This window comes from Shewanella sp. 10N.261.52.F9, from assembly GCF_041471165.1.
Classification (GTDB): domain Bacteria; phylum Pseudomonadota; class Gammaproteobacteria; order Enterobacterales; family Shewanellaceae; genus Shewanella; species Shewanella marinintestina.
In genome coordinates, this window is record NZ_JBFRNX010000001.1 from 1 (window position 1) to 89170 (window position 89170).

71 protein-coding genes, 1 tRNA gene, 1 pseudogene and 1 riboswitch are annotated in these 89170 nt (G+C 43.3%); of the genes and pseudogenes, 45 read left to right on the top strand and 28 right to left on the bottom strand.

The genetic code is table 11. The features are described 5' to 3' along the window. Window positions 1–862 precede the first annotated feature (862 nt). A complete protein-coding gene (locus AB4298_RS00005) occupies window positions 863–1360 on the top strand; it encodes a DUF4124 domain-containing protein (RefSeq protein ID WP_371985322.1) in 498 nt (165 codons plus the stop codon). A gap of 270 nt (window positions 1361–1630) precedes the next feature. Here the strand turns inward: AB4298_RS00005 and AB4298_RS00010 are convergent, their stop codons facing one another. From AB4298_RS00010 to rluD, 4 genes are all read right to left on the bottom strand, one after another. Then, window positions 1631–1954 (bottom strand): hypothetical protein, encoded by a 324-nt coding sequence (locus tag AB4298_RS00010; protein ID WP_249000857.1) that lies wholly within the window; start codon window positions 1952–1954, stop codon window positions 1631–1633. 347 nt (window positions 1955–2301) lie between these two features. Continuing rightward, complete coding sequence (gene clpB / locus AB4298_RS00015) at window positions 2302–4875, bottom strand: ATP-dependent chaperone ClpB (RefSeq protein ID WP_371985323.1); 2574 nt, start codon at window positions 4873–4875, stop codon at window positions 2302–2304. Window positions 4876–5082: 207 nt separating this feature from the next. Next, window positions 5083–5829, bottom strand: coding sequence for a peptidoglycan editing factor PgeF (pgeF, locus tag AB4298_RS00020; protein ID WP_371985324.1), 747 nt, complete (start codon window positions 5827–5829; stop codon window positions 5083–5085). Then, on the bottom strand, window positions 5829–6800 hold the full coding sequence (rluD, locus tag AB4298_RS00025) for a 23S rRNA pseudouridine(1911/1915/1917) synthase RluD (protein ID WP_249000860.1): 972 nt from the start codon (window positions 6798–6800) through the stop codon (window positions 5829–5831). Before rluD ends, pgeF begins: the two co-directional genes overlap by 1 nt. A gap of 122 nt (window positions 6801–6922) precedes the next feature. On the opposite strand from rluD, the gene bamD reads away from it, so the two are divergent. Beyond that, complete coding sequence (gene bamD / locus AB4298_RS00030; protein ID WP_249000861.1) at window positions 6923–7684, top strand: outer membrane protein assembly factor BamD; 762 nt, start codon at window positions 6923–6925, stop codon at window positions 7682–7684. A 201-nt stretch (window positions 7685–7885) separates the two neighbouring features. Here the strand turns inward: bamD and AB4298_RS00035 are convergent, their stop codons facing one another. After that, window positions 7886–10102, bottom strand: coding sequence for an efflux RND transporter permease subunit (locus tag AB4298_RS00035; protein ID WP_371985325.1), 2217 nt, complete (start codon window positions 10100–10102; stop codon window positions 7886–7888). A 226-nt stretch (window positions 10103–10328) separates the two neighbouring features. Here AB4298_RS00035 and AB4298_RS00040 point away from each other — a divergent pair. Continuing rightward, window positions 10329–10404: transfer RNA gene (locus AB4298_RS00040), tRNA-Phe, on the top strand. A gap of 222 nt (window positions 10405–10626) precedes the next feature. On the opposite strand, the gene AB4298_RS00045 is transcribed toward AB4298_RS00040, so the two are convergent. Continuing rightward, the gene (locus tag AB4298_RS00045) at window positions 10627–12489 is read right to left on the bottom strand and encodes a methyl-accepting chemotaxis protein (RefSeq protein ID WP_371985326.1); all 1863 of its coding nucleotides are present in this window, start codon (window positions 12487–12489) and stop codon (window positions 10627–10629) included. A 247-nt stretch (window positions 12490–12736) separates the two neighbouring features. Here AB4298_RS00045 and lhpI point away from each other — a divergent pair, with 247 nt between their 5' ends. From lhpI to AB4298_RS00065, 4 genes are all read left to right on the top strand, one after another. Continuing rightward, complete coding sequence (gene lhpI / locus AB4298_RS00050; protein ID WP_371985327.1) at window positions 12737–13684, top strand: bifunctional Delta(1)-pyrroline-2-carboxylate/Delta(1)-piperideine-2-carboxylate reductase; 948 nt, start codon at window positions 12737–12739, stop codon at window positions 13682–13684. 212 nt (window positions 13685–13896) lie between these two features. Then, window positions 13897–14463: an RNA polymerase sigma factor gene (locus AB4298_RS00055; RefSeq protein WP_371985328.1), complete on the top strand. Its 567-nt coding sequence runs from the start codon at window positions 13897–13899 to the stop codon at window positions 14461–14463. Beyond that, the gene (locus AB4298_RS00060; RefSeq protein ID WP_371985329.1) at window positions 14456–14992 is read left to right on the top strand and encodes a hypothetical protein; all 537 of its coding nucleotides are present in this window, start codon (window positions 14456–14458) and stop codon (window positions 14990–14992) included. Before AB4298_RS00055 ends, AB4298_RS00060 begins: the two co-directional genes overlap by 8 nt. A 2-nt stretch (window positions 14993–14994) precedes the next feature. Further along, window positions 14995–15936: a DUF4097 family beta strand repeat-containing protein gene (locus tag AB4298_RS00065; RefSeq protein WP_371985330.1), complete on the top strand. Its 942-nt coding sequence runs from the start codon at window positions 14995–14997 to the stop codon at window positions 15934–15936. A 90-nt stretch (window positions 15937–16026) separates the two neighbouring features. On the opposite strand, the gene AB4298_RS00070 is transcribed toward AB4298_RS00065, so the two are convergent. Continuing rightward, window positions 16027–16929 carry a LysR family transcriptional regulator gene (locus AB4298_RS00070; protein ID WP_249000867.1) on the bottom strand — a complete coding sequence of 301 codons (903 nt, stop codon included), beginning with the start codon at window positions 16927–16929 and terminating at the stop codon, window positions 16027–16029. A 437-nt stretch (window positions 16930–17366) separates the two neighbouring features. On the opposite strand from AB4298_RS00070, the gene AB4298_RS00075 reads away from it, so the two are divergent. Then, a complete protein-coding gene (locus AB4298_RS00075) occupies window positions 17367–22325 on the top strand; it encodes a S8 family serine peptidase (protein WP_371985331.1) in 4959 nt (1652 codons plus the stop codon). A gap of 97 nt (window positions 22326–22422) precedes the next feature. On the opposite strand, the gene AB4298_RS00080 is transcribed toward AB4298_RS00075, so the two are convergent. Continuing rightward, window positions 22423–23328 carry a LysR family transcriptional regulator gene (locus tag AB4298_RS00080; protein WP_249000869.1) on the bottom strand — a complete coding sequence of 302 codons (906 nt, stop codon included), beginning with the start codon at window positions 23326–23328 and terminating at the stop codon, window positions 22423–22425. 286 nt (window positions 23329–23614) lie between these two features. Here AB4298_RS00080 and AB4298_RS00085 point away from each other — a divergent pair, with 286 nt between their 5' ends. Continuing rightward, window positions 23615–28522: a S8 family peptidase gene (locus tag AB4298_RS00085; RefSeq protein ID WP_371985332.1), complete on the top strand. Its 4908-nt coding sequence runs from the start codon at window positions 23615–23617 to the stop codon at window positions 28520–28522. Window positions 28523–28634: 112 nt separating this feature from the next. Here the strand turns inward: AB4298_RS00085 and rsuA are convergent, their stop codons facing one another. Further along, entirely contained in the window at window positions 28635–29327 is a 693-nt protein-coding gene (rsuA, locus tag AB4298_RS00090) for a 16S rRNA pseudouridine(516) synthase RsuA (protein ID WP_249000870.1), read from the bottom strand. Between the two features lie 193 nt (window positions 29328–29520). Here rsuA and AB4298_RS00095 point away from each other — a divergent pair, with 193 nt between their 5' ends. The 5 genes from AB4298_RS00095 to AB4298_RS00115 all read left to right on the top strand — a co-directional run bounded on the left by AB4298_RS00095 (window position 29521) and on the right by AB4298_RS00115 (window position 34649). Further along, window positions 29521–30048 carry a sugar O-acetyltransferase gene (locus AB4298_RS00095; RefSeq protein ID WP_249000876.1) on the top strand — a complete coding sequence of 176 codons (528 nt, stop codon included), beginning with the start codon at window positions 29521–29523 and terminating at the stop codon, window positions 30046–30048. Between the two features lie 332 nt (window positions 30049–30380). Beyond that, complete coding sequence (locus AB4298_RS00100; protein WP_371985333.1) at window positions 30381–32465, top strand: M13 family metallopeptidase; 2085 nt, start codon at window positions 30381–30383, stop codon at window positions 32463–32465. Window positions 32466–32668: 203 nt separating this feature from the next. After that, a complete protein-coding gene (locus AB4298_RS00105) occupies window positions 32669–33457 on the top strand; it encodes a RelA/SpoT domain-containing protein (protein ID WP_371985334.1) in 789 nt (262 codons plus the stop codon). Between the two features lie 232 nt (window positions 33458–33689). Continuing rightward, window positions 33690–34094, top strand: coding sequence for an SMI1/KNR4 family protein (locus tag AB4298_RS00110; protein WP_371985335.1), 405 nt, complete (start codon window positions 33690–33692; stop codon window positions 34092–34094). 54 nt (window positions 34095–34148) lie between these two features. Continuing rightward, window positions 34149–34649, top strand: coding sequence for a DUF4447 family protein (locus AB4298_RS00115; protein ID WP_249000874.1), 501 nt, complete (start codon window positions 34149–34151; stop codon window positions 34647–34649). A gap of 214 nt (window positions 34650–34863) precedes the next feature. Here the strand turns inward: AB4298_RS00115 and AB4298_RS00120 are convergent, their stop codons facing one another. Then, window positions 34864–35487, bottom strand: coding sequence for a glutathione S-transferase family protein (locus AB4298_RS00120; RefSeq protein ID WP_371985336.1), 624 nt, complete (start codon window positions 35485–35487; stop codon window positions 34864–34866). Between the two features lie 343 nt (window positions 35488–35830). Between AB4298_RS00120 and AB4298_RS00125 the strand changes: the two genes are divergently transcribed. The 7 genes from AB4298_RS00125 (at window position 35831) to AB4298_RS00155 (ending at window position 44046) form a co-directional block, all read left to right on the top strand. Further along, window positions 35831–36301, top strand: coding sequence for a PH domain-containing protein (locus AB4298_RS00125; protein WP_371985569.1), 471 nt, complete (start codon window positions 35831–35833; stop codon window positions 36299–36301). A gap of 47 nt (window positions 36302–36348) precedes the next feature. Next, window positions 36349–37611, top strand: coding sequence for an Nramp family divalent metal transporter (locus tag AB4298_RS00130; protein ID WP_248999301.1), 1263 nt, complete (start codon window positions 36349–36351; stop codon window positions 37609–37611). A gap of 24 nt (window positions 37612–37635) precedes the next feature. Beyond that, window positions 37636–38811 (top strand): serine hydrolase domain-containing protein, encoded by a 1176-nt coding sequence (locus tag AB4298_RS00135; protein WP_371985337.1) that lies wholly within the window; start codon window positions 37636–37638, stop codon window positions 38809–38811. A gap of 86 nt (window positions 38812–38897) precedes the next feature. Continuing rightward, on the top strand, window positions 38898–39371 hold the full coding sequence (locus AB4298_RS00140; RefSeq protein WP_220782271.1) for a YehS family protein: 474 nt from the start codon (window positions 38898–38900) through the stop codon (window positions 39369–39371). 284 nt (window positions 39372–39655) lie between these two features. Further along, the gene (locus AB4298_RS00145; RefSeq protein WP_248999303.1) at window positions 39656–41344 is read left to right on the top strand and encodes an NAD-dependent malic enzyme; all 1689 of its coding nucleotides are present in this window, start codon (window positions 39656–39658) and stop codon (window positions 41342–41344) included. 761 nt (window positions 41345–42105) lie between these two features. Continuing rightward, window positions 42106–42837, top strand: coding sequence for a hypothetical protein (locus AB4298_RS00150; RefSeq protein ID WP_371985338.1), 732 nt, complete (start codon window positions 42106–42108; stop codon window positions 42835–42837). A 135-nt stretch (window positions 42838–42972) separates the two neighbouring features. Beyond that, entirely contained in the window at window positions 42973–44046 is a 1074-nt protein-coding gene (locus AB4298_RS00155) for a hypothetical protein (protein ID WP_371985339.1), read from the top strand. A 660-nt stretch (window positions 44047–44706) separates the two neighbouring features. Here the strand turns inward: AB4298_RS00155 and AB4298_RS00160 are convergent. After that, the gene (locus AB4298_RS00160) at window positions 44707–45144 is read right to left on the bottom strand and encodes a DUF3069 domain-containing protein (protein ID WP_371985340.1); all 438 of its coding nucleotides are present in this window, start codon (window positions 45142–45144) and stop codon (window positions 44707–44709) included. A gap of 60 nt (window positions 45145–45204) precedes the next feature. Continuing rightward, window positions 45205–45729 carry a phosphatase PAP2 family protein gene (locus AB4298_RS00165; protein WP_248999306.1) on the bottom strand — a complete coding sequence of 175 codons (525 nt, stop codon included), beginning with the start codon at window positions 45727–45729 and terminating at the stop codon, window positions 45205–45207. Window positions 45730–45916: 187 nt separating this feature from the next. On the opposite strand from AB4298_RS00165, the gene AB4298_RS00170 reads away from it, so the two are divergent. Continuing rightward, window positions 45917–47803 carry a tetratricopeptide repeat-containing diguanylate cyclase gene (locus AB4298_RS00170; protein WP_371985341.1) on the top strand — a complete coding sequence of 629 codons (1887 nt, stop codon included), beginning with the start codon at window positions 45917–45919 and terminating at the stop codon, window positions 47801–47803. Window positions 47804–47941: 138 nt separating this feature from the next. Further along, a complete protein-coding gene (gene queG, locus AB4298_RS00175; protein WP_371985342.1) occupies window positions 47942–49162 on the top strand; it encodes a tRNA epoxyqueuosine(34) reductase QueG in 1221 nt (406 codons plus the stop codon). Window positions 49163–49211: 49 nt separating this feature from the next. Here the strand turns inward: queG and AB4298_RS00180 are convergent, their stop codons facing one another. Both AB4298_RS00180 and AB4298_RS00185 read right to left on the bottom strand, forming a co-directional pair. Then, entirely contained in the window at window positions 49212–49424 is a 213-nt protein-coding gene (locus AB4298_RS00180; RefSeq protein WP_248999309.1) for a dodecin, read from the bottom strand. A gap of 217 nt (window positions 49425–49641) precedes the next feature. Further along, window positions 49642–50145, bottom strand: a complete 504-nt coding sequence (locus AB4298_RS00185; RefSeq protein ID WP_371985343.1) for a carboxymuconolactone decarboxylase family protein — start codon at window positions 50143–50145, stop codon at window positions 49642–49644. A 129-nt stretch (window positions 50146–50274) separates the two neighbouring features. Here AB4298_RS00185 and AB4298_RS00190 point away from each other — a divergent pair, with 129 nt between their 5' ends. Next, a complete protein-coding gene (locus AB4298_RS00190) occupies window positions 50275–51168 on the top strand; it encodes a LysR family transcriptional regulator (RefSeq protein ID WP_371985344.1) in 894 nt (297 codons plus the stop codon). A gap of 74 nt (window positions 51169–51242) precedes the next feature. Here AB4298_RS00190 and AB4298_RS00195 read toward each other — a convergent pair whose 3' ends face one another. The 5 genes from AB4298_RS00195 to metE all read right to left on the bottom strand — a co-directional run bounded on the left by AB4298_RS00195 (window position 51243) and on the right by metE (window position 58005). Further along, the gene (locus tag AB4298_RS00195) at window positions 51243–51797 is read right to left on the bottom strand and encodes a protein disulfide oxidoreductase (protein ID WP_371985345.1); all 555 of its coding nucleotides are present in this window, start codon (window positions 51795–51797) and stop codon (window positions 51243–51245) included. Next, window positions 51784–52638 carry a DsbA family protein gene (locus AB4298_RS00200; RefSeq protein ID WP_371985346.1) on the bottom strand — a complete coding sequence of 285 codons (855 nt, stop codon included), beginning with the start codon at window positions 52636–52638 and terminating at the stop codon, window positions 51784–51786. Before AB4298_RS00200 ends, AB4298_RS00195 begins: the two co-directional genes overlap by 14 nt. 115 nt (window positions 52639–52753) lie before the next feature. Then, window positions 52754–54811 carry a protein-disulfide reductase DsbD family protein gene (locus AB4298_RS00205; RefSeq protein WP_248999314.1) on the bottom strand — a complete coding sequence of 686 codons (2058 nt, stop codon included), beginning with the start codon at window positions 54809–54811 and terminating at the stop codon, window positions 52754–52756. A 216-nt stretch (window positions 54812–55027) separates the two neighbouring features. After that, window positions 55028–55492 (bottom strand): hypothetical protein, encoded by a 465-nt coding sequence (locus AB4298_RS00210; RefSeq protein ID WP_371985347.1) that lies wholly within the window; start codon window positions 55490–55492, stop codon window positions 55028–55030. Window positions 55493–55734: 242 nt separating this feature from the next. Beyond that, window positions 55735–58005, bottom strand: coding sequence for a 5-methyltetrahydropteroyltriglutamate--homocysteine S-methyltransferase (gene metE / locus AB4298_RS00215; protein WP_371985348.1), 2271 nt, complete (start codon window positions 58003–58005; stop codon window positions 55735–55737). 177 nt (window positions 58006–58182) lie between these two features. Here metE and AB4298_RS00220 point away from each other — a divergent pair, with 177 nt between their 5' ends. Then, window positions 58183–59085, top strand: a complete 903-nt coding sequence (locus tag AB4298_RS00220) for a LysR family transcriptional regulator (RefSeq protein ID WP_248999317.1) — start codon at window positions 58183–58185, stop codon at window positions 59083–59085. A 62-nt stretch (window positions 59086–59147) separates the two neighbouring features. Here AB4298_RS00220 and AB4298_RS00225 read toward each other — a convergent pair whose 3' ends face one another. The 5 genes from AB4298_RS00225 to AB4298_RS00245 form a co-directional block, all read right to left on the bottom strand. Beyond that, window positions 59148–59876 (bottom strand): HDOD domain-containing protein, encoded by a 729-nt coding sequence (locus AB4298_RS00225; RefSeq protein WP_371985349.1) that lies wholly within the window; start codon window positions 59874–59876, stop codon window positions 59148–59150. A gap of 250 nt (window positions 59877–60126) precedes the next feature. Then, complete coding sequence (locus AB4298_RS00230) at window positions 60127–60369, bottom strand: SGNH/GDSL hydrolase family protein (RefSeq protein WP_371985350.1); 243 nt, start codon at window positions 60367–60369, stop codon at window positions 60127–60129. A gap of 49 nt (window positions 60370–60418) precedes the next feature. Further along, complete coding sequence (locus tag AB4298_RS00235) at window positions 60419–60697, bottom strand: GDSL-type esterase/lipase family protein (protein WP_371985351.1); 279 nt, start codon at window positions 60695–60697, stop codon at window positions 60419–60421. A 119-nt stretch (window positions 60698–60816) separates the two neighbouring features. Further along, complete coding sequence (locus AB4298_RS00240; protein WP_371985352.1) at window positions 60817–62670, bottom strand: TonB-dependent receptor domain-containing protein; 1854 nt, start codon at window positions 62668–62670, stop codon at window positions 60817–60819. Between the two features lie 116 nt (window positions 62671–62786). Beyond that, a riboswitch (cobalamin riboswitch) is annotated at window positions 62787–62989 on the bottom strand. A 321-nt stretch (window positions 62990–63310) separates the two neighbouring features. Beyond that, complete coding sequence (locus tag AB4298_RS00245; RefSeq protein WP_371985353.1) at window positions 63311–64018, bottom strand: hypothetical protein; 708 nt, start codon at window positions 64016–64018, stop codon at window positions 63311–63313. Window positions 64019–64243: 225 nt separating this feature from the next. Between AB4298_RS00245 and AB4298_RS00250 the strand changes: the two genes are divergently transcribed. From AB4298_RS00250 to AB4298_RS00290, 9 genes are all read left to right on the top strand, one after another. After that, window positions 64244–64621: a BlaI/MecI/CopY family transcriptional regulator gene (locus tag AB4298_RS00250; RefSeq protein ID WP_248999322.1), complete on the top strand. Its 378-nt coding sequence runs from the start codon at window positions 64244–64246 to the stop codon at window positions 64619–64621. Continuing rightward, a complete protein-coding gene (locus AB4298_RS00255; protein WP_371985354.1) occupies window positions 64618–65817 on the top strand; it encodes a M56 family metallopeptidase in 1200 nt (399 codons plus the stop codon). Before AB4298_RS00250 ends, AB4298_RS00255 begins: the two co-directional genes overlap by 4 nt. Before the next feature lie 185 nt (window positions 65818–66002). Next, window positions 66003–66458: an azurin gene (gene azu / locus AB4298_RS00260; protein ID WP_371985355.1), complete on the top strand. Its 456-nt coding sequence runs from the start codon at window positions 66003–66005 to the stop codon at window positions 66456–66458. A gap of 227 nt (window positions 66459–66685) precedes the next feature. Next, complete coding sequence (locus AB4298_RS00265) at window positions 66686–68494, top strand: pepsin/retropepsin-like aspartic protease family protein (RefSeq protein ID WP_371985356.1); 1809 nt, start codon at window positions 66686–66688, stop codon at window positions 68492–68494. Between the two features lie 13 nt (window positions 68495–68507). Continuing rightward, entirely contained in the window at window positions 68508–69080 is a 573-nt protein-coding gene (locus tag AB4298_RS00270; protein WP_371985357.1) for a GNAT family N-acetyltransferase, read from the top strand. Window positions 69081–69142: 62 nt separating this feature from the next. Beyond that, window positions 69143–69964, top strand: a complete 822-nt coding sequence (locus tag AB4298_RS00275; RefSeq protein WP_371985358.1) for an SAM-dependent methyltransferase — start codon at window positions 69143–69145, stop codon at window positions 69962–69964. 184 nt (window positions 69965–70148) lie between these two features. Next, window positions 70149–70403: a hypothetical protein gene (locus AB4298_RS00280; RefSeq protein ID WP_371985359.1), complete on the top strand. Its 255-nt coding sequence runs from the start codon at window positions 70149–70151 to the stop codon at window positions 70401–70403. A gap of 175 nt (window positions 70404–70578) precedes the next feature. Next, window positions 70579–70854 (top strand): hypothetical protein, encoded by a 276-nt coding sequence (locus AB4298_RS00285; protein ID WP_371985360.1) that lies wholly within the window; start codon window positions 70579–70581, stop codon window positions 70852–70854. Between the two features lie 187 nt (window positions 70855–71041). Further along, on the top strand, window positions 71042–72670 hold the full coding sequence (locus tag AB4298_RS00290; protein WP_371985361.1) for a tetratricopeptide repeat-containing diguanylate cyclase: 1629 nt from the start codon (window positions 71042–71044) through the stop codon (window positions 72668–72670). Between the two features lie 82 nt (window positions 72671–72752). Here the strand turns inward: AB4298_RS00290 and AB4298_RS00295 are convergent, their stop codons facing one another. Then, window positions 72753–73277 (bottom strand): NADPH-dependent FMN reductase, encoded by a 525-nt coding sequence (locus AB4298_RS00295; protein WP_248999330.1) that lies wholly within the window; start codon window positions 73275–73277, stop codon window positions 72753–72755. 194 nt (window positions 73278–73471) lie between these two features. Between AB4298_RS00295 and AB4298_RS00300 the strand changes: the two genes are divergently transcribed. Together AB4298_RS00300 and AB4298_RS00305 are read left to right on the top strand one after the other, a co-directional pair. Then, the gene (locus AB4298_RS00300; protein WP_371985362.1) at window positions 73472–74389 is read left to right on the top strand and encodes a LysR family transcriptional regulator; all 918 of its coding nucleotides are present in this window, start codon (window positions 73472–73474) and stop codon (window positions 74387–74389) included. Between the two features lie 133 nt (window positions 74390–74522). After that, window positions 74523–76700 carry a cation:dicarboxylate symporter family transporter gene (locus tag AB4298_RS00305; RefSeq protein WP_371985363.1) on the top strand — a complete coding sequence of 726 codons (2178 nt, stop codon included), beginning with the start codon at window positions 74523–74525 and terminating at the stop codon, window positions 76698–76700. Between the two features lie 77 nt (window positions 76701–76777). Here AB4298_RS00305 and AB4298_RS00310 read toward each other — a convergent pair whose 3' ends face one another. Then, entirely contained in the window at window positions 76778–77491 is a 714-nt protein-coding gene (locus AB4298_RS00310; RefSeq protein ID WP_371985364.1) for a pseudouridine synthase, read from the bottom strand. Between the two features lie 197 nt (window positions 77492–77688). Here AB4298_RS00310 and pyrC point away from each other — a divergent pair, with 197 nt between their 5' ends. Then, window positions 77689–78726 (top strand): dihydroorotase, encoded by a 1038-nt coding sequence (pyrC, locus tag AB4298_RS00315; protein ID WP_248999334.1) that lies wholly within the window; start codon window positions 77689–77691, stop codon window positions 78724–78726. 70 nt (window positions 78727–78796) lie between these two features. On the opposite strand, the gene AB4298_RS00320 is transcribed toward pyrC, so the two are convergent. Further along, entirely contained in the window at window positions 78797–79576 is a 780-nt protein-coding gene (locus AB4298_RS00320; RefSeq protein ID WP_248999335.1) for a CLCA_X family protein, read from the bottom strand. A 44-nt stretch (window positions 79577–79620) separates the two neighbouring features. Then, window positions 79621–80631 (bottom strand): AraC family transcriptional regulator, encoded by a 1011-nt coding sequence (locus AB4298_RS00325; RefSeq protein WP_371985365.1) that lies wholly within the window; start codon window positions 80629–80631, stop codon window positions 79621–79623. A gap of 168 nt (window positions 80632–80799) precedes the next feature. Between AB4298_RS00325 and AB4298_RS00330 the strand changes: the two genes are divergently transcribed. From AB4298_RS00330 to AB4298_RS00360, 8 genes and pseudogenes are all read left to right on the top strand, one after another. After that, window positions 80800–82563, top strand: coding sequence for an N-acyl-D-amino-acid deacylase family protein (locus AB4298_RS00330; RefSeq protein ID WP_371985366.1), 1764 nt, complete (start codon window positions 80800–80802; stop codon window positions 82561–82563). A 50-nt stretch (window positions 82564–82613) separates the two neighbouring features. Beyond that, complete coding sequence (locus tag AB4298_RS00335; RefSeq protein ID WP_371985367.1) at window positions 82614–84158, top strand: arylsulfatase; 1545 nt, start codon at window positions 82614–82616, stop codon at window positions 84156–84158. A gap of 110 nt (window positions 84159–84268) precedes the next feature. Then, window positions 84269–84547 carry a peptidylprolyl isomerase PpiC gene (gene ppiC / locus AB4298_RS00340; protein WP_248999339.1) on the top strand — a complete coding sequence of 93 codons (279 nt, stop codon included), beginning with the start codon at window positions 84269–84271 and terminating at the stop codon, window positions 84545–84547. A 42-nt stretch (window positions 84548–84589) separates the two neighbouring features. Continuing rightward, a pseudogene (locus AB4298_RS21360) lies at window positions 84590–84685 on the top strand (peptidylprolyl isomerase); the annotation flags it as partial. A gap of 424 nt (window positions 84686–85109) precedes the next feature. Next, on the top strand, window positions 85110–86288 hold the full coding sequence (locus AB4298_RS00345; RefSeq protein ID WP_248999340.1) for a C45 family autoproteolytic acyltransferase/hydrolase: 1179 nt from the start codon (window positions 85110–85112) through the stop codon (window positions 86286–86288). Window positions 86289–86544: 256 nt separating this feature from the next. Then, entirely contained in the window at window positions 86545–87081 is a 537-nt protein-coding gene (locus AB4298_RS00350) for a phosphatase PAP2 family protein (protein ID WP_248999341.1), read from the top strand. Window positions 87082–87346: 265 nt separating this feature from the next. Beyond that, window positions 87347–88141 carry a hypothetical protein gene (locus AB4298_RS00355; protein ID WP_371985368.1) on the top strand — a complete coding sequence of 265 codons (795 nt, stop codon included), beginning with the start codon at window positions 87347–87349 and terminating at the stop codon, window positions 88139–88141. Between the two features lie 260 nt (window positions 88142–88401). Further along, entirely contained in the window at window positions 88402–89043 is a 642-nt protein-coding gene (locus AB4298_RS00360) for a hypothetical protein (protein WP_248999343.1), read from the top strand. Window positions 89044–89170: the final 127 nt, after the last annotated feature.

Below are 89170 nucleotides of genomic sequence, written 5' to 3' on the forward strand. Positions count from 1 at the left end.
TCTTCAATTAAAGTTTTGTTTGCTTCATCCACCTTACAAGTAAGGAGAAATCAGCGGCTCAACGAATTCTGTATTACATATTGCTATGAACACTCATTCATTAAGTAATTTTTTGATTGTCTCATTCTTTACTAGAAAGAAGTAGACAATTTCGAATAACTTAATCTCTGTGAGTGTCCACACAGATTTGCTTGTCATATTGTTAAAGAGCGTGCCACTTCTATCAAGGCTAAGCCTTTCAAAATGGCGCCTTAGACGCTTAGGTCGTTTGGCTGAGGAGGCGTATTCTACACTTCCTAGTGTCGGCGTCAAGCGCTTATTTTAAGAAGTTTTTCAAGCGATGATTCTTTGTTCAAGTCACACCTAATTGAGCTTCTAAAGCGATTGTCACCTGAGGCTAATTTCCGTAGAAGTTAATCTCTCTAACACCACTGCAAGTCCCGTGCTACCTAAGCTTTCGTTTAGTTAGTTGGCCTGCTGTGCCGTGTCAGTGGATGCGCATTATAGGGACGTGAAGCGAAAGCGCAAGGAGCTTTTTCAAGAAATCGGTAACAACCGTACTGAATGTTGTTTAATCCCGCATATTGGGGGCAAATCGTACCAAAACAACAATAAACTTGGTGATTAATTGCAAATTGGCTCAGTCATTACTAGGTCAATTACCTGCAATAATACTCTCCCCCCCCTATTACGGCGTACTTATGCCGGTTCAAGCGCTAACACCAAATCATTAATTGCCAAATTTAGTCGATAATATTGGCACTTATCGATTGCTGCGTTATGTTATGTGTAAACAGGTTCCAAAATTAAAGCAGCAGCAACTTTTGGATTTTGGTTATCTCATTTTAACTAGGGATAGAAAATGGCTAACTCGCAGAACATGATTTATAGCGTCTCAAGGAAATCGCCGTTACCACTTATTTCGAAAATCGCTTTTATGGTTTTAGTATTAACCTCGACCTCTGTTAATGCTAACGCTATTTATACCTGGATTGATGATAAGGGGGTCACTCACTATAGTCAGCAACCTCCAGCATCAAACCAAGCATCGAGCAAAAAGCTCTATAGTGAAGATATTGAACCTAAACACGTAGGCACTATTGCACCGATAAAGTCTGTAGCTGATCTCAATCAACCTTCCGAGCTCGAGCAGAAAGCGGCTGCAATTAGCCTTGCCGATAAACAACAAGCTCAGCAAGTTTGTAAAAATGCTCAACACAGCCTTAATGTATTAACTACCCATACTAAGTTAACCAAAAAGAACAATGCCACAGGTAAACTTGAATCAATGACAGAAGAACAAAGACAAGCAGCTATTACTGAGCAAAAGGAAAGAATGAAGCTGTTCTGCAAAACTTAAGGTCAACTCTTGGTGACGTATACCTTAGCTATCAAAGGGTGTCAGTATCAGGAACAATATGAAAAATGTGCAATAAACAACACATAATGCCTTATCCTTGATTCAACAACTCTAGCCAAATAACAGTCATGCTGAACAAAGCAAAAATGCAGCCCCCAATGAAGTCTGCATTTTGTGTTTTAGGATTCGCTTTTAATCCCACGAGCTAGATGTTGGATTTATCTGGCAACTTACACAGATAAGAATGAAGCATCTACTCAGTAGGTCGAACTATTTATTGGCTTGTAGATTGTACATTGAGCGAGGTACACCATCTTCACAAGCTTTAAGCCCTGCATCCCACCCTGAATCAAAGCGACTGAGGCCATCAAGCGCTGTATCTTTTTTCACTGAATCATAAAGCTCTGTTTGCTGACGCTTCATAACATAAGCATTTTTACAGCCACGGTAGTAACCATAGTGGTAAAGGCTTTCATATTCCATGTTGCCCTCACCAATATAAGGTGCTGACGTTTGCTCTTTTTCATAGTTAGAACTTGAACAGCCAACCACAGCTAGTGAAGCCAAAACGATTACGGCTAATTGTTTTTTCATGAAGTTCTACTCCGTGTCCATATCAAAATAAAAATGAATGTATAAAAGGCGACTTGTACATTTTGCTGATAGAAAAGCCGATTCATACATTTAAGTATTGTTTATTGGTCCTACAACACCAACTCTTTTTAAATACCACTAACAAATACAGTAATTGCTATAACCCTATAGTTCAAATATACATCACATTGGGCAACTTAAAAGACTTTGCAGATAATTTATGCTCATTATCAGGTTCTTCACTTAACTGCCTACTCATTGGCATAAAAAATGGCCTCATAAAACTGAGACCATTTTTAAATGTAGAAAGCTATTATAAGCAGTTAAAACAAACTACAGAACAAGTATTATTGTGAAAAAGTTAAGGCATCATCTTCAACCACGATTTTAATCGCCTTGCCAGGTAACAACTTGCCACTTAATATTTGCTGCGCTAATGGATTTTCAACTTCTTGCTGCAGGGCTCTTTTAAGCGGTCGTGCACCATAGATAGGATCAAAACCAGCTCTTGCTATTAACGCTAAAGCTTCATCAGTCATCTCTAGGCCATAATCTTTATCTGCAAGACGCTTTTTAAGCCCTTCGATTTGAATGCCAGCGATATGAGCAATATTATTCTCATCTAGAGGATGGAACACAACAGCTTCATCGATACGGTTTAAAAACTCAGGCCTAAAGTTTTGCGTCACCACCTGCATCACGTCTGATTTCATCTCATCATAACTTTGATTGCCAAAACCAAGTTGGATCAGATCAGAACCTAAGTTGGAAGTCATAATGACCACGGTATTTCTAAAATCAACGGTGCGGCCTTGACCATCAGTCAGACGACCATCATCTAATACCTGCAATAAAATGTTAAATACATCGGGATGTGCTTTCTCTACTTCATCCAGTAAAATCACCGAATAAGGTTTACGCCTAACAGCTTCAGTTAAATAACCGCCTTCTTCATAGCCAACATAGCCTGGAGGAGCACCGACTAAACGCGATACAGAGTGCTTTTCCATAAACTCAGACATATCGATACGAACCAGAGCTGACTCGGTATCAAATAGGAACTTAGCCAGTGACTTACATAATTCAGTTTTACCGACACCGGTTGGGCCTAAAAATAGAAAAGAACCGATTGGACGATTTGGATCTGCAAGCCCTGCACGGCTACGACGAATTGCATTCGATACCGAATTTACCGCTTCATTCTGACCAATAACCCGTTCATGCAACGCATCTTCCATCTTAAGCAATTTGTCACGCTCACCTTCAAGCATCTTAGAAACAGGGATCCCCGTCGCTTTTGATAACACTTCAGCGATTTCTACGTCGGTAACTTTGTTACGTAGCAGTGTCATATCTTGCATTTCAGCTTGTGCAGCAAGATCTAACTGCTTTTCAAGCTCAGGAATACGACCATACTGTAGTTCAGACATTCTAGTTAAGTCACCCGCACGACGAGCAACTTCTAAATCCATACGCGCTTGCTCAAGATCTGCCTTAATATGCTGAGTGCCAGCTAACGCTGCCTTTTCTGTATGCCAAATCTCATTCAGCTCAGCGGCTTTAGCCTCTACATCTTTAAGCTCTGTACGCAAAGTATCTAAACGACGCAAACTTGCTTCATCAGCCTCTTTACTCAAAGCTTGCTCTTCAAGTTTCAACTGAATCGCACGACGCTCTAGTCTGTCCAGAGACTCTGGCTTAGAGTCTATCTGAATACGGATACTCGATGCAGCTTCGTCTATTAAGTCGATAGCTTTATCTGGCAACTTACGATCTGAAATATAACGGTGCGACATGCTCGCCGCAGCGACAATCGCAGGGTCGGTAATTTCTACATGGTGATGCAACTCATAGCGCTCTTTTAAACCACGTAAAATAGCAATGGTATCTTCAACACTTGGCTCATCAACCAGCACTTTTTGGAAGCGACGCTCTAGTGCAGCGTCTTTTTCAATGTATTGACGATACTCATCTAACGTTGTCGCACCAACGCAATGTAAGTCACCTCGGGCAAGTGCAGGCTTTAACATGTTACCCGCATCCATTGCGCCATCAGACTTACCCGCACCCACCATAGTATGTAGCTCATCAATAAAGAGGATCACTTGCCCCTCTTCTTGCGAAAGCTCATTTAGTACCGCTTTTAAGCGTTCTTCAAATTCACCACGATATTTAGCACCGGCAACTAACGCGCCCATGTCTAAAGACAATACACGCTTATTTTTAATGCCTTCTGGTACTTCGTTGTTGATGATGCGCTGCGCTAACCCTTCAACAATCGCGGTTTTACCCACCCCCGGCTCACCAATAAGTACAGGGTTGTTCTTACTGCGGCGCTGCAACACTTGAATCGTGCGGCGAATTTCATCGTCACGACCAATCACAGGGTCAAGTTTTCCTTGCTCTGCACGCTCGGTTAAATCAACCGTAAATTTCTTAAGTGCCTGACGTTGATCTTCAGCGTTTGGATCATCGACATTTTGGCCATTACGTACTTGGTCAATGGTCGACTCCATTAACTCTTTAGTCGCACCCGATTGTTTAAGTGCTTGCGCTAAAGGATCATTGCCCTCAAGCGCAGCCAAAACGAATAACTCACTAGAGATAAACTTGTCTTTACGTTTTTGCGCCAGTTTATCGCACAAGTTTAGCAAGCGAATAAGCGCTTGAGATAACTGCACGTCACCGCCAGTGCCTTCTACTTGTGGCTTTTGTTCAAGATCTTGGCTCAGTAACGAGCGCAAGGTGCTCACTTGGATCCCTGCTTGAGTCAGTAGTGGGTGAATTGAGCCCCCATCTTGATTCAGTAACGCCATCATCAAATGTGATGGTTCAATAAATTGGTGATCTCGTCCTAGTGCCAATGACTGAGCATCCGAGATGGCAATCTGGAATTTATTGGTCATACGATCTAATCGCATAAATCCTCCGATAACTCATAAAAAAATAATAAATAAAAGGCATGGAAAGCTGCAGAATAACTGCAGGAATGCACTGGATAATCTAATACCAATCAGTATCAATCCATTGGCACTTCTACTTACATTAGAAAAGGGGTCACTCCGCGTTAAAGCGAAATTGATGTTACTTAAAAGATGGGGGCTATTTGAACAATATCAAGTAAAGAGTTAACGATTAAGCCAAATAAATGATGCCATACGGCCAGTAATACCGTCACGACGATAAGAAAAAAAGCTTTGTTGCTCAGCAACCGTGCAGCGTTTGTCTCGATAAATACGCGTCACACCTAATAATGCCAATCTAAACTCGGCCAAACCTTGAATATCAGCCATGTATTTTTGCTCACCTTGAGCATTGATATGAGCGCTAAAAAACTGGCCACTTAGCGGATGCTTTGCCTCGAATAGTGCTTTAACCTCTGGGCCGATTTCAAACGCATTCGGACCAATAGCCGGGCCTAAATACGCCACCAGCTCATTTGGCTTATGGGTAAACTTTGCCACTGCGGTTTCAATAATACCATCACATAAACCGCGCCAACCTGCATGAACGGCGGCAACTTCGGTGCCATTTTCATCACATAGCAATACAGGTAAGCAATCTGCAGTCATCACCACGCACACTTGCTCATTACTTTGGGTGTAGCTGCCATCGGCATTAATCACTTGGCTATTATCGGCTTCAACCACATCAATGCTGTGAGTCTGTTCTAGCCAGGCAGGTTTTGCTGAAAGAGAAAGTTGTTGCTCAATGAGCAGACGGTTAGCTAGAACCATTTGCGGATCGTCGCCAACGTGCAGCCCAAGATTAAGGCTAGCGTAAGGTGGCTGACTGCAGCCACCTTCTCGAGTCGAAAAAGCCAAGCTTACTCCCGATGGAATAAACCAAGCTTGACTTTCAATATGCTGACTCATTAATACACTGTTGGATTTTCTTCAGTGTCTTTACGCAGAGCTTTAGTTAGCTTTACCATGTCATCAGGAATTGGGGCTTGCCAGCTCATGATTTCACAAGTAAACGGATGTGCTAATTCAAGTCTTACTGCGTGCAGTGCTTGACGTTTGAAGCCCATATAGGTTTCAAAAAAGTCTGGTGCAGCACCTTTTGGCGGACGTGGACGACCAGCATAAACTGGGTCACCAACCAATACATGACCAATATGTGCCATATGCACACGGATTTGGTGAGTACGACCAGATTCAAGACGCAGTCTCAAACGCGTATGCGCTCTAAACTTTTCAGCCACACGGTAATGAGTCATCGCAGGCTTACCATTATGAACAACTGCCATATGGGTACGTTTAGTCGGGTGACGGTCGATAGGCTCATCAACTGTGCCACCAGCAATAATTGTGCCTGTGACAATCGCTTCGTATTCACGAGTAATTTCACGAGCCTGCAGTGCGCTCACAAGGTGAGTCTGTGCTTCAACCGTTTTAGCAACTACCATCAAACCGGTAGTGTCTTTATCCAAACGATGCACAATACCTGCACGTGGAACTAGTTCAATACCTGGACAATGATGCAGTAGTGCATTCATCAAGGTACCATTTTGGTTGCCCGCACCAGGGTGCACAACCAAACCAGCTTGCTTGTTAATAACCAAAATATGGTCATCTTCATACACGATATCTAAATCAATCGCTTCAGCTTGTGCTTTAGTTTCTTCTTCAAGCGTGGCACCAATAGTGACTACCTGACCTTCAAGCACTTTAAGTCTTGGCTTGTCAGAAACCTCGCCATCGATACTAACTGAGCCGGATAAAATCCACTCTTTAATTCGTGTGCGCGAGTAATCCGGGAACAAATCAGCCAAAGTTTGGTCTAATCTCTGTCCGGTTTGTGTTGCTGTGATCTCGCTTTTTAGATTAATCTCTTGTGTCATATGAACCGTACCCACTTTTCTGGGTCCAAAAATGTTTACTATCTGTTACAATCGGATTGTTTCTATTTTATCGTGAAATGGAAAAATTCTTAACAACAACTTTAAAAGAATCGAATTCAAGTATGCATAAAATTGCCAAAAGTGTCGCTGTAGTCCTTATTACACTCGCAGCTACGGCCTGTAGTAGCAAACAGGGCCAAGACCCTGTAATGACAAAAAGCTCACCAGAAGTGCTTTATTCTCAAGCTAGAACCTCAATGGAGCTAGGGAATTACAGCAAAGCTGTGCGTTCTCTAGAAGCCTTGGATTCACGCTTTCCTTTCGGACCGCATAAAACTCAAGTACAGCTTGATCTTATTTATGCCTATTACAAACTTGACGATCCAGCGTCAGGTATTGCGAACATCGATCGTTTTATTCGCTTAAACCCAACCCATAAAGATATTGATTATGTTTACTATATGCGCGGCTTAGTCAATATGCAGTCTGATCGATACCTATTTCACGATATGCTAAATATCGATCGTTCTGACCGCGACCCTAAAGCAGCACAAGATGCATTTAAAGATTTTGATCGACTAATTAAGTCTTATCCAAACAGTAAGTATGCAGCAGATGCGCAAAAACGCATGCAGCACCTTAAAAATAGACTGGCACTTTACTCGATCAAGGTAGCTGAATACTACATAAAAATGAATGCTTGGAGTGCGGCAGCTGTGCGTGCACAATCAGTTTTAGAGACTTACCCAGGTACACCGTCAGCTGAAAAAGCATTAGAAATCATGTCTACTGCATACGGTGAGCTAGGACAAGAAAAGCTTAAAGATCATGCACTCATGGTTATGAAAGCTAATTTTCCAAACAACAAATTAGTTAGCAATTAAAACCGTAAAACATACAGATTCGATGATAAATAAAGGCCTCAATTGAGGCCTTTATTTTTTGTACAAATTTTGACTTGCATAGCTAAATAATAATCACTATTTACGTAATCGATGCAAAACTTAAATTTTAGCTGTTGTTCTTTTTATTGATACAACCTAATCCGTTCAGCTCTGCTGCATTGATTTTTAAAGTCATGAATACTATTTCGTATCACTACCGTTAATGACCTTATTCTTAATGATCCATCGTTGATAAAGCACTGGTAGCATCAACACATCAAAGCCCCATGCAAAAACGACAACCAAACACGACAGTAAACTCAATTGAGCTATCGGTGTAAATTCCGATACCAATCCTATCGAAAACCCCAAAGCTATAGTCAAGGTGGTAAAGCTTATCACCGGTAGTACTTTATTTAGACTCTGCCACATACTTGCTGCAGTTAAGTTTCGTGCATCAGGCAGTTTCAACATTAAATGCAAAGTATCATCGACAATAATACCCAGCATCATTCCCAATACAACTGCAGCACCCAGACTAATAAAACCACCGCTAACTTGCCAAAGTGCGAATACCCACAATAGCGGTAAAAAGTTAAGTAGCAAGCCTATCAAGCCAAACACTAATGAACGCTTGAGTATGCTTAACAATATGGCTAAAGCAATCAATGCCACAGCAAATGAAGTCAGCATATTATTGGCATTATCAATGCTCAAGTGAGCAAATAATAAATTACTCCCTAGAGGCGGGCTAACATTGACCATTTTTGCATTGTCGCGTAGCCATCTGTTCACCCCCTGTTCAAACTCAATTAACTCCATTGCCGTCATGGGCTCTAAATTGAGGGTTAATAGCGTGGAGTGTTTATCAGGCGATAACTCACTTTGCAGCCCGAGTTCGGCTGAGCTATTGTCAGCTAAGACTTGTTTAAATCGAGTTTGACCAATGCCAGCGGCTTTAATCCAATCGCCAATATGCTGAACATTTACCACTTGCGGTTGTTGTTTAAGGTATCGGCTAAATTTATAGATAAAACTAATCTCTACTTTATCTATTTGCTTAGGTTCTTGCCCAGAGATCACATAGTGTTGCAAATTGATTCCAGAGAAGTATTGCGCCATTTTTTGACTCGATACGGTGAATGGATTGGATGTAGAGAAGTAGCTCAATGGGTCATCATTTAAGGTAAGTTTTGATACGCTAATCAAAGCTATTACGCTAAATAAAACGACCCCTAACATAACTGAAAATGGCCGCTTAGCATTATGCTTTCCAAGCTCAATAACATAATGAAAATTAAGTAATTGACTTGTTTTAGCTTTGGAATATTTAGCGAAAAAAATTAAACTGGTCAGGCTCAACAGGTAATTACACAGCACAGCAAAAGCCACTAATATCCCAAAGCTTTGTATTGGTGGAGACGGGCTTAGTGTCAGTAGGCTAAAGCCAAATATTGTCGTGATACTTGAATAAAATAACGGTGCTAGGTTAGCCTTCACTGTTGTTTTCAAGGCATTATCCTGACTATTTCCGGCTCTCACCTCTGCTTGCCAAGCAAAATATAGGTGCGACGCATAGGCTAAACCTAGTGTGACCACTATCACTGGCACAAAGGCGCTAATCGCAGCCAATGTTAGCTGGCACCATGCCGCGAGGCCTAATGTTAGCGTTAAGGTCACCGCACTATTAAAGCATAGCGCCATAATCCACATTTTTTGCCTAATGAATAACAACGCCATGAAGAAAATGATCCCCAATAGACCTGGAGCAAACCAACTTAAGTCATGTCGTAATACCTTTGCATACTGCCAATTCAGAGCATGGGTACCATTTAAATAGACATTCACAGCCGTTGGCTGCCAGAAGCGCTGGCTATCACTATCAATCGTTTGCAAAACCGCATCAAGCCACTGGCTCTGCGACAAAGCATTTTGTGATAGTGGATTAGCAGAGTGTGAATTTGACAGAATTTGTTGCTGCAGCTGCAAGCGTAACAAAACAGCCTGACCATCGTCAGACAATACAGAACTTAGTCTTGGGTGAGTTTTATAAGACAGTAACTTCTCTACTTGAGCTGTGCCCTGTAAAAACTGATTGTAGCCTTGGACGCTTTTAATATCAGAGTTGGCCTCTAGCCTTTCTATAAAGTCGATTAGCAGCTGTTGTGACTCATCCTCACGCCAATCTGCACTCGTTTCAAGTAGCATCCATAGCTGATCATGACGCTCAAATTTTTCGCTCATGCTTTGGAGCGCCATAAACCTAGGTTCAGACGGCGAAAAATAGTCACTAAAATCGAAATCTAACTTAAGTCGATGAAACCCCATAACAGACATGACGACCAACAGCGCTATCACAATAAACATAGCTATCGGTCGTTGCTGGATCTTCCAGATCAAGCGTGTTTGGCTTACCAATCCATCTCTCCTTTTGGCTAACAATGCTGGCGCCAACATAACCTTACAATTTAACCAGCATATTCTCCCAACATACAATAGCTTAAGCAATAATTAGCGTTAATATGTCTATAGTGCTCACTTCTAACGCTAAATGCCTAATTATTCAACATACTAATAAGAAAATGCATCAATTTGCAAAAATGGGTTGACTCAAACCGGTAAAAGCCTTTTAATAGCGCCCGTTGCCCGAATAGCTCAGTCGGTAGAGCAGAGGATTGAAAATCCTCGTGTCCCTGGTTCGATTCCGGGTTCGGGCACCAATATTTCGTTTAGGTGTTGCAACAACTAAACCGGCAACAAGGCAAATTAAGACCTTAAGTTGCTAAATTAAAACCTCGCTATGCGAGGTTTTTTTATGTCTAAATTCATATAGCTGCTCTCATATTCATCCCCTAGCTTTTATCCTCTCCCGCCAAAGAAGCCTTGAAATAAAAAAGCCCCGAGTGAAATCGAGGCCTTTGCTACATTGAAAAACGGTAAAGTTAAACTTTAAATTTACTCACTGCATCCTGTAAAAATTCAGCTCGCTCTCTAACCTCTTCAGTTGCGGTCGAGTTCTGAGTAGCCACATCAGCAGTTTCTTGAGCGATATCACGGATCACCACTACATTTTGATTCACTTCTGCAGCCACCATGCTTTGTTCTTCAATTGCAGCAGCAATCTGAGTACTCATATCCATAATATTGGTGACGTCACTATTAATTTGCTGCAATAAGGTTCCTGCTGACGCTGCTTGCTCGGCGCTTTCATTGCCTTGTTCACGGCTAGATTGCATCAAACTAACAATAGAGTGCGTACGTGACTGCAAGGTTTGAATTATCGATGCTATCTCTTCAGTCGACTCTTGAGTACGCATCGCAAGACTACGTACTTCATCAGCTACAACCGCAAAACCACGGCCTTGCTCGCCCGCTCGCGCCGCTTCAATTGCCGCATTTAATGCTAACAAGTTCGTTTGCTCAGCAATTCCACGGATCACATCAAGCACACTACCAATAGTCTCACTGTCTTTTTCAAGATCGCTCACAACTGCAGCAGATTCGTTAATTTGTTGGGCTAATAACTCTATTTTCTCAATAGTTTGCTCAACACCTGCTTTACCTGTTTGTGCGTTATCGTGAGTCGTACTTGCCTTATTTGCTGCTAGCTCAGTATTTTTAGCAATCTCATCTATGGTCGCTCCCATCTCGGTAATGGCTGTCGCCACCATATCGGTTTCATTTAGCTGATTTTCAGCCCCTTTTGAAGCTCGTGCAACATTGCCAGATAAATCTTGGCAAGACTGATTCATAGTCTCAACCGATTGAGTCACTTGATGAATCAGCTGCTGGAAGCTTTCAACCATACTATTAAAGTGTTTGGCAATTTGCCCAAGCTCATCATCGCTACTGGCATCACATCGCATCGATAGATCTTTGTTTTCCTCAATATGGGTGATGACATCAGTAATACGTTTAACAGGCTCAATAATACTGCGAATAATAGTAAGGGTTGCAAATGCCAATGCCAGCGCAATTAACACGGCAATCGACAAACCAACAACAAATGCAGAATCCTCTCTCTTAGTAATCGCCTCTGCGGCTAACAAATCGAGTTGCGCTAACGCTTGCTCTGTATTCGCTACAGCTTGACGTAATTGGCCAAGTTCACCTTCAGAAATAGTCAGTCCAAGTAATTTTTCTTTCTCGACCAGTTGTTTAAAGTCAGTATTGTATTGCTGTAAAAGTTTGTTCACTTGCTGCTTAGTATCGACTGAGAGTTGAGAAGATTTGATATCATCAATCAACTGCGCTAAGCCTTTATCAAACTTAACCACATAGCTCTCACTACGCCTAAGCATAAAGTCCTTTTCAGCTCGTCTTAATTGCAGCATATGCACCATTAATAACGGATTGTTATAATCTGTAATAACAGATTCAACCTGATGTACTGCCGATCTTAAGGTGCCATACAAACCACTTTTTGGTGTTAAACCTATCTGTTGATTAAGCTCAACGACATGAGAAAACGCTAAGTTATAGCTGGCTAAAGATTGGTTAAACAGGTTTAAGCTATCGCTGGGGATATCGTACTTATTAAATACATTAGACAATTTCCCAGCCAGAGCGGTAACGTCATTATTATGCTCAGCATGTTTATCAACATATTGCAGATCGTTTCTTGAGAGAAAATCTTTTTCATCTTTACGCAGGCTCAGCATTTGGCTTTTTAGCTCAGCAATATCTTGTGAAGTGTGGGCAAGTTCAGTTTGTATTTGGCTAAAGTAAATTTGCAGGCCAAACATAGCGGCTAACGCGGTAATCGACACCCCAGCGCTTAAAAGTAGTTTATTACGTATTAGCATTATCGTTCTCTTTTATATCAACTTTAACTTCTTAGAAAACACTGCTTACACAGCTCTAAGGCGGTCATTCAACTTTATCGGCCGATTATATAGTAGGTTTAGCTACAAAAGCGCCGAACAATAGCAAACATTCGCTAACACAAGGCAACATACTAATTATTAAGTTGAAAATAATTCAACAAATAAAAGTTAATTGACTCAGGCCACCCTCATAAATAGTATAAAATATACTTAAATGGAGGTTTTCATGTTAGTCATTAATGCAGAGTCAGTTCACCAGTCACTTAATTTTCCTGATCTAATCCATGCCCTAGATGAGACATTTTCTCGACCTGCAGGCATGCCACAACGCCAAGTCTTTAGTCTTGATAAATCTGCTAGCCATAGTGATGCCTTTGCCGTGCTGCCCTCATGGAATGAAAAAGCCATAGCCGTAAAAGCCTTTACTTATTTTCCGGGTAATCCTAAAAAAGATTCAAACCTTGCTAGTCTTTATTCAAAAATCTTAGTTTTTAGCCGTGAAACTGGCGAACCTCAGGCCTTAGTCGATGGAACCAGTGTTACCTTTTGGCGCACTGCCGCAATTTCAGCCTTAGGCAGCCGTTACTTATCACGCAAAGACTCTAGCAAGCTATTAGTTTTTGGTACTGGCAACTTAGCCTCATTTATGGCGTTGGCTCACGCTAGTGTTCGTCCCATTACCCAAGTTACCGTTTGTGGACGCAGCGAAGAAAAGGTTCGTAAAACGATTGAGTTAATTCGTAATAAACGTGCCGATATTGAAGTCATGCTCTGTACTGATCTAGAAAAAAGTGTCCGAGAGGCCGATATCATCAGTTGTGCAACAGCCAGCCCAACCCCGCTATTTGATGGCGATTGGGTACAAGCTGGCACACATACTGACTTTGTCGGTAATCATAATCACGACAGACGTGAATTCGACAATAAACTCATCCTAAAATCTTCTGTATTTGTCGACTCAAAAATCAATGTCTTTGCTGAAGCAGGTGAATTACTCCTGCCTATAAAAGAAGGCGTATTCGCATTTGATGATGTAAAGGGCGAACTAGGACAGCTTTGTAGCGCACAAATTAACGGCCGTACTAGCGAAAATGAAATTACTATTTTCAAGACAGTAGGAACGGCGCTGGCAGATCTTGTTGGTGCTCAACTTGTGTTTTCCAAACTAAGTTAACCGTCCCTAATTGGCGCTTTAAGTAGTGATAAATCCAGAGGAGCCAGTAGCGCTCCTTTTTATTTATCAGGTATATTGTTCAATTTAACTGCAAGTTAATCCACCAAAATTCAAATTTCCAGCTCTCGCCCTAAAATAATTGTGGTTGCATTTAAACCTTTTTATCTATTGGCTGTGTCTTATTAGTATTCACTGCGCACAAGGAAAATAAAGTGACAGCACAAATACAGGCAATAGAGCAGCGACCGCTTCTAGAACCTGAACTTATCGATAAAGCCAAGCTAGGTGATAAAGCCGCTTTTAAGCAGCTGTATCAGCTACACCACCAGCGAGTGTATGCCCTTTGCTTAAGGATCACTGGCCAAGTGCCATTAGCTGAGGAAGCGACTCAAGATTGCTTTGTCAGACTTTGGCAAAAACTGCCGCAATTTAGAGGTGAAAGCCAGTTCACAACTTGGCTTCATAGCCTCTGTGTTAATCAGGCGCTTTCTAGCGTAAAGAAGCATCGTTCATTTTGGTCACGCTTTGTTAGCAGCGATATCGATGTACATAGCGTTAGTGATGAATATGAAGACTTAGATAAAATCTTACTCAAACTACCAGAGCGAGCCAGAATTGTATTCGTACTGCATGCGTTAGAAGGTTACAAACACGAAGAAGTAGCCCTATTAATGGGAATCGCTACAGGCACGAGTAAAGCGCAATACCATAGAGCGCAAAAGTTACTAGAAGCAATAATAGATAAAGAACCAACAGATACAGGAGGCCACAATGACTAATACAAACGCTAAGCTATCGCAACTAATTAATCAGGCTCCTAAAGATATCGAGCCACAAAAAGATCTTTGGCATGATATTGAAAAACAGCTTGATAAGCCTGAATTCCACCAAGTACAAAATAATGCTAAACCATCACCAGTATTTAAACGCCTTGCTGTCGCGAGTATAGCCTTGATGATTGGCCTAGTTGGTAGCCATATGTGGCAACAAAAAGCGAGTTTATTAACACCTAAAGCACCATCAGCACTTTTGGCGACCCTTAGCGAAATAAAAAACCAGCATCAATTGCAAGTTGCGCAATTAACCCAGCACCAACTTACCAACTGGCAAGCCACTGAAATAGGCTTACCACTTGAAAAAGGTATCGAGCAATTGAGGAAAGCTGCAGAGCAGATCTATCAAGCATTACAACAAACACCTAACGACAAGGAACTATGGCAACTATGGCTTTGGACTCAACAACGAGAGATTGAATTACTCCGACAAGGCCAAACTTTGCCAGTTACCCCATTACCTCAAGGAGCTTAACCATGAAATTATCATTGAGCACACCACTCATCGCCGCAGCATTTATATTTAGTCAATCCGCAATTGCCGGCGAGGCTATTGAGCAGCAACAAAATGTACAGGCTAACCCCGCCGTAAAAGTAAAAGTACAACGAGGCAGCGTGACCTTTAAGTCTTGGGATAAAAATGAAATTGCGGTTAAAGGTACATTAGACGAACTCAGCGAAGGGTTTACCTTTACTGTCAACGGTAACAAAGTGGTGATAGAAGATACTTTACCCCGTCAATACAGTGGTAGTAATAGAGATGGCTCCGATCTCGTTATCACACTGCCAAATAAGCTTAAGCTGGATGCCGAAGGCGTATCTGCAAATTACACACTTGATAACTTAACTGGCACATTGGATGTCAGTTCAGTAAGCGGCAACATCAAGGCAAATGCGTTAGCTGATAAAACCCTACTACAGACTGTTTCTGGCGATATTTCCACCCGCAGCTTGACGGGTAAAACGAAGCTGCAAACCGTATCTGGAGATATAAAAGATACCCAAAGTTCGGGCGCGTTAAGCTACCAAATGGTCAGTGGCGAACTAACAGCCGATACTAAAGCAACCAAAGTCGCAATTGAATCTGTATCTGGTGACGCTACAATCGCATTAGGCAATGTGGATGTATTGTCAGTCAAAACCGTAAGTGGCGATTTAGAGCTTTCACTTAACGCCTTGTCGAGTCGAGCAAAACTTGGCAGCGTAAGTGGCGATATTGAAATCAAATTTATCGATAATACCGATGTTAGCTTTAATATTAATGGTGGCCCAGGCGGTAAGATCAGCAATAAGCTGACTAACGACAAAGTCAGTAAAGAAAAGTACTCTCCACAAACCTACTTGAAATTCCAAACAGGTAATGGCAACGCCGAGCTTAGTGCCTCAACAATTAGCGGCAAAATCGAATTACAAAAATAATAACACGCTAGCACGATAATAAATAAAGGCTGCAATGTATCATCAATGCAGCCTTTATCAGTTTTAGCGGCTTATTCTCGCCACAAACGGCTACTCCCCTGCCGTGCCAATAAATGAGATAAACTCCTTGGCAGCAGGACTTAAGCCACGGGCTTTTAAATACACCGCACCATAGTCCACTTTAATATCAGGCATATCTTTAACGTTTAATAGCACTAAGTGCCCAGCATTTAACTCATCATCAATTATCACTTGAGGTAATAAGCCAATCATATCGCTGTTATAAAGCAACAAACGGATAGACTGAAAAATTTCAAATCTCAGCAGACCTGAAAAAGCCGGACGACTCGTATCAAATAAGTCGCCAAATAAACTTTCTATTTCGTGGGTTGTAGCCCGAGGGATCGCTATTGGAAAGTCCTTTAATCTTGGCGTATAGAGGTTTTCCTCTCTCACTAAAGGATGATCAGGCCGACAACAAAAGACACCACTCGATTGACAATAATTAATCACTTCTAAATCATCGCGTTTATCAAAACCTGTAACCTTGGTTTCAGACACAAATAAATCTAGTTCTCCACGGGAAAGCAGCTCACTTAACTCGCTAATGTCTCGGGTGCGCAGCTCTACGCTGATCGAAGGAGAATGCCTTGAAAACTCGCTCAAAATCTCGCTTAAAATATTACTTGAGGCTAAAGTACCGCCACCAATTACCAGCTTACCGCTCGATTTACCGCTGTTAATTTTGATATCAGACTCGAGTAGATGTACTCGGTTCAAAATCTTATCGCTATGTTTTAGCACTAAGTCACCATGAAAGGTTAACTTTACGTGCCGTGAATCTCGAGTAAATAGTTGCACCCCAAGGTTCTGTTCCATCTTTTGGATACTGCGAGTCAATGACGGTTGAGTTATGGCTAACTTATCGGCGGCGACACTAAAGCTCTTGCATTCAGCCAACGCCACAAAGTGTTTGATATGCCTTAACTCCATATACCTCACCCAACAAAAATTAATTAATCTAGATAAATTCAAGCCCGCTGCAAGCTGTAACCTTTAACTGATAATAACAGTTAAAGGTTAACTCTCGATTAAACCAAGCCGGCTCGGCTGCCTACCAACCTATGCTAGATAACAAGTCGATTCAAGCTTGCCTCAATCAAAGTGTGACAACTTGTATCAAATGTAACCAACTCATTATGACTAGCCCTCAAAGCCCATAAATGTGCGCTTTATCAATCAAGATACGTCGTAATAAACAGCCTAATCTAAGTAAATAAACTCAGCCTTTACCTAAATACAGTCGTGTTTTCTGGCTAAAAAAAAGTGAAATACCTATCAGCTATACCTGCATTCATCGTAACTATTGGCCGCCAAAACAACAATTATTTAACAATTAAGCCGCACAAATACAACACAAAGGTAGGACAATGAAACTAAAAAAAATAAGTCTGATGACTATTGCGGCTATCTATGCCGCAAGTGCTGGCGCAGTGGCTGCATCTGATAATATGCGCAGTATTGAGATCACCGACGCTATCCTAAAATACAATGAAGAGCTCCAAAGTGGTAAAGATAGAGCCGGAAACACCATCAACCGCCCGAATAGTAACGGTAAAAACGTCCATCGTTCAATTGCGATCAACAAAGACAACAAAGTCCCTTTTAAGTACCAAGTAGGCCTTACTGGTGAACAAACCTATATTATTGAGTTAAGCGATAAACCCGTCTCTTTGTATAAAGGCGGAGTCAATCACCTACAAGCAACCTCACCTACTGTCAATTCTATACCAGCTATGTTAAACCCACGTGGTTACAACAAGTTAAACCTCAATAGCAGTGCAGTTAAAAGCTACCGTCAATATCTATCAGGCCAACAAGATAGCGTGATAAGCCAGATCTCAGGACAAGTCGGAGGCAATCTAGACATTAAAAATCGCTATACCTTAGCCTTTAATGGCTTGGCCGCACGTATGACGCAAGAGCAAGCTGCAAACGTTGCACAGCTTGCAGGCGTGCGTAATGTAAGTTTAGAGAAAAGGTATGAGCTACATTCAGATGTCGGTCCCGAGCATATTGGCGCAGACAAAGTCTGGACTGGCACTGCTGCCGATGACAAATATAAAGGTGAAGGTATTGTGATCGGTGTACTCGATACCGGTATTAATAGTGATCATCCCTCTTTTGCCGCTGTAGCCGGTGACGGTTACGTTCACACAAAGCCAGCCCGTTATGACAGCTATTTAGGAGATTGTGAAAAAACCGAATTCGCTAGTATGTGTAACGACAAATTGATTGGTGTTCGTTCCTATGAAAGCATTACCAGCAGTTACCTAGATGCAGCTTTTCAACCTGATCAACCCTCTTGGAATATCACCGACCCTAAACGTCCGCAAAATGGTGAAGACTATAATGGTCACGGCTCTCATACCGCCTCAACTGCTGCAGGTAATGAGCTGTTCAATGTTGACCATGTTGTTGGCTCACCAGCCGAAACCGGTGATGGAATCGCAACAGGGCTTAAATTCGATAAAATATCCGGTGTCGCTCCTCGCGCTAATATCATCATGTATCAAGTCTGTTATCCCGGCGATGGCAGTTATGGTGATGGCTACGGCGGTTGTCCCGGCGCAGCATTACTTGCAGGTATTGAAGATGCTGTAGCTGACGGGGTTGACGTCATCAACTATTCAATTGGTAGTCCATACGGCACGTTCCCCTGGGATGACCCAATGGAAATGGGCTTTTTAGCAGCCCGAGAAGCTGGGATCTCTGTGGCTGCATCAGCTGGTAATTCATATTCACCGCGACATGCTAGCCAAGCGCGTGGTGCCATTGATCACTTCTCTCCTTGGCTCACTTCAGTTGCGGCAACCACCCATGGCCGTGAAATTGCCGTTGAAGGCAAAATGATTACTGCAGCAATAGGTGGCGAGCAACCCTTCCCCGATCTTGAGGGCGGTGGTATAACCGGAGAATACACAGGGCCAGTCATTGAGGCTAAAGCCTACGGTAGTGAATTTGAGAAATGTAACGAACCTTTCACTGACGGTTTTTTTGATACTGATCCACAAGGAGCTGCATTTACCACAGCGCCAATCGTTATTTGTAAACGAGGCGATATTCCAAGAGTGACTAAAGCGAGTCATGTTCAAGCCGGTGGTGCGGGCGGCTTTATTCTGTGGAATTCAGGTTACGCCGATCCAATTCATAACGATCCCTACAGCATTCCCGGAATTAATATCGACAATGCCAGTTACAAGGGTAATTATGCCAACGGTTATTTTGGGCTAGAAGATTGGTTAGCAGCAGGCAGCGGCCACACCCTGACAATCACAGCTTCCGAAGTGGTATTAAATCAAAGAGCGGCCGATTATGTTGCCGACTTTTCCTCTAGAGGCCCCAACCTCGAAGCCCCAGATGTGATGTCACCTAACCTTGCAGCTCCTGGTGTAGATGTTTATGCCGCATGGGCAGATGAGATGCCATTTAGCACTCAAGGTATGCCAGCAGATTATGCGGCGATTAGTGGTACCTCAATGGCAGCTCCCCATGTTGCTGGCGCTATGGCTTTACTTACTCAATCGCATCCAGAATGGACTGCAGCGCAGATCCAATCAGCGTTAATGACAACCGCATCATTAGACAGTGCCACACGCTCGCGAGATGCATCGCCTTTTGATCCGGTAACTGCAGGATACAGCGACGCTGGTAGTGGGGTGATACATGTGGCCCGCGCAAATAATGCAGGTTTATTGTTAGATGAAACCTCTGACAATTATCGCGCAGCAAACCCACATAACGGTGGCAATATCCATACTCTTAACTTGCCTTACTTCTACCATGACAGTTGTGCTGGCACCTGTAGCTGGATGCGCACAGTAACGGCTACGGAAGATGGTACTTGGACTGTAGATGCCCAAGCTAGCCACATTGATGGCGCACCAATGCTCGAACTTGAAGTATCACCAAAGAGCTTTAGCCTTAAAGCTGGAGAGTCACAAGCAATTAGCCTAAAGGCAAAAGTGTTAGAAGTTGAAGCCATTGGCGCTGATTCGTCGAGCCTACAACTTACTGGCTCGGTCAAGTTAACTCCAAGCACCGCTGGCACACCGCAGCAGCACTTACCTGTGGGCGTGCGCTATAGCGGTGACAATCTGCCATCAGAAGTCACCGGCGTTATTCACCGTGAACAGGGACACACCTTAACGCCAATGCTAAATACAGCTGAAATTCAGTCGTTAAACTCACAAGTATTCGGCCTAAGCAAAGGTGAAACTTTTAACTACGCTCTACCTCGTGCAGAAGCACGTCTCTACTCAGACGGCTTAACCGTGCAAGAAATTGAAGATGGCGGTGCCAAGGTTATCTTCTTTGATGTTCCAGAAGGTACTAAGCGCGTCGTGTGGGAAATGCTGTCAGCACCTAGACACGCTTACACCTCTATCGATATAGGAATGGATATCAACCAAGATGGCGAAATCCAATGGATCGACGAAGCCTTGTGTTACTCGTATACCGATAATGGGGACTTTTGTGCCATCAATGCACCGACTCCAGGACGCTACTGGGCAATTGTAGCCAACTGGAAATACGATTATGAAGATCCAAAAAATGTTGCAGACGAATTTGCCGTGAGCTTAGGAATTGTCAGCACATCAGATGAATCTAACATGACCATAGAAGGCCCTGCATCAACAGATGGCTTAACTCCTTACCAATTGCAACTGAACTACAACCTGCCTGACGCACAAGATGGTGATATCTATTACGGTGTTGTAGGGCTTGGTAGTGATGAATATAACACAAGCAACTTAGGTGATTTTGCAGTTAAGTTTAAACATATGGGTAGTGATACACAACTCACAGCCTCGCAAACCGCAGCTAAAGTGGGCGATATTATCGACTATGTCATTGAGTTGGCGCCAAACCTACTCGGCGCAGAGCGAGACTTTACCCTAAACACTGCAGTTCCCGCAGGTATGGCAATTATTGAGGAATCAATTATTGTTGGCGGTGTAGGCGAATATCAACAAGGATTAACTGTCACTGAAAACACAATCAACATCAGTGCTAGCCAGCCTTCCTCAAGCGATATGAAACGCCACTATGTGTTTACGACCAACCTAGACGACGCAACATGTAAAGTTCCTTATGGTGACGACGAAACCTTCTACGATCTGCCGTTACAGGGTTATCAAGACTTGGGTATTTCGGGGCTTTCAAACCAAATGCTGTACATTCCAATGGCTGAAAATGGCCTGCCGCATGTACCGCTATATGCCAACCCTGAAATGTACGCTCAAAACGTATTAGGCATCTCACCATTCGGCTATGTACAGCTTGATCAAAACCCAGAGTTTTGGAACTTCAACCAGCCGTTTACCGATCAGTTCCAAACGTTCCCAGACACAGTGATTGCGCCATTGTGGCGTGGCGATGTCAAGATGCCTCAGGGCATGATTGACTGGGAAACATTCCGTTATAAGAATGTGGTTTATGGCGTAGTAACCGATGATCACTATATCTTCCAGTGGGACGGCGGTGAGGAATGGAATAGCTTCTTAGTCGGTAACTCAAATCCTGATCCAGACGCTAAGTTCAATATCCAAACCATAATCTCTACGGGAATTAGTTTCGATCCTGAAACACCAGAGATGATCTTTGCCTATCAAACACTGAAATCAGCAAACAGCCACTTCGGTTCGATTGGCTTGCATGGCTTCTGGGGAGAGCGTGGTGCATTTGGTCCATCATTTGGATATCTAAACGATGGCTTTGCCTATAACGATGTTGACCAAAAAGTCAGTGAAGGAACCGTAGTCTGTGCTGATTATCGCGGCCCAGAACAAACTGCCGTATCACTGAAGTTTTCAGCTCGAGTATCTGCATCGGCAATTGGTGGGGAAAATACTGTTTCAGTTGATACTCAATATGCAGACTCTGAGTTAGTTACTGTTAGTCATACCCTTGAAACACCAAGCAACATTACTTTGGCACCATTATCAGATATGACAATGGAAGAGAATACCACTCTTGAAGGCCTAACAGTGATGTACAACGATGTGAAGGGCACCACAAACGGCATTATGGTCAGTGGCGATAACATTACTGCGACGATTACTGGCGATAGTTTTGCCATTACTCCGGATAGCGATTGGAATGGCACAACTGAAGTCACCGTAACAGTGCATGATATGGCTTATCCGTCAGACCAAGCCTCCACCCGCTTTATGCTTACGGTTAATTCTGATGGCGTAGACCCTACCCCTCCACCAGCAGAAACACCAGATGAACAACCTGAATCTGACTCAAGTGGTGGTAGCTTAGGCTTCCTAGGGCTTGCGTTGCTTGGCTTGTTAGCGGGTAAGCGTAGAAAACAGCACTAAGTGATATAAATAAAACATTTCTTGTCTAATTTTTGACTATTACTTGTCATTGGGTCCTTGTTATGAGGGCCCTTTTTTATGGCTTTAGCTAAATAAATTAAACACTTGAGGTTGATAACATCTGCTGTAAAAATCGTTTCGCGGCAATACTTTCTTGAGTCCGCAGCATCACCACGCTAAAGCATACATTCAATTTAGGCATGTCTGTTGGCGTAAAAATATGCAACTCCTTTCTCACGCTTTCATCCAATAATGCAACCTGTGGGGTTAAAGCCAACATTTGCGAATGTTGAATGGCACCAATAATTGGCGGAAATGCATCGTAATGTAATAAGCCTGCAAAATCGCTACGATACTGAAAAAACAGATCGCCAAACATATCAACCACACCAGCAGGTAAATTCCTAGGGATCGCTAACGGATATTGACGAATATCATCTAAAGATAACTGCTTTTTTAAAGCTAAAGGATGATCTTTTTTGGCACAAAAAACGGCATTATAAGAAGGCAAGTTAAAGCTTTGCACTAAAGCTTCATTGCCAATTTCCTCACCTTTAACGTCCGTCACCAATAAAGACAATTTACCTTGCAGCAATTTACCTAAATTATGCTGCCAAGTGCCCTCTTCAAGCTCAACATGTACATCGGGAAACTTATCGATAAACCGGCCAATCATGGGGCCTAGAATCGTATTTGCAGGTACAGGACTAGCACCTATAGCTAAGTGACCACTGCTTTTACCTTGCAGATATTGCAATTCTTTACGCAAGGTATCTACACCCTCAATAATCCCCTCGCTATGGCTAAGCACCAATTCACCAGAGGCCGTTAAAGACATCGCTTGGTGTCCACGGATCAATAACTCCGCCCCCAATAAGTCTTCTAAGCGCTGAATACTGCGGCTCAGCGACGGCTGTGCCAAGTTTAATCGCTGTGCTGCTTTCTGATAATTTCCCTCTCTCGCCAGCACTGTAAAGTTTCTTAAATGTCTAAATTCAATCATGACTCTTCCATAGTCAGGCGTTAACAGGTTTACAACATACAGTTGTTAAATTTCTTGAACAAGACACTCGATGTTACAACTTGTATCCCATCGCATGCAAAAAGCGTATACATAGAAAAATCATAAGCAACTGTAAAGTAAGAGTTAAATATTAGGGCAACCTAAACTGCATACAAAATACGCATTGAGTAATACGCAAAACGCATTAGCCGTTCATGACTTGCAAACGATAAAAAAGTACTGCGAGAGCAACATTTTCGCAACAATAAATAACAAGGAATGGACCATGAAACTCAAAAAAATTAGCATCGTTACGCTCGCTGCGTTATATGCTACAGGAGTGGGAACGTTAGTTGCTAACCCCCTATCCTTAGATACCCCAAATGGTGGCAATAGCGACCTCATTGGTATCAAACTTACACCAGAGCAAGTCGAACAATATAAAAATAAGCCCAAGCATCCTGGAGTAAATCAAGCGCAACGCCCTGGTCAAGTTGGCATGAACGTGCACAGAGCCGCTAAAGGAAGTAGCCACAAAGCACCTTTTGTTTGGGAGGATGAAATTGAAGGTGAGCATACTTATATTATTCAATTGATGGACTCACCCATCGCACTTTACCAAGGTGAACGTCCAGATTACGCCGCAACATCACCGCGTAATAAGCAGCCTTCAATGCGCAGCAATGAGCGTTTTGGTACGATTGATGTTAATAGTGATGCCGTTAAAAACTATCGCAATTTCCTAACTGAAACCCAAGATTTAACCGCTAGCCAAATTAGAGCCGTGGCACCAAAAGCTGAAATTAAGCGTCGCTTTAATGTGGCACTTAATGGTATGACCATGTCATTGAGCCAGCAAGAAGCGGCAAAAGTGGCAGATCTGCCCGGCGTTAAAGCCGTCACGCGCGCAAAAGAATATAAACTATTTACCGATGTAGGTCCTAAGCACATTGGTGCTGATATGATTTGGCAAGGTAACGGTGTACCTGATAGTGTTGCAATGCGCGGTGAAGGTATTGTTGCCGGTATTATTGATACTGGTATTAACTCTGATCATCCATCATTTGCAGCAGTTTCTGGCGACGGCTACGTCCATAGTAATCCACTAGGCGAAGGCAATTTTGTCGGTGACTGTGTTGATTATCCAAACATGTGTAACAGTAAGCTCATTGGTGTTCGCTCATACGACATCATTACTGATACCTTTAAAGATCCCATTTTCCAACCAGATATCCCAGAATGGGAAGTCGACTACAAACGAGCACCAACCGGCGAAGATTACAACGGTCACGGCTCCCATACCGCTGGCACTGTCGCGGGTAACGTATTAAAAGATGTCGCATACCAGCTAGCGGGTATGGAAGAAAAATCCGACGGCTTCGATACCCCACTCGTTTTCCCTGAGATCTCAGGTGTTGCACCACGTGCTAACATCATCGCGTATCAAGTTTGCTACCCTGGTGGTGGCTCGTTTGGTGAAACTTATGGTGGTTGTCCAGGTGATGCACTAGTGGCTGCTATTGAAGACGCGATTATTGATGGTGTTGATGTTATCAACTTCTCAATTGGTGGCCTTGAAACACTGCCTTGGTATGACGCTATTGAAATGGCATTCTTATCTGCTCGTGAAGCAGGTATATCAGTTGCAGCTTCCGCAGGTAACTGGGGCCAATATGGTCCATCTTATATCGACCATGTTTCTCCTTGGTTAACCTCTGTTGCAGCCAGTACCCATAGTCGTCAAATTGAACCTATCGCAGGTCGTATTAGTGACTACGTTGGTGACAATGCTCCTGATGATATAGAGGGGTACGGGATCACTGGAGACTTCACTGGTAACTTAGTCGATGCAGCCAACTTTGGTGATGGTCTCTGTTTACAACCATTTGCAGAAAATACTTTCAACAGCGACGATATAGTACTTTGTAAGCGTGGTGATATTGCCCGCGTACAAAAAGGCATTAACGTTGCTGAGGGTGGCGCAGGTGGCGTCATTCTTTATAACGCAATCTCTTGGGATGACGGTCAAGGCGGTAATAGCCTTAACTTAAATCCATTCCCAATCCCAGGTATGCACGTTGATTATGCCGCTGGTAATGCATTGGTTGACTGGGTTGCTAATTCAACTAATACGCCTCAAATCAGTATCTATGAGTCAGAAATTGCTGCAACAGAGCGTGAAGCCGATATTCTCGCTAACTTCTCTTCTCGTGGCCCAAGTACAACTAACCCCAATACTATGGTACCTAACGTATCTGCGCCAGGTGTCGATGTATTTGCTGCTTACTCAGATGAAATGCCATTTAGCTTATACCCTGCACCGAGTGACTACGTCGCGATTAGTGGTACCTCTATGTCTGGCCCGCATGTGGCGGGGGCACTAGCCTTGCTAACGCAGGCGCACCCTCAATGGACTCCAGCAATGATCCAGTCAGCATTAATGATGACTGCGCAATCAGGTAAAGCTTATAATAACGACTATCCAGCAACGCTAGAAACCGCTAATTTCCATCAAATGGGTAGCGGTGTTATCAATGTCGCCCGTGCTGTAAAAGCCGGCCTAGTGATGGATGAAAATGGTGACAACTACCGCGCAGCTAACCCTATGGAAGGCGGTGATGTAACGGCACTAAACGTCCCTTATCTAGTCAATGCAGAATGTAAAAGCACTTGTACTTGGATGCGTACCTTTACCGCCACTCAAGATGGTGAGTGGACCCTTGATACTGAAGTCCTAGATATGGACGGCGCGCCGTTCTTAGAGCTAGATGTGCATCCAAAGACCTTTATGGTTAAAGCGGGTGAAACACAAAGCATCATGGTGACCGCAAAAGTACTTGATGTAACATCGGTAAACGCAAGCTCTGCCAACCTAGATCTATTTGGTAAGGTAAACCTAACTCCTGCAAATACAGCGATTCCAGACCAGTACCTGCCGGTTATAGCCAGCTTCAGTGGCTCAACACTGCCAGAAATCGTATCAGGTTTAATCCACCGTGATAACGGCACTATGCTAACACCTGAACTCATGACGAAAGAAGTCGCGGATCTGAACGTTAAAGTTCACGGTTTAACAGCAGGCGATGTGATTGATAGCCAGTTAAGTGCCGCTTATATCGACTTCAAAGATCCTGAAACCTTAGTGGATAACCCAGGTATAGAAGTGCGCTTCTTTGACGTACCAGAAGGCACTGCACGTATAGTTTGGGAGCAAGTATCTCAAGATAAAGCTGCTGCAACTTCGCTAGATATCGGTATGGATCTCAATGAAAATGGCATGGTTGAATGGTATGACGAAGCAATTTGTTATTCATTTACTGATGTTCAAGATTATTGTGCGATTAATAATCCTGTTCCGGGCCGTTATTGGGCAATGCTAGGTAACTTTAAACGTCCTTGGAGCGATATTGAAGAAGATACACTCGACACCATCACAACGAGCTTAGCTGTGATCCCAGGTGCAGATAGTGGTGACCTTAGCGTAACAGGTCCACAAACCACTAACGGTATCGATCCATATAATCTAACCATGAACTGGTCACTCGATGGCGCTAAAAAAGGCGACCGTTTTTACGGTTTAGTTGAAGTGGGTAATAGTGCTGACAATGTCGGTAACCTTGGTAAGATGGCGCTTAACTTAGTCCATGCCGGTGACGATCTGATGATTAGCACCAGCCAGCAGCAAGCTAAAGAAGGTGACATTGTTCAAGTGAACGTGCAATTGGCACCAAACATGTTAGGCCTTGAGCGTGATGCGAACATGCAAATTGCACTACCAGACGGCTTGCAGCTAGTCGCTGACTCAGTAATGGCAAGCAGTAATAACCAAGACTTGGCTGACTCACTTACTGTTGAAGGTAATCAAATTAACCTTGCAACTATGCAGCAAGCCAGTAATACACAAGCACGAGAGTACCAATTTACCACCAGCGAAGATGACCTAACTTGTCGCGTTCCTGTAGGTTCAAATCCGTACTACTTAGACCTGTACAAAGAAGCTAACATTGAGCCAGAGTTTGCTATTAGCGGCCGAGCCAATGAAATTCTAACGATCCCACTTAGCCTGTTTGGTATCGATAGGATCCCACTTTATAACAACAACCCTGACTACATGGAAGATGATGTTCTATCAATCTCACCAGGTGGTTTCATTCAGTTAGACAGCATGCCACTATTCTGGTCATTGCACTTCCCAATGGATGGGCAATTCTTCCCAGATACCGTAATTGCTCCACTATGGCGTGGTGATGGTATGAGCATGCCTGAGTTCAACATGGACACAGAGTCATACGATGGTGTTTCGCTTGCGTCAACCACTGACGGTCGTTACTTAATTGTAGAGTGGGACAACATGCGCCAAGAGTTCGCCTTCGGTGTTAACTTCGACCCCGACTACGATGCCCGTTACAGCTTTGAGCTACTTGCCTCAACCGAGCTTAACTTTGCAGCCGGTGAGCATGAGTTTATTTTTGCCTACGATAAAATGAACGGTAAAAAGTCACACCTAGGTTCAATCGGCCTGCATGGATTCCACGGTCCACGCGGCACATTTGGCCCTGCTTATGGCTATAGCGGTTCGAGCTTTGCTTTCGATGATGTCGATGAGAAAATCTCTGAAGGCCTAGTAGTTTGTGCTAACTACTTTGGTCCAGAGCAAACTGCCATTGATCTTTCATTCTCTGTACGTGTTGGTGCAGCTAGCGTAGGTCAAGAGCTACAAATCTCTGTCGATAGCGACTACTCAGGCAGCGACACAATCACGACTAGCACAGCACTTAACGTGCCATCAAATCTTGCGATTGGTGCATTAAATGACATGAGCGTTGATGAGAACAATAGCATCAGCTTTGAAGTGATGATTCAGGATAAAGAAAGCACAGCTAATGGTATTCAAGTGGTTGCAGACAACGTGGCCGCAACAGTTGAAGGCAACATGGTTACGCTTACACCTGACACGGATTGGCACGGCGAAACTATGGTGAGTGTAACAGCCCACGATATGGCTTTCCCGAACGATGCTGTCACAACTAACTTTATGCTGATGGTTAATTCTGACGGTAAAGAACCTACAACGACAACCACTCCAACACCTGAAGTTGTAGAGCCTGAAGATACTTCAAGCGGTGGTAGCTTAGGTTTCTTAGGTCTTGCATTACTTGGCTTATTTGCTGCGGGTCGTAAAAAACTGCATTAATACCAAGATTTTTAGAGCACTAAGGTTAAGTAAACGTTTTCATTGTTTTCACAACGCTTAACCTTATTTTCTTAGGCCCTCAAATGAGGGCCTTTTTTTACATCACTAGATGCTACTTAACCGACTTGATTTCGGCATCTGTTAAATAGCGCCACTCACCTAGCGCTAAATCAGCATCAAGCTCAATAGCACCCACGCTTTCACGGTGCAGTTTAGTCACCTTATTACCCACAGCAGCAAGCATGCGCTTAACCTGATGATACTTACCTTCAGTAATAGTCAAACGTGCTTGGTTTGGCGCTAAAATATCAAGTACTGCTGGCTTAGTTAAGCCGTCTTCATTATTAAGCTGTACACCATCGCTAAACTGCTGCACTAAATCAGCTGTTAATGGCTCAGCAGTTTCTAATAAATAGCGCTTGCCGCACTCTTTCTTAGGCGAGGTGATTTTATGTGACCATTGGCCGTCAGTGGTGATCAGTACCAAACCAGTCGTGTCAGCATCTAAACGACCCGCAATGTGCAAGTCTTCAGGGCGAATAACATCCAATAGACTAATAACAGATTGATACTCTTCATCAATGGTTGAGCAAATCGTATCAACAGGCTTATTCAGCATGATAAAGCGCGGACCAATAATGGTTAGCAGTTCACCTTCAAGGCGAATTTCATGCTCATCAGTGACTTTAAAACCTGAGTTTTTAACCACTTCGCCATTACAAGTAACATCACCGCGGTGAAGCGCTTTTTTAGCAGAAACACGAGAGTGTGAAGTCGATTCACAAATAAATTTATCTAAACGCACAGTAAAAACTCAGCTGATATAACCATAATGGCCGACATTATGAGGCCAGCGCCGCCAAAGGGCAAAGTTTTGCTTGAACAAGCAGCAACCTCAGGCGTATCTTGGTATGCAATTTTTATTGAGATACGATATGAATCAATCACCTAGCTCAAAGCAATCAGCAAATCAAACATTAGAGACCAGAGCGCAGCAGATTGATGAATTTGCAAAAATGCTTTCAGGTAGCCCCTATCAATGCCTCGACCCACAACTCAATCAGTTTTGGCGTCAGCAACAAGTGCGTAATCAGCAAATGAATATCAACGGAAAAATTGATACTGAGTTACTGGCGAATATCGCTACTAGCGCCACTATTATGCTGCCTTTTTACGTGAGCTACGGACTCAATATTAAACTCGGCGAACAAGCCTTTATTAATGCCAACTGCACCTTGCATGATAACGCCATGATTAGCATCGGCTCGCAAACTATGCTTGGGCCAAACGTACAAATTTATACTGCACAGCACCCTCTTGATGCAACTGAGCGCTGCGCAGGCATTGAAACCGCGAAGGCCGTGACAATCGGTAGCCGAGCTTGGATAGGCGGTGGTGCCATCATTTTACCCGGCGTCAGCATAGGCGATGAAGCTGTCGTTGGGGCTGGTTCTGTTGTGACTAAAGACGTTCAAGCCAAGCAAGTTGTTGCCGGTAATCCCGCTAGAGTGATAAAAACGCTTTAGTTAAAACCTTTCAAACGGCTAGTATCTATCGCAGACATATTAAAGTCGCCACGGCAGAACCCTCGCCAATTAGTCACTAGTTATTCCCACTAAAAAACCGCAGTCATTTAGCTTGGGAAACCTTTTCTTACACATGTTTGGCTAATTATCAGCATAAGTTTACAGAGCCGACTTGTTCATTAGGCATTAAAAACCTTAACATACGTATCCTAAGTGTAATTCACATCGGTTTACTATAGGTTAACTACTGGGTTGCAAGCCATGCAGTAGAACCCACTCCGAGTGACGCATTAACAATAATAAAATTAACGATACAGATTAAAGGAAGAAACATGAAAAAAGTACTCGTTGGGGGCTTATGCGCTTCCCTTATCGTCGGCCTCACAGCATGTAATAGCGAGCCAACTGAAGTCAAAACACCTGAAACCAGCAAAACGGAAACAGCAACCGCTGTTGAGCAAGCTCTGACATCAGGCATCGACTTTGCCAACTTCGACAAGTCAGTACGCCCACAAGATGACTTCTACTCATACGTTAACGGCACATGGGTAAAAGATACCGTTATTCCAAGCGACCGCACTAGCTCAGGTGCATTTTATGACTTACGTGAAAAGTCACGTGACGATGTAAAAGTGATTATCGAAGAAGTCGCTGCCACGCCAAACCTAAAAGCCGGTAGCGATGAGCAAAAAGTGGCTGATCTATACAACTCATTTATGGACGTTGAGACCCTAAACAAATTAGGTGTTACACCAATTGCCAGCGAGCTTGAAAAAGTAAACGCGATTAAGTCGAAAGATGATTTAGTCACTTACTTTGCCCGTAGCCAAATTATCGGCAGCGGCACACCAATGGCGTTTTATATCAATGTTGATGCCAAAGATTCAAGCCGTTATGCCACTCACATTTGGCAATATGGTTTAAGCCTACCAGAGAAAGATTACTACCTAAATCAAGATGAGCGTTTCGTTAATATCCGCAAGGCGTTTGTTGAGCATATCGAAAAGATGTACACCTTAGCGGGTCTACCAAATCCAAAAGCTAGCGCAGAAGCGATTTTGGCACTGGAAACTGAAATAGCTAAAAAGCACTGGGACGTAGTTGAAACTCGTGACAGCACTAAAACTTACAACAAATATCAAATTAAAGATCTGCCTACACTGGCCCCCGACATTAACTGGGACGGTTACCTAGCAACCCTAGGGGCTGACAAGCAAGCCGATATCATCATTAACCAACCGAGTTACATTCAAGGTCTAAACGAGATCATTAAAGATACTGATCTTGATACTTGGAAAAACTACATGCAGTGGCAAGTACTGACCCATGCAGCGAGCAGCCTAAGTGAAGATCTGGATAATGAAAACTTCGAGTTCTTCTCTAAGACGCTAAATGGCCAGCAAGAGCAAGAGCCACGTTGGAAGCGCGGTGTATCAACAGTTAATGGTCTACTAGGTGAAGTGGTTGGTAAAGTGTACGTTAAACGTCACTTCAAGCCTGAAGCAAAAGAGCGTATGCAAGTACTAGTAGAAAACCTACGTGGCGCATACGGCGACAGCATTGAGTCACTAGAATGGATGAGCGCCGACACTAAAGTTGCAGCAAAAGACAAGCTAGCTAAATTTGATCCTAAAATTGGTTACCCAGATCGCTGGGAAGACTACAGCAAGCTCGCCATCAAAGCAGACGACCTATACGGTAATAACCAACGTGCAAGTGAGCTTGGCCATGCCAAAGAACTTGAAAAACTAGGTAGTCCAATCCGTAAATGGGAGTGGCACATGACTCCACAAACGGTAAACGCTTACTACAACCCAACTATGAACGAAATCGTGTTCCCAGCAGCAATTTTGCAGCCACCATTCTTTAATATGCAAGCTGATGACGCTGTTAACTACGGTGGTATTGGTGCGGTTATCGGCCACGAAATGGGCCACGGTTTTGACGACCAAGGCGCGAAGTTTGACGGCGAAGGCAATATGCGTGACTGGTGGACAGAGCAAGACTTAACCGAGTTTGCTGCTCGTGGTAAGGCGCTAGTTGATCAGTACAACGACTACGCAGTATTTGATGACCTAAACGTTAACGGTGAATTGACCCTAGGTGAGAATATTGGTGACCTTTCAGGTGTAACGATTGCTTATCGTGCCTATAAAAAATCACTAAATGGCAAGCCAGCTCCAGTGATTGATGGGCTAACCGGCGATCAACGCTTCTTCATTGGTTTCACTCAAATTTGGCGTGCAAAAATCAAAGAAGAATCAATGCGTAACCGCGTAGCAACTGACCCACATTCACCTGCGCAGTTCCGTGCTCTTGGCGCACTATCAAATATGCCTGAGTTCTACAGCACATATGATGTTAAACCTGGTGACGCTATGTATATTGCACCAGAAAAGCGCGTAAAGATCTGGTAATTCCTCTTTAACTAAAGACTAAAACGATACTTTAAGTTTCTAGAAAAGAGTAAATACAAAGGCCGTTGATGACACATTTCATCAACGGCCTTTTCAGTTTTAGGGGATCTGTAGCACACTATGAACAAATGTTAATTTGCCATTCAGCATAGCTTAAGCTTTACCCAGTTAGATTACAGTCACAGCCACAAACTAGGACTGCTATGAACCGGATATTACGGACATTTTTCATCTTCTTACTGTTACTGTCGACCCGTTCAGCTTTTGCTCAACCTATTCATCATGAGCAAAACAATACCAAGGATAACGGTAGCTACACCGCCAAACTGGCGCTGTCTAAAAATCTCAATGGACTCACCGCCATTCAGTCTATGCAGTACCAAGTACCTAGGCAGACCAGTGCCAACCTTGATACGCTATACAGCCAAGCCAACGATGCTCAACAAGAACTCGCCCAACTGCTTAATATGATCACCGCGCAGTCGCAAACTCAATCGCAGCTTGCCAATATTAAAAGCCGCGAAAGAGCCGAAGCCAAGGTACATAACAAGCTCAATAACGACGCTAGCCAACTGACCGATATCGTGCGTGCCAGCATTGTCAGCGACGATATTCATAACTTGATGCAAGCATTCGAAATCATTAAAAGCGACAGTCAGCTTATCCAAGTTAAAAACCGCTTCGCCAATCCTAAGGAATCAGGCTACCGTGACCTCAACCTGCTGGTTAAGCTACCTAAATCACAAATGATTGCAGAAGTGCAGCTACACCTTGCAGACATTGCCGAGATTAAAAGCGGTGCCGAGCACGAGGTTTATGAGCAGGTACAATCAATCCAAGCCTCTGCCATGCAGCAGCAACGTCACTTAAACGACATTGAAACAGCTAAAATTACCCAGCTACGCCAAGAATCACACAAGCTGTATCACAAAGCGTGGCTTCGATATAAGCGTAATGACCAAGCCAATGTCATTACCGCTGCAGCGGCCTAACACCAAAAGCTAAACCGACCTAAAAAGGGCTCATAAATATGAGCCCTTTTTAGTGTTTTAGCCTAAAATTAACCCAACTTAGTGCTAGCTAGGTATTGCCTACTTATTTAAATCAACACTTCACATACGGTTTGTAGGAGTCGATAAAATTGCCTCGCTTACCTGCACTTTCCCCCGATTTGCGGTTATACTCCGCCCCAATAATCTATATAGCCAGATACACCTAAAACTTATGAACGATATCATTGAGCAACTGCAAGAGATGAGTGAAGCGGTACCGGTACCGTTAGAGCTAGCGACATTCGAACAAATTGTTGAAGTGGAAGAAGAAATTCTTATTCCACTACCTATGGAGCTAAAAGAATACTTACTTTATGCCAGTGATGTAATTTGTGGCAGCCTAGAGCCAGTAACGGCAAGTGATCCTAACTCGCATACATACCTTTCTGAAGTAGCCGCTTACGCATGGTCAATTGGCCTACCTCGTGAGTTTGTGCCAATTTGCCAGCAAGGTGATAACTTCTTCTTTATTGGTCAAGAAGGTCAAATTCAGCTGTGGCAAGATGGCGAAATTGACGAAGAAGAGTCTTGGGAATCATTCTGGGAATGGGCCGAAGATGTATGGATGCGTAGCTAATCAAACAGTCAGCACATACACGCGCCACAGCTCGAATTTATTTAAGGAAACAACATGTCTAAAGAACTTGGTCTAAATGCCATTGAAATGCAGTACCTTCGTCATTCATTGGCGTTAACCACAGCTCAAGTAGCTGAAATTGGTAAGGTAACAGAAGCTGACGTTATCGCTTGGGAAGCAGGCGAAAAACCCGCTCACATGCCAGTACAGAAAAAACTACTTGAGATCGATGAAGCGATTGAGATGCAAGTACTCAACACTTGTGATGGCATCGAAGAGCTATTCAAGTCAGAGCCAAAGCGCACATTAAGTTTTGTGGTTTACCCAACTCAAGCCTTGTACGCTCAGTACAACCCAGAATTTTTAGGCACATTACCATTAGCAGAGCTGTATAACGTGTCAGCTTACCGCATCAAGAAAGAGTGCAAGCTAATGCTAGAAGTTGATGTGGTACTAGTACCTCTAGACTTTGAGTCATACAAAGCTTACCGCGAAAAAGATGGCCTAAAAGAGAGCCGAGAAAATCGCGCTAAATGGGCTAAAACTCAATTATAAGATTTTGGTCCTAGATTCTAGGTTCTAGGAAAGGCAAAAGGAACGTGACTAGGTCACTATAGAACGCTGCGCTTACGAAAAAAGGCCGGAAAAGCCGAAAGATATACAGCGCTTTATCTTTTGCTTTTCCTAACAGGGCTATCCTGCACAAGGGGCCCGTCCTAGAATCTAAGCCTAGGTCCTAGGTCCTAGGTTCTAGGTTCTAGGTTCTGCATTAAACGGCGCCAGCTTCCTCTTTAGCAAGGCCTCGAGCCATCGCAGGGCGCTGGGTAATTCTATCGCGGTACGCGGTTAACTTTGGCGGAATATCTTGCTCAAAACGAGTCGCCCACAGCAAAGTATGCCCCAATAAAATATCAGCAACGGTAAACTGCTCACCCAGTAAAAATTCACTATCAGGTAGCCATTTCTCCGCTATTGCAGCAGCTTTATCAAACTCCCATTTAGCGACAGGCAATATTGCTGGCAAGCGCTGCGCCTCAGGCAAAGCAAACTTATGTTTACCCATAGTCCAAAGCGGTTGCTCCAACTCACTAATAATAAAACTTATCCATTTATGGTGCAGTGCAGACTCAGCCGTGCCCGCCTTAGGCAGTAATTGACCTTCGCCATATTTTTCTGCCAAATATAAAACGATTGCCGCCGACTCAGATATGGCGACACCGTTATCTATTAACGCAGGCACTTTAGCGCAAGGGTTGGCAGCTAAAAACTCAGGGTCTTTGCCATCGCCATTAGCAAAGTTAATGTGCCGATATTGCCAATCTAGCCCCAACTCTTCTAACGTCCACGACACACGTAAAGAGCGACTGCGGGGAATGCCATATAACCTGATCATCTGTGGTTCCTTATCGTTAATTTCTCTAGTCAGCTTGCTGTTACTTATTCAACCAACCTACGCCGAGTCGCCCGTAATAGGAAGCCTGAGTTTGTTTCAAAATAATATGCCTTTAAATTAGCCGTAATTTTGCTTAAGTTAGTATTAGCTTAGTAATAACAAATCGTAACGTCACAGTAATATGCAGTGAGAGTGCGCTGTTATCCTCGCGCCTCACAAGTGCTGAACTGAGCAAGCGATACAAGGAATGACGAAGTAAAACACTTAAGGAATTAACGTGGAAAACAATCAAGAGCCCATCATCAAACAAGTCCAATTTGCCGACAACCTAGGCAGGTATTGGATGACTCCTCTGACTATCATACTGGCATTATCCATCGTTGGGATCCCGCTGCTATTGTTGTGGCTACCTCTTGGCAGCTATTTTACTCGCCGCTATATCAACAATATGAGCACAGAGCTAACAGCCAAAAAACTCGTGGTGCGTAAAGGTATTTTCACCCGCACCGAAAACACGGTGCCACTAGATAAAATTACCGATATGGCGTTGATTCAAGGGCCTTTGATGCGCTTTTTTAAATTGCATCAACTCACAATTGAAACCGCAGGTCAGTCAGGAACGGGCGCGTTACTTAGCCTAACTGGCATCATAGGCGCTGCCGAATTTAGGAGTTTAGTACTTGCACAAAAAGAAAAGCTCGGCCAAATAGAGCCAAGCACCGCTCAAGATGAAAATAATGAGACTAGCGTAGTCAGTCTTTTACAAGAAATATCTGATACTCTCAAACGTATTGAAAATAATAGTAAAACTTAACAGCTGCATATCAGCTTTCCCAGAGAACAATATGAAACCCAATCAAGATGAGCGATAACAGCGCAGCAATATCACACCCAAAAATGAATTTATCGGCATTACTTAGCGCCATGGGCCCCGGTCTATTAATGGCAGCTGCGGCAATTGGAGCCTCACATTTAGTGGCATCAACTCGCGCGGGCGCTGAGTTTGGTTGGCAACTTGCTTGGGTTATTTTGGCGGTTAACTTACTTAAATATCCTTTTTTTGCAGCCGGTGCCCGCTACACTGCAGCAACTGGTGAAAACCTACTACAAGGCTATTTAAAACAGGGCCGTAATTACCTATTGGTATTCACCGCACTCAATTGTATTGCCGCCATTGCCAGTACCGCGGGAGTTGCCATGCTCACCGCAGCCATGTTGACGCAATTTGTGTCGCTGCCGATAGATGTATTAGCGCTATTAGTATTGCTTTCCAGCCTAGTGATTTTAATCTTAGGCCATTATGCGCTGCTCGATAAAATGACCAAGGTGATAATGCTCGCGCTCACCTTAACCACCTTGACTGCTGTCGCTCTCGCCTTTAACGTCCCCAGTGTTGTTCAGCCAGACTTTATCGGTCAATCTCCTTGGCAATGGGCTCATATTGGTTTTTTAGTGGCAATGATGGGTTGGATGCCCGCCCCTATTGAAGTGAGTGCTTGGAACTCGTTATGGCTTATTGAAAAACAAAAGCTGCAACCCGTAAGCAAACAACAAGCGCTATTCGATTTTAACTTCGGTTATCTAATGACAGCGATCCTAGCAGTGGTATTTCTCGCCCTTGGTAGCTTAGTCATGTATGGCAGTGGCGAGCAGTTTTCGCCATCAGGTGCCAAGTTTGCCGGCCAGCTCATCAGCCTATATAGCCAAGTAATGGGCAACGACAGTCGCTACCTTATCGGCGCGGTGGCATTTTTATGTATTTTCAGCACCACAGTCACGGTTATTGACGGTTATAGCCGAACCCTCAATATGGGCTGGCAATTGCTCACCAATCAGCAAGATAGTGAACGTAGGCTCAATGCGGTTATGGTTGCGCTGAGTGCTTTTGGCTTATTTATCATATTGTTTTTCAAAGGTGCTCTACTTCCTTTATTGGAATTTGTTATGATTCTGGCGTTTATGACAACCGTGGTGTTTGCTTGGCTTAACTATAAGTTGATGATCAGCACAGCACTGTTGCCAGCAGACAGGTATGGTAGCGCCATGCGAGTACTTTCATGGCTAGGGTTAACTTACTTAGTCAGTTTTGCCGCGCTATTTATCTATTGGATGCTTACAAAATAACAAAATACGGACACCTACAGCGCAATGCACCTAATAACAAAAACCGTCTTAGCCTCTATCGTCGTTGGACTTTGTCTTTGGGCAGCCAACAAAGCCAGTGCTAACCGCATGGTAAACAGCGATATAGCAAAACAGTTGCCTACAATTATTAACCAAAATGAGCGTCCATTTAACGGCATTATTATGGTTAAAAAGGACAATCAGCCGGTATTTACTTATATCTCAGGTGACAAAGTAGACAGCAATTCAAGCTTTCTCATTGGCTCACTGTCAAAACAAGTTACTGCAGCATTAATTCTCAAGGCAGTCGATGACGGCCTCATTGATTTAGATAAAAGCGTCAGTCATTACTTATTAAAAGACGGCAATAAACCTCGTGCTTATGTGCCACCAAGCGTGACGGTCTCGCAACTACTTAGTCATACCTCAGGTTTACTCAAAATGGGCGAAGCGCCGCTTTATAAACCGGGAAGTCAATTTCAATATTCTAACTATGGCTATGCATTACTAGGTGACATACTCGCCGTAGTTTACCAACAGCCAATTGAACAACTGGTGCAGCAGCTTAACCAGCAATACCAGCTTGATGGTTTATATGCTCAAACCGGTCACATCGCACACATAGCCTCGAGCCACCCAGGTTTTATTATTGGCCAAACCGAAACCTTAAGCGCTGATGCAGATGGTAACCTCCTGTCACAACTCACACCTGTCGATATAACCATTGATAATTCGCTAGTCGCATTTGGCGGCATGGCCGCATCGGTTGAGGCTTATAGCCGTTTTCAAGATGCGCTATACAATGGCAAATTAATCAGCCAACAAAGTTTAGCGTTAATGACCTCTCCCCAAGCAACCCGTGAACACAGATGGGGCGTATTGGAGTACGGTTTTGGCACTCAGATTAGCCGCGACGAAGAGCTAGTTGAATATAGCCACAGTGGTTACTTGCCAGGCTATGTTAGCCTTGGGGTGTACTATCCAAAGTCAAAAGTCAGCTTATTGATTTTAGAAAACACCTCTTGGGACTTAAGCAACCGAGAGCGAGTCTTTGGTTTACACGACGCTATTCGCAGCAGTATTCGAAGCAGGCTGATTGCACTTGAAGACCGCCCTGTCGCCAAACTGTACCAAGCCTCAATTAGCGCAGTTGAAAATGCTTTTGCACCTGCTAATACGGCGGCAAAAGCAGCAGAGTAATTGCTATTTAAGCACTAACTTCTGTTATAATAATCGGCGATGATCGCGCAGCCGCGCGGTCCCATAGTTAGAAGAAAATCAAACTCATGATTAACAATGATATTTTACGTAAAGTTCGCTATATCCTCGACTTAAGCAATGCAAAGATGATCCGCATTTTTGCTAAAACTAAGCACGAAGTGACACAAGAGCAAATGATCGACATGCTTAAAAAAGAGCATGAAGAAGGTTATGCGCCGCTAAATGACAAAAACATGTGTCGTTTTCTAGACGGTTTAGTGATCTACAAGCGTGGCTTAAAGCCTGGCGCAGAAGCACCAGAGCCATTATCTCAATTGACCAACAACCTTATCTTCAAAAAGTTAAGAGTGGCATTTGAACTACGTGAAGACGATATCATTGAAGCGCTAGAATTAGCTGAATTCAACATGAGCAAGTCTGAGCTAGGCGCACTATTTAGAAAGCCTGGTCACAAGCACTATAAGCCATGTGGCGACCAAGTATTACGTAACTTCTTGATGGGCTTATCACTTAAGCACCGTCCAGAAAACGCTAACTAATTCAATCTCGAACGAGTTAGCTTACGCGATTAAAAAGCACTGCCACTGGCGGTGCTTTTTTGTTATGAAACTAAGCTAGGATAAACAAATACTGACGGGCTATAGCCCGACCTACAATAAGCCTCGTATTTTTGCTTTGTTAAAGCCTAAACTCTTCTTCGCTCTAGCTAAAAAAATTTGTTTAATTGCGCCGCAAACGCTAACAAAGATCACACTTTGTGTTAGTCTTCCGTGACTAGAATCACCAGTCATCCTCACTAACAAAAACTATCTAAAGGTTTCCAATGGACGATAACAAACGCCCGCTCTATCTTCCTTTTGCCGGTCCAGCCATTTTAGAAGCGCCTTTAATCAACAAAGGCAGCGCTTTTACCGAAGAAGAAAGGATCTTTTTTAATCTTGAAGGCCTACTGCCACATGTTATTGAGACCATTGAAGAGCAAGCCTCACGCGCTTACGACCAATATAAAAACTTCAGCAATGATCTCGATAAGCATATCTACCTGCGTAACATTCAAGATACCAACGAGACCCTGTACTATCGCCTAGTACAAAACCACATTACCGAAATGATGCCTATCATCTATACCCCAACAGTGGGTATGGCCTGTGAACGTTTCTCTAAAGATTATCGCCGCAACCGTGGTCTGTTTATCTCTTACGCCAACAAAGACCGTATTGACGATATCCTCAATAACTCAACTCGCCAAAAAGTAAAAATCATCGTAGTTACCGACGGTGAGCGGATCTTAGGTCTAGGTGACCAAGGTATTGGCGGTATGGGGATCCCAATTGGTAAGCTTTCTTTGTACACCAGCTGTGGCGGTATTAGTCCCGCTTACACGCTACCAATCACCTTAGATGTCGGCACAGATAACCCGCATCTACTAGAAGACCCAATGTACATGGGCATGCGCAGCCCACGTATTGGCGGCGAAGAATACACTGAATTTGTTGAAGCCTTTATGCAAGCCGTCAGTCGCCGCTGGCCAGATGCGTTAATTCAGTTTGAAGATTTCGCGCAAAAGAACGCCATGCCACTGCTTGAGCGTTACAAAGATCAATACTGCTGCTTTAACGACGACATTCAAGGTACAGCCGCTGTTACCGTAGGTTCGCTACTTGCTGCATGTAAAGCCGCTAAGAGCAAACTCAGTGAGCAGCGCATTACCTTCTTAGGAGCAGGTTCTGCCGGTTGTGGTATTGCTGAAGCAATCGTGGCGCAAATGGTGTCTGAAGGCATCACAGAAGAGCAAGCACGCAAACAAGTGTTTATGGTCGATCGCTGGGGAATGCTACAGGCTAATATGCCGAACTTGTTACCTTTCCAGCAAAAGCTGGCGCAAAACTGCGATGATATTGCTAGCTGGGATAATTTCAGCGACAACATCTCGCTACTTGATGTGGTTAACAACGCTAAACCAACGGTATTGATTGGTGTATCAGGCGCACCGGGGCTATTTACCGAAGAGATCATCAAAGCGATGCACAGCCATTGTAAGCGCCCAATTGTGTTCCCTCTATCGAACCCAACCAGCCGCGTTGAAGCCACGCCAAAAGACATTTTACATTGGACGCAAGGCCAAGCACTTGTGGCAACCGGTAGCCCGTTTGAACCAGTGATTGTCGATGACACCACCTATGAAATCGCGCAGTGTAATAACAGCTATATCTTCCCAGGCATTGGCCTAGGTGTATTAGCCTCAGGTGCAAAGCGTGTGAGTGATGCAATGCTAATGGCATCAAGCCGCGCGTTAGCCGAGTGTTCACCGCTAGCGATTGACGGTGAAGGTTCACTGCTACCTAAGCTTGAAGACATTCATAAGGTCAGTAAGCATATTGCCTTTGCCGTAGCGCGCATGGCGATTGAGGAAGGCCACGCCTTGCCAGTGACCGCTGAGCAACTGAACTATGCGATTGATGATAACTTCTGGATGGCAGAGTATCGTAATTATAAACGCACTGCGTTCTAAGGTTCTGCTTCGGAACCTTAACTAACGAAGTTAGGTTATCAAGCTGCGCTTGACCTTATCGTTAGACTGCGTCTAACAACTAAAGTCGTGAGCTTCCAGCTCACACACGGGCAAGAGGGGATCAACAGCAATCCCCTCTTGCATCTCCCCTGCCGCCCCGACGAAGTTGTTGACCCTCACTCATTTTCGACAATATCTATCGCCTCATATTCGCCGTCCATGGCTCACCTAAGGCTATTTCGGCATCCATGCCTCAATCACGATATTTATCTTCAATGAACTCGGCAACTTCGATGGGGAATAGGTGTTATCTGTAAGTGTCGTAACTTACTTTTGCCCCTTTTCAGTTTCACTACAAAAAGTGTTGAGTAGCAGACGTGAACCTTTGTTAGTAGAAAACCTAATTATGAAAGCTTATGCATAGTCTCATCTTTACACTATCTGTACATATAAACAGTTATAATAAGCATTGTGAATTTTCAGCATTATTTTGGTGTAAGAAGGAAAGCGATTTAGAGTTAACAACTGCTAAGTGGCTGCTTAAAAACATTTCTCCCCAATAGTTAAATCAAATCACGTCACAAATAAGTAAATTCTGGTTTTCACCATCAGAAGAGTCAGTGGGTTTGCAGTAAAATGCATTTTAAATTATTGATTTAAAATGAGTTTATGGTTAGCTTGTTCGCATAAAATTAACTAGACTGACTGTTCTTATTCGGAATTCAGCCTAATATACTGTTAGATTTTTATTGGAGTTCAAGGTGTACAAACAAGTTTTTAATGCTACTCAGTCTGCATGTGAAGATATGTTTCGGTTTTCTGGTGAAAGAGGAAAACCGATAAATGCGGAATACTTATTTACTGTTGCTGTAGCTAGGGAAATTGATAAGCTCAATTCATTTTATGGCGAGCCTTACAGAATATTCCTAGAAAAAAGTCGTAAGGAATTATCGAGGGATTGCTTACCTCCTATTAAATGGGGAAATAGTTGGGAACGTGGCTCAACAGTATTCAGAGAAAGAAAGCCAACGATTAATACTAAAGAGAGAGCTGATATTGCGGTATATGAACATATTGTAAATAGCAGCCATATGACTCACCAACCAATTTGTGTCATTGAGCTTAAGGGCTTTAATCCAGCTAGAAAACTAGTTATTAAAGATCTCAAGCGGAACTTAGAATATTTCAATATCACTGGTAAGACAGGTAATAGTGTTATCCAGTCTACATTATTTTCTGCATTGTACTCTTATAGCAAAGTGAAAAGCGAAGCCGAAGAGTGTGAAAGAAAGAAAAATCTTGAACTGCAATATAAGTCATGGTTTTCTGAGGTTGGAAATCTTAGTCACTTGGATGTCAATGTGTGTGCGCATACGATAAGCAGTGACTATGTTGGCGAGATCGTTGATGAAGCAGGGGTTGAGGTACTTGATACGAGCACTATCCATCATTTTATGGGAATTATAGTCGAGTTCAAGGTTAAGAAAATCTAACAAACAATTTAAGAGTGATTCAGCACGTTTGGCATTCTTGGTTTGAATCCAGTTCAGTGTTTACGGTGTTCAAATTGGGTGTGGGGGTAGCGTGCTTCACACCTTAATTGGGCGTTAAGCATACAAGAGAGTACAATGAAAGAATCTGGAAATAGTGAATTACTCAGATATATTGAATATCAGCAAGGCGGGCTTGTATCAAATGGTTCGGAATCATTTATAACTAATGAAAGAGACTGGTTCATAAACTCACGTTCTAAAATTAAGAAGTCTTTACAAGAACAGTTAGGTCGCAATGAATCTTCGCGTCTTTTAGCAACAAAAATTGATGACTTCAAAGGTTCGACTAAGTTTGAGTCATTTTTTCCAATGGAGTTATTCACCCCAATCTTAGATGATGTAGCTGAAATCTATAAAAAAATTGACATTTCGTTATCAGCGCAAGTTACCCTGTTTACTTCACCTAGCATGTCTCCTGGAGCCTGTACTCTTCCTTCTGTTCATGGGCACACTATTTTTGCGGGTGAAGGTACAATGTCATTTTGTAACTATTGGTCAAAAATATTTGTATCAATCGTTCTGGGGTGTGCTAGTACGGGGAAGGTGGACTTTAGCGACAACTCGATTAACAATGTTATTGCTGATCACGATATTGGCTTGAAGGTATTTCGTCTTGCTGCGTACTATAGCCAACGAGGGTCACTTCGTGGGTTTGGTAAATTAGATGAACCAAAAGGGGCGCACATAGAGCGTGCTTCAATGGTACAGGCAATGGAAGTATTCATCATTGCACATGAGTATTACCATCTTTATTTGGAAGAGCAGTACCCTAGTAATAATGGAGTACCACCGGATACCACAGAGAAAGAAATGGAGCTTATGTGTGATAGTTTCGCTTTAGCGGTAACAACTATGTTTGGGCTCAAACATGAAAATATTAATGCGACAAATTTAATTTCTCCGTTGGTTTTCTTTCTGAGTTTAGATCTTTGTGAATCAGCAAGACTAAAGTTGAAGCCAAACGCTGAACATGATGATTCGCACCCTTCCCCTATGGAGAGAGTTGAAAATATTAATAAGTTTATTCAATCTGATGACTTTCCTGACTATATGAAAGACAGCTTTGAACTATTTGTGCGCATTTCAGAGCTTTTAAGAAAGCGATTGGATACGTTAATGGAAGCAATCTCTGACAAAAAGTATGCTTAACAAAGCGTTTAAGACAGATTCCCAACGCTTGGCATTTTTAGTCCAAGTCGAGTTTTGTGTTTATGGTGCAATGGTTTAGGTTCGGTGGTAGCGTTGCTCACTACTTAACGCGGCGTTACCGCATACCTAGTTGCCATACATTCCCTAATGAGACTCATCACTTTAAGAGCTTTGCCTCTAACCAATTTCTGTCCAGTAACGAGCTAGGACTTTAGCCATAACTCTATATGCCAAAGATTGTGCTTTTTTAACCTAGTGTAGATGCGGCCGTGACCATCCATGTTCTGGTGAGAGATAACGAAGTTATCAAGCTCTCGAACGAGAGGCAGGATGCCGAACTGGCTTTTAAACATGGAAGTTGTTTGTCATGGCCGAGCTTCCATGGCCAATTCAGTTCCATACTGAATTTGGCATTTCCTCCATCCATGGAGGTCAGATGGACTTGCTGCGTGTCACGGCAGCATCTGCACATACGCTGGCCGCAGGCCATTGGAACCACCGCTGCTGGATGCTACTCGCAGCCTAAAAAATATCACCCTTCTAAGAAAAGATAGAAAATTGCGTGATCTAAACGCAAAAGAAAAAGGCTACGGGAAAACTCCCATAGCCTTTTTGACTTAACCTTTTAAATCAAGCTTTTTAGCAAAAAGTTAACCCACACTATTTGCCAGCAATCACAGCCTTAATGCTGTTAAGCATCGAACGGTCAGTTCTCGCTTTCTTCAACTTACGTACACTTTCTTTAAGCGATGCATCTGCTAGACGAGTGAAAATACCGTTGTACTCTTTCTCGGCAATTTCATCATCTGTTTCAGCCATCTCAGCGATGTCTTGCGCAACGCGGCTTAACTGGAACCATGCGTTAGCAATGTAGAAGCCGTGGAAGTCTTCTCTTGGTAAAAGACTCTTTGCACTTGCTGGTAGTGCATCCCAACCCGCGCTGAACTTTGAATCTTTATCTTCAATAAGTTCATTGCAAAGGTTTGCGTAGGCTTCGAACAAACCTTCAGGAATGTCGTTCATTGGCATTACGGTGTTACACACGTTTAATGAAACCTGCTCAGCACGTTCTCTATATGTTTGGCTTACTTCTGTCATGACTTTCTCTCTAGAACTTAGTGCAGTATAAGCACTGTTTAATTCAAAATTATTGGCGATTTAAAACTTACCACTTACATACAAGCCGTAATTGCCGTTACCGACGATTGGCGTAACCGTAATGCCTTTATAAGGGTCGGTAAAGTATAGCCCTGATAAAATACCAATCGCGGCACCGGCTAATACATCTTCAACATGGTGTTTGTCGCTTTCAACGCGGGTATAACCCACATAAGCAGCGCCGATATAAGCCGGAATTGCCCACTGCCAACCATAACGTTGTTGCACAAATGTCGCGGCGGCAAAGCTATCGGCCGTGTGGCCAGACGGAAATGAATCATCGCCTGAACCATCGGGCCTGTCTTTATCGACTGTGTATTTAAGACCTTCGACAACTAGGCGTGACACGACACCAGTTTTAGCAAGCTGCCACGCACCTTCATAACCATCTTCATAAATAAGAGTACCACCCAACGCTGCAGCCGGAATTAGCAGGTGCAATACGTCGCCAGACTTCTCTAAATTAGATGTCGCAGACACAGAACCAGAAGTGAGTAATAGTATTGCTGCTAGCCACTTTCTCATCGACATAACCTTGGTATCCCATCTTTAAAAGGCGTTGTTATACAGGCACCTTAAAGCAAATGCAAAAGAGTTATCCGCTGACCGTTTGCTAGCCATTATTATTGCAATAAAAAATAATCTTACTTTTTATTTTATAGTGTATGCTTAACCATAAATATCAACGACTTCAATACTAAGCCAACTCTGAATGCCAAAGCCTTTTTTGCTTATTAAAATCGTACTCATTGCAAACTTACTGTTAGTGAGTAGTTTTAGTGTGGCAAATTCAGTCGACAACCAAAGAGCCGATGATATTTTTGCCTCGATTGACAGTGGTATTGCTATTAATGACCACGCGCAATACCTGCTCTATCTCGATGAACTAGATAGCCTAGTCGCTGATAGTGATACAAACCGTCAACTACGAAAAAACCGCGCGCGCTGCTGGTCATTCGATATATTTAAAGAGGGTGAAGCCACTAAAGCGCTCGATTTTGTTGAGCACGCATTAACTCACCCGCTTCTTTCCCAATATCCAAGCCACAAACTCGACTTAGCCTTGTGCCAAAGTTGGTATACCGAGCAAAACGGAAATGTCGATTTAGCTTTAAAAGGCTACGATAAGGCGGTTAGTGATGCCTATGCGCTAGAGGACTTACGCCTAGTTGCCGACGCGCGCTCTATGCGCGGTTATTTGCATTCTTATCAAGGTAATTTTACTTATGCCCTTGAAGACTTAATGACCGCACAGTCGCTGTATGAAAACCTTAATCTCCCCGCTTGGGCACAGCTTAACCTTTACGAAATCGCTAACGCCTATCGCCGTTTTGGCGATCAAAAAAGTGCGATTCGCTACTTTAAAAGGTTAGAAAAAGATAAGCGTAAAAGTAATCATCTTGATGCCGCCAACACCATATCAGTATCAATTGCGATTGCAGAAGAAGAGCTAGGCAACTTTGAAGTAGCCAAGTCACGCTTTGAAAAAAGCTATCAGTATTGGCGCGCAAAGGGCGACGATATGGGGCAAGCAACCGTAGGGGTCAATATTGCTGGCACATTAATCCAACTCGGCGAACTTGATCAAGCTAAGCGTTACCTTGATCTAGCCAAGCCGTTTATTGCATCAAATGATGAGGGCTTTTATGGTTTTATGCACCTTTTCTACGGCCAAATTTACCTCGCCCAAGGCCAGCTTGAGCAAGCCCATGAAAACCTGCATTTGGCACAAACTGCTTTTATTCGCGTCAAAAACATGAGTGGCTTGGCCCAACAACTAAAACTAGAAAGCAGTGTGTTTGTTAAGCAAGCTGACTGGCAGAATGCTTATGAATCCCTTAACGAATACGTTAAACAACATAATGAGCTAGATACAAAGCTATTATCGACGTACACCACTGAAATGCGCACTCGCTTTAATGCAGATCAAATCGAGCAAGAAAACCGTCATTTAATGGAAAACCAACAGCTAAAAGAAATAGAGCTTGCCATGCTTGAGCAAAACAAGTTACAGCAATGGATTATCATTTTACTGGGCGGCTTAATCACCATTATTATTTCTGTTTTCGCCTATAAACAGAGCCAAAAAAATAAGCAATTATCGACACTAGCACTGACTGATGATTTAACTCAGTTACCTAATCGCCGCTATATTTACGCCAAGGCTGAAATCTACTTAGAGCAAGCGTTAAAACATCAAAGCCCGCTATCTGCCATTACCTTTGATGCAGACTACTTCAAACAGATTAACGATAACTTTGGCCACGAAGTGGGTGACGAATGTTTAAAGCTACTGGCCAATACCTGCAGAGCAGTGCTGGGTAGCCAATATCAAGCTGCACGAGTGGGTGGTGAAGAGTTTTTAATTTTATTGCCAAACACTGATAAAGACGCTGCTTTTGAAATTGCCCAAAATTTAGTACACCAAGTCCGCATGGCGAACTTATCAAAGTTCCCTCAAGGCTTTTCCATCACCATTAGTGCCGGTGTTGCTAGCTTAAGCAACGACCCCGAAGAGTTACATACCCTTTTAAAAAGGGCTGATGACGCTCTGTACCGTGCAAAACATGAAGGTCGAAACCAAGCCCGAATGGGCTAGCTAACCTTTACAACATAGTGGCATGTTATAGGCTTTAAAGCAGAGCATTAGCCTGTCTAAATGAGTTAAACGCGCGTATACCTATTAACGCCGAATAACTGCTATCATTAGTGGTTACTCCAAGCCGTAAATAGATCTATGTCTGACTCAATCGCACAACCAACACAACTTGCTCCGCTTAACAGCCTAACGTCAGCTCAACTTAGCGAGCTAGCCCTTAATATTAAAAACTGGGGTAAGGAATTAGGCTTTGCACAAATCGGTATTTGCGATACCGACCTCAGTGAAGAAGAGCCAAAATTGCAAGCTTGGTTAGACAAAGGTTATCACGGCGAAATGGGCTATATGGCCAACCACGGCATGATGCGTGCCCGCCCACATGAGCTACATCCAGGTACTAAACGCGTTATTTCTGCACGAATGAATTACCTTCCACCAGAAGCGGGTTTTGCCTTTAATCTTAAAGATCCTAACCTAGGCTATATTTCTCGATATGCTGGCGGCCGCGATTATCACAAGATGATCCGTAATCGCCTTAAAAAGCTTGGAGACAGAATTGAAGCTGAGCTTAAAGCTCTTGGGATTAATAAACCGAATTCGCGTCCATTTGTCGATTCAGCGCCTATTTTAGAGCGCCCGCTTGCCGATAAAGCTGGCCTCGGCTGGACAGGTAAACATAGCTTATTACTAAGCGAAGAAGTGGGCAGTTGGTTCTTTCTTGGTGAGCTCCTTATCGATTTACCGCTCCCCGTTGATATCCCTGTCGCCGAAGGCTGTAAAACCTGTGTTGCCTGCATTAAATCCTGCCCAACTAATGCTATTGTTGAGCCGTATATCGTCGATGGTAGTCGCTGTATTTCTTACCTAACCATTGAGCTACAAGGCGCAATTCCGCTTGAGTTTAGGCAAGCAATAGGCAACCGAATTTATGGCTGTGATGACTGCCAGTTAGTGTGTCCAGTTAACAGCAAAGCACCAGTTACTGAGGAAAGTGATTTTCATACCAGAGCATCACTTAAGCAGCCGCTGTTACTTGAACTATTTGCATGGAGCGAAGCTGAATTTCTCAAGCTTACCGAAGGTAGCCCTATTCGCCGTATTGGCCATGCTCGCTGGTTGAGAAACATTGCCGTCGCGCTAGGTAATGCACCAGCTAGTAGCAGCATAGTCGCAGCGCTTGAAGCACGTAAATTAACCGATGAAGTCGATGAAATGGTAAGTGAACATATTGATTGGGCACTCGCAGAGCAAGCGGCTAAACAAGATGATAATCAGAGTGAACCAACAGCGCTGCTTGTGAGTCGCAAAACTCAAAGAGTGATCCGCAGCGTTGAAAAAGGATTGCCGAGAGACGCATAAAAAACGAGCGCTAATTAAGTTAGCGCCCACTTTACATTCAAGCTGCGATTTATGCTTTGGGGTCTAGAGTAAAGCCAACTTTAATGGTTACCTGCCAATGCGCCACCATGCCCTCTTCTAAGTGACCGCGGGTTTCAATCACTTCAAACCACCTCAGATGTTTCAATGATTCATTCGCTGCTGCAATCGCATTTCTAATCGCTTCATCAGAGCTAATTGGTGAAGATCCGGTTAGCTCAATAATCTTGTAGGTATGGCTCATTGTAACTCCAACTATGATTAAATGTTGATGTAAGTCAGTATAGAACAACATCTGTGTTAGTCAGTGTAAGCCACATATTTTTGCCAATAACGTTTACAGCCAAGGTTGACTCTTAACCTTTGTCGTTTTCATCCAGATTAGATTTATACACATACCATATCTTGACCAACTTAAGCTGATTGGCAAACGCCTTGGTAACCACATAATAGGTTTTCTTTTAGCTGCTCACTTCAAAACTACCTACACCAAAGTCGAACGTTTTAGCCAAGCGGTTCCAGGCATTAATTTGGATCACAGCAAGTGTAAGCTCACTTATCTCTTTACTAGAAAAGTAGCCACTTAGTGCCGTTGTCGCCTGTAGCAGACGCGCCTCATCATGGGTCACTCCTGCATGGGGAAGATCTGTGATCGCCTCCGCCCAATTTAATACCACACGCTCTTTGTCTGTGTAATAAGGCGCTTCTCGCCAGATAGACAGTGACGCCATTCTCTGGGCAGTCTCACCTGCGGCGAGAGCCTCTTTAAAGTGCATATCGATGCAGTAAGCGCAGCCATTGATTAACGACACTCTATAGCGAATAAGCTCGAGTAAAGCATGCTCAATGCCACAACTGTTGACATAGTTTTCCGTCTTGAGCATACACGCCATCACACTGCTGCTGATCTCACTACTTTCTAGCGCTGCGGAAATTGAAAGGTGTTGATTAGTTACTTGAGTCATCTGTTATACCTTATTGATTGAATCGATTAATGGAGTAAGAGATATTATCCATAGATACAATAAAGCTGGAATACAGATACAAACTGCTTTACTTTTGCGTAAAACGCAAAGGTAAGGTAGAGATAACTCATGTTAAGTACGATGCGGATCTTCATCAAAGTGGTTGAACTCGGAAGCTTCTCCAAAGCGGCCGAGGTGCTCAATATGGCACCCTCAAGTGTTGCCCGTAATATCGATAGCCTTGAGCAAGACTTTAATGCCGTCTTACTCAAGCGCAGCACCCGACAGCTATTACTCACCGAAGCTGGAGAGCAATTTCTAACTGGCGCACGCAAACTTGTTATTGATGAAGAAAACCTTAAAGCCTCTCTATCTAAGCAAGAGGTACAGCCTGAAGGAATATTGAGGATTTCGGTATTTGAAGGATTTGGTCGAGTAAAAATTTGCCCTATTCTACCCGGTTTCTTAGCCCTATATCCTAAGGTGAAAATTGAAATTGACTTAGATAATCAGCTAGTCGATTTGCACTCAGAGAACGTGGATATAGCCATTCGTATTGGCAATGCACAAGATTCGAGTCTTAACGCCAGAATGCTTATGGCCAACCAAACTTCGCTCTGTGCGAGTGCTAAATACTTAGCTCAATTTGGTGCTCCCAAGAAGCCCGAAGAATTGCAACATCATAACTGTTTGTTGCTCGACCGTGACAGACAGCGCACCTATTGGCATTTCAAAAAGGGCAAACAATATAAGAAGGTTCCAGTGCAGGGAAACTTAACCTCACGAGGGGGCACCCCCATTCTTGAGGCGGCGATTCATCATGGTGGCATAGTGCAATTGTCCAGTTGGATGATGGATGACTTAATTCAAGATGGCAGCTTAGTGCGCTGTCTACCCGAGTGGACACCCTCACTGTCGGAGGGATCTAGCGGTGATATCTATGCGCTCTATCGTGGTGGTAAGCATATGCGCCCAGTGATCCGCGCCTTTATCGATTACTTAGTCACAGCTCTTAAGCTATGACAGTAAAAAGCCGCATAAATTATGCGGCTCATGGTTGAGATTAGCTGTTGCGCTAAAAAAGATTAGGACCTTTATTATGCCAATAACATACGCCACCAGATCCCAGGCAAACTAGTAAAGCCGCTGGTATAAAACGTCAGTTCTCCATCTTTGATCACCATTAGCGTTGGTGTCACTTGCATTGACCATTGCTGCGATATTTCACCTCGTGGATCATTAACCACGGCAAAGTCATAGTCTTTGTGCCGCAAATATTGCTGCATCTTAGTGTCACTGCCTGATGTCATTGCCACAGTTACCACTTTATATTGGCTGGCAGCGATGTCGACAGATGGACTCACAAAACTACATACCGGACACCAAGTCCCCCAAAAATACAATAATACCGGTTGCTCATGGCTCATCGCGAGTAAATTGACCTTGTCACCTTGCACCGTAGTAGCTTGAATATTGGCTAAGTCAGTTTTAGGCATATCTCGGCTACGCCATACATCTAGCACAGCCGAGAACACAGTAAACACCAGCAACATAAATAGCAATTGCTTAAGCCAACCAATGACTTTGCGCCCTAAAGGACTTGGCGGAGCATTAGGGTTCTCGTCAGTACAATGGCGGTTATCCTTGGTCATTGCTGGCCTCCAAAGCTTGCTCTACATGCTGTTTCAACTGCGCAAATGGCACTAAGCCAGCAACCACTTCATCACCAATAATCATACTTGGCGTGCCGCCAATCCCCAGTTTACGCATTAGCTGCAAATTAGCAGACACAGCATCAGCAACACGCGAGTCAGTGTTATCTAACCACTTAGTGGTGTCAGTCATGTTGGCCACTTTAGTAATTGTTGAGCTATCTAAACGGCGCGGAACAGCCATTAACGTCTGTTTGACCTTAGCGTATTTAGCAGGCTCATTTAACCAAACCGTTTGCGCTAAATCCACTGCATCAACAGCGCTTTGTCCCTGAAGTGGAACCATCTTTATGATAATTTTCAGCTTGGGGAATTCAGCCATTAACTTATCCAGTTCAGGCTCAAGCTTTTTACAATATGGACAGTTAAAGTCAGTAAAGTACACCATAGTCAGCTCAGGATTCTCAGCCCCTTTCCAAGGATCGGAAGCCGTATGAAACAGTGCCTGTTGCTCGGCCATAATCACATCTTTCACGCTAGCTTGCTGCTGCGCCATCTCACGCATCTGCATAGCAATAACGGCTTCTTTAAGTAGATTAGGATCACTTAATAGCATCTCTTTTACTATGGCCTTTACCTCTTGCTGTTCGGTAGGATTAAGGCCATCTTCTGCTTGTGCAGTAGCACTCATTAGCATTGAACCACTAAAAAAAGCCAATGTGGTTAATGCTAAAAGTGATAAACCAAGTGTGAATTTTCGAGCAAAAATGGCAGGATTTTGGCTGTTCATTGCCAAGGCTTGTGCTTTATTTTCAGTTTCAACATGAGTTTTATTTAACATCGTTATCTCTTAGAGCCGCTTTACGCGACTCATCTAAATGGGGTTCATTTAATAGTGTGATCGCTAAGGCTAAGACCAATACTATTTATTACTTTGCTAATGACTTTTAGGTTATTTAACGGCTTGCTGAGGCGCGATTAATAGCCTCTATCACTTCGCTTGCCGACAAAATAACAGGCAGCTCAATGCCCTCTGGTGCATTCGGGCCGTAAACCACGTTAAACGGCACACCAAAGCGATTATGGCTTTGTAAATAGGCTGTAATTGGCGCAGACGGCTTAGTCCAATCACCTTTCATCAAGTGGATATTTTCAGCTTTTAGGGCGCTATAGACAGGATCTTGCAAGATCACCCCAACCTTATTAGCTTTACAGGTAATGCACCAATCGGCAGTCACATCAACAAATACGGTATTACCCGCGGCAACTTGAACCTGAATTTGCGCTTCATCTAGTGGCGCCCAAGATAGATCGGTCGGTAATGGTTGCGCCCATCTGTCTGATGTTGCGAAAGCACCAACCGCAAGTGCCAGCAAACCTAAGCTGAAACTCGCTATCAAAGCTGCTTTGCCGTGTACTTTAGTGATCAGTGCTAAAAACAGCAGCACTAATAGCAAAGCAGCCCCCCATAAATAAATCGTCGCAATAAAGCTTGCCAACAAGCTGATTAGCCACAGACTCGTAAGCAGCAATAGGCCTGAGAAAACCACTTTAACCACACTCATCCAACGACCCGGTTTAGGGAAGTAACGCGCAACTTGAGGAAACGCAGCAACAATTAGCCAAGGTAATGCCATACCTATCGCGAGAGCGGTAAAGATAACAAATAGACTGAGTACATCTGCGCCAAGGGCAAAGGCTACAGCTGTGCCCAGAAACGGTGCGCTACACGGCGTTGCCAGTAAAGTGGCAAACATGCCTTGCAAAAAATGGCCACGCTGATCATTACCGCCTGTGGTTGCCAACTTAGTTTGCAAACTCGATGGTAGATTAATCTCAAATGCCCCCAACATATTGATGGCAAATACAGCCGTCACCAGCGCCATAAAACCAATAAACCATGGGTTTTGGAACTGTACGCCCCAACCTATCGCCTGCCCGGTAAATTTAAGGATTAAAATAAATCCAGCCAGTAACCAAAAAGACACTAAAATCCCTAATGCTGAAGCTATAAACTGCTGGCGTATTTGCTTCACTTGCAGGTCTGGTGCGGCAATCACTGAGCTTAACTTCATACCTAGTACCGGCAATACGCAAGGCATGACATTTAAAATCAAGCCTCCCAATAGCGCGATAACTAACATGCTTAATAACGAATGGCCGCTTGCTTGAATGGTGGTGCCACTGACGGTTGCAGCAAACTCTAATGCGCGCTCTTTATCCATCACAGTAAGGTTCAATGACTTACCAATAAGCTCTGGTTCACCTAACCAACTACTTGCATCAAAAATAGCTCTTAGCTTTTGCTGGCCACTATCAGTGTCATAACGCTCGAAACGGACAAACTTAAAGGTGGTGTCGGGTTCACCATCAATAATAAATTTTGGCAAAGTCCAACCGTTATCGTCCATCTCTACTTGCAGTTGCTGCGCCTTAGCATCCCAGCCAAGAGCGATATCTTCACGTTGCAATTTAACCGGGACTTTAGACACGGCTTTGTTATAAGCAAACATGGCATCAACATCGGCATTTAACGCTGCTGGGTCAATATCAAGATTGAGCTCATAATCAGTTAATACGCACACGTTAGTGCATGACGACAGGGTAAATTTTCCCTGTAAATGGGTAGGTTCATTGGTGTCGTTGAGTTGCAACTGCATCGGAAACGCAGCCTCATGATGATAACCAAAGGTTTGCAGACCCAGTAACGAGAATTGCTCAGGAGCAGGCCAGTCCCAATCAACTTGGTTTAAGTTACTGGAACCACTCCAGTCGATACTTGGTGCTATTCCGCCCTCACCAGGGCTACGCCAGTAGGTTTTCCACTCGCCATCCAGCTCAACTTCTAGCACACCTGGTACGGTGTTACTGGCCTTATCGACCTCCCCAGTGAGCATAAACCTCACTTTTACAGGCGGATGATTAGGGTTCTCTAGCCAGCCTGTTGACTGGGCAAAAACCGGATTAGCTAATGCAATCAAACACACTAGAATAATCTGTCTTAATATTGTCAATTTTCTTTCTCCGTAGAAACGGATCGTCACTAAACCAGCGCTTTTAAACTGCTGTTATAACGATTAATAAACGGCTTACGTTAGCAGTTAGATCCACCTTTGATAACAGCAATATAGCGTTACTGGGGGCCTAATACCAATTAGTATAAAACAAGCAAATTCAGTTAGATGGGCTAGCGAATAAGACTTTTCAGTATAAGCGCTAGCACAGGTGTTTTATTCTTGAAAGCGACACAGAGAAAGGTGGATCCGCCTAGGCCGAGGCAGTATTGGGACATTGAGCGCCCCTTGCAGCACACGTGAGGCAAGCGGAATAAAGGGGAAGATAAATAGCAGCACTAATAAAGGCAAAATCGGGGGTTCGTCGAGACACACTCTTAATGACTTTTCAGATAGTTCACACTGCTTAAATTCAGAGTCTTTAGCTTGGCTAACACCCGCTTCGCTCATATTGATTGCGTTATTGCTTACCGCATTATTAACTTCAACGGCAAGTATACTTGCGTAAGTAGATGAGCTGGTATTTAGCTGCTCGAAGATGCGAAACACGCCACTATTTTGCGCCAAGCAAAATAAGACTAATATGGAAAACACCATAACAGTCCAATACTTGTTAGTTTTACTAAAGCGCGAATGAGAGATAGAGAACTCCGGTTCAAGGTCAAAAAAGGTAACAAGCACTATTGTTAATTTACTCTCAATTCACTAACACCTAAAGCTGAAAAGCCTAACGTGGTGAAGCAGTAAAGCAAACTAGATATGCAGTTCAATCAATAAGACCGGACATTTGCAAAAATAGTTCACCGCTAGCGCCGATTTTATTACAACCGCTGAAAAAACCACCAAAGCAGCTCGCCGAGATCAATCGACGAACTGCTTACGTTATTGCTACTCGTTAAACTAAAAAGTTAGCCACAAATAACTTAGCTTAGTTGGCGACGCAAAATCTTCGTTGCTTCCACTAAGTTAACTAACGCTGGCTCAACTTCATCCCAAGTACGGGTTTTTAAGCCACAGTCAGGGTTAATCCACAGCTGCTCAACAGGAACTTTGCTCGCCGCCTTTTGCATTAGGCTCACGATTTCATCGACTGTAGGTGTATTCGGCGAATGAATATCGTAAACACCCGGACCAATTTCATTGGGATAATTAAAATCTTCAAATGCATTGAGCAGTTCCATTCTAGAACGAGATGTCTCAATAGTGATCACATCAGCATCCATGGCCGCGATCGCCGCGATGGTTTCATTGAACTCGCTATAACACATATGAGTATGGATCTGCGTAGCATTAGTTACGCCAGCAGCACTGAGTTTAAAGGCATTAACCGCCCAATCTAAGTAATGCTGCCAGTCGCTTTTCTTCAGTGGCAGTCCTTCGCGAAATGCAGGCTCATCAATTTGGATGATACCAATACCTGCGTTTTGCAAATCAACCACTTCGTCACGAATAGCCAGACCAATTTGAGTCGCTATCAGCTCACGGCTAATATCTTCACGGGCAAATGACCAATGTAGGATAGTGACAGGGCCAGTTAACATGCCTTTCACCGGTTTTTCAGTAAGGCTTTGGGCAAACTCAGCCCAATCAATCGTCATTGCTGTTGGTCGCGACACATCCCCATAAATAAGCGGCGGTTTAACGCAGCGCGAGCCATAGCTTTGCACCCAACCAAATTGAGTAAAACCAACCCCTTCAAGCTGCTCACCAAAGTATTCCACCATGTCGTTGCGCTCAGCTTCGCCATGTACTAACACGTCGATATCTAGCTTTAATTGCCGCTCTACTGTGTCTTGGGTGACTTGACGTAACTGCTCGTTATATTGCTCAAGGCTCAACTCTCCCTTACGCCAACGGCTGCGCAAACCACGAATGGCAGGAGTTTGCGGAAAACTGCCTATGGTTGTGGTTGGCAATAACGGCAAACGATACTTAGCTCGCTGCACCGCTTGCCTTACCGAAAAAGCATCATCACGTTGGTAATCTTGCTCTGTTAACGCATCAACTCGGTCGATGACAGCTTGATTAGCCGCTTTGGCACGGGCATCACGCCTTGCTTCGCACTCGCTGACAATGGAGTGAGCTTCAGCAGAATTAGCCTCAGTTAGCAGCACTTTAAGTTTATTTAACTCGGTAAGTTTTTGCTTGGCAAAAGACAGTTGTAATTTAAGCGCTGGAGCAAGCTCTGTTTCGACTTCTAAATCAACAGGACTATGCAGCAACGAACATGAAGGTGATAACCATAAACGCTGCTTAAGATCGCGAGCCACACTCGTTAACTGGCTCGCAATTTGGTCAAGCTCCGTGGCCCATACGTTACGACCATTAATCACCCCAACCGATAAAATCTGCTCAGGATCTAAGGTTGCGACAAAGTCAGCTAATTGCTCTGGTGCTGTGACTAAGTCTAAATGCAGACCCGCCACAGGCAAAGCCGACACTAATTGGTGATGATGAGCAATGCTGCCGTAGTAGCTTGCTAATAACAGTTTAGGTGAACTGCTTGCCAATATTTGATAAGCCTGAGTAATCGCTGCTTGCCAGTCGCTTTCCAGCTCTAATGCTAAGATAGGTTCATCAAGCTGCACCCACTCAACGCCTTGGTCAGCAAAACGTTGCAATACTTTTTGATAAGCTTCGATAAGCTGTGGTAACAAACTCAACTTATCAAACTCTGTGCCGACGGCTTTTGACAAATACAAGAATGAAACAGGACCAAGGATCACCGGCTTAGCTTGATGGCCCAAATTCTGCGCTTCACTTACTTCATCAAATAACTGCTCATAAGCAATATCAAAAACTTGATGAGCGCTTAACTCTGGCACTATGTAGTGATAGTTAGTATTAAAAAATTTAGTCATTTCAGCGGCAGGGGCATCATTACCTGTAGGTGCTCTGCCACGTCCGACACGAAACAAGGTGTCTAAATCTATACCTGAATCGCTGCGGTGTCGCTCAGGAATAGCCCCCAATGTAGCGCTAAGAGTTAATACCTGATCATAAAAGGCAAAATCACCCACAGGTAATAAGTTTACCCCTGCATCCGCTTGCCATTGCCAATGGGTTTGGCGCAACCCCTTTGAAACTTCAAGAAGTTGCGACTGTTCAATCTCACCACGCCAGTATTTTTCTAAAGCAAACTTTAATTCGCGTAAACGACCGATCCGTGGAAATCCCAAACTATTTAATTGCATATTGTATACCTTTCAGTGTTAAGATGAACAAAATTCAGAGTTAGCGCCCATCTGAATGACATATAACAAAACAGATTGCCGGGCGTCTGGACGTCTAGAAGTTTATTGTGATAGCCTAGGTATTCGCAATCGAAACGAATTCAAGCGCTACATGAGCGGATTTCATGTGAGGATAATATGATAGAGCTTAGACATTTACGTACGTTAGTTGCCCTTAAAGAAAGCGGCAGCCTCGCCGGGGCTGCAAAGAAACGCTTCGTCACTCAGTCGGCACTGTCGCATCAAATTAAAGAACTGGAGACACGGATTAACTCAGCAATCTTTGTGCGTAAAAGTAAGCCACTTTCTTTTACTCAAGAAGGCGCACGCTTACTTAATCTTGCAGAAGATATCTTGCCGAAAGTGATAGAAACTGAATTTGATTTGAAAAAAGGCTTAGAAGATGGCGATAACCATTTAGGTGTTGGTATTGAGTGCCATAGCTGTTTCCGTTGGTTAATGCCGGTGATGGAACAATTTAGACAGCAATACCCTTTGGCTGATCTGGACCTATCAAGTCGTCATCTGTTCGATTCGCTTAATGCGCTTGAACAAGGCGAGCTAGATGTGGTGTTAACGTCAGATCCTGTTCCCGGCCAAGCCATTGCTTATCAACACTTGTTTGATTTCGAAGTCAGACTCGTCGTTGCAAGTGATCACCCTCTCGCTCATCAAGAGTTTGTTACACCTAAACAATTAGAAGGGTTACCGATTTTAAGCTATCCGGTTGCACTTGAGCGTTTAGATATCTTCCGCCACTTTTTAGAGCCGGCAGGCATAAAAGCGGGCCCACAAGTGACCTGCGATTTAACCATGATGCTGTTACAGCGTATAGCTTGTAAAGATGGTATTGCGGCGCTACCAAGCTGGTCTATTAGCGAAGCTCATGGCCTAAGTTTAACCAGCCTTAAACTCGGCGCAGAAGGATTAAAACGTCCGTTATTTGGCGCCTATCGCCGTAATGGAGCCAATGCTCGCTTAGCTCAACATTGGCTTGAGTTAGTCGCACAAGAAGGCTTAGCCAAGCAAAAAATAAACTAGTATCGTCTTAAGCTAACGCTAAAAACAAAAAAGCCTGCAAATGCAGGCTTTTAAGTAAACGCTCATATCGGCTTAAGTAATAAACCTCTTTTAGCCAAAACGCGTCTTAACACCAATCCTGGCGAACTCACGTTATGTGTCTGACGTAGGTTATGCGCAATCAAAAACTCATCACGTAAGTCGTCATCAAGCCCTAATGAGCCAAATGCTTCTAAGGTCAAAGTTTGCTGCTGCCCTTCAATCACAGACTTCAATACACTAATAGGGTAAGCCTGCTTTGCCTCTGAGTTTAAGTAAGCAAATGCCGTTAGCGCAATAATGTCGCCAAACACGCTAAACAGCGCTAATGTCTGCACTTCATCTGGGCTAATTTGTAAGTCATCTAATTGGTACAGTTGGTCTACTGCGTCAATCGCAATTGCTTCAGTTAGCGACCAGTAGCCTTGAACCAACTTCTTATAAGGTTCACTTAATTCGTCTAAACGTTCTTTCAAATAGAAAGTAAACGCATAACGATAAATATTAACTTGCCCTAAACGCACTAACGCATCTTTCAATGAGCGATTTTTACTGGTTTGCGGCGTAGCGTGATCAGCACTGTTACTGCGCCAAAGCAGATGGGCTGATAAGGCTGGATCAGACGAAACGATATCGATAACGTTACGGATATCACCGTCTGCAATAATGGCCTTTTTCAATGGGATCAGGATCCCTCGACGCCCTATTACCTGCTCTTCATTGCTGATAATGGCGCGTACTTGAGTAAATACTTGCTGCTCAAGATCTGTCATGCGAAACATTAAACCTTATTTTTTTAATAATTCTATCCATTAAATTTCAGCTAAATTAACCCACAATATGACATTGAAGGTCAAGCCATATAAGCGATTACCTTAGCAAGTTTCTACGGTTTTCTGGTGATTAATTTTTCTAAGTTAAGTCATTCTGTGATTAAACGGACACTATCAGGATTTTCTATTACAGCCTCGACTTCCCTACAAGAGAGAGATGATAACATAACAAGCTGTTATTTAATGACTTTTAATCTAAAAGCCTTTCATAAACCGCATTAGCAAGCGCTAAATAACCCTGTTCATTCAAGTGTATCGCGTCTGATTTCATGCTAGGGCTTTTCAATAGGTCACTTAATGTATCTTCCACTAAAACTAACTGGTATTGCTCAGCAAGCTCAGCATAAATCGGTGACGGCGAAACAAATAGGCTCTTTTGCGGTACGGCAACCAGTAAGACTGGGATCTGCTTGGCTTGGGCCATTTCAATCATGCTCGCGAGATTAGCCTTAGTCTTTGCTTCGCTATGGTTTCTTAAAAAGTCATTGCCCCCCCTCAAGCAAAATAAGCACCTGAGGTAAATGTGTATCGAGCAGCCCATTTAAGCGTTTAAGTCCACCAGTCGTTGTTTCACCAGAAATGCCAGCGTTAATCACTTCAAAGCCACTAATAGCCGCTAACTGACTTGGATAGTCTTGCCCTTTAGCCGCGCCAACACCAAAAGTCAGACTATCACCAAAAGCCAGTAACCTCGCATTAGGTGGTAACTCACCAATGCTGGCACCCGAACAAGCTTGTAGTAATAGTAAAGATAAGATCACTACTAACCTGAGCAATAAATGACACATAAGAAGACGCTTTATTGATAAGTTTGCCCAAAAAATAACATAAAAAAAGCCAGACACAAGGTCTGGCTTTTAATGCCTACTAAAAAAATGTTTTAAAAGGCTTGGTAGCTCACGCTAAAGTAAAACTCTCGACCAGGGCTGAAGTAGTTTTGTGCCGAAATAATCTCTTCATCAAATAGATTATTGGCTTTCAAACGTAGACTCCAAGCATCATCTAGCTGATAACCTATGCTCAAATCTAGCTGGTGAGTGGCGTCAAAGAAATCATTACTGCCGGCATAGCGCTTTCCTTGATAGTGGTAGTTAGCCAATAGATCAACCTGATCCCAGCCATAGCTCAACTGGTAGTTAAACTCGTTTTCACTGCGGCCAATCAACTCTTCACCAGTCTGCTTATTCTCTGCATCTAGATAAGTGTAAGCTAACTGGTGATCTAAGCTAAATAAGCTAAAGTTAGCCGATAATTCAACACCTTGAATTTTAGCTTCATTGATATTAGCAGGCTTCCAGATATCCCAACCAAAATCGTCTTTTTCACCTGTTGGTGCCCAAGCAATAAGGTTATCAATGGTGTTTTCAAACACACTGATATAAGCACGAATATCGTTAGCCGTGTAATGCAAGGTTAGGTCATAACTTTCAGCTGTTTCTGAAATTAAATCTGGGTTACCAGAATCAGGCCAGTATAAATCGTTAAAAGTTGGAGCCTTAAACGCTGTACCCGTTGATGCAGCTAAACGCCATTGGTCGTTAAACTGATAAGCAAGACTCGCATTGTAAGACACTTCACTATCGATATTCTCTACGTCATCATAACGTACAGCAACTTCAGCAAGCAGTTGGCTCCATTGCTTTTGCGCAAGTAAATAAGCACCGAAAAGATCACGCTCATCTTGAGCATAATCACCTTTTACCGTCTCATTTGACCAATCAATACCACCTGTAAATGTTAAGTCATTAGCGGCTAAATATTGGTTACTCCAGTTAACTTGATCGCGCTTGGTTTCAAACTCTGAAACCGGCACACTGATATCGTCGCCTCGGAAGTTTTCATTCGCATCACGAGACTGGCTTAACGCCAGTTTGCTGGTAAATTTATCATTGCTGTATTGAGCCGCGAGGTTCCATAGATAGTTCTCATAATCTGATTCATCAGCAGAGCCCGATGCATAAATATCATCGTACTGAGTATTACCTTTATCATACTGGCCGTTCCAAAGTGCTTGCCAGTTTTGATTAATTTGCTGAGACCCTTTTAACGACAAGGCATTGCGCTTATAACCGTCGTCGTCATTTTCAACAGGTGCACCATTATAAACATCATAGCCGTCAGACTGTTCATGGTTAACTGCAAGGGTTGTGCTGCCGTTACCATGGCTCATGCCAGTACCAAATGAACCACGAATGTAATCGTTGCTACCGTACTCAGCACCTGCAAACCATTCACCGCCTTTTAGTTGACGCGTAAAGATTTGGATCACACCGCCAATCGCATCGCTCCCCCAAACTGATGCACGTGGGCCTTTTAGAACTTCGATTCGTTCGATGTTTTCAGGCGATAGCGTGTTAAAGCTAACAGTACCTAAAGTGGCAGAGCCAACCTTAACACCGTCAACAAGCACTAGAACATGATTGGAATTACTACCACGAACACTAACTGACGTAGCTTGGCCTGCACCACCATTGCGTGAAATGCTCACACCCGGCAATGTTTCTAGTACATCGGCAACCGACTTAGGGTTAAGACGTGCGATTTCTTCACGCTCAATGGTATTGATAACGGTTAACTGCTGATCAGCAGTTCTGTCAAAACGTGAACCAGTAACCGTAATGGTTTCGTCAACGTTTACTGTAGCGGTAGTGCCTTCTTCAGCCGTTGCCGAAAATGCAGATAAGCTTAAAAGACTGCTAACTAGCAGTGCGATTTTTGATGGTTGTGTTCCCATTTACCTTTGACTCCTAAAAGGAAAACGGGGCAAAAACGTCACGGAGAACCGGGGCAAAAGTTAACTTTATGCCTAACCGTCAATCTGCCGCATCTCGAGATCTGCCCGCCGAAATCATCGAAATCACTTTGCTGGCCGGTCTCCGGACTTAGGTTCTGTATTACGTGTAATACCCGAGTACAAGCTTTAAACGCCTTTCCATTAAGGCGCACTTGTCTCTCACCATTCACCGTTGCGGGGGCAGTGTCAGAATTTAACTGACTTCCCGATTATCCTCAGTTACAGCAGTAACTTGGGCACCAATAAAGTTGACTAAAATACTCTTTTTATGAGCTGTTTTTTATGCGCTATTTTTATCAATAACTAAGTAATAAAAGCTTAAACCAATAAACTTTTCATTGTAGATGACATCATTTGAAGCGCCATTTATTCAATAGCATGTATTGCAATCACCCAAGAGTAAAAAAGCATCACCATTGAGAGTGCGCGCATTATAGACGTCTATACGGTTAAATGTCTAACCTAAGCACAGATAAAACACGGAGATAGAGGCAGGAATAACACAACCATTAGTTATAAGTTAGAACAATTACTTTAAAAATCAGCTAGTAAACAGCTCAAACCGCTATTTGACTGATGACTAATGTAAGCTCAACGGCATAATACTGGATAGGAACTCTTGATAATTATGCGCTTTCACTGGTGGGTTTACTTTATTAAAGGTGTTACCGCGTATCGACTTATGGATTAAATATAAGTCCGCTTTGCCTTTCACCACAGTGTAATGACCTATTTCACCTAAGCTAGTAGCAGAGGAATAGGCCACACCTTTAATCGACTTAATATGCGTATTAGGCATTTGAGTGCAACCTATAATTGCACTAGCAGTTTCATGCCCACCTAGCGGCTCACTAGGTAAGTCTTCAAACACCATTTCACCTTGGCAACTTTCAAGGTAAACGTTAGCCATGGTTTCTAAAAATTCTTGTGGTTCAATATCTTCAGCAACGCCCTTAAAGCCTTGTACGCACACCATAGACGACCAAGTTTGCAGCTCTTGCCCCATAGGTACAAACTCTGCTGAATACATGGTTTCCTGTTGCTCTGAATAAGCCAGCTTCCAATCCACAGGCAAATTAAAATTAAAAGTTTGCCCAAAAATAACCAATTGCTGTAGTTGTTTATTGGCTGAGCTTTTAGGGAGGGATTTTTTAGCACTATCTTTGCTGGAGTCATCAGCAAAACTCAGAGGAGAAACCGCAAAAAGCAGACTACTGATAAAAGTAAATACAAAATGAAATGAAGATGGGCGCATACCTTTACAATCCTTGTCGAGGCGTTTTTTCATACTGCACATTCTATCTAGGCTAGACACAAAGTAAAACCGAAATATCGATTTATGTCCTTCCCAAAAGTTGAATATACAAAACCAGTTTAATTAACAACACCTTATATTCAAACCAATAATAATGATTAATTTTCACTCAAAAATAACTTGCACAAATTGATTACATTTGTAATCTTAAATATACATTACAAGTGTAATCGAAAATTTATTAGCAAGAGACCCAAAATGAAAGAGATCAGTAATGCAGAACTAACAGTGCTTAATATTTTATGGCAGTCATCCCCAAAAAGCGCCAGCGAAGTCATTAATGAGTTATCCCGCAGCCATGAATGGCATGAGAAAACCGTAAAAACCTTGCTAAATCGATTAGTCAAAAAGCAAGCCATTGGTTTTGAAAAACAAGGCCGCTCTTACCTGTACTCGCCACTAATTGATCAAAGCGAATACCAGCTAAAAGAAACTGAATCCTTTATTGAGCGTTTATTCTCAGGCCGCATTGCCCCACTCGTTGTAGGCTTTGCTAAGCAAAACAAACTTAACGCGGAAGATGTTGCTGAACTGCAACAGTTGATTGATACATGGCAAAAGGAAAACAAGTCATGATGCTATGGATGGTGCAACAAACCATACTGCTAAGCCTAATTTGCGTAGGCTTACTGATTTGCCACAAGCCACTACAAAAATACTTAGGCTCACACCAGACTTATCATCTTTGGCTCGCAGTCCCTATTCTGTTACTTAGCTCAACAATAGTTGCTGCCATGCCAAACTTATTTGCAGCAGTTCAGTCTCAGCAAATCGCTCATTACAGCGTTTTGGCAAGTAAAATAATTCAAGCTAAAAATACAACAAACTATGGGCTATTTGCCAGCTACATATGGCTTGGCGGAATTTCTATCATGCTTATTCTGCTTACGCTGCAGCTTATATCAATCAAGGCCCTTGCACGCAGCGCGACAAAAGTAAGCAGCCCATTTTCACGCCTAGCGACTTACGTTCACCCCAAAGTGCAATCGCCGATGCTTATAGGCATTGTGAACCCAAAAATCATCTTGCCAGTTAACTTCAACCAACTTAATGCACAAGAACAGCAAGCCATTATCAATCACGAGCAATATCACCACCAGCGTGGCGATCTACAGTGCAATTTATTGGCGTATGGCGTGTTATGTCTGTTTTGGTTTAATCCCATTTGCTGGCTTGCATACCGTCGCTTTCGCGATGATCAAGAGCTAGCCTGCGATGCCCATGTGACCCAGTCACTCAGCAAGCAACAAAAAATCAGTTATAGCCAAGTGCTGTTGGCTTATTCACAGCAGGCCCAGCACGGCTTGCTACACACTCACTACGGAAATAAAAACATACTCAAGGAACGTATTATGCAAATGAAAACCCAGCAAAAAGGCCAAAGCAGCATTGCAGTTATAGGATTAATCATGGTTTTAGGGCTTTGCGGCCTAATGTTAAATCAACAAGTTCAAGCTGGCGGAGTCGATAAACAATCAGTGGTGTATCCAACCATGCGCATTGAGCCTAAATATCCCATTGAAGCAGCAAAGGCTAACCAAAATGGTTTTGTGCAACTGCAGTTCGATATTACCCCAAGTGGCGCAGTAACCAATGTTAGCGTAATTAAATCATCACCAGAGAAAGTGTTTGATGCAGTGGCGATTACTGCACTAAAGCAATGGCAATACCAGAGTTCGCCTAACGGTGTGCAAGGTTCAAAAGTACAACTCGATTTTGAAGTTGAAACCCCTACCACCGATGTTGAGCGCATCAAGGTTAACGCTAAATAACAGCAAAGTTGATGAGTGGGTTTAGCCTCTAAGCCCACTCACAAAAATGCGCGCCCTCTGTTTAATGATAAATAGTTTAGCGCTCTAATCACTATCTTTAGAAAACATTTACAATTGATTATCATTCTCATTTAATGCTTTTTACATTAGGATGCTAGCGTCATTAACTATATGAGAATTTAACTATGCCTACCCTAATCAAGTTTGTTGCAGCAACATTCATGCTAAGTTTTTCAGCCTTTGCTAGCGCCAACACCTGCCAACTCGATATCAATGCAACCGATGCTATGCAGTTTGATAAGAAAGAGCTCACCCTTCCAGTAGGTTGCACCGAAGTGACGCTTAATTTACACCACGCAGGCACCCTACCAAAAACGGCCATGGGCCATAACTGGGTACTAACTGAAACCGCTAATATGTCAGCTGTTGCTAACGAAGGCATGGCAGCTGGCGCAGCAAACAGCTACGTCAAAGCTGATGATCCTAGAGTGCTTGCTCATACCGATATTATTGGTGGCGGTGAAAGCACTAGCATTACCTTTAGCACCGCTGATCTCGATCCTGCAAAACAGTACAGCTTCTTTTGTTCATTCCCAGGTCACTGGGCCATTATGCAAGGCCAGTTTGTCATTGCCTCATAGTTAACCAACGAGGTGCAAATATACTCCCCCAACTTGATTTGCACCTCGCTCAAGCATTTAACTGCAAAACCTACCTCAACTTAAGCAGCACGCTTTAGTAAAATCACACACGAATTAACAATTAATTAACCTGCAAAACAATTTCTGCTATTGTGATTTTCGCTATCAAAGCAGCTTTATCTCGTTAGCTTGCAAGCTTTAAGAACAATAACAATCAGGCGCAATCAATGTCAGATAACACACCATTAATCACTCCACGCACTTTAAAAGTACCGATAACCAATGTTTATGCAATGGGCGGCTACTGCGCCCAGCTTAGATTTGGCGCCAATAAAACCCCAGCAAATCTGATTATTGATACGGGCAGTAGCACCTTAGTGGTGAGCGACAGTGATTATGACGACGAGCAAGACACTAGCTTAGTGGCCACCAGCTTTGCTCAAGAAGTCTTGTATGGTGCGGGCGGCTGGGACGGCCCTGTAGTGCATACCCGAGTCGGACTCAGAGAAGAAGATATCGATTTCAACCTAAGCGACGGTTATCAGTTAGAGCCAAATCCTGATGCCCACGCGCCCATAGTACTTAACGATTGTCCGGTGGCGATAGTGTCGTCGATTAAACAAGAGGGCACATTTTTACACGCCGACGGCATACTCGGTCTTGCTTACCATCAGCTAAACAAAAGCTACAATCTCAAAGACTATTTTGACAAATACAATATCAAACCAGCGCTCACCTACCCTTGGCCATTTGACGATGAAATTAGTATTTGCAGTAATGATTATCACGCCCATTTAAATGCAAACCAAATAGAAAACCAAGTCGAAAACAAGGCGGCTCACTCTGAGCAAGATTGCGATAATCGCTTTACCAGCCACGATTTACGTCAGTTTAAAGCCTTTTTAAAACAGCAGCCCACTCAAGATATTATTCCCTACTTTACTGAGCTCACCCAGCATGGCTTAACCGCCAATAAGTTTGCTTTTTACAGCCGCCGCTCAAGCGTACACTTTTCTACCGATATTAGCGCAGCCACCTTTAGTGCAATAAAGAGTGCCGATAAAGCTGAAAAAACAGATAAGACAGCACAACAAGCGCACTTCGCACAGTTAAACCAAGACCCGCTCAATCAGGGCTGGTTAATTATTGGTGGCGGCGAAGAACATATTGAGCTTTATCAAGGCGAGTTCACCACTATCTCTGTGGTAGAAGACAAGTATTACAACGTTAACCTCATCTCTATCCAAGTTGGCGACCAAACCGAAATCGACAGCCTACTCACCGAGGAGATAGAGAACAGCCTTGAGCCTACCGAAAGTATTAAGCGAGATGACAGCCTTGACCCAGATAACAGCCTTGAGCTAAATGAAAGCCCTGAGCCTGCAGAAAGCCTTGAGCCAATAGAAAGCCCTGAGCATCTAGCAAGCCAAGCAAACCATGACCACGCCCTACTCTCAGCCATCGGCATGAACAAACAACTACGTGGTCGCAGTAACGCTATTATCGACACAGGAGTGTCAGGCATAGTGTTTACCAAGCATTTATACAACGCCATGGTGGAACACTTCAGCGCGCTAAACCCCAAATTTGCAGCACTGATAAAGCCCTTTAGCGATATCGCCATGCAGTATCAAGGTATCGACATGAGCCAGTTAAACCTTGATGAATGGCCCACGCTCACCTTGCATTTTGTCGGCGAACGCAATCACCATAGCCAACACACTCATAGCAGCAGTGGCAATACCAGTAAAAATACCAATAAAAATAGCTGTGGCCATAGCAGTATAAGTAGTCGTGACCATAGCAGTGACAACAAGCAAAATAGCCCAGAAAAAGTCAGCATTCACATAAAGCCCGAGCACTACTGGCAAACCAACACTCCAGCCAAGGGCAAGGCCTGTTTTAAGATATTGTCACAGCTTGCAGGGTGGCCCAATCAGTCGCTACTTGGTTTACCGCTAATGAATGATCACTACGTGATTTTCGACCGCTCCGCCCATCAAACCGGCGTTATCCACTTTGCTAAACAGCGTTAATTAGGATTAAAAGATGTCTCCTAGACAAACCCAATTAGTATCCATTAATAATAACCATAGCTTTCAAACATCACGTCTATCTTGTCGTCCAATCAACATTCACGATAGAAGTTTGTATCAACGACTCTATTGCTGTGAAAAAGTTATGCGCAACATTAGCCCTCCATTAAGTATTGAGCAGGCAAATACTGCATTTGAGCGAGCAATAAAGTTGCAAAGCAGCCATAAACCCAAGTTAATGAGTTGGACCATTATTGAAACTTCCACACAACAAGCTATTGGTATTCAAGGGCTGACTTGGAAGAACAAGTACAATCACATGGAAGCTGATATCGGTTTCATGCTTTTGCCAAAAGCCAATGGCAAGCTCTTTCCTGAGGAAGCTATGGGAGCCCTAGTGGAATACGCCTTTAGCTATTTAAGCCTTACAAAAATAACCGCCCATTACACAAAAGCCAATCTGGCGACCCAGAGATTTGTAAAAAAGCTTGGCTTTACTTTTCCTGAAATTGAAAACGAACTCAGTAAGGCCAAAAGCGATATTATATTTTGTTACGCAGAGCCCGAAAAACAAGTAACAGTTTAAAAACATTTTGATAACTGTTAATTTAATAGCCTACTCATCAGACACATAATAGAGAAGAATAAATGTCAGGTAGTTTAGCTTGTGTTGGAATAGGAATGACTTTAGGGGCTCATATTTGCCCGTTAGCAAAAAGCTATATTGAACAGGCTGATGTGGTATTTTCTGGCATGTCTAACGGCATAGTTGAACTCTGGCTGCAAGAGATGCACCCCGACGTGCGCTCGCTACAAGGCTTTTATCAGCCCGGAAAATCTCGCCATATTACCTACCGTGAAATGGTCGATGCGATTATGACCGAAGTGCGCGCCGGCAAAAAAGTCGTCGGTGCATTTTATGGTCATCCAGGGGTATTCGCCCACGCACCACATAAATCAATCGAAATAGCCAAGGCTGAGGGTTTTCACGCTGTCATGGTGCCGGGCATATCAGCAGAAGACTGCCTAATTGCCGATTTGGGCATCGACCCCGGACAATATGGTTGCCAGCAGTTTGAAGCCAGTCAGTTTATGTTCTACCAACGCCGCTTTGACCCCTCATGTTATCTAGTGCTGTGGCAAATAGGCCTAGCTGGTGATAAGAGCCTAACTAAGTTTGCTACGGGGGCGGCGCACCGCCAAGTACTGATTGAACTTCTCAGTAAAGACTACCCACTTGAGCATCAAGTGATTTTATATGAAGCCGCCGTACTGCCTATAGACACAGTGCGTAAGCAAACCCTCACCTTAGCAGAACTAGCCGATGCCGATATTTACATGCACACCACACTGGTTATTCCGCCAAGCCAAAAGATGCAACCCAATCAAGCAGTATTAGACCGCCTAGCGCAAGTAGAAGCCCAGCTGCTAGCACAACAAAGTGGCGCACTTTCTGAAGTAAATAGTTGAATAAAGTAAATGAAGCAGTAGCTGAATCAAGTAAATGAAGCAGTAGCTGAATCAAGTAAATGCAGAAAGTGGATAAAAAGAAGATTTAACAAAAGCTAACGGATAAGCCTAGATTAAGCAGGTAAATCCTCCCTAAGAAATAGAAAAATAGAAAACCATAAACGACAATCAACAAGGAAATAGTATGTCAAACATCATTCAACTGCTGGAACGTATGGGGCAAGATGCAAGTCTGCAAACAGAAACTAACTTTGAGCAAGCGATTGCCGAATCAGCACTAACTGAATCATTAAAACAAGCGCTAATCAACAAAGATGATATTAGCCTTAAGCGCGAGCTAGATGTCTGCCCAGATGTTGTTTGTATTTTGCTTGCCCACGAAGAAGATGATGATGACGATACAGACTCTGAATCGACGCCCTTTAGTATTGTTGCGTAAACAGCAAATTCTAGCCTGCTAAATCGCTAAAAGTTGCACTAGCATCAGCCCTAAAAAATACTGAAGCTAACACTCAAGCCCTCTGTTTTAAGAGGGTTATAACCAGTGATAGACAAGCTGACATAACAAGATAAACAAGAAGTTAATTACAACAAGACATCAACAAGGAAATAGTATGTCAAACATCATTCAACTGCTGGAACGCATGGGCCAAGATGCAAGCTTGCAAAGCTTTGAACAACAGCAAATTGCTATCAATGAAAGCAATTTAGATGAAAACACTAAGCAATATCTTCGTAAAAGTGAGCTGGTTGAATTAAAAAAACAATTAGATATATGCCCGGACGTGGTATGTATTTTCTTCCCTGCTGAAGATGAACCTAAACAAGATGAATCAGAAGAGTCACCAGCAGAAGATGCTGATGATATAAAGCTTATTGCGAATGCTTAATGTAATTAGCAATTTAATAAAGCGAGGCAAATTTATTTGTCTCGTTAGCTATCTATTTGTTAGCCATTGCTGGGCTATTCCAAACGATGAACTCTCACGATTATTTACCGCAGCAAATGAAGTTAGAAGCCAGAATCCGTTAAAGTTTATTGAGGTGATTGAGGAGTTGAACAGACATGAGCAACTTATGTCTAAGCAGCAGAAATACCATTTAAAATATTTAAGAGCATATAGCTTATCTTTCAAAGGCAAGTTCAACGAAGCTCTAAAGATTTATAAACAGCTCTTGAACTCTGAAGCCGGCGAGCAAATTAAGCTCAAAGCAACTCTTTCGATAGTGAATACATATGCTATATCAAAAAATTGGCCTGATGGATTATCTCATCTCTCTAGCGCATTAAATAGCTTACCTACGATTGCAGATAGCAGCCTGCATGAACGAACGTTTGCTATTGCAGCTATTTTCTACAACCAACTAGGGCAATATGAACTAGGACTTAAGTTCTCCAAACGGCTATTAAGTGAAAATCCACAAGGCCGCAACCTCTGCATCGCTCACAACTTAAAATTAGAATCCCAATTCAAACTGGGGCAGCTCAGTGAAGACTCACCGCAAATAGCCCAAGGTCTGCAAGCATGCCAGCAGAGCAACGAAGTGGTGATGGAAAGCGCCATTTATAGCTATTTAGCTGAACTGCATTTAGATAACAACCAACCACTACAAGCAATCGCCACGCTAGAAAAGCAGCTTGAATCATTAGCAGCCACAAAATACGCGCCTTTTCTGGCGATTTATCATGCCTTACTTGCTAAAAGCTATTACCTATCTAAACAAATAGATATTGCTGAAGAGCACTCAAGCAAAGCTGTTGCACACGCAAAAAATATTGGTACTTCTGAATCGTCAGTCACCGCTTATAACATCCTATTTCAAATTGCTGAATCTCGTGGTGAGCACCAGCAAGCCTTGGCATATCATCAAGAGTATGCCGCTGCCGATAAAGCCTATTTAGATGAAGTTAAAACCAAGCATTTAGCATTTCAGCTTGCGCAGCATCAGGCGACTGAGCAAAAAAACCAGATAAAGCTTTTAGATGACCAAAACCGTTTACTGCGCTTGGAGCAAAAACTGAGCCGCAGTGAAACCGAAAATAACCGCTTGTTTATTTCGCTACTATTTGTGTCGATACTGTTATTAGCTGGCATGGTGTATAAATCACGTACCACACAAAAGCGTTTAAAATTGCTGGCGGAGTATGATGCGCTGACTAAGGTACATAACCGCGGTCACTTTACTCAACAGGCATTAAATGCCATTGACTATTGCAGCAAGAATCAACAAGCCGCCAGCTGTATTTTGTTTGATTTAGATAAGTTTAAAAGCATTAATGACACATACGGCCACGCGACGGGAGATTGGGTGTTAAAACAAGTCGCTCAAGTCTGCCAAGCCCACAGCCGCAAAAGCGACCTGTTTGCCCGCCTTGGCGGCGAAGAGTTTTGTATTTTCTTACCGAGTTGTGACGTTAATACCGCCGCGCAATTGGCAGAAGAGTACCGTAAGTTAATTGCCGCCATAGACAGCGCAGGCTCAGGCTTTGAGTTTGCAATTAGCGCCAGCTTTGGAGTAACAGACTTTAGCTTGTCGGGAACAAACCTAGATAAAATGATAGCCGATAGTGACCATGCTATGTATGTATCGAAAAAGACTGGTCGCAATCGAGTAACCATATTCTCAGATGGTATTGCCGAGTTTAAGCGCAATAAACAGGCTAACAGTGCCATGAGCAGCCAAGCCACTGAGGCAAGAGTGTAACGCTTATCCTAAGACGGAAACTGCTGATAAAATAATAAGCCTGACATGATGTCAGGCTTATTATTTACTTAACGCTTTAGCGCTATTTCAAATTGCTTAGTGCTCCAAGCAGTGCTGATTGTAACTCTGGGTTACGTAGCGCCTGTGTTTCCATATCGAAGTTATCGAAAAAGCTTGGAATAGACAGGGTCGCTTTTACATCGGCGGCAAAATATGGCGCTGAACCAGCTGCAGCAGCTAATACTGTTGCCGCGCCGCCAGGGCCTGGCGAAGTTGCTAGTAGCACCATTGGCTTGTTTTGGAACACTTTCATGTCGATACGTGATGTCCAGTCAAACAAGTTCTTGTAAGCCGCCGTGTATGAACCGTTATGCTCGGCAAACGAAATAATAATCGCATCTGCTTCACCCAACTTGGCAAAAAACTTTTGTGCTTGCTCAGGCTGGCCTAACTCTTCTTCACGGTCTTGGCTAAAGAGTGGCATTTCGTAATCGTTGATATCGAGGATTTCAACGTCTGCTCCGGCAACTTGTGACGCAGCATAAGCGGCAAGTTGCTTGTTGATTGATTTAGTACTGCTGCTGGCTGCAAAAGCTAATAGTTTCATAATGGTCTCTCTATACTGTTATTACAGGTAAAGCCTGCAAAGATATTAGGTTCAATTGCCGTACTCTGCTGCAAGCTAAAGATTAACTTTTGAGCGACAACTCGATGTAGAGCAGTGTATATTGGTGACGAATAAAGATTAATAACCTAAAAAGATAATAACTATTTCCATACAACTGTTAATAGGTGGCATTGGTGACAATAAATAAACTATTTGATGGCATAGTGATTTTTGCACAGGTGGTGAAAAGTGGCGGTTTTTCTGCCGCGGCAGAGGCTCTTGGTCACTCCACCTCTTATGTGAGCAAAGAGGTCAATAAACTGGAGACTCGCCTTGGCGTGCGTTTACTTAACCGCACTACCCGCTCGATAGGCTTAACCCCTGAGGGCGAGGCCTATTATCAACAGTGCTTGCAACTTATTAGCGACGCTGAACTGGCAGTAGGCTTAATTACCCAAGACAATGTTAGCCCTAAGGGGGTGTTAAAGCTCAGTTGTCCGGTGGGCTTTGCCCAAAACCATCTGCAGGATATTATCTCTGAATACATTAATCGTTACCCTAATGTTAGCTTAGAGCTTGAGCTTAGCGATCAGCGCACAGATGTGATTGCCGATGGTTACGACATAGCGATACGCGCCTCAGCCCACCTCGAGGAGTCGAGCCTTATCTGCCGTAAAATATATAGCAGTAAGGCTTATACGGTCGCCTCGAAAGAGTATATTTCGCGCCACGGTAAGCCACATCACCCTAGAGAGCTAGCCACTCATAACGGCATTTGTTATTCCAATTTAAAGCAGCCTAGTCGCTGGGACTATATTGATACTGACGGCAAGCCGTTCTTTGTTGATGTACGCCAAAAAATACTCTGCAATAACGGACATATGCAATTGGCTATGGTGTTAGCCGGCCATGGTATTGCCCGCCTCCCCAGCTTTTACATGGAAGAGGCACTTAACGATAACCGCTTAGAAATACTATTTGAGAGCTGCCCCAATACCGAAATTGACGTTTACGTGGTTTATCCAAGCCGTAAACACTTGTCGCCTAAAGTCCGAGCCTTTATTGATTTAGCCGCCGAACGGCTTGGTGGCAAACGGAGCAATGTTAATTAACATGCTGAATTTTTAACGATATCACTTTAAAGTTAATGGTTAGCGAACTTATAATAAGACAAGCCTATGTCTCCTGCTGACTTGTTATTCATCAAAGCCAAGGCTGCTTATTCAACAAAACACATAAATTAGGATGGAACCTGTGCTTAAAAAAGTTCTTGCGATGACCAGCTCGACCCAGATGATAGTGGCCATGCTTGTTGGTTTTGGCGTCGGCTTGTTCTTTGGTGAATCAGTGAGTTGGATGGGCACTATTGGTACGAGTGTGATTTTGCTGATGCAGATGACAGTGCTGCCTTATATTGTGGTATCGCTGGTTGGCGGTATTGGTAAACTGCAAAAAAGCACCGCTAAACTAATATTTAGCCGAGCTGGTTTGATAATGTTACTGCTGTGGTTATTGGCAATGGTGATGGTTGCTCTTATGCCGTTGTCATTCCCTATCGTTGAGTCAGCCTCTTTCTTTAGTACTAGTAGCATTGAGCCCATCACCCCGATTGATTACTTTAAGCTGTATATTCCGTCAAATCCGTTTGAGTCAATGGCTGACGGCTATGTACCAGCCATGGTGGTGTTTAGCATCGCTATGGGCCTTGCGCTTATAGGCATGCAGGGCGAGCATAAACAACAAATACTAACCTTTATGCATACCAGTTCGGAGATCTTCTCGCGCATTACTCAAGGCTTAGTTAAAATTCTACCGATTGGTATTTTCGCCATGTCAGCGTCTGCCGCAGGCACCATGGGCGTTGATGAATTTGCCAGTATGCAAGTGTATCTAATCAGCTATTTTGTACTATGCTTACTGCTGACTTTTTGGGTACTGCCCTGGATTGTGGCCTCGTTGACTCCGATAACTTTTGCCCAAGCACTGCGCATTTCTAAATCTAGCTTAGTGACCGCCTTTGCCACGGGTAACATTTTTATTGTTATTCCGGTGATTGTTGAAGAGTGTAAGCAGGTGATGCGCGAGCATGATGACCTTTGTGAAGATGGCGCCACCTTAATTGAAATTCTGGTTCCCATTGCGTTTACCTTCCCGAATATCGGTAAGTTAACCGTCATATTATTTGTGTATTTTGCTGGCTGGTTTAACGGCACACCGGTGGATATTAGCAGTATTCCATCGCTATCAATTAGTGGCTTGTTGGCCTTATTTGGCAGTGTCTATGTGGCGATTCCATTTATGCTGGATCTGGTAAAACTGCCTGCTGATCTGTTCCAGTTATTTGTAATGTCGGGCTTTATTACAGGTAAATTCACCTCTATTGCGGCGGTAATGAACCTGTTTGTACTCACCCTACTTACTGCCTCTTTATTTCAAAAGTCGCTTAAACTGCGCCCGCCACAACTGCTGAAAATGAGTATTGGCATTGGCGCTAGCGTAATCGCCACTATCTTGGTTTGCCGCATTGCTATGGGCATGTTTATCCATAGCCCTGAGATCACCAGTGGCGTAATCGCCAATATGCAGGTGGCTGACAAAGTGCCCACTAAAGTAAACAAGCAGTTTCCTGTTGTGGGTAAAACGCCAAGTACGCCAATACGCAGCGTGCAGGCCATTCGCGATGCAGGCACATTAAGAGTCGGTTATATCCCGAGTAATGTGCCGTTTAGTTACTACAATAACGCAGGCCAATTAGTTGGTTTTGATACCGCGATGGCGAATAAACTGGCTGAAGACTTAAAAGTTAAAATTGAGTTTATTCCCTTTAAGAAAGATAAATTAGCCGCATCGCTCAAGGCGGGGTTCTTTGATATTGCCATGTCTGGCTTGGCTATGGACATAGAGCAAATGGACGCCCTCAGTTATGCCAATCCGGTGCTTGAGCTTAATATTGCCATTGCCACTCGCGACCACTTGGTAAACGAGTTTAAAACCAATGACAGCATAAAAGAGATGCAGGGCATGACGATTGCCTATGTTGAACATGGTGATGCCATTGAAGAAGCGAAGAAAATGGCACCCAATATCAAGTTCGTAAAAATCGAGGGCTATAAAGACTTTTTCAGACAGAAAAAACATAAGTACGATGCGGTGGTGATTAGCGCACAAGCGGGCTCAGCTTGGACCTTGTTCTTCCCGGGTTACGGTATTGCGCTGCTGGAAAACAAATCACATTACCCGGTGGCTTACGCGGTGGCGCAATCGAACCAGTCGCTGCTTAACTACATCAATAACTGGCAACGCCTGCGCAAAGTCGATGGCACCCAAGAGCAGATTTACGATTACTGGATGCTTGGTAAAGGCGCAGAAAAAGTAGAGCCGCGCTGGTCGATTATCCGCAATGTGCTGCACTGGGTCGATTAAGCCTTATCTACTCATCGATTGCTCTACTAGCAAAACGCCCGCTTATTAGCGGGCGTTGTTTATTGTCATGGCGATACTTAAGTTGGCGTTGGCGTTGCTAACAATGCCACTTCATCTGCGGTTAAGTGACGCCACTGCCCCACTGCAACATCAAGCTTTAACGCGCCTATTTGCTCGCGGTGCAAACCATTAACTCTGTTACCAATCGCGGCAAACATGCGTTTTACTTGGTGATATTTACCTTCGGTGATGGTTAATAACGCCTCTGTGGGCGTCACCAGCTCAAGTTTAGCGGGCTGAGTTAATGCCTTTTCGTTTTGTAGTTGTAAGCCTTGGGAAAATCTTGCAATGACTTCAGCCGAGTTATCAGCGGTGATGGGGTCTCGCAGCGTTACTCGGTAGGTCTTGTCGCACTTTTTGTCTGGGCGAATAATATCAAATGACCAACGACCATCGTCGGTCAACAGCACTAAACCAGTGGTATCGGCATCGAGTCTGCCGACAATATGTAAGTCTTCAACGCGTTCAAGCTCAATGCAGTTAAATAGGCTTGGGTAATCACCATCAACGTTGGAGCTCAGCATATTCATAGGTTTATGCAGCATAATGTAACGCGACGGCCGCGCAATCAGCTTTTTCCCATCTAGGGTTATACAATTAGTCTCATGCACTTGAAAGCCGACATCAGTAACCGTATTGCCATTGACGCTGATTTGCCCCGCTAGGATACATTCACTCGACTGGGCACGATTAAGTGCAGTACTTTTACAGATAAACTTGTCTAAACGCATGTCTCTTTTAACTACTTATTACTATCAGTGGGCGGTTACAATCAGCAAAATAACATAAATGGTATTGTTAGGCGTTGATATATTGTGTCTTATGCATCTTCAGCTATTAAGCGCCGGCGATTTCAGGCACAATAGCGCCCTAAGTAAAAGCTTATAAAAAGCTGACGTATTTTGTCGTAAACGCTTAGGAACCTACAATGACGCAAATCACCCTACTTACTCCTGACGATTGGCACCTTCATTTTCGCGATGGCGATATGCTGCAAGAAACCGTTCCAGCAACGGCTCGCTTGTTCCAACGCGCAATCGTAATGCCAAACCTATTGCCACCTGTTACCAATGCCAAAATGGTAACCGAGTATCGTGAGCGTATTTTAGCGGCGCGCCCAGCAGGTTCGACTTTTGAACCGCTAATGACAATTTTCTTAACCAACAACACCACAGAGCAAGACATCATTGATGCTAAAGCGGCTGGCGTTGTTGCTGCTAAGCTTTACCCCGCGGGTGCAACCACTAACTCTGATGCAGCAGTTAAAGCGCTTGATTCGCTATTCCCTGTATTTGAAGCCATGGCTAAGCACGGTATGTTGCTGTTGGTTCACGGTGAGGTTACTGAATCTCACATCGATATTTTCGACCGTGAAGCCATGTTTATTGAACGCTACCTAGCGCGTATTGTGGCGTCTTTCCCAACATTGAAAGTGGTTTTTGAGCACATAACTACCAAAGATGCGGCTGACTTTGTTATGGAAGCGGCTGACAACGTCGCAGCGACTATTACCCCACAGCATTTACTGCTTAACCGTAATGACCTGCTTGTTGGCGGTGTGCGCCCACATAACTTCTGTTTACCAGTACTTAAGCGCAGCACCCACCAAGAAGCACTGCGTGCTGCAGTAGCAACGGGGTCGAGCAAGTTCTTCTTAGGCACTGATTCGGCGCCGCACGAGAAACATCGCAAAGAGTCAGCTTGTGGTTGCGCCGGTTGTTACAGCGCATGGAGTGCACTAGAGCTTTACGCACAGGTATTTGATGACCTAGGCGCTCTCGATAAGCTTGAAGGCTTTGCCAGCAAGCACGGCCCTGATTTTTACGGCCTGCCGCGCAACACCAGCACTGTGACGCTAGTGAAAGAAAAGTGGACAGTACCAAGCGAGATCATCTTGCCAAACGGTAGCCCGATTGTGCCTTTCTTTGCCGGTGAAGAAGTGAACTGGAAAGTGAAAACAGCTTAGGCGTTGAAAACCTGTATTAACTAAAAAGCCCGCACATGCGGGCTTTTTAATGGTTTAAAATAACTATTTTCTACTCTCGCCCAAGCGCATCGCCAAGAGGCTCAAAATAATTTATCAAGGCCTCAAAGATCTGCGCTCTATGTTCAAGTGTTGGGTAGCCGCCCGCATCAAATAGCGGTGATTTTAGAGTTTCATCCACTAAATAGGGGTTAGTGATATCGGGGTAAGATTCGATACACGATTCAAAGGCGCGTGCCATTAATTCGGTAGGCCGTGAAAAGTACTGGCTATTATGTTGTTTATCCAATGCTATCGCCCGATTAACATAATCATGGCCATCTTCACCGTTTTCATTTAGCAACGCGATTTCAAATACCTGCTCTAATCGCTGATTTAACGGATGTTTTATCGGTTTTACATCGGCAAGCCAACTATGACTCGCAAAGGAGGTGCCACTAGGTGAAGTGCGATAGGACTTTGGTGCAATGTAATGATCAAACGCGTGCCAAAACTCGTGGGCCAGCGCGCCCGCTCCGGCATTTTTAGCTAACGCTAGCTCGCGCTTATGCGGCGCATAATGCGCTTGCACACCTTTTTGACCACCACTGCCAAACGCTAGATTTAGCGTTTCGCGTAAACCCAATGCTTTAGGCGGTAATTTTAAGATAAAAGCTAAATCGGCTAACGAGTCAAAAATTAAGTTAGCGGCTTTATCACGCTCTTCGTTTTCGACCCATTTACCTAAACGAATATGCCCAAGACCAAACACCTGCTTTATATCGACAAAGCTGACTTGTTCGTCGAAACGGTAATCGGGGCCAATGCGGCGATAGGCTTTAGACTTTAACACTGATCCTTCCTGCGAACTTTGCGGTTTGACTAGAATAGTTACTCTTACGAAGCTTGTGCTGATTTACGCCACTTTAACGGCGAAATCCCCGCGAATTGCTTAAAGGCTTTACTAAACGCGCTTACATCGCTGTAGCCTAACACTTCTGACAACAAGGTGATATCTAGCTGACTCGATTGTAAATGCCAGCAAGCCGTGCTCATTCTCACATCGGCTAATAATTTTTTAAAGGTTAAACCTTGTTTTGCCAACCGCCGTTGTAAAGTTCGACGATTCATATTGAGCATAGTTGCTACAAGATCAATATTGGTATCGTGCAAGCCCATTGTTTGTAAAATTAACGTCTTAACCTTACGTTCAATATCATCACCAAACTGGCTGATAAGTATCTCTAAATATGACTTAATCTGCTTTTTATCTTGATCTGAAATACGTTGCAACGGCTGGGTAAGATAGCTTGAATGGATAATTAAGCGATCGTTTTCTTGGTTAAATACCACCGGACACTCAAAGTATTTGCGGTAAACATGACTATCTGAAATGGCGGTATGAGCAAATTCTAACCTGTCGAGTTTAAGTGTTTTCCCTATCAAGGTTTTGACTAAGCCTGCACACACTCCAAACGACAACTCCTTATATTGCTTAGCATGGCTAATATCTTGATAAATTTGATAACGCTCAATCAATATCGACTGCTCGAATTTGCGTAACACCCAATATTCACCATGGCTATGCAGCATCATATAACGCTGTGCATTGACTAGCGCCTCTCCAACCGTATGACTCGCCTGAATAATAAGGCCCACAGCCCCAAGCATCTCCAATCCCTGCTTTGCAGCCAAACGTAGGCCAAAGTCTTGGCAATTAAGCTCTGTCGATGCTAATTCAAGTAGGTTAATCATGCTAGCAAAGGCAATCATATTGTCGGGATTACTCAGATCTTGCGGTTGTAAATCGCACTGTGCCAATAGACCTTGAGTATCACCGCCAAGCTCACAGACCAAGCTATTAAAACCCAACAAAGATGCACTGCGAATTAAGTAATCTTGCTTCATCAAAACCCCTTTCTTTGCATCCCTGTCTCAGCTTAAGTCAATTATGGTGTTTAGATAATCGCCAATTTGTCACCAAATGACAAGAATGAAAATTAGACAAGCCTTAATCTAAAAATGTCGAATCGATAAACATAATAAAAACGATTAACAATATGGAGGGGAGTTTCTATGTCTGCATACGATACCATCATTAAAGGAGGTCGATACTTTGACGGCACGGGCGCTGACTCGTCGATTCAAAATATTGCCATAAAAAACGGTAGAATCGCAAAAGTCTCAAGCCAAGCAATTGATGAAACAGACTGTAACCACATTATCGATGCTCAACAAAAATGGGTGATGCCGGGCTTTATCGACACGCATACCCATTATGATGCAGAGCTAATTGTTAGCCCTAGCCTGTCAGAATCGGTGCGCCACGGCGTAACTACGGTGCTTGTTGGTAGTTGCTCGTTAAGCATGATCTGCAGTGAATATGAAGACGCTTCTGATATTTTCACCCGCGTTGAAACTGTCCCCCGCGAAAAAGTACTGCCTATTTTAAAGCAACATAAAACATGGAGTACGCCTAAGCAGTGGGTCGAATTTGCTCACCAACATCCTTTAGGCCCAAACGTTGTCAGCATGCTTGGTCACAGTGATTTACGTGTCGGCGTTATGGGCTTAAGCCGCGCAACCGATCTAAACGTCACTCCCACCGAAACCGAAATGCGCAAAATGGAAAGCCTGCTCAAAGAATCATTAGAAGTCGGCTTTTTAGGCTTATCGACCATGTGCCTAAAGTGGGACAAAATTGATGGCGACCGCGAATGGTCAAAAAGCTTACCGAGCACCTACGCTAAGTGGAAAGAAGTATCGCGGCTGAACAACTTAGTGCGTGAATATGACCGAGTGCATCAAGGTGCGCCTAATGCCGCGGCAATACTGCAAATAAACCAGTATATGCGCGAATGTATGGGTATATTTAAAAAACGCCTTAAAACCACACTGATTAGCCGCATGGATCTAAAAGGCAGTGTCTACCTAAGTAAAATCACCAATCTTGCCGCCAGAGTTACCAACTTCCTCAATGGTGATTTTCGTTGGCAGGTGTTGCCTACGCCTTTTACCGTTTATGCCGATGGTATTGATGTGGTGTTTTTTGAAGAGTTTGGCGCAGGTGAACTAGCACTCGACTTAAAAGATAAAATAGCTCGCAACGAGCTATTAAAAGACGAAACCTACCGTCGTGACTTTAGAAAGTTCTATGGCGAAAAGCTCAGCCCTCGGGTATGGCAGCGCGACTTTGGTGATGCCATTATCCTTGAATGTCCTGATCAATCTATTGTCGGCAAAAACTTCGCAGATGTTGCCGAGAGCAAACAGATCCATGTGGTCGATTTGTTCCTCGACTTAGTGGTGCAATATGGCACTGATTTACGTTGGTACACCACGGTTGCAAACCACCGTAAACACATTCTAAAAAACATGGTTAAAGATAAAAAGTCTTTAATTACCTTCAGTGATGCCGGTGCGCATATCCGCAATATGGCGTTTTATAACTTGCCGCTACGCATGCTAAAGCTTGTCAGTGAAAGTATTGATGAAAGCCAAAACCAACAAACTAAAAACAGCCAAGCGATGATGACAATGGAACAGGCTGTGTTCCGTATGACGGGCGATCAAGCACAGTGGTTCAATATCGATGCAGGCCGAATTCGTGTCGGCGATAGAGCCGATATCGTGGTGCTAAACCCCTCTAAATTTAATCAAGATCTTGAACAGGTAAGCTGGGCTGAAATGGAAAACTTTGGCTTACAACGCCTTGTTAATCGTAATCCAGGATTAGTCGAACAAGTATTTATTAATGGAAACCTCGCCTGCGAGCATGATCAAATTAATCCCGAACTTGGCAGGAGTATGAACTTCGGTACTTATATTCCAGCGCACTAACTTGGCCATTTTTAGAAAGAGCAAATCGATTAATAATACGGATATTTAAGATGATAAAAACAATAACTAATTTAGTTGCTGGGCTATGCTTATGCCTTATTCCGATAAGTGCTTATGCCGCCAATAAACCTAACATTGTGGTGATATTTGGTGATGATATTGGCTATGGCAATATCTCGGCATACAACAACGGCATGCTTGGCTATCAAACACCTAATATCGACAGCATTGCTAATGAGGGCGCAATGTTGACCTCCTATTATGCTGAGCAGTCATGTACCGCAGGACGCTCTGCATTTATTACCGGGCAAATGCCGGTGCGCACCGGCTTAAGCAAAGTCGGATTGCCAGGAGCAAGCCAAGGCATACAGCCGCAGGATATAACCTTGGCACAGACATTAAAAGATCTCGGTTACGCAACCGGACAATTTGGTAAAAATCACTTAGGCGATCGCGATGACATGCTACCGACTAAGCATGGTTTTGATGAGTTTATGGGTAATCTTTACCACCTAAACGCCGAGGAAGAACCTGAAAATGCCGACTACCCAAAGTCAGCAGCGTTTAAAAAGCGCTTTGGTCCACGAGGCGTGATTCATTCTTATGCCGACGGTAAAATTGAAGATACTGGGCCACTCACTAGCAAACGCATGGAAACCGTTGATGATGAAGCCTTAGCTGCAGCCAATGACTTTATCAGCCGGCAAGTTAACAAAAACAAGCCGTTTTTCTTGTGGTACAACACCACTCGCATGCACAACTACACCCATGTCAGTGACAAGAACTCTGGTGTTACCGGTTTAGGGGATTATGCCGACGGCATGGTTGAGCACGATAACCATATCGGCCTATTACTGGCAAAGCTAAAACAACTCAATATTGAAGACAATACCGTGGTGATTTACACCACGGACAACGGCCCGATGAACGCCACTTGGCCTGATGCCGCCACCAGCCCCTTTAGAGGTGAGAAAAATACTGGTTGGGAAGGTGGGTTTAGAGTGCCTGCGTTTATAAAATGGCCTAATCATATTAAGCCTAATTCAAAGTTCAATGGCATTGTTTCATCTGCAGACTGGTTTCCAACATTGATGAGCATTGCAGGTAATAGCAATATTAAAAGCCAATTGCTCTCGGGTTATAAAGCCAGCAATGGCAAGCAATATCGTAACCATCTAGACGGGTATAATATGGTTGATTACCTAAGCCATAAAACCGATGAAAGCCCACGGCAACAGTTTTTCTATTGGTCTGATGATGGTGAACTGCTCGCCATGCGTGATGGGCGCTGGAAATTTCATTTTAAGATCCAAGAAAGCAAAGGTATTGCAGTCTGGACTCAACCCCAAAAAACCTTAAGAGTGCCTAAACTGTTTGATTTAGCTATCGATCCTTATGAAAAAGGCGATCAAGGCTTTGGCTATGATGACTGGTGGTATAAGCGTGCATTTGTAGTGATCCCAGCACAAATTAAGGTCAAGCAAATGTTGGCAACCTTTAAAGAATTTCCACCAAGGCAAGTCCCCGGCAGCTTTACCGTTGATATTGATATGCAAGACTTAGTCAATATTTCTAAACAACCCAAATCGCGGTAAAGCCATACTGATAACACCGTCTTTAGGCTAGCGGTTGAGACGCCCTAGCCTATTACCGCCAATAGACGGTATAATTGCGCCAATTAGTTTAAAACTCTATAGGCCTTTAAATGGCGCGCACCGCAGCAGCATTACACATATTAGTTAAGCACCAAACACTTGCTGAAGATATCATCAAGCAACTGAATAAGGGCGCGAAATTCGACGTACTTGCTAAGAAGCACTCAACTTGCCCATCGGGCAAAAAAGGTGGCAGTTTAGGCGAATTTAAGAAAGGGCAGATGGTGCCGCAATTTGATAAAGTTTGCTTCTCAGGTGAGTTAATCACGCCGCACTTAGTTAAGACTAAGTTCGGCTGGCATGTGATTAAGGTTTTGTATCGCACTTAGGCTAAATAATATTGAAAGGCCAAATGGGTATACCCACAAGAATTTGATAAAGTATGTTTCAGTGGCGAGTTAATCACGCCGCACTTAGTTAAGACTAAGTTCGGCTGGCATGTGATTAAGATTTTGTACAGAACATAAACCAACCCGCCAAGTTACTGGCAATGATTACGTAACTAAGATCCTCTACAGGATATAAATCAGCCAACCAAGTTACTGGCAATGTTCACCTTATCAAGGTGTTGTACAGAACATAAACCAGTCAGTAAAACCGCTAGTAATGACTGCATATTTATAGGTTAACAATGCAGTATTGAGTTAGATAAAACCAATATGTTATAACCGCAACATACCTTCTAAGGCATATCTAAGTGATATGCCTTTTTTGTTCCCCCTGATTTCTAGAGTTCACTAAAAGCTGTAAAAAAGACTAGTAGTGCAATGCTTATGTACCCTACACACATCAACATTGATTCGCTTTATTCCTTTGTTGAAATAAATGCGCCAGCAGCACTTCGTGTGGTTACACGAAAAACACTAAACAAATGATTTTACAGAGGTAGCTATGAAGAAATCTATTATTGCTTTATCTATGTTGTTTACTTGCTCTGCTCACGCTCAGCTTATCCAACACACTGACCAAATTGCAGAAGTACAATTTTCAGGCTCCTCTTACGAACTTGGTAAACATGTAGGTGTTGTGGCTAAAAAACAAATTCTAGATGGAATTGAACGTTTCAATGAGACCTTAGGTGTCATGCTTCCAGGTCTTAATGTCATTGCATTATCGAAAGGGTTTGATGGCCAAGACGTCTACGGAAAACTGCAAAAAAGCTCTCCTGATGCAGCGGCTTATATTACAGGCCTTGCGGAATCACTCAATCGTGATCCGAACTTGTTATTAGCTGTTGGTATGTCCGATGAAGCGATTCTCGAGTCACAGCGCAGTGGTGGTATGGGCTTTCTTGCTACAGAAAAAACCCACCAAGCCGCCGCGCCAGCAAAGTGCACTTCAATCGCTATTGCGGCAGATGGCGATAAAGCTTGGGCTGCAAGTAATTTTGACTATATGGGTATCAATTATGAAGGGCTTATTATGCTCAAACATACCGATGTAGATGGCAAGACTCGATTAATTCAAACCTGGGCTGGATTGATACCTTTTGGAGGCGTCACTAAAGGCGCTCAGGTCATGACCATGAACACTATGGCTGATGAAGGAACCGCGAGACAGCACGCGAATGGCGAGATAATAACGGATACTGCGACGCCTTCGTATCATCTGAGCTGGGATGTTTACAATGCCCAGTCTTATGCTGATGTGGTAGATACGTTCAAAAAATTCGACGAATACACCGCTTTCTTTACCTATACCATTGCCAGTGCAAATAAACCTGCGATGAATATCGAAAACACCTACAGCGGCAAAGTTCATGTAAGTGAAGGACCTTGGATAGCTCATGCAAACCATTCTCTATATGAAGCTAAAGACTTTGTTGATAATAAGTTCGCTGCCTTTTCATTAGCCCGCCAAGAGGCTGCTAATCAATTCATGAAAACAGCCAATGCTCATACTAGTGAAGCTGCGATTCGTAACTTACTTGAAGCAAAGCCGATTTGGAAAGGTCGTGGTGAACTGATGGGAACAGTGACTTCAACTTACTACGAAATCAATGGAAACAAAGTCGACGTGTATTTTAAGACTGATTTTGACCATGGTGTTGTACATATGACGAACTACTGAATAAGTTTATTTAATCAGGACCCTACGGGGTCCTTTTTTATAGCTGCACATTACTACTCATCACTAAAACAACAGTAAAAGCTTAGTAATACACTTCCTTATTATCATACACACATCGACTTAACGACGGGACAAACCCCAGTTACCTATTTAAGTTTACTGCTAAATAAACAAGCATATTTGTGAGTAATCGTAGCTTTATAAGGTCACTCAACGCTTTGCAAAAAAGCTTATAAATTCTGTAGAGGAAAATCTAATGAAAAAATTATTGCTCGCGTTAACACTTCTATTTTCATTCAATAGTCACGCTGAAAGCTTTGATAGTGATTGGCGCACCTATGGCGATTACGCTCAAATTGCAATTCCAGCAACAGCATTATTCGTCGCTTGGATGAAAGACGATACCGAGGGCATGTGGCAGCTAGGTAAAACCGTTGTATACACACAAGGAATAACTGAAGTAACCAAATCAATTACTAATGTTACTCGCCCCTGCGGTGGTGCTAGAAGTTTTCCAAGTGGGCACACAGCTGCGGCATTCAGCGGTGCCGCTTTCTTAGACCATCGCTACGGATTCAAATACGGTCTGCCAGCTTATATCGCTGCTACTGGTGTTGCTTATTCAAGAGTAAAAGCAAACAAACATTGGAAGTCAGATGTCATTATCGGCGCCTGCTTAGCGTACACAGTCAGTTACTTCGTTACTAGCCAGTACCAAGATCCTAATTTGATCATTGCCCCGACAATGATGGGAAAAGATGCTCAAGGGATCCTAGTCAGCTACAGGTTTTAATATCAAAACCCACTTTTCTAGCCCTAATTATTGAAGACTTTTTGATGCTAAATGTTCACTAGAACGATTGCTAATAACGAGTAAACACGGCTTTCATCAGCATCGAAACATCTGAAAAACGCCGAAAGAAATCATAACTCAATTGAATCTATTGAATCTATTGAATCTATTGAATCTATTGAATGATAAAAAAGTGCCTCGTTGAAGTGCTTGCTAATTTTTACACCTTAAAACCGATATCCCAAAACATGATTAGGACCATATTATGCGAACGTCAAAAATCACACAGGCTGTATCTTTAATACTGATGAGTGCTTCACTATCTGTATCGGCGACTGAAAAAGTGTCACCAAGTGATTTAACTCAAGTGAATTCATTTATTAGTGGCTCCGCTAACAATAACAAAGACATTTCAGTAATGGGAGGGATCGCGGGTTCTTACGCTAAAGGAAATAACTTCATTGGTTTGATTGAACATCAAACCGAAACTAATAAAGGCCGTAAAGCTCAAGATACACGAATTCGTTACTTTCAAGTTTTTGACCTTAATACTGCTTTTGCCGACCAAATTGGTTTTTCTGTTGATTACAAAAAATCATGGAAAATGAGCTCTCAGGACCCCGACGCATTCGGTACTGATACTGTTGCAGTGGGAATAATTAATAAATACTCGTTAACTGAAAAATTGTCAGTTTATCCCAATGTTGCCTATGTTGCCGGTCAAGCAACTGGTAATGATGGCAAAAAAGTTAAATTGTGTGGTTTTCAAACTAACATATTTACGAGCTACGAAATCAATAATTCAAGTTACATTATCGTCCAACCACAGTTCCAGCGTGCAGATTTAACACCAAGCACAACAAAAGGTGCAGCAGCTAAAGTAGACACATTCAAAATAAAAACGGGTTACGGAATGTCATTAGACCAAGCTGGTCAATGGTGGATTGAAGCTTCGCACACATACACCCGCAATAACGCTAGGATAAAGTTCATTAGTAATAAAACTATTGGTATTGATAAGGACCACTTATTCGAAGTGACAGCTTCTTATTATTTCTAATTATCACTTACCAGTAGTGTAAGCCCTGACTTTTAGCAGAGCTTAAAATTACCATTCACAAATATTCTTCCCACTCAGTCACCCGCCTACTAGGCTGGTGAAAAAACGCTTTAGTGCAGGCCTATAGTGGATTTTAAGACACCGTTAATGCCTAAAAACTAGTAACTTACAAAAAAATCACTGTGAACATAAAATAATCACTAAGGTATTCGCTAGTGTATAGTGGCAGGTAATGTAAAAGCATAGCTAGAGAAATAGACATGACACCAGAAGCAAAATTAGAATTCGCCGATCTAATAACCGATCAATCGAAACTTTTTGAGTTGATATCTCAAGTTCCACCTCAAGCACTTAAACAGTACCCTAATTTACAAAAACATTTGCTTATTCAATCAGAGAAGAGCAAAGAGCTGCAACAGGCGATTAAAAACGGTGATTTCAGTGAGAATGAATGGAATCTTGAATTGTACCGACTACTCGATACTCTGGGTTATGAAATGATCCAAACTATCGACACGACACAACTCAGTAATCGTGTGATTAATTTGGTTGGGGCTGATATCACCGCAATTGAAACCTTAACCATCCATGACATTGGTTCCGAGGTACTTGCTGAATTACTGGTGAAGATGGCTAACAGTGTAATTGATAATACTAGAATTAAAATCATTAGATACCCTTGGTTAGCTGAAAAAGGCCGTATTGATTTCAATTTCTATGCAAAGTTAGACAAAGTTTATGACGCTTGGATAAATGGTTTCTCAAGTCACTATAAACTGGATGCATGGTGCCAATCAGAGCTTGATACAAGATGCCCTCAATCCTGCATAAAACTGTTTAAGGAACATGGAAACCCCAAAGAAATTAAAGCTTGGGTGGAATGGGTTGCAAGTAGAGGTTAACTTATTGCTCCCTGTTAAAGAGCATCTCTATTACGGTGTAAGTCGCCTAAAAGGTCTGCGTTTGAGGCTATAAGCCTAAGATAGAGCAAGCAAGAAACAAACGACTTACACTAACAAAATAGCCACT

Excerpts from the sequence above, each read along its gene's own strand:
- AB4298_RS00005 (WP_371985322.1), top strand. The coding sequence starts at position 863 with ATGGCTAACTCGCAGAACATGATTTATAGCGTCTCAAGGAAATCGCCG.
- AB4298_RS00010 (WP_249000857.1), bottom strand. The coding sequence starts at position 1,954 with ATGAAAAAACAATTAGCCGTAATCGTTTTGGCTTCACTAGCTGTGGTT.
- clpB (WP_371985323.1), bottom strand. The coding sequence starts at position 4,875 with ATGCGATTAGATCGTATGACCAATAAATTCCAGATTGCCATCTCGGAT.
- pgeF (WP_371985324.1), bottom strand. The coding sequence starts at position 5,829 with ATGAGTCAGCATATTGAAAGTCAAGCTTGGTTTATTCCATCGGGAGTA.
- rluD (WP_249000860.1), bottom strand. The coding sequence starts at position 6,800 with ATGACACAAGAGATTAATCTAAAAAGCGAGATCACAGCAACACAAACC.
- bamD (WP_249000861.1), top strand. The coding sequence starts at position 6,923 with ATGCATAAAATTGCCAAAAGTGTCGCTGTAGTCCTTATTACACTCGCA.
- AB4298_RS00045 (WP_371985326.1), bottom strand. The coding sequence starts at position 12,489 with ATGCTAATACGTAATAAACTACTTTTAAGCGCTGGGGTGTCGATTACC.
- lhpI (WP_371985327.1), top strand. The coding sequence starts at position 12,737 with ATGTTAGTCATTAATGCAGAGTCAGTTCACCAGTCACTTAATTTTCCT.
- AB4298_RS00060 (WP_371985329.1), top strand. The coding sequence starts at position 14,456 with ATGACTAATACAAACGCTAAGCTATCGCAACTAATTAATCAGGCTCCT.
- AB4298_RS00065 (WP_371985330.1), top strand. The coding sequence starts at position 14,995 with ATGAAATTATCATTGAGCACACCACTCATCGCCGCAGCATTTATATTT.
- AB4298_RS00070 (WP_249000867.1), bottom strand. The coding sequence starts at position 16,929 with ATGGAGTTAAGGCATATCAAACACTTTGTGGCGTTGGCTGAATGCAAG.
- AB4298_RS00075 (WP_371985331.1), top strand. The coding sequence starts at position 17,367 with ATGAAACTAAAAAAAATAAGTCTGATGACTATTGCGGCTATCTATGCC.
- AB4298_RS00080 (WP_249000869.1), bottom strand. The coding sequence starts at position 23,328 with ATGATTGAATTTAGACATTTAAGAAACTTTACAGTGCTGGCGAGAGAG.
- AB4298_RS00085 (WP_371985332.1), top strand. The coding sequence starts at position 23,615 with ATGAAACTCAAAAAAATTAGCATCGTTACGCTCGCTGCGTTATATGCT.
- AB4298_RS00100 (WP_371985333.1), top strand. The coding sequence starts at position 30,381 with ATGAAAAAAGTACTCGTTGGGGGCTTATGCGCTTCCCTTATCGTCGGC.
- AB4298_RS00105 (WP_371985334.1), top strand. The coding sequence starts at position 32,669 with ATGAACCGGATATTACGGACATTTTTCATCTTCTTACTGTTACTGTCG.
- AB4298_RS00110 (WP_371985335.1), top strand. The coding sequence starts at position 33,690 with ATGAACGATATCATTGAGCAACTGCAAGAGATGAGTGAAGCGGTACCG.
- AB4298_RS00115 (WP_249000874.1), top strand. The coding sequence starts at position 34,149 with ATGTCTAAAGAACTTGGTCTAAATGCCATTGAAATGCAGTACCTTCGT.
- AB4298_RS00120 (WP_371985336.1), bottom strand. The coding sequence starts at position 35,487 with ATGATCAGGTTATATGGCATTCCCCGCAGTCGCTCTTTACGTGTGTCG.
- AB4298_RS00125 (WP_371985569.1), top strand. The coding sequence starts at position 35,831 with ATGACTCCTCTGACTATCATACTGGCATTATCCATCGTTGGGATCCCG.
- AB4298_RS00130 (WP_248999301.1), top strand. The coding sequence starts at position 36,349 with ATGAGCGATAACAGCGCAGCAATATCACACCCAAAAATGAATTTATCG.
- AB4298_RS00135 (WP_371985337.1), top strand. The coding sequence starts at position 37,636 with ATGCACCTAATAACAAAAACCGTCTTAGCCTCTATCGTCGTTGGACTT.
- AB4298_RS00140 (WP_220782271.1), top strand. The coding sequence starts at position 38,898 with ATGATTAACAATGATATTTTACGTAAAGTTCGCTATATCCTCGACTTA.
- AB4298_RS00145 (WP_248999303.1), top strand. The coding sequence starts at position 39,656 with ATGGACGATAACAAACGCCCGCTCTATCTTCCTTTTGCCGGTCCAGCC.
- AB4298_RS00155 (WP_371985339.1), top strand. The coding sequence starts at position 42,973 with ATGAAAGAATCTGGAAATAGTGAATTACTCAGATATATTGAATATCAG.
- AB4298_RS00160 (WP_371985340.1), bottom strand. The coding sequence starts at position 45,144 with ATGACAGAAGTAAGCCAAACATATAGAGAACGTGCTGAGCAGGTTTCA.
- AB4298_RS00165 (WP_248999306.1), bottom strand. The coding sequence starts at position 45,729 with ATGAGAAAGTGGCTAGCAGCAATACTATTACTCACTTCTGGTTCTGTG.
- AB4298_RS00170 (WP_371985341.1), top strand. The coding sequence starts at position 45,917 with ATGCCAAAGCCTTTTTTGCTTATTAAAATCGTACTCATTGCAAACTTA.
- queG (WP_371985342.1), top strand. The coding sequence starts at position 47,942 with ATGTCTGACTCAATCGCACAACCAACACAACTTGCTCCGCTTAACAGC.
- AB4298_RS00180 (WP_248999309.1), bottom strand. The coding sequence starts at position 49,424 with ATGAGCCATACCTACAAGATTATTGAGCTAACCGGATCTTCACCAATT.
- AB4298_RS00185 (WP_371985343.1), bottom strand. The coding sequence starts at position 50,145 with ATGACTCAAGTAACTAATCAACACCTTTCAATTTCCGCAGCGCTAGAA.
- AB4298_RS00190 (WP_371985344.1), top strand. The coding sequence starts at position 50,275 with ATGTTAAGTACGATGCGGATCTTCATCAAAGTGGTTGAACTCGGAAGC.
- AB4298_RS00195 (WP_371985345.1), bottom strand. The coding sequence starts at position 51,797 with ATGACCAAGGATAACCGCCATTGTACTGACGAGAACCCTAATGCTCCG.
- AB4298_RS00200 (WP_371985346.1), bottom strand. The coding sequence starts at position 52,638 with ATGTTAAATAAAACTCATGTTGAAACTGAAAATAAAGCACAAGCCTTG.
- metE (WP_371985348.1), bottom strand. The coding sequence starts at position 58,005 with ATGCAATTAAATAGTTTGGGATTTCCACGGATCGGTCGTTTACGCGAA.
- AB4298_RS00220 (WP_248999317.1), top strand. The coding sequence starts at position 58,183 with ATGATAGAGCTTAGACATTTACGTACGTTAGTTGCCCTTAAAGAAAGC.
- AB4298_RS00225 (WP_371985349.1), bottom strand. The coding sequence starts at position 59,876 with ATGACAGATCTTGAGCAGCAAGTATTTACTCAAGTACGCGCCATTATC.
- AB4298_RS00230 (WP_371985350.1), bottom strand. The coding sequence starts at position 60,369 with ATGATTGAAATGGCCCAAGCCAAGCAGATCCCAGTCTTACTGGTTGCC.
- AB4298_RS00240 (WP_371985352.1), bottom strand. The coding sequence starts at position 62,670 with ATGGGAACACAACCATCAAAAATCGCACTGCTAGTTAGCAGTCTTTTA.
- AB4298_RS00245 (WP_371985353.1), bottom strand. The coding sequence starts at position 64,018 with ATGAAAAAACGCCTCGACAAGGATTGTAAAGGTATGCGCCCATCTTCA.
- AB4298_RS00250 (WP_248999322.1), top strand. The coding sequence starts at position 64,244 with ATGAAAGAGATCAGTAATGCAGAACTAACAGTGCTTAATATTTTATGG.
- AB4298_RS00255 (WP_371985354.1), top strand. The coding sequence starts at position 64,618 with ATGATGCTATGGATGGTGCAACAAACCATACTGCTAAGCCTAATTTGC.
- azu (WP_371985355.1), top strand. The coding sequence starts at position 66,003 with ATGCCTACCCTAATCAAGTTTGTTGCAGCAACATTCATGCTAAGTTTT.
- AB4298_RS00265 (WP_371985356.1), top strand. The coding sequence starts at position 66,686 with ATGTCAGATAACACACCATTAATCACTCCACGCACTTTAAAAGTACCG.
- AB4298_RS00270 (WP_371985357.1), top strand. The coding sequence starts at position 68,508 with ATGTCTCCTAGACAAACCCAATTAGTATCCATTAATAATAACCATAGC.
- AB4298_RS00275 (WP_371985358.1), top strand. The coding sequence starts at position 69,143 with ATGTCAGGTAGTTTAGCTTGTGTTGGAATAGGAATGACTTTAGGGGCT.
- AB4298_RS00280 (WP_371985359.1), top strand. The coding sequence starts at position 70,149 with ATGTCAAACATCATTCAACTGCTGGAACGTATGGGGCAAGATGCAAGT.
- AB4298_RS00285 (WP_371985360.1), top strand. The coding sequence starts at position 70,579 with ATGTCAAACATCATTCAACTGCTGGAACGCATGGGCCAAGATGCAAGC.
- AB4298_RS00290 (WP_371985361.1), top strand. The coding sequence starts at position 71,042 with ATGTCTAAGCAGCAGAAATACCATTTAAAATATTTAAGAGCATATAGC.
- AB4298_RS00295 (WP_248999330.1), bottom strand. The coding sequence starts at position 73,277 with ATGAAACTATTAGCTTTTGCAGCCAGCAGCAGTACTAAATCAATCAAC.
- AB4298_RS00305 (WP_371985363.1), top strand. The coding sequence starts at position 74,523 with ATGGAACCTGTGCTTAAAAAAGTTCTTGCGATGACCAGCTCGACCCAG.
- AB4298_RS00310 (WP_371985364.1), bottom strand. The coding sequence starts at position 77,491 with ATGCGTTTAGACAAGTTTATCTGTAAAAGTACTGCACTTAATCGTGCC.
- pyrC (WP_248999334.1), top strand. The coding sequence starts at position 77,689 with ATGACGCAAATCACCCTACTTACTCCTGACGATTGGCACCTTCATTTT.
- AB4298_RS00325 (WP_371985365.1), bottom strand. The coding sequence starts at position 80,631 with ATGAAGCAAGATTACTTAATTCGCAGTGCATCTTTGTTGGGTTTTAAT.
- AB4298_RS00330 (WP_371985366.1), top strand. The coding sequence starts at position 80,800 with ATGTCTGCATACGATACCATCATTAAAGGAGGTCGATACTTTGACGGC.
- AB4298_RS00335 (WP_371985367.1), top strand. The coding sequence starts at position 82,614 with ATGATAAAAACAATAACTAATTTAGTTGCTGGGCTATGCTTATGCCTT.
- ppiC (WP_248999339.1), top strand. The coding sequence starts at position 84,269 with ATGGCGCGCACCGCAGCAGCATTACACATATTAGTTAAGCACCAAACA.
- AB4298_RS00345 (WP_248999340.1), top strand. The coding sequence starts at position 85,110 with ATGAAGAAATCTATTATTGCTTTATCTATGTTGTTTACTTGCTCTGCT.
- AB4298_RS00350 (WP_248999341.1), top strand. The coding sequence starts at position 86,545 with ATGAAAAAATTATTGCTCGCGTTAACACTTCTATTTTCATTCAATAGT.
- AB4298_RS00355 (WP_371985368.1), top strand. The coding sequence starts at position 87,347 with ATGCGAACGTCAAAAATCACACAGGCTGTATCTTTAATACTGATGAGT.
- AB4298_RS00360 (WP_248999343.1), top strand. The coding sequence starts at position 88,402 with ATGACACCAGAAGCAAAATTAGAATTCGCCGATCTAATAACCGATCAA.